Genomic DNA, 114,951 nt, shown 5'->3' on the forward strand with positions numbered 1-114,951 from the left:
TCTCCGTCTTTCTCCCATTTCCCGCTGTATTTTTTGCTATTGATATTAAACTTCCCTAACACTTCCCAAAACGGCTCAGAGACAAAATTTTCTATCTCCATCTCCTTCTTGACAATCAAGGCAAGAGTGGGAGTTTGTACCCTTCCTACTGAAAACACGTCCGAATATCCCTTCTTCTGAAGGAGAATCGTGTAGAGCCTAGAAGCATTCATTCCCACAACCCAATCAGCACATGCCCTTGTATAGGCTTCAAAATATAAGTTTTTAGTATCAGACTCGTTTAGTAATTTCTGAAACCCCTCTTTTATTGCTTTTGGAGTAAGCGAAGAGATCCAAAGTCTTTTCATCGGTTTCGTGCATCCTGCAAGGCGGAGAACGTTCCGGATGATCAGCTCACCCTCTCGCCCAGCATCTCCTGCATGAATAATCTCCGAAACCTGGGGATCTGAAGCCAGTTTTTTTATAATGGTGAATTGTTTTGCTTTCGATTTAACAACTTCATATTTAAATTGCTCTGGAATTATCGGCAAAGTTTCGATTGACCACTTTTTCCATGAAGGGTTGTATTTTTCTGGGGAAGACAGCTCAGTTAGGTGTCCGATCGCCCATGAAACATATGCCCCTTTCGGAAAGATGTCATTAGGCAGGATTTCTATGAATCCTTCCCTTTTTTCGTTTTAAATACGGAGGCCAGCGTCCTGCCCTGGTCAGGCTTTTCCGCAACAATCAGTTTCATATTCTCCTCCTGTGTTACATTAATAAGCTCTTAGAATTAGTCTAGAATTCTATTTTATATGTTCGTCGCCATTAGCGTAAAGGACTTTTATCTCAGGATAAACCAGACAATAAAGAATTCTACTGATAATTAAACAGGCAGCTGATTCCTCAGCTGCCCTCTAAAAATTATTTCTCAAAAGGTTCAATTGTGTTTTGGTCGTTGATGTACCACCGATCCCTGGAAACAACAGCGGAGACTGTTAAGATTAAAGAAGGGACTTTTTCTATCCGGATCACTATAGCCCCTATCAGCTGATGGAAAATGACAAAGGACTCACCATGTGAAAAAGCTGCCCACTGCGGCCCCATAAGGGCAATCGACCGGATGATGTCCTCTTTTTCTTTTGCTTCAAGGGAAAGATGCGGAGAAAAAATAATGATCCAATTCTCATCGCCAATTGAAAAACGGTACATGCCCTCACCCTTTTATAGATCTTAATAGACTATTAAAAGATATGAATGGGTCCCGTGAATTATACCCCTACGATGGAATCATTTAAAACCCTGGAAATCCGCAAACCTCGGTTCAGCCTTAAATCGATTAGCGTATCTTCTGACTTGATCAGGGCCCTTAAAGGCTCATATGGATCAACCATAATAATCGTGCCTTCTTCACCACTGCTTAAGAGCACACGGCGGCCAACAAGGCTGTCCATTATCTTAAACAGGAAAACCATCATTATTTTTGGATCAAACTTACCAAAGACATCATTTTGCATTTGCGAAATGACGATGTGGAATGGTTCAGCCTGATGATAAACCCTGGAAGATGACATCGCATGGTAAACATCAGCTATTGCGACGACTTTAGCAAGCTTGTCTATTTTTTCGCTCTGCAGATGGAAGGGATAACCTCCGCCGTCCTCTCGTTCATGATGCTGTAGGGCAATTAATGCCACCCGTTCGTTTATTTCTGGAATATCCTGCAGCAATTTATAACCATACACTGTATGGCGCTTCATTTCTCTGTATTCTTCCTGAGTCAGTCTGCCAGGCTTATTAAGGATAACCGAAGGCACTCTTGCTTTACCTATATCATGAAGGGTAGCTCCAAGTGAAAGGTCAAACAATTCTGTTTGGCTCAAATTCAGCCACTTTCCAATTAATGTTGCAATGATTCCGACACAAACAGTATGTCGGTAAGTATATTCGTCTTTACTCTTTAATTCATAGAATAGATGATAAATATGTGGAATCTCCGCAGCTTGTCTGATTGCCGGCATAATATCATTCTTGATTTCGTTAATCGGCACCACACCCGTTTTGGCAACGATATCAAATATTTCTTCCATTTGTCTTGACGCAGCATTAATTTTTTTGGCAACTTCATCTAGACTGCTAATTACCTTACGTTGTACTGGCTGGCTCTTATTGACATCACTATTTCTTATAGAATCTAATAACCTGTCTATTTCCTGATCTGATAAAGAAGTTAAAGCTGAGGGAGCGGCTTTTTTCATTAGTACCCTCCTATAATCGCTATAATTCGGCTTCAGATTATACTCTTTCTAATGGAACATAAAAAAAGAAATCCAGCCCTGATAAGAAAATAATAACAAATTTTTCCGAAAATAGGAATGGGAGAGATGTAAAAATCAATTTATTTATAATTTATTAAATTTTTAGATTATTGCAATATAATGCGCTTTCATTTCTTGACTGTTAAGTGCCCATTATTGTATATTTAATACATCATTTAACAGTATATATTTGCCTAATGGATGAAAAGCAAGTGTATCCTTTAGATGATAATATACAACTTTGACACAAGCTTTGTGTCTCGAAAGACATGGGAGGAAAGTTTAGCATGCAAAATGGTAAAGTAAAATGGTTCAATAATGAAAAAGGTTTTGGCTTCATCGAAGTAGAAGGCGGAGACGATGTTTTCGTTCACTTCTCAGCAATCCAGGGAGATGGCTATAAGTCATTAGAAGAAGGCCAGGAAGTTTCTTTTGAAATCGTTGAAGGAAACCGTGGACCACAAGCTGCAAACGTAGTAAAACTATAATTTAAAAATGTTGAAGGCTGGCGCTCGACGCCAGCCTTTTTTGATATTTATGAAATCCAAATACTTAATTAAGTCTCTTTCCACAGGACTTGATCAGGTTCCCGACAGTACAGTCAGTAATACAGAATTTATGAGCAAATCTTTTACCCTTTTCAACCTGGTGGTGCTTTTTCAAAAAACAGCCGTTACAATAAGTACTGAGCAATGTTTCTACCTCAGCAAGGATTTCCTTCCGCGTCAAACTCTTCCCGCCTTCCTTTCCCATTGGCTTTATAATATTTGCATTTTACTGTTGATGAATTTCCCTTGGAGTGCCTGTGTAGCTAATTTATCCGCTTCTTTATTTTCTTTTCTGCCAACGGGGTTATATTTTGGATACAGGCCGAGATTCTTTATTTTATTCTCTATTCGGTCCAGCCAGCGGTTAAGAGTTTCTTCATAGCAAGGCCATTCTCCTTCGAGCTGTTTAAGAACGACCTGAGAGTCTCCCTTAAATTCGCATGACATATTGCGGACGCCCATCTCATCCAGTATTGTAAGCGCAAAATAAAGAGCAGCATACTCAGCTTCATTATTCGTTTCAAGGTCTTCAAATAATTCATTGGCACGCAGCCTGTATTTTTTCTTGCCCTGCTTAAAATAAATGATTGCCCCAAGCCCTGCCTTATTTGATTCCCTGTCAAAACCGCCGTCAAAATAGACAGTTAGGTCATGAGGTTCCTCTTCTACTTCAGCAAGGAGCTTCCGCATCTCTTTCATACTCCATGAAGTGCCGATTTCATCTATGAAGTTAATCTCACCTGCCTTGCCTGATCTTTCGAGCTCTTCCCCGGCTTGCAATGCATGCTCCCCATCAAGGAAGTCAGAGCTGAACAGAATGGTTTCTATTCCTTTTGCTTTAAATTCCCACTCTAATTTATACTTCATGATTTCACCCTCACCATCTCCTTGGGTCCTGAGTCCTCCCTGGCATTTGGATTATTTTTATTTATCTTACCCATTTTGTATGCCAGTTACAATGAAAAGGTTGCATATTACCTCGGTTGCGAAATTGCATTTTTTTATATTCAGGCAGTCCTATTATGATACACTATCTATTATCTGTATAAACAACCAGGAGGGGTCTTATTTGATCGAAGTTTACATTGACGGTGCGAGTGCGGGCAATCCGGGTCCCAGCGGAGCAGGCATTTTCATAAAAGGAGAAGGGAAAGTATACAGGCATTCAATTCCTCTTGGCGTCATGTCTAACCACGAAGCTGAATATCATGCATTTATAAAAGCATTAGAAATTTGTCTCGAAAAAGGTTTCCGCGTAGTTTCATTCAGGACGGATTCTCAGCTGGTTAATGCTGCCGTGGAAAAGGAATTTGTAAAGAATAAACTTTATGCTCCCCTTTTGGAAAAAGCACTTCAGCTTGCTGGACAATTTGACCTTTTTTTCATGAAATGGATACCTTCTAGTGAGAATAAAACAGCAGATGAGCTTGCCAGGAAAGCCATCAGGGAGAACAACATGAAAGGAACTCAATAATAATGAAAGCATCCACGTTTGCAGATTTAAGCCTTCTATTTGTTGCGCTGATTTGGGGTGCAACATTTGTTCTTGTCCAAAATGCCATTTCATTTCTTGAACCACTCTCTTTTAACGCTGTACGCTTTACAGCAGCTGCTATTCTCTTAGGTTTCTGGCTTGTTGTTTTTGAACGTGAACAGCTGAAAAAACTTGATAAAAAATTGATGTTATCTGGCATGATGTTAGGTTTTTTCCTATTCATTGGATATGCGTTTCAAACGCTTGGACTCCTATATACCACTTCTTCAAAAGCAGGCTTCATTACAGGTCTCAGCGTAGTCCTTGTTCCCTTGCTCTTGATAGCGGTCTTGAAGCAGAGGCCGGGAATCAATTCGATTGCCGGGGTTGCTGCTGCCACTGCAGGATTGTATCTTTTGACAATGTCCGATGTATCAAGCCTTAATATCGGTGATGGTTTTGTCCTTATTTGTGCAGCGGGTTTCGCTCTCCATATATTGTTCACGGGAAAATTCAGCAGCAGCTATCCTACACTGTTCCTGACAACGGTACAAATTGCGACCGTAGCCTTTTTATCTGCGATTTCTGCTGTTTTTTTCGAAGATTGGAGTAAGGCTTTCAATCCAGAAATCATTTTCTCAGGAAAAGTAATTACTGCCTTATTGATTACTTCTGTTCTTGCTACGGCACTTGCATTCTTCATCCAAACCAATTTTCAAAAGCATACGACAGCGACTCGTGTAGCTCTTATTTTTGCAATGGAACCGGTCTTCGCTGCGATTACAGCATTCTTCTGGGCTGGAGAAAGACTTACATACAGCGCACTCATGGGCTGCGGCCTCATTTTTGCAGGTATGATCTTTGCTGAATTGCCTCCACAACGATTCGAAAGTCTGCTTAGAAAAATATATCCAAAAAAAGAAGCTGACTTCGAAGCATGATTGCTTTGAAGTCAGCTTTTTTATACAGCCAATAATTCAATCTCTTTTACAAACTGCAGAGCTGCTTTGCGAGAATGTATTTTATTAGAAGCGAACGTTTCCAGCAATGAAATATAAAAGCTTCCGTCAAAATTCTTTTGAGCTTTAAGGGTGATTTCGATTGCTGCATTGGTGATTTCATCCGTAGAATCGGTATAGTGCTGGCCGAAATAAATAAACCCAACCGCATCTTCACGCAACTGAAACCCTTTGCTCTTTAAATGAAGCAAGTAATCTTCAACTGTCCGCACTGACTTAATCAATCCTCTCTTCAAGCCATCTTCTAATAAAATCTTACCGCATAAGTCGAGGATTTTCTACCGTTTTTTTGTAAGATGGTATCCAGCAAATCCCATCAGCGCACCCAAAAGCGCACCCCCAAGTACTTCTTTTGGCTGGTGTCCAAGCATTTCCTTCAAAGGGTCAGGTGATTTTTCTTCAAATTCAACCGGATCATCTTCGTGAATTTTATCGATCAATTCATCCAGGTCATTCACCTTAAGGGTCAGCTCGCCTGTCTGCCTTCTAATGCCCTGTGCATCGTACATGACGATCATTCCATATACCAGGGAAAGTGCGAAATCTACTGTCCGCACCCCTTTTTTAAGAGCGATATAGGTAGTAAGTGAAGAAACACCAGCCGAATGGGAACTAGGCATACCGCCTGTAGCCAAAAACAAATCAGGCTTCCATTCTTTCGTCTTTGCATAATGAATCGGTATCTTTAAAGCCTGAGCCAGGCCAATACTTGATAAAGCAATAATTACACCTTTATTCATTAACTGTCACCTCCATGTTATTTTGAAGAAAAATGAGTGCTTTTATTCTTGGCAGTTCATAATAAGAATCAAGCAGTTAGTAGACAACCTATAAAGGTTAATTCACTTTTTCAGGCCATCTTAAACAAAAAAATTCAGGAGGGATGAATGATGAGCAAAAAACGAAACAGAGGAACACAGGCACCTGGTGTCAATCCGCAAGGCTTTGGACAGGATGCAGAGTTTGCTGAAGAACCAAAGTCAAAGCTCGAAAATGCAGCTAAGAAGAAAAATACTAAGTAAGATACTGAGATTTTTGTCTAGTTCAGCCAAAACAAAGCAATAAAAAAAACGGCTGTTGTCAGCCGTTTTCTTTTTATGCATACATCGTGTCGTTTTCAAATAACCGGTGCAGTCCTTTTAGCTCGACTTCGCTGAACTTGGCCAGCACTTTTTCTCTGTCGATTCTGAAGACCGCCTCATCGATACAACATTCCACCGGCACATCGCATTTAATTTCTGCAAGCTGCCTGCTTAAATGCAGCATCTCCATGTCTGCCTCAATCTTAGCGCGCTGGGATTTAGTCAATTGATGCAGGTTTGCAATGACTCCATCTACATTGCCATGGTCCTGAAGAAGCTTCAGCGCTGTTTTTTCACCAATCCCGCGGACTCCAGGATAATTATCACTAGGATCCCCCATGAAAGCTTTCAAATCGATCATTTGTTCAGGCCAAATTCCTTTTTCTGCAAAAAGTGTTTCACGATTGTGGACGACATAGTTTCCATAACCCTTTTGCAGTAAAACGACGGAAACACGGTCATCAATCAGCTGGAGTATGTCCTTATCACCAGTCAGGATCGAAACTGAATCAACCTCGCTTGCCGTTCTTGCGATCGTTCCTATGCAGTCATCCGCCTCATATCCCGGGAGGCCAATGTTAGGTACATCAAGAGCTTCAACGACTTCTTTCACAAGGTCAAATTGAGGAATAAGCTCAATTGGCGCCTCTGGTCTGTTTGCCTTATATAAATCAAACATTTCTGTGCGGAATGTCTTGCTTCCCATATCCCAGCAAACAGCTGCGTGGGTAGGTTTAAATGTTGATATAGCAGTAGCAAAGTGTTTAACAAAGCCGTGAATTGCGTTTGTCGGCACACCTTTAGAATTTATCATGAATTGCCCGGAAACGGCTGTGGCATAAAACGCCCTGAACAACAATGCCATCCCGTCTATAAGCATTAGTGAAGTCTTATTATTATTTTCCAAGCTGAAACCTCCATTAATCATAAATTTCCGAAGCCTCTTGCCTGTTCAGCAAGCGCAGCATGTGGTTCAACCTGTCTATTATACCATGAATCTGGAGCTGTTTTTCTCAATCTATCAGCTCCCTGCATTTTCCTTTTTCACAGGATTTTCTTCATATGATACCCAATCGCTGTAGCTTCCTGCATAAAGCCTGACATTGCTGTATCCCGCTTTCTTCAAAGCAATGTAGTTTGGAGTCGCAGTTACACCAGAACCGCAATAAACAATAATCGGCTTATTTTTTGCAATATCTGCAAACCTGTTTTCCTGTTCAGTTTTTGATTTAAAAAACCCATTTTCAAGACCTTCCATCCACGGCTTGTTTATCGCCGTGGGGATATGACCAGCAATTCGGTCGATTGGTTCCTCGATGCCGAGATAGCGCTTTTGTTCCCGTGAATCAATAAGCTCGGTATCCTGATCCCCATTCAGAACAATGTCCTTTACATCTTCATAGGAAGCCAGTATATCCTTGTTTACAGAAATAACAAAATCCGCTTTATCATATTTGGGAATTTCATGTTCAACTGGATATCCCGCATTCTTCCATGCTTGAAATCCTCCGTTAAGTATATAAACCTTTTCATGTCCAAGATACTTTAGCAGCCACCAGAACCTGGAAGCATATGCTCCTTCTTTCGAGTCGTAGGCAATTAATATCGTATCATTACAGATTCCCGACTCTTCAAGCTTTTTTTTCAATTGATCCTGCTTCGGGAGAGGGTGCCGTCCTCCATGTGTTTCAACTGCACCCGAAAGATCTTTTTCCAAATCGAAATATACTGCTCCTGGGATGTGCGCCTGTTCATATTGTGCTCGCCCTGCCTCCGGTTCGCCAAGCTTATAGGTGCAATCAATGATCCTGACATTCCTGTCAACCAGATGGTCCTTTAACCATTTGGAATCCACTTGATAATGCATGAAAATCACTCCCCGTTTACCTGGCTTTCTCTGGCCATTAATTTTTTAATATTTTCTCTTGGATTCCAGCAGTCAAATTGATAATGCGTCTTCGTTTCAAAGCCCAGCCTTGCACAATAATACTTCAGACTGTCGCCGGATTTTTCCGGCCTGAAATGAATGCAGGTGGCACATGCATGAAAACGGCTATTCATCATACTTTACACACCTTTATTGATAGTTTTTAATCTTTTCCAATGATGTTTTAACTATAGCAATTGAAAAATTGTCCCCAAGGGCTGAACTTATTCCCTCAAAGTAGTCATTGATCTGCTCCGCCATATCATTCCGGATGCTTTCGAAAGCCAAATTCATTTCATGGATATAATGTGTTTTAAGCCTAGTATTTTCTGTTTCAAGATACTCTCCAGCAGGAGACTGTAGCTGTCTTTCCACTTCATCGCTCATTAGTTTCTTTTCGTTTTTCTCAAAGAAGGCTTTTGGATTTTTAAACATCCCCAATGCCTTTTTGAACTGGGTGCGGTCAAGGTGCAGGAATGCTGTTTCAAAATCCAGGCCAGTATAAGGGGCATTTTCAGATAAAGACAAGGACAAAGCCTGATTGATTTTATTTATTTCAGCAAATATGGATTGCTGGAATTCTTTTAAAAGCCGATCGATAAATGCCTCTATTCTTAACGAAGTTGCCCTCATCTCCTGGGCAAAGTCATATCCGATGCTTCCAATCAATTCATCCAGCGCACTTTCCAATGCTTTTCTTAGATTTCTGCCATCGTCTTTCAGCAGCGCCGGATTAAAGGATTCCTTGAAGAACTCTCCGAATCGTATAAATACTCTTCGGCGGATATAATAAGTTAATTCGTCGGCTTCCTGTTTCAGGCGACTTGCAAGAAGTTCTGTTGTTTTATTTGCTAAAATGGACAGCATTTTTTCCTGTTCCGCCTGAAGTTTTTCACGTTTTTCAGCTTTGGCCGCTTTGTCTTCTTCCGCTGAAACAATCATTTCTTCCATTAACATGACAGCCTGCTGCCATTTTGCCTCACCAGCATCTGAAGCCATAGTCATAAGATCATTTGTGATAAATGAATAAAAGGCCTGCTCAAATCTTTTGAAAAGCGGGTTCTCCCTAATCTGGAGATCCAGTTTGGCTTTTAAGCCCATCAAGCTTGAAACTGGGAAAAGATGCGGTTTCCTGATTCCGTATTGAACAAGTTGTCCCTCGACATATTCGAGTACTGCTTTCTGTTCTTCATCTGAACTTGCTAAATCGACTGCGTTGACAATAAAGAACATTTTATCAAGCTCAAAAGTATCTTTCACCCTTCCTAGCTGGATCAGGAATTCCCTATCCGCTTTTGAGAAAGCGTGATTATAATAAGTTACAAATAAAATAGCATCTGAGTTCTTAATATAATCAAAGGCAACGCCGGTATGACGTGCGTTGATAGAGTCTGCACCAGGTGTATCTACTAATGTGATTCCTTTCCTGGTCAGCTCACAGTCATAATAAACTTCGATCCATTCAACAAAACAAGACTTTTCTTCTTCTGCCACATACCCGCGGAAGGAATCAAGATCCACAATCAGCAATTCACCAAATTGATGATTAAAATGAGCGAATCCTTTTGCAAATGCCTGCAGGAAGGAGAAGTGAGTTTTTTCAACGGCACTAAATCCGTTATCATCCCACTTAAGGTTGTTGATTTGTTGTATTGCATTATCTAAATCTGTTGATCGCTGCCCAAACAATCCGAGCGAACGCTCAACCTCTTTGAGCAATGCGGCTGCATCCTTTATTTTCACGACCACACTTCCATGTGGATGCTCTGATGTGACTGGTTTTATTTTATTGATTGCGGCCGTTGTAGGATTAGGCGAAACAGGGAGAAGCCTTTCTCCGACCAGTGCGTTTGCAAATGATGATTTACCAGCGCTGAAAGCTCCGAATAACGCGACTGTGAATTCTCTTCCCTTAAGCCTTGCAGCTTTCTCTTTTAACTCTCTGGCAATTTTTTTCAGGCCAGGAATTCCCTCAATTTCAGAAGATGTAAAAGCCAGTTTATCCACTAAAGACTGCTGTTTATCTTGATATTCATCAATAGGACTTACATGTTTTTCACTTTGTGGCTGTGTGACAGCGATTGTTTCGGTCTGCTCAACTACGGTCTCGGGAACAGCCGGCTCAAGCTTTTCAATCACCTCTGGATCATCACCCAAAGGTGTGAAGATGCTGAATTCTTCCTGGCTGTACGCATGGGCAGCTTCTCCATACAGGATCTCGGACACCATCCGCCTTTGCCCATTTAGCTCCTCTTGTATTGCCAGCATTCCATTCCATGCGGCAAGCTGAGCTTCAAGTTTCCCTTCCTTATCGGAAAGTGCATGCAGTTCTTCATCGTCATTTACTTTTACATTTTCGATAAAAAGTTCTTTAATAGGCTCAAGTTTCTTTCTTACGAGATTTTTCAGATTTTCCGCGACATCATTTGTGTAGTTTAGTACATACTCTCCTGATAATCTCGCACCTGGTTTAATAGCGTCTTTTAATAATTCGATATCAAAATCGACCTTAAATCCCTGTGCTGCTTTCAAAAGATCCTGCGTGATAATGTCATGTTTTTTGAACAGTTTTGTTAAAAAGTCTTTTATATGCCAATCAAGCTGGGATTGGACTTTTTCATTGAGATCATTGTAGAAGCTTTCCAGCCTCGACAATCTTTCCTGTTCTGTTTTTTGTTTCGAGAAAAACAACCCTACTTTAAAATCAGGCTGATTTGCCTGAAGAAAAGCCTCAGCAAGTGTTCTGGTTTCGAATGGCATCAAATAAGCATTTTTCAAGATATCATTGATTCCTGAAATAAACTCTTTTTCAACATTGCGTTCATTGATCAGCTGATCCTTTTTAACTCTTAAATTCTCAAGCTGCTCCGGAATCTGCGGCCTTTCGTTTTCCGAGATCTCTTCGAGAATCACTTCAAACTCCCTCAGCTTTTCTTCGAATGTTTGAAGCAAATGTGCCAAATGGTCTTCTGATAACTTTTCCAATGACCTGAAAATCGAGACTGGGAGGATTTCTTTTCTTTTGTCCTTGCGTTCTTTGATGAAATCGCGAAGCTCGCTAAATTGATTATTAGGTCCCTCTTTATCCCTCAAGCTTGTATAGAAAATGCCAGAGTGCTTCACACCCCAACCTGCAAAGGACATTTCAACACTTTCCTTAAATTGTTCAAACGAAAGCTCAGCATCCTGATGTTTATCAATTTGGTTAATGATCAGATACAGTTCTTTTCCTGCGTCCGTTAATTCCTTAGTGAACATGAAGTTCAGTTCCGACTGTACATGATTGTAATCCATCACATAAAAAACGATATCTGACAGATGCAATGCTGATTCAGTTGCTATTCGGTGAGCATCATCAGTGGAGTCAATGCCTGGCGTATCCATGATCACGGCATCTTTGAGGAATTCAGCTCCGTTATGGCTTATTTCAATTGCCTCTATTTGATCACCGTCTTTGCAATATGATTTAACCGTTTCATAATCATATGGCGCCGGGTATAGCCGTGAACCTCCTTGTCTAAAGAAAACCTTAGCATATTCGCTTCCTGATTTTATCCGCACTAAATTTGCGCTTGTTGGAATGGGACTGGACGGCAAAATATTCTCGCCAATAAGCCTGTTGATCATGCTCGATTTCCCTGCGGAAAAGTGGCCGCAAAATGCAATCGAGAATTCTTCTTCAAGTGATTTCCTTCCCAACTCCCTAACCTTTTCAGCAATATCCTTATCCTTATTGGATTGTATTAGTTTATAAAGTGATAGTATCTTTCCAAGAAGTTTTCGATCTTGCTGTGCTATTGTCTGGACCATTCTATATACCCCTTGTGACAAATTTGTGAATGACTTTATTTTATATGATTTTTCGCGCTTTTCCTATAATTACATTTTCGAATTAGATTCTTTTCGTAACCTATACTTCTCTTGAAATAATGTGAAGGCAGTTTTTTTTGGTATTTCATTGTTAATTTTGAAAAATCCCTACAAGAAACATAGTCATGCTAAATTGTTTCATTCTGAGGATTACTATTAAAATATGCACAAATATAAAAACCCGGACCTGGGCCCGGGCTTGTTCTAATTGAGAATCTATTTTTTATTGTGGTTTAAGTACGTTGCTTAAAACATATTTCATAATGAAAGAATAAGCTGCTATAGTGGACACGACTAACATAGAAACCATTAATAACACCATCCTTATAGTTCAGTATTAACTGAGAACTGTTTTCATCTTTAAGAAAAGTGTATCATCAATGATTATCATTTTCAATGGAAACTAGCTAATTGTCACACTTATTTAACAAATTTGGTACGAAGCGTCCGTGCTTACCGAATTCATCGTCATATTTTGTTAATTCTCTCAATGCTCTTTCTTCTGCTGGAATGCGAATTGAAAGAATCACGATATTCAAGATGGTAAACAAAACTAAAGTGAAAACGGCATTGAACATAAGCGGGATAATGATCAATTCCAAAGTGACGATTAAATAGTTCGGATGCTTGATGATTTTATAAGGCCCTTTTTTAACTATGTCCGCTCCTGGAAGAATAATGATTTTTGTATTCCAGAACTTCCCCAATGAAGTCAGTGCCCATATTCTCATCACCTGAGTAAATAAGAAAAGCGGAAGCAATATTGGCCAATATAGTGATAAACTTTTGTGAAAATATATTACTTCAAAAATAAAGAAGATAAAAAAGGATGTGTGGATCAAGATCATCGCAGGATAGTGCCCCTTACCAAATTCAATCGCTCCTTTGTTCTTCATCCACTTTTCGTTCCTTTTAGCAATGACCAGCTCTGTCAATCTCTGGAGAATGATAAATCCTATAAATACGAAAAATGTCATTCTATTCCCACCTCAAAAGCAGTAATTCCGAACTAAAGCCAGGCCCCAATGCAGCTGCCAGACCAAGGTCACCAACGCTTGCAGTTTTCATGAACCTCCTTAACACATAAAGGATTGTTGCAGAAGACATGTTCCCGAATTCCTTCAAGACATTCAGCGAGATTTCTGTCATCGGTTCTGGCAAATTCAATGCTGAAACATACGCTTCAAGGACTTTTTTGCCTCCCGGATGAGCGATAAAGTGATCTAGGTCGGCCACACCATATCCATTTGCCTTTAGAAAGCGAAGGACATTTGGCTGGAGCCAATTCTCGATAATCGTTGGAATGTCTTTTGAAAAAACAACGTATAGTCCTTCATTTCTTATATCCCAGCCCATCACATCGAGCGAATCCGGCATCGTTGTTGATTGCGTCCCGATGATTCTTGGTGCTGATTGTTTTTTTGTCAACTGCTCATACCCGGAATCCTCACCGCAAACAAGAGCACAGGCTACACCGTCTGCAAACAACGATGTTCCAATCAAATTACTTTTAGACCTGTCGTTTCGCTGGAAGGTTAAACTGCAAAGTTCAATCGAGAGAACAAGCACTTTTGCTTTCGGATACGCAAGACAGTATTCATATGCCCGCGAAAGTCCAGAGGCTCCACCGGCACATCCCAGCCCCCAAATTGGAATCCTTTTAGTATATTGTGAAGAAGGCAGGATATTCATAATTCTAGCTTCAATGCTTGGGGTTGCTATTCCTGAGCTGCTAATTGTAAAGATTGCATCTATATCCTGCAAAAACACTTCTTTTTGCAAGAATTCATCATTTGCCAAGCAGTTTGTGATTGCTTCTGCTCCTAGCTTTACAGCTGTTTCAATATAAGCATTATTCTTTTCTTCGAATGAATGGTCTTGCTCGAACCATTCCAGATTTTTGGCAAAATGCCTCTTCTCGATCTGTCCATTCTGGAACACCGTTAGCAGTCTTTTTATATCATTGAACGATTCTTTAAATAGTTTTTCAGCAAACTCCATTACCTCTTCTTGTTCAATTGTATATGGCGGCAAGGCTTCTGCTGCGGAAATAATTCTTGGCATATCGCTACTCTCCTCATCTATATGTACGGTTACTTTTTCCATTTACCCGAAGAGTATGCAGTCAAACTAATGATTGGTCTTTATCAATTTTAAAGCAAAAAAAGACTTTCCCCTGTGAAGGAGAAAGCCTAATGTTTTGAAGGAGTTGCTGTGCAAATCCATTATACAATGCCCTTATCGCAGGAACATTATAAAATCATTACCAGTTGACATTCAAATCAAAAACCATGGATCGTCATGCCGCCATCCACAAATAAAGTTTGTCCGGTCACATAATTTCCTGCATCAGAGCTTAAGAATACTGCAGGACCAACGAGCTCCGGCAATTCACCGATTCTTTTAAGTGGCGTGACTGCCAGGATATCATTCACATATTCTTCATCAGATAGAAGCTTTTCAGTCAGTGGTGTTTTAAAATACCATGGACCAATGGCATTGACATTTATACCGTATTGCCCCCATTCCATCGCAAGCACTTTTGTCATCTGAATGAGGGCAGCCTTTGTCGCAGCATAGACAACTCCCGTTCTTAAAGCAACATGGCCACCGACAGAAGTAATATTGATGATTTTGCCGCCTTCTTTCTGGTCTTTCATGACCTTGCCGGCTTCCTGAGACATCATGAACGCAGATTTCAGATTCGTATTCATAATTGTCTGCCATTCCTCATCGGTCACATCCAATGCCTTAGAGCGAATATTCATTCCTGCGTTATTCACGAGGATATCGATTTGATTCCATTCTGATTTTACTTCGGCAATTGCCCTATGTACTTGTTCCCTATTTGTAACATCCGTCGGCAGGATCAAAGCCCTTCTGCCCAGGTCATCAATTGCTGCAGCCGTATCCTTTAAGTCCTCCTCTGTCCGCGCAAGCAAGGAAACATCAGCCCCTGCTTCTGCAAGTCCTATCGCAAGCGCACGACCTATTCCTCGCCCTGCACCTGTAACTACAGCGGTTTTTCCATCAAGTTGAAATGAAGGCAAAAACATAAACATCACCTTTCCAAATTTTAAATTATCTTTATTTTACCACAATTAATTTTCCGGTGAGTAAACCATGCTTCAACATAGCAAAAGCACCAGATTTCTGGTGCTTTGTAGTAAATAAAGCCGATTACTTTTCGTTGGATTGCTTTTGAACCTCAATCCAGATTTTCTTTTCTGCTGCACTTCCGCATTTTTTACAAATTTTGATTTCATCATACAAAAGACGGCAATGGTCACAATAGAATTTCTCCACTACAATCACTTCCTGAAAAAAACATTTTCTACTAGTTTATTAACGATCATTAAATTTGGTGAGCAGTTATTAATAATTTCCGCTTTTAAAGTTTGTCAATCAGTTTTGTCACACCAGAGTGTTAAGTCCGGCTCACTTGCTCATGCATTCACATTTCCATTTTCACAGATTATTCACATTTACCTAGCTTGTGATGTGACTTAAATCACTGTGTTTATAGGTTTTCACCATTAACATAGTAAATATGGCAGGTATGAACAATTTGTGAACTGAATGAAACCATATTTACGTTTCCTGATTGTTTTGTATTATGAAAGTGTACTTATTAAATTTAATTACTTACTTATTTATTCGAAGGGAGTGACCGGGATGGCACAGCCTGGGATCGGGAAGAAGACGAACCCAAAAGTGGAAGAACAATCTTCTTTGAAAGGAACACTTGCATCTGTTTTCTTGTTGGGTTTCTTTTTAATCATTACTTGGGTAGGCGTATATTTTTTATTTTTAGATCGTTTCTAACAGAGACCAAAAGGAGAGAAAGAAGCTATGCACATTCATAAGTTTGAAAAAATTTGGCTAATATTCGGGATCACGACACTTCTCGTTTTCCTTTCAGTCATCGGGGTCAGCGCGTTCTATCTTGGCAATCAGCCGCCAAGCTGCCTGGCGACGATAAATCCTGAAAAGGTTGATACAACCGCACCATTCGACAAGCCTGGCCTGAAAAAGGTTGAAGGCAAAGAATGGGATTATGAACTGGTTTATGTTGCTTCTGCTTTTTCTTTTAATCCGGCAAAGGTTGAAGTTCCTTTAGGTGCAAAAGTTAAAGTAATTGCAACAACAAAGGATGTCATCCACGGATTTGAAGTGGCGGGAACAAACATCAACATGATGCTTGAGCCTGGATTCATCAGTGAATACGTGACTACTTTTGACAAGGCTGGCGATTACCTGATCGTTTGTAACGAGTATTGTGGTGTTGGCCACCATATGATGTCTTCTAAAATTGAGGTGGTAGAATAATGAGTACGAATACAGTAAATACAAGAGTTGACCGTCGTGATGGCAAATTGGCAATGGCTCACTTTTATGTAGCATTCATTGCCCTCGCAGTTGGAGGACTTGCAGGCTTGCTGCAGACGCTTGTCCGTTCAGGAAAATTCGAATTACCTTGGGGAATCGGATATTATCAGGTTCTTACAGTGCATGGGGTCGTTTTAGGCCTTGTATTAACAACCTTTTTTATTATGGGCTTCCAGCTTGCTGCAGTGAGCAAGACTTCTGGAGCATTGACTGATAAACAGCGTTTGATTGGCTGGATTGGCTTCTGGCTCATGACAATTGGTACTGTTATGGCCGCTGTTATAATTCTTTTGAATAAAGCATCTGTTCTTTATACTTTTTATGCTCCTTTACAGGCGCACGCACTTTATTATGTAGGTCTTACACTTGTTATTGTCGGAAGCTGGATTGACGGTGCCGCATTGATTATGGCTTATGCATCCTGGAGAAAAGCTAACCCTGGTAAGCCTAGCCCGCTTTTGACATTTATGGCAATTGTTAATACGCTTTTGTGGATTGTTGCTACTATCGGAGTAGCTGCAACCGTATTGTTCCAACTGCTCCCTTGGTCTTTAGGACTGGTAGATCGCGTTGACGTTTTAGTGAGCCGTACACTTTTTTGGTACTTTGGCCACCCGCTTGTTTACTTCTGGCTATTGCCTGCCTATATGGTATGGTATGCGATTGTACCAAAAATCATTGGCGGAAAGATTTTCTCAGATTCACTGGCAAGGATGTCTTTCATCCTGTTCCTGCTGTTCTCAATCCCGGTTGGTTTCCACCATCAGCTAATGGAGCCTGGGATTGACCCTGCTTGGAAATTCCTTCAGGTTATCCTGACATTCCTTGTCATCATTCCATCATTGATGACAGCTTTCTCGCTTTTCGCAACTTTTGAGATGTTTGGTCGATCCAAGGGTTCTACTGGTCTATTTGGATGGGTGAAAAAGCTTCCTTGGGGTGATGCACGATTTGCGGTTCCATTCATCGGAATGCTTGCCTTTATACCTGCAGGTGCAGGCGGCGTTATCAACGCTTCCCATCAGCTGAATCAGGTTGTCCATAATACAATTTGGGTAACAGGACACTTCCATTTAACACTTGCAACATCTGTAGTCTTGACGTTCTTTGGGATTTCCTATTGGCTGATTCCGCACTTAACAGGAAGAGTTCTGACTAAGGCAATGAACAAGTTAGCCATTATCCAAGGTATTGTCTGGGCGATCGGTATGACCTTCATGTCAGGGGCAATGCACGCAGCTGGTTTAATTGGAGCCCCTCGCCGTTCATCCTTCTCAACATATGGCGGAGCTGAAAAGGCTGCAGAATGGATCCCCTACCAGGTTGCACAGGCAGTCGGCGGTTCTATCCTGTTCCTTGGAATTATCTTGATGCTTTATATCTTCATCAACCTTGCATTCTTTGCACCTAAAGGTGAACAGGAATTCCCAGTTGGAGAAGTTGCTGACGAAGCAGAAAAGACTCCGATGGTATTTGAAAACTGGAAACTGTGGATTGGTATTACAGTCTTATTGATTCTTTTCGCTTATACGATTCCGTTCATTGACATGATTCAGAATGCACCAATTGGATCAAAGGGATATAAGTTCTTCTAGGAAGATTATGCCCTAGTATCTTGGTCAACTCTAGTTGGCTGGGATTATATAAAAAGCACTTCACTAATCAGATAGTGAAGTGCTTTTTAGTTTCCTGGCTGGCAGTGATATATTTACAGCTACTACGGATATGACAATTAGCAGTGAGCCTATCAGCTGCAGGATTCCCGGTCGGTCACCGTAGACTATTACGCCAAGCAAAGTGGCAATAACTGGCTCAAGTGTAGCAACAACTGCTGCAGTACTGCTTTCTGTTCTTTCCAGTCCCCATGAGTAAGCAAAATATGCGAGAACTGTAGGGAAAATCCCAAGTCCAATGACATACAGCCACGTACTTCCGTTGAACAAAATGCTCGCCTTGCCAGCAATACCGGTAGTCGGTATCAGAGCTGCCGCAGCTACAATGAAGGTATACAATGTGACAGTGAAAGGATGATATTTCCTAAGGGCCACCTTTCCGAAAATACTGTAAAGTGCATATCCAAATCCTGCCCCAAGACCAATCAGAAGGGCCGCAGCTGAAAAAGATGCTCCTTCCTGGCCGGTGATACCAGCAGCGAGTGTACAACCTATTATCGTCAGAGCTATCGCGATCAGTTTTTTTCGATCAATGCTTTCCTTCAGGAAGATAAATGACAGGACAGCCACAAATGCTGGCGAAGTATAAAGCAATGCAACGGCAATCGGAATATTCATTAGCTCAATTGCCGTAAAATAACACCAGTTAAAAAAGACGATGCTCAATATCCCAGTCCCGATAAAAAGAGGTAAATCTTTTATACGAATCTTAAGATGGTCGCGGTATGCTGCAAGACCGACAAGAACGAGAATGCCAGCCGCAGTCACAACCCTTACTGTGACGATTTCCATGGCACTGAAACCAGCATCTGACAAACCTTTAACAAAGAAACCAATCAAGCCCCACATTGCAGCAGCGAAAGCAATCATTAAATATGGCAATTTCTTATACATACGTACACCACACAGAAAAGATGGCAGGTACCTGCCATCTTCGTTTTTTATACTAAATGATAAACTTTATTATATTTTGCATACAAGTAATCTACTAAATATTTAGCATTAAGCCCTTCTCCAGTAACATCTGTTAGGATTTCAAGCGGCTTTTTCATTTTTCCATGCTGGTGCACCTTCTCAGTCATCCATTCCTTCACTGGCAAAAGATTACCCTCTTCCAGCAATTCTTCAAAGTTCGGCAAATCTTTAAGCATCGCATTTTTAAACTGGGCAGCATACATATAACCTAATGCATACGATGGGAAATACCCAAAGCTCCCGCCTGCCCAGTGTACGTCCTGAAGTACACCCTGTGCATCATTTTCCGGCCTGATGCCAAGGTACTGCTCATATTTATCATTCCATATTTGCGGCAGGTCCTTTACCTCGATCTCATCATTAAATAACCCTTTTTCTATTTCATATCTGACCATTACATGAAGAGGATACGTCAGCTCGTCTGCCTCGATCCTGATTAAACTTGGTTTCGATTCATTGACCGCACGATAAAAATCTTCTATTTCCACATCGGAAAATTGTCCGTTTGAATATTGCTGGAGCAAGCTGTAATTATGTTTCCAAAATGATTTATTACGGCCGACAAAGTTTTCATAGAAAAGCGATTGAGATTCATGGATGCCCATTGATGTTCCTGAGCTCAACGGTGTACCGATCAAATCCTTCGAAATGTTCTGTTCGTAAAGGGCATGACCACCTTCGTGAATCGTTCCGAATACCGCTGTCCTGAAGTCGGACTCATCATATTTTGTCGTTACTCTAACATCACCAGGATTTAGACCCATCGCAAATGGATGCACCGTTTCATCCAATCTTCCCGCATCGAAGTCATAGCCCATTTGCTTTAAGATATCCAGGCTAAAAGCTTTCTGTTTTTCTTTCGGAAAGTTTTGGAATAAAAATTCGGTCTCTGGCTTAGCTGCTGAATTTGAAATTTGCTGGACAAGCGGTACGATTTTTTCACGTAAATCGCCAAATACTTTGTCAAGCACTTCAACTGTTACGCCTGGCTCATACATATCAAGCAGTGTATTATATTTATTTCCTTCAGAACCCCAATAATGAATGAACTTCTTGGTCGTATCTACTAATTTTTCGAGGTAAGGCCTGAACATATCAAAATCAGACATTTCCTTCGCTTCTTCCCAGACTGTTTCAGCTTTGGATTGAAGAATGACATATTCCCGGTACTCTCTTGCAGGTATTTTCTTATTACGGTCATAGTCTTTTCTGCACTCTTCCAAAGTCTTGCGGGTGATTTCTGATAGACCTGTTTCATTTGACAGTTTCGCTATGTATGCAGCCATTTCTTCTGAAGTCGACATATTAAATAATTCCGATGACAGGACACCAATTACTTCTGAACGCTGTTCTGCACCCTTCTTCGGAGCTCCAGTCCTTAAATCCCAATAAATTAAAGAAAGCGCCTCTCCATAGGCAGACATTTTCTTCACAAAATCCAAAAATTCCTTTTCTGTTTGATTCGCCTCATTCATCCATTTCACCCCATTTTTCTCTTTCTCACTCATCTTATCATACTTTTCTGATATTTTGGTTTACGAAAAATAAAAAAGACTATTTGGTTTACAATGCAACTTCAACAGCTTTATGTTGGATTGAATCAAAGGTATTAACAAGATACCATGTTGGCTGAATTAATGGTCCTGATCACCTTAATTGTTGATTTCCGTTCTAGATGCTTCCTTTACAGGTGGTTTTCGCTGACTCTCCTGCGGGGTGCAAATAAACTCTCAAGAGGATCATTTCACCTCAGATCACACCCGAAACACATATCACCCAGGTATCAAGCCTATCCACTCCATTTCACATGCTTTTAACAACATTGAACTTTTTCAGCTCAAAAATAAAAAACAACAGGCATGCCTGTTGTTTGGATGAAAATTAGGTATTTTCCAGATTACTTATTTAGTTTTTCCAATAGCCACTCGCCAGGTTTCTGGTCCTTCTTCTAGATACTCCCATGAGAAAACTTCTGGACGTTCCATCATAAACTGGTATTGCAGCGGCCTTGGATCATGATCATTGACAATCTGCATGAATTCCCCAGGCTTTAACGCATCAAAGTTTTGAAATATAGTAGGATGCTTTTCCCTTGGTGCATAGTCAGGTACGTTGATAATTACGCTAAAAGTCATTTTACTCTCTCCTTTTTGTAGCTTATTATCTTTACATTTTTATTATAGAAATTACCGATTACATATGAAGTGAGCGTGGTCACTGATTTACTATGATATTGTTAATCATTAAAATAATTGAATACTTAAATTAGCTGTAAATGCATTCTTGCTACTATTTTCCCTTTCTTCCTTCCCGCACCTCTTATCGGGCACATAGAATCAATCTGATATAACAAGGAGATTTCCCCTTAAAAACCGAACTATATTATTAGGAGGCGAGGTCAATGAAGGAGCTTGTCGGCAGCTGTGAGCAATGTGGAAAGGAAATCTTTTGTCTTGACGGTTTTTTGAATGGAGTGCATACGCCAGATGGCAGAGTCCTTTGCTTTGAATGTGAAGATAAAGAAAGATCAGAACCAAAATGAAAAATCCGCAAAGCTTGTGCTTTGCGGATTTCCCTTTTAGTCCTCGTCTACGGCCAGGTCTTTTACTGGCAGTGGCTCTTCTTCTTTATGAGTAACCTTGCGAAGATTGAACAACGCTTTGATGCTGAACAGCGCCAGGGCTGCAACTCCAATCAAGAAAATGGAGTCAGGAATCGCTCTTAGTGTCAGCAGCGTTTGCACTGTATCCTGCTGCAGGAATTCTGCTGAACGGGATGCTGCATAACCGTTGAAGAACGCTTCTTTAATCTGTAAATATCCAACTGGCAGCAGCGATAGGAATACCATGCCAGCGAGCCCGAAATTCAGCATGATGACAATGAATTTTATCCACTTGTCGCTCCATTTCTCCGGCTTTACAATATTCCGCAATGAGTAGACTAACACTGCTCCTGCGAACATTCCGTATACACCCATCATCGAAGCGTGACCATGGGTAGGAGTCAGGAATTGACCATGTTCGAAGTAGCTGACTGCAGGCAGATTGATCAGGAAGCCAAGTACCCCTGCCCCTACAAGATTCCAGATTGCTACAGAGATTAAAAACCAGAATGTTCCTTTATAAGGAAAGTCTACCCCGCCATCACGCATCATTTTATATTGTTCATATGCTTCTAAAATCAGCAGTGTTAATGGAATGACTTCTAAAGCAGAGAACACTGCGCCGAGGGCGATCCAGACTTCTGCTGACCCGTTGTAATAATAGTGATGTCCGATACCGATCACTCCTGCTCCCATTAGCAGGATCAGCTGGAAATACAATGCTTTGACTGTTGACTTTTTTGTAACAAGCTTCATCTGGACCATTAAGAATCCGATGACTACAACTGCGAATACCTCAAATATTCCTTCTACCCATAGATGGATGATCCACCAGCGCCAGTAATCAGCGAATGTATAATGTGTTCCTGGATTGATCATGAAGGCAAAGAAGTAAAACGCTGGAACTGCTATCGCTGAGTAGAACAAAAGATGGATCAAGCCGCCCTTATCAGACTCCCGCTTCAAGCCGCTCTTAATTCCGCGATATACAATATACAGCCAAATCAGCATACCGATTGCAAGAATGAACTGCCAGATGCGTCCCAGTTCGAGATACTCCCAGCCCTGATGACCTAAGAGGAACCAGTTGTTTCCAAGGTAGCCATTAGCGCCAAGCCACTGACCAATCATGCTGCCAGCTACAAGGACTACCAAAGCCCAGAACAGAATGTCGACCAATAATCCTTGACGTTTCGGTTCATGCCCGCCTACAAGCGGTGCGACAAAAATACCCATTCCAAGCCAAGCTGTTGCAATCCAGAAAATCGCCAGCTGCAGATGGAATCCTTTCGTAATGTTGAATGGGAGGATATCATGGATCCACTTCATTCCGAAGAAACTGTCCGGTTCGATATAGTAGTGTGCAAGAAGCGCCCCAAACATCGCCTGGACGAAGAACAGCACCGACACCACAGCAAAATATTTACCTGTTTTTAATTGTGATGAGGTTAATGGCTGCTTCCTTAAATCTAATTTTGGAAACTTCCCTTCTGTATATGCTTCCTGCATTCCAAGGTGGTAACGATAGAACACATACAAGATAATTCCGACAAATAATATCAGGATGGTTACGCTCGCACCGCTCCACCAAACGGCTGAGAATGACATTGTGTTGCCTGCATCTTCATAATATGGCCAGTTATTCGTATACGTAATTTTATCATCAAGTCTTTCAGTACTTGAAAGCCATGCAGTCCAGAAGAAGAAATCTGAAATCTGTTCAATTTGGTCTCCTTTTGAAACCCAAGCTCGATCCCCTGCCGGCATGTGCTTTTCCTGGATCAGGCCAGGTTTAAGTCCCCAATGGTCTCCTTCTGTAAAAATCCCATGATAGAATTCTCTTACCTTACTATGTCCGTAAATCTGAGCATCAGTTAATACCAGTTTGTCTGTATCGGGTACATAACGATTTTCACGCATTTCCTTCTTTACATTGTCACGAATGATTGCTTGTTCATCCTTGCTTAATTCTTTAAAATCCTTTTCGTATTTTTCATGTGACCGGAAGTCCTGCATTCCTTCTGTGTATATTTTCAACGCTTCCGCTGTATAGTCAGGACCCATATAAGAGCCGTGGCCCAAAACGGTACCATAATCCATCAAACCATACTTTTGGAAAACAGCTTGCCCTCCCATGATGCTTTCTTTCGTTAAAATGACTTCTCCGTTCTCGTTTGTTACTTCAACCGGCCGTGGAGCCATTTCTTTAAAAATCCAGTATCCCCCTGTCAGGAGCACTGTAAAGCTAAGTAATAATGTAATAATGAGTACGGATTTCAACAGTGAGTTCCTATTCTTCTTCACCACTGCTTTTGTGGTTGTCCCATGCTGGATTTCCATTTCCATACATCCCCTTCCTGTTTGATTTACACCTTCATTTTAAAAGCAATCGAATGATTATTTTGTGAAGTACCGCATCTACTAGGTGTGATTTTTCCCACAGGAATGAGAATAATTTTCAAAAAATCTTCAAAATATGATTCAGGTCACTTAGCCCTTCTTTTTCGGTTGATAAAATCATAGTAGAAACTTAATTGAAGGTAGAGGAGCAGATTATTATGCATATATCCCAAATCAAGCAGCAGCTTAGTGAAGTACCTATTTTTAAGGAATTATCAACTCAGGAATTGGATACAATCGTTGAAATTGCCCAGCCAAGGTTTTATAAAAGCAAAATGTACGCATTTATGCAGGGTGATACTCTGGATCGGGTTTTTTTTATAAATTCAGGAAAAGTAAAGATTTATAAAACCGATTCATCGGGGCGTGAACAAATTGTCTCAGTGCTTGAAACCGGTGAGATGTTCCCACATGCTGGTTTCTTCAGAAAGGGACAGTACCCTGCACACGCAGAAGTAATGGAGGATTCACAGCTGATTGTTATCCCCATCAACAAATTTGAGGAAATTCTTGTGGCTTACCCATTATTATCGATTAAATTGTTCAGGGTGCTGGGAGAGAAAATCGTGGACCTACAGGCCAGACTCGAAGAGCAGATTTTGCATAATACGTATGAGCAAATCATCATGCTGCTCCTCCGCCTTTGTAAGACAAATGGTGAGAAAATGAAGCATGGATTTAAACTGACCACCCATTTTACGAATAAAGAGTTTGCTAATATGATTGGAACCTCTCGTGAAACAGTGAGCAGGACCATCAATTATTTAAAGAAGAAGGATTATCTGAGCGTGGATGACGATGGATGTTATTTAATCGACCATGAAAAATTGCATCAAGAATTATTTTAATAAGTTCTTTTACGAATTCCTCGTCAAGATTCAGTCAAAGCCAAATCTAAATTTCTTTATCATCTAATGATTTACGAAAAAGATTTTCTTAATTGTTAAGTGATGCTTGTCACAGAAGAACTAATTGAAAATCAATATCATTTAAATAGATGAATTTACTGAGGAGCTGAGAGTAATGCAACATAAAACGATTGAACTAGATGTAAGAGAGGATATCAATAACAAGCTGGAGCCCTTTCAAAAAATAATGGAGGCTATTTCAGAGCTGCAATTAAACGATATTCTAATACTTCACGCACCATTTAAGCCTGTTCCTTTATATGGAGTTATGAAGGCTAAAGGCTTTGAACATGAAGTCGAAAAGATCGATACAAAGCATTATAAAATCACTTTCACTAAAAAAGGAGGAAAATAGGATGATACTCGACAACCGGGGACTAGAACCTCCACAGCCTATGATGAGAACGCTGGCGGCACTTGAAGATCTTGGTAAAGGGCAAACACTTGTAATTATAAATGATCGCAGGCCGATGTTCCTGTTTGAACAATTAGATGAGCTTGGATATATCTATTTGACTGAACAGCAGGACGATGGGAGCTATAAAGTTACTATATCCCGAAAAGCGGGGTGATCACCATGTTCAGCCAAAGCAAGGGAAACGAAACAAATATCAAGCTGCCCTTTTCTTTTATTGCTTTTAGTATGTTCGCCATGGTTCTTTCACAACTTCTCCTATTACTTAATGGGGAACAGTTGATATCAGGGACATACCGAATTCCAGCTATCTGGTCTGCTGCCCACTTGTTTATACTTGGATGGGCCTTAATGGTCGCCATGGGGGCTATGTATCAGCTTGTGCCTGTTGCATTCTTGACTCCTATCTGGAATGAAAAATTCGGGTTTGCCCAATTTTCAGTGACAGCTGTAGGAATCGCTGCATTCGCAGCTACTCTATACATTAGTCCACAGGATGCATTGATTCCGGGAATCCTGACTTTAACCGGAATTTTAATGTTCCTTTTCCAGATGTTCATGACCCTTAAAAGCCAGGCTAAACCAAACATACTTACGCTGTTTGTAGGCTCTGCCCTTATTTCTTTGCTGGCAGCGGTTATACTTGGCATTATGCTTGTCCTTAGCATCAGAACAGGATTTGCATCAAACCATTACCAGGTTATCTTCAAAAGTCATTTAGTCATGGGAACGGCAGGCTGGTTTACTCTGTTGATTTTCGGTTTTTCGTATAAAATGGTTCCGATGTTCTCACTTTCACATGGTTATTCGATGAAACCGGCTCCCTTTATTTTCACTATTTATTTTTCTGGCATTATCGCATTATTATTATCAATTATTTTTAACAGCCACCTGATTCAAAGTACAGGAACGTTCTTGCTGTTTGCCGGTTTTCTGCTCTTCACTTGGCATATAAAAAAGATAATAGATAAACGAGTGAAAAAGAACCTGGACCGGCCGTTCATGTTTGCCTTATTGGCAATTGGATGTGGCGCAGCAATTCATTTATTAACATTTGTAATCAGCGCGGCGGGTCTGCTTCCTAAATTCGCTGGACCCTTGCTCTTCTTATATTTGATTGCCTGGATTGCTTTCAGCATTATCGGATACTTGTATAAAATTGTCCCCTTTCTATGGTGGACATATAAATACAGCAAGGAGATCGGAAAACAAAAGGTCCCTTCCTTAAAGGAGATGATGGATGAAAGAATGGCCCTGCCTCTTTTCATCTTGTTCACTGCCGGAGTATTCATCCTTGTCTTCTCCTTCACAGCAAAATGGATGTATTTATTTTACCTTGGCCAGGTACTGCTTTTGATCGCTGCGACTTTATTCAGCATGACAATTGCCAAAGTGATAAGAAAATGAGGAGGAATTTCAGATGACAGATCTAAAAAATAAAATTAGAGAAAATTTAAAAACAGTTTATGATCCAGAATTGAATATCAATGTAGTCGATTTAGGCTTAATTTATGATATTGATATACCTGAGCCAAGAACCGCAAAAGTACTAATGACACTTACAACACCTGGCTGCCCTCTCCATGACAGCATTGTGAGCGGCATAAAATACTGTGTTATGGGCATGGAAGAAATCGATCATGCAAACGTTCATTTAACATGGGAGCCTGCCTGGACACCGGATATGATGACAGAAGATGGTAAACGAATGCTTCAGGGATCGTAAAAAGGCAAAAAAAACGCTTGTGTAATCAAGCGTTTTAGCTTGTCGACAAAGATAAAGCTCACAGGATCTGTTATTGAAAACCTGTTGATTGAAATGGAAGGCAAAGAAAAAACTGTAGACAAGCTCGCTTTTATCGAGTTTGTCTACAGTCTGAAACGCTTGTGGAATCAAGCGTTTTTCATATTTATTTAGGGTTTGAAAGGCCAAATGACAATGCCTGGCGAAAGTTATTTTCTGCCTCCTGCAAATCGGCAATCTGAGCTTCATCTTCATTTCTTAAAGCTTCAGAGCTTGAAGAAAGTGCTTTTGAGATTCTATGGAAATCAATAAAAGAATAATTCATTGCCATTCCTCCAATCGTTCATAGATACATGTATTTTATTCGCCAGTCAAAAAAATTATTCCAGAAGAACAAGCTAAAAATTATAAAAGCTTTCTTCATAAAGATGGAGGCTCGATTACACCCAGTTCCAGGTTTACATTTAGATACCTGCTATATTACAAGATGAGCAGCATCAATCCTTACCTAATTTCCCTTTCGCTAGATAAACACATCCATCAACGTTTAGCTTCAGAGGCAATAATTGCAAAATCAAGAAAAGCCGCATCCTGATGGAGGCGGCTTCTCTTATTAACTTAACAGATTTATCAGGGAAAAGAACCGTTTTACTTATCAACCCGTGGCGGACGCTTGCCCCAATATTGGTAATAGTCTGTCCGGATAAATCCATTGAAAAGCTTTCGCTTCTTTGTTGCTGGTTTTCCATAAATTTGTTCAAACTCTTCATTTGAAGTAAGCATATAGATGGACCAAGTATCAAGAGGTGAGAATGTCCTGCCCATTTCCTTGTACATTTCCTCCACTGCTTTTTTCTCACCAAGTCGCTCGCCATATGGAGGATTGCCCACAATAACTCCGTATTCCTTTCTTGTCGTGAAATCCTGGACTCGCATTTGCTTGAAGTTAATAAGATCGCCTAGCCCTGCCTCAAAAGCATTCTCCTCTGCAATCTTGACCATTCTGTGATCGATGTCCATTCCGCTTATATCTAGCGGCTGGTCATATTTCGCCAAATCTTCTGCCTCAGCCCTGACGTCGTCCCAAATAGATTCAGTTATCAGGTTCCATCCTTCAGATACAAATTCACGATTGAAGCCTGGTGCGATATTTTGGCCAATCAAAGCTGCTTCAATTGGAATTGTGCCTGACCCGCAAAATGGGTCGACAAATGGTTTATCTGGAGTCCAATTTGTCAGCATAATTAGGGCTGCAGCCAGTGTCTCTTTTAACGGGGCTTCCCCCTGATCTGTACGGTAGCCGCGCTTGTGGAGCCCGCTGCCACTTGTGTCGATTGTCAGCGTTACGACGTCTTTTAGGAGAGCTACCTCTATTTTGAACAATGGACCGTTTTCTTCGAACCATGTCGTTTTTTTATACTGCGTCCTCAATCGTTCAACGATCGCTTTCTTCACGATTGCCTGACAATCCGAAACGCTGAAAAGCTTTGATTTCACTGATTTCCCTGATACAGGAAACTCTGCATCTTCTGGCAGAAGTTGTTCCCACGGAAGGGCCTTTGTTTTTTCAAACAATTCATCAAATGTATAAGCTTTGAATTCACCCACTTTAATTTTGACCCTGTCAGCCGTGCGAAGCCACATATTGCTGCGAGCGATGGCTAGTGCATCTCCCTTGTATGTAATCTTGCCGTTTTCAACTTCACATTCGTATCCGAGGTCACGTACTTCCTTGGCAACAATCGCTTCAAGCCCCATTGCAGAGGTCGCGATCAAATCAAAGTTCTTCATAATTTCACCCTTATATCTGAAATAATTTTCGTATGTAACTTATACTTAAAATGCCCAACACCATTAAATATACATAAAAAAAGCTCTCCTTGCAAAAGGAGGGCTTTAATAAACACTCATACAAATCCATTAATAACGTTCTGTAAGCCATGTTTTGTACCTTTGTACTGCAAACGACCATGAGTCTCGTACTCAGGTGGTAATCATCTATCTACAGATGATGAATCATCTGTCCTTCTCTTCGTTGAGTTCCTCCAAGAAGGTGCCCCTACCATCGTTTGGGTTTCTCGCTCGTGGGGTTTACCTCGTTCCACCCTTCGCATTTCTGGGAAGGCTCCGTCACTGTGGCACTTTTATAGGTATTCATGCCATATCGTCGCCGACTTAGGCATTTTCCCGGCCGTCAACCGAGTGTGAACCCGGCTGCCCTGGCTTATGAATTGGCCAGGCACGAACACTACAGGCATCTCAGCCTGTGCGAGCATGGACTTTCCTCTGCAGCAAAACTGCAGCGATTACCCGAACGTTATTAACAGCTTCATGAAGTATTATATTTAATATTGACATCAAATGCAATGGTAATACATTTCATAATCTAGCAGAAACTGGTTTAATCGTAGAGTTTGTCACCAAATACGTGTTTCTCAAGATTTGACAATCTTTTAAGAATATCAAAATTAGTAGTGCCTGCTGCCTGCGTACTTGGCCGGCGTGACGTTTCATCAAGCTGCTTTTTCAAGCGAAGATTATCCTGCTGCAGTTCCTCTATCTCCTGCTGCATCAGTTCATAATCTTTGATGATTAAATCAAGAAACTTATCAACATCTTCTGGCTTATAACCACGCATAGCTGTTTTAAATTCTTTTTCCAAAATATCTTTAGCAGTTAATTGTAATTTATCGGATATCATTCCATTCACCTCAATATACCCCTATCGTCTAATTTATTTTTTCAAAAACACAGCGATTTGTCAATTTTTCTTTTCGTAAGCTTCATTCTTTAACATAGTAACCTTATTTTACAAATTGAAAACCAGCCTATAGACTACAACTTTACTCCACATAAAGGTAGAAAAAAGGATACTAACAATTACTATTTTTTTCTTTGGCTCTCTTAGAGGTCTATGCTTTTTTATGAATGTTGATTGGAGCGAAACAATCAAGGTTAACAAGTACATTTACACAAATCAAAGATATTAGTTAATCCTCAATTCACGTTAAAATCCCTGTTTTTTTAATTGTTCTTCTTCAACAATCATTTGAAGATCATACATAGTAATCAATCTCACTTCATACTTGTTTGTTTCTCCGAATTTTATTGCTGTTTCATACATAAACTTGGGACTGCCTTCTTTTTCAGGGTCATACAGAAGAATCATCACATCACTTTTTTCTACAAAAAACTGATTTTTCAGCCTGAACTGCCATGGTTTTTCATATGGTTTCCGTGATATCGAATCTACATGGTCCGCACCCGCTAGAATGGATTCATACCACTCTTTGTTAGCCTCTTTCCAAGTTTCTTCCTGATTTAGGAAGGGAGTGAACACAGATAATTTCAGGTCTGGATATTCCTCCTGTAATTCTAACACAACTTCGCCTGCCCATAATTCAATACCAAGCTGCCCGCTGATCATTACCCATTCCAGGCCTTCCTCAACTAGAGGCAGCAAACTTTTTTTGATTGCAATTTTTATGTACTCAGCTGCAGGATGATTACGTTGAAATATCCCAAGCTCAAAAGGCTTATAGCCAGAAATAGCAGCGACTTTTACCATTATATCTCCTTCAGGTTTGATTTTCAGGTATTTCGCGAATGCCATACAATAATGATTTTATTTATTCAATGTATTCCCGTGTTAGATCACATATTAATCTAACCAGCGTAAATATTCCCTGAAAATTTTCAAAGGGTTTTAAAAAAACAAGGGCTAAAAAGCCCTTGCAGAAGTTATTTTACCGTCCAAATCCCATTCCTGGTCCTGGTCCTGGTCCCATTCCCATTCCTGGTCCCATTCCCATACCTGGTGCTCCACCAAATCCTGGGCGCGGCCTTGGGCCAATTGGACCAACACCTGGGCCTGAACCGCCATAGAAATTCTGATTTGTTACCTGGTTCACTGTTGACTGTGTTTGCGGGAAATAATGGACATGATCGTAATTAATATGGTTTACATTTGTAGTGTGAGTCGGATGAACGTGTGGAACCACATTATTAACATAATTATGGTTTACACAACATTTAGTAGGATGAACTACAGTTGGCAATACATTTGTCGGTTTGCAGTACATAGTGCATAACTCCTTTCCTATAGACTTATTCTTTACATTATCAGCCTATGAAGAAGCAATGCGTCTTGTACTAATGAAAACACCTATTTTTCAGGAGAATCTGCCGTCAAAGAGAAAAATAAAATATTAAAGGAAGGTGTAAAAATTGTCCTTAAGGCCACTGAAAATAACAGCAATAAGTGTAATAACAACAAAATAGAGAACCAAAACCGCTTTATACATTTTACCAGCCCCGTAAAAATTATTAATTTTTTTGTTCCATACAATTTTACATTTTACAATGTCAGAACGGTTCATACAACAGGATATTACAGGTTTATTGCTGGAAAATGTTAAAATTTTGTTACAATTCAAGTTATCATGCCGAAGGGTGTTGTATTTACGGTTTATTTTGCCGAATCCTGCGCTTGCCCGGGAAATGCTTTTCGGGAAATTCTTATGATTCTTTTCTTAAGTTCTTCATTAAAAATCATGTCCTTTTTTGTAGTCTCCGCATCACTTATGTGGATGGATTCTGCAAGCCGGCAATATTCTAATGCTAGCTCAAGATCCTTTTCCCTATGCTCAAAATATTTGGCAAGCTCTATGCATGCTTCCTTTCTGTCTTTACTTGTCCCTTTTTCAGCACTTTCTTTCCACAGTGAGACGGCTTTTTTCCAGTCCTTGTTACGTTTATATTCAGCTGCCAAGGCATGCTTGGCAGCTGCTTCATGTTCGTTTCCTAACTCAGCCAGCCCGCTGAACGTTTGTTTAGCTTTTTCCGATTCTCCCAGGTAGGAAAACCAGCGTCCAACTTCGTATGTTTCTCTTGCAGATTGAGTTTTGTCCCTTCCTAAAAGCTGAAAGGTCAGATGTGTATATAGCGTTAATAGTGACAGGATGTCCGTTTCATTATGCTTGATTACTCCAAGCAGCCCTTCTGGATTCTTTCTTTCCAAGAAGTCGAAATAAATCATTGGTGCGAGGAATCCAGGGATATCATCTTTTCTTTCCAGGCCAAGCACTTCCTGTTCAACAATACTTAACTTCATTCTCTCAATTTTATGCTTCCACATCCGCCTTGCTGCATGGTAAAGGTCAAAGTGGCCATAGGCAGGCAATTTGGGAACATGATCCCTTACCAGAGTGTGCCTCGTTTTGACCTGTGGCCAGTCAAATGCCTTACCATTATAGGTTACCAGGGTAGTATAATCGGCATTTTCAAGGAAACTTTGGTAAAGAGCAACTTCGGCACCTGGCTGTGGAAGAATATGCTGTTTTAATTTTATCGAATTACCTGATACACTTGCATGTCCGAGCAAAAAGATCGTGTTGCCCGCCCCGCCGCCAAGACCAGTCGTTTCTGTATCAAAGAAAACAAGATCTTCCGGTTTATGGCCTGAAGCTGATAGTGGATGTCTCGTTTCTTCAGTATTCCAAAGGGAAACCGCCTCCAGCAAATCACCGAATTGGTAGCTGCCATGCTGGTAATCGAGCGGATAGCTGACTTCCCTTACCAAACAGTACTGGTCATCAAAATAGAAGGGGGAAACAGATTCCTTTTCCCATACATCGAGAAACGGAATTTCTGGAGTATCCTGAACTGGTGTCATTTCAGCTTTAGTTTTTTCACTTCCGCTTTTAATATGAGGTTTTAGGCGGTTCAATTTATTCTTAAGACTCATTTTCCCCCTCCTTCTTTAAACTGCTGCTTTAAGGAACATATTTAAAATTTTAACGACATCATTCTTTGAATGGATTGACGTCGTATCTGTGCCAATACATGAAGGACAGCCGTCCGAGCATTGGCAATTCATTACCATTTGTTTTGTTTGTTCCAATATCGCTTCTATACCGGAATAGATTTTTTCACTCAGACCTATACCACCCGGGTAACGGTCGTAAAAAAAGATGGTAGGTTTCTCATTATGAGCAGCTTTCACTTGCGGTACAACATGTAAATCGGATGGATCACACATGACAAATAAGGGTGCGATGTGCTTTAATGCCTGAGAAGTGCCGATCAGGCCCTCTTCAAGACGATCTTCATTAAATTCAGACAGCTCTTTATTCAGTGAAATCCAAGCGGAACTTGTATGCAATTCTTCTTCTGGTAGAAAAATGGGGCCTGATCCTATATTTTCGTGTGTTTCAAATCTGATTTTCTTAAATATGGTTGCCATCGCTCTTACGCTGACATCTCCATAACCAATTTCGGTTTCTTCGTTTCCTCGATGCTTGTCCTCTTCCAATACACTTAGCTGGACTGCAAGATTGGCATCTGTGAAATAATCGACATCCACTTCACGCACAAATGCTTTCTTCTCGTCCCAATCGAGCTTTTCAACCTGGAATTGAATTCCCTGATGCAGGTAAATCGCTTCCTCATGTAACAGTGTCATAGCTGAAAAGGTATCCATCTCACCAATGACTTTTACATTCGCAACATCAGATTGGTCGATGATCACTACGTTTTCCTGCGATGCTGATCTAAGACTGATGTTATGGGCCGGAAAAGCATCATTCATCCAATACCATTTGTCACCGTTTTGATGAAGAATCCGTTCCTCTGTTAAATACTCTAAAATTTCTTCAATTTCCGCTGCACCAAACGTTTCTCCTTTTTTAAATGGCAGTTCATATGAAGCACATTTTATCTGGTCGATCAGGATGATTAAGTTGTCGGGATTAATTCTAGCCGTTTCCGGACTGCGATTAAAAAAGTAATCTGGGTTTTGGATGACATATTGGTCAAGAGGGCTAGAGCTTGCCACCATGATGACAACCGACTCTCCGTGCCTTCTGCCAGCCCTGCCAGCCTGCTGCCATGCACTCGCGATTGTTCCCGGGTACCCGTTCATTATGCATACCTGAAGCTGTCCGATATCGACTCCTAGTTCAAGCGCATTCGTGCTGACAACACCGTATATATCGCCAGATCTTAGACCCTTTTCAATTTCACGCCTTTCAGAAGGCAGATACCCTCCTCTATAGCCCCGGATCGCTTTTGGTCCGAGCTTATGCTTGACTAGTTCCTGGAGATAGGTCAGCAGTATTTCAACTCTGACTCTGCTGCGAGCAAAAACGATTGTCTGAATTTTATTTTTCAAGAACTCTCCTGCAAGACGTCTGGTTTCAAGTGTAGCACTCCTGCGGACGTTAAGCGGTATATTTACGACAGGCGGGTTGTAAAACAAGAAATGCTTCCTTCCTGAAGGTGCGCCGTTGTTGTCGATCAGGACCATATCCTTTTCAGTCAGTCCTTCAGCAAGTTCCAGTGGGTTGGCAATTGTTGCTGATGTGCAGATAAAAACTGGATCACTGCCATAATAATGGCAGATTCTCTTCAGCCTTCTGATCACATTCGCCACATGGCTGCCGAATACTCCCCGGTAAATATGCAATTCATCGATTACAACATATTTTAAGTTTTCAAAGAGCGACACCCACTTTGTATGGTGCGGAAGAATCGCTGAATGGAGCATATCAGGATTCGTGATGACAATATGGCCCGCCCTCCTCACCTTTTGGCGGATGTTTGATGGTGTATCACCATCATATGTATAACTATTGATCGAAAGCTCAGCCTCCTGGATCAATTCATTGATTTCACTTTTCTGGTCCTGTGCCAGTGCTTTAGTAGGAAACATGTATAGTGCTCTTGCATTAGGATCATTTATGATCGACTGGATCACCGGAAGGTTATAGCAAAGCGTTTTTCCTGAAGCCGTTGGAGTAACCGCAACAATACTCTGTCCACCCATGATTTGCTCATAAGAAGACCTCTGGTGAGTGTAAAGCCGAGAAATGCCTCGTCTCTCCAAAGCATTTTTCAATATTTCACTTAAATCCTCTGGCATCTCATCAGTCTGAGCCTCTTTTTCCTCTATCGTATGCCAATGGACTATATTTCTCTTAACAGATTCACCGACTTTTAATTCTGTTAAAATCTCTTGCAAACTTTTACGCACTTTCATTTCGTTCACCTCGTTATTCCTATTTTAGCGAATAAACGTTCGTTGCAAAAGAAAAATGATAAATAATTGTTACTGCTATTTTTTGGTACAGAATTTTGAATTGATATTCCAGTTATTTTCCGCATACTTCTGCATTTCAGGGAGTGATTTCCGTGAAAAGACCCCTTTCAATATGAAATGACAATGCCAAGTGTTTGTTGTATGTTAGACTGTGGTAAACGTGCTTGTTAATTCCAAATAAAGATTAACCATTCACTCAGTCTTTTGTTAAAATAGTATGAGATAAATAAAGTATCAACAATGGAGTGTTTCTTTTGAATAAAATAGATATTAAAAAAGTGCTTTCAGGCTTCTCGCTTTTCAGAGACCTGGATGATCAAGATTTAGAAAAAATTGTTGAAATATCGATTACTCGGGAATGGAAGAAAAACAGCCATGTATTCCTTCAGGGAGATCCGCTTGAAAATGTATATTTTATTAATGAAGGGAAAGTAAAGGTTTACAAAAGCGATGCCAATGGACGGGAGCAGATTGTTGCAATTCTAAAAAAAGGAGAAATGTTCCCACATGTTGGCTTTTTCCGCAAAGGCGGTTATCCTGGCTATTCAGAAGTGTTAGAGCATGCGAGCCTTGTAGTCGTGCCTATTTCTCAGTTCGAGAAGGTCCTTGTAGAGAATCCTCATTTGAGTATTAAAGTATTTAAAGTGCTTGGAGAAAAAATTGTTGACCTGCAGGAAAGACTTGAGGCACAAATTTTGAATAACACATACGAACAAATCGTGAAACTGCTGTTAAGGCTTGGAGAGCTGCACGGAGAAAAGCAGGAAAACGGCAAAATAGTTTTAAAGTCCGATTTTACAAATAAAGATTTGGCAAACATGATTGGAACGACTAGGGAAACAGTAAGCAGGACCCTAACCAAAATGAAGAAGGATGGGCTAATTTTTAACGACCATCATGGAAATATGATTTTGGATACTGGGTTATTGAATGAACTTATTTAATGGACTGCTTCTTCAAGAATACACAAACCCGCTGCACTAATGCAGCGGGTTTTTTTATTATATTCTTTTATTCTGTCTTGCTTAATTGCATCATTGTTTCCATATCTTCCTGAGCTGTTGTAATCAGTTTCAAATTAAAGGTATCCTGAAGCACCTGCATCACACCTTCAGAAATGAACTCAGGCGGCTTTGGTCCAATACGGATATCCTGAATGCCCAAGCTGAACAGTCCCAAAAGGATGGCTACTGCTTTTTGCTCGAACCAGGACAGCACGATGCTCACTGGAAGTTCATTCACATCACATTCAAAAGCGTCTGCTAACGCTTTAGCAATCTTAACGGTGGAAACCGAGTTATTACATTGACCGAGGTCAATGTATCTTGGAATATCCGTACCCGGAACGACTCCGTAATCAACATCGTTAAAACGGAACTTACCGCATGAAGTAGTCAGAATTACTGCCTCCGGAGGAAGCGATGTTGCAAGCTCACGGTAGTATTCGCCACCTTTTCCTGGCGCGTCGCAGCCTGCTATGACGAAAAAGCGTTTTATCTTTCCCTCTTTCACTGCCTGGATGACTTCCGGTGCGAGACCTAGCACCGTTTCGTGATGGAAACCTGTTACTAACGTTTCTTCAGAGTCCATATTGGCTTCTGGAAGCTCCATTGCTTTTTCAATCAACAAGGTGAAATCATCATTTTCAATTTTCCTTACATTTTCAAGCCCTGCCACTTCGTATGTAAACATACGGTCAGCGTAGGACCCTTTAATTGGCATAACGCAGTTTGTTGTCGCCAGAATCGCACCTGGGAATTTTTCAAACAGCCGGCGCTGGTCAAACCATGCCTTCCCGATGTTCCCTTTAAGGTGCGGATATTTTTTCAATGCTGGATAGCCATGGGCAGGCAGCATCTCTGAGTGAGTATAAATATTAATGCCTTTTCCTTCTGTTTGTTTAAGCAGCTCCTCAAGGGCGAATAAATTATGCCCTGTTACAACGATGCACTTTCCTTCAATCTTATTCTGGCTTACACGAACCGGCTGTGGAATGCCCAAACGGCTAGTATGAGCTTCATCAAGCATTTCCATTACACGCACTGCTGATTGGCCAACTTTCATAGCCATATCTATATGCTCCTGAACATTGAAGTTGGAATTAGTCAATGTCATATAAAGTGCTTCGTGAGTTGTTGCGTCTACAAACGGGTCTGTATGTCCAAGCTGGTTAGCATGTGTCCTGTATGCTGCAATCCCTTTTAAGGCAAAAATAATTGTATCCTGCAGGCTTGCAATTGTTTCATCTTTTCCGCAAACTCCTACGACTTTACAGCCGCCAGTTGGTGTCTGTTCACATTGGTAACAAAACATGTGTATACCCCTCTTCTGCTTAATTTACTGTTTCAGCATACAAAGGAACACAAAATGGTTATGTGACCTAAATCACACTAAAGGCATTTTTCACAAAGTGTTCATAAAACAATTGCGGAAAACAGATAATCATCACCTTTTGGTTTTAAAAGATCATGCAGGAAAGTGAACAAGGACATTCCGTCCCTCATATTCTATTATAAGATACTTGCAGAGGAGGAAGAGACACGATGGCACCTAACCATCCTGATCGCCCAAAAAGACATGAAGCCCTAGAACAATGGTTTAAATCAATGAATCATATCATGCAGGAAAAACCTGTAAAAGGAATATTGCAAAGTATTGATGATTTCTTCAAACAGCCCTTCCCCTATTCCCCAATTCATATTGACTTATATGAAACAGACACAGAATATGAGGTAACAGCTGAATTGCCTGGTATTAAAAAAGATCAGATTTCCATCGACGTGATCAACAATTCGTTGACGATAACTGTAAATAAATCTGAGTCGTCTACAGAAGTGAACGATATCAATCAATCACAGAGACACAGGTCCTCAATGCAAAAGTCAAGCAGGACTATACCCTTTTCACAGCCTATTAACGAGAGGAAAATACGGGCTTCCTATATCGATGGGCTGCTCAAAATAAAAATTGCTAAGAAACCAGGCAAGAAAATAGATATTATAATAGATCAAGACTAAAAAAAGCAGGCAATCGCCTGCTTTTGCTTTTACACTTTAAACATTCCGCCGAGCCCTTTAACCAAAGACGATACCTGAGTCACCGCATTCATCATCTGACCTGCAGTGTCTACCATCTTATTGACATCAAGATTTCCGTCCTGGCTTTTAAATGAATTCATGATGGATTGCAATCCTGATGGCTGCTTTGGCATAAATGCCTGCTGTGGATAAGGATTGTAATTTTGAAAATCAGCCTGCTGGCTGTAGTATCCATAAATCGGGTCATCCTCTGGCTGGAGCGGATTTTGAAAAAGCATTTTTGAATAATTATTCTTTGGTTGGGCAATTGAATATTGCTGGTTCCATTGAGGATTTCCCTGCATATATGGATTGGTTGGGTATTCCTGCTGTATATATTGATTATGCCAATTTCCCTGTATGCTGTTCCATTGAGGGTTTACATATTGTTGAGGGTACGGCTGCTGCCGGTTCAAACCTTGAATGGTTCCATTCCAATTATTAGATCCTTGATAATATTGATTTTCCCAAAACTGTTGCTGATAGGCATGCGTCTTGTTCCTGCGGCCAAACATGGGCGAACATCCTCCTCCATAGATTCATTACTATATCCTATGATGTAGTCGCCCAGATGGTGATAGAGATTGGAAATGCCTACCGCTTTTGTCTAAACATGAAATTAATTGTCGGAAGTTTAAATTTTTGAAAAATAAATGACAATTCAATTTTCATGATACGATGAAATCAAATGATGGAGGAGGATGAAAGATGAACGTTCACGAACTTAAAAATCTCTTTGCCCAAACAAAAGAATACACTCCGGAACATGTGAATGAATTGCTCGATTTCACAAAAAAATCGTATATTCAAAATGAAATAACCATTAATGAATACCGGAACCTTGTTCGTGAGCTGGAACTACAAGGAGCCTTCATTCCAGAAGATCAGAAAGAGTTTTCTATTTAATTATAAAATTTAAAGCTGACTCAAAAGGCCATTGAATGAGACCTTCTGAGTCAGTTATTTTATTTGTGTAACTTTCTCTACAGCCAATATCAGACTTTGCAAAATAAACTCGACAGACTGAATTTGGTCAAGAAACCTCTTCCTGCTGGTTTCCGGAAAAAATGCTTGGACAGAAATTACCTCTATATAATCAGCTGCGGTTTCGATTTGACTTGAATGGAGATTTTTAGGTTTATGCTCAATAACCCAATTCGTCGCTGCTTCTTTCCAAAGTATTGCAGTCTCTTTCACCTCGTCTGCAAAAGGCTTAACCTCTGTATGGAAATCCCCCCTGGTGCCTTCCTGTTTTGAAAACTCATATCGCCTTAGAGCGCTCTCTGAATAATTGATCAATTTTTCAGATAATTCTATTATTTGCTGGTGCTGATCCATTTTTTATTCCTGCTTTCTTTAAATTAACCGATTGTTATAAATATGGAGACCAAATAAAAAGTAGCCTATTCATAAATGAAAGCTACTTTAGATTGCATTTTATTCTATTATATATTAAAAACCTAATTCAAGTTTTAAACCTTTTGTATCAGTTATCAACGGAGCGTTGCTGTATTTATAGGCTGATAAGTCCTTTTCAAGTCCATCGAGTACAAGTTCAATTTTCTCCAGCCGCTCTGTCTGAGCAATGCACATGTCTGATCTAATTCCAGTCAGTGTATCTTGTAAATTGGCATCAGCGACTTCCAGGTTATGAATCATATCCGTCAATACCCCTAAAATTTGTTTCTTTTCGATTCCTGCTCTCATACACAATCTCTCCTAACATTGATTAATTTTAAGGTCTGTCAGATGAAGTCCTGGCGGCACTAATTCGAATAGAAAAAAATAAAATATATAACTCATCACGTTCTTACTCTTTAATTCTCCCTTGATACTTATCTTCCTTCACACCTGACAAAACTAGAAGGAATTCGGCAAACAAAGTGCTTTTTTATTACAAGGATTACATTCTTCGACACCTGTGGCCCGCATGAAAAAAGTCCAAATGAACAAACTAATCTCGGGAGGTGTTTTTATGAATAAGAAGCAGAACAAAAAAGTGCAGAATCCAAATAATACATCTGAGAAAAAAGCAGGCTATGGTGACAAAAAACTTGACGGACCAAATCGTCCTGCAGAATGACTAAACAAAAGCAAGGGGCTCCCTTGCTTTTTGTTTTGGATTTTTTAACTTGTGGTAAATATATCCTTTAATGAGACTAGTGCATGAAGTTGTTTCTGTTTTTGGAGGTACCATTTAGTCAAATGAGTCGGATGTCTATGTTTTATTTCTTTCTCAAGCCATTTATGCTGAAACTTCCTCTCTTTATACCAGTCCCCTTGTTCATGGTAATGGTGGCTGATGATCGGGTAGGTGCACCTTAAGTAAGGAGTGTCTCTTCTTTTGTAATTCGGAAAAAATTTCTCATAATCATGTCTTGAAGCGGTATGTTCTGTCCTAAGGGCAAATTCAAGAAATAAGGGATATTTTCGCTGATCAAACAAAATCGATGCCAATCTTTTTCCAAGGTCAATCCTTTTATTTACAGATTTGAACCCATTAACACTTGCTCCATAGAGCTCCCCATCACAAGTAGGAAAAAGAACAGTGCTAAAATGGAAAAAATCTTCAAATGAAAACAACCAAGTGTTAAACACCCTCTTCTTAAAGACATGGTGCAAAATCACTGGTTTATGAATCACATTTTGCTCGTTAACAATTAACGCGATCATCAGTCTTTTCTTGTCCCTTGTTTCCCAGAATCGTTGCCATTCTTTCTCCATAAAGGAGGATACATCAAGGAATTTTAACAAGTGAAACATTGGAGTGTTTTTTTTCGTCGAATAGTTGTATAAAAGGAGCTGTGAATAGGCATCACGGAAAATCAGCCAGTTTGCCCTTTCAAATGTGAGGAATAAACGCTTCCTGATGGCGGGATCGATCATTTTCGGAAACCATTCTCCCTCCAGGTCGCACATATTATAGCCGCCGTTTCTTGATACCATGCTTGCCAGAAAAGCCCAGGTCATTTCTGGAGTCTTTAAATAATATTGGAGATACGCATTTGTCCTGGAAATATTGTCTACATTATATTTTTCTGTCTCACCCTTGATTTTTTGAATGACTTCATATTCATCATCTGGCAGCTGATAATATTGGGGATTTTGGGTTATTGACACACCTTTTCTCTTCCTTTACTTTAGGTTCTTTTTAGGGTGAATTTAAATGGGGCTTTTTATTCAACCATAAAGTCATCATATTTGGTATGATAAAGTGTAGTTTGTGAGGTGGTAAGCTTGATTTTTAATTATCCAAATGGCAAAAGGTACAACCCAAAGCCAGAACAGGCTGTTAAGATTAAAAAAGAAAAAAACACAGCATACAGCAACCGTGGCATGACACTGGAAGAAGATTTAAACGAAACCAACTCTTATTATCTTGACAGAGCGATTGCAGTCATTCATAAAAAACCGACTCCAGTACAAATCGTAAATGTTGATTATCCCCGCAGGAGTGCGGCAGTCATAAAAGAGGCATACTTTAAACAGGCCTCCACTACTGACTATAATGGTGTCTACAAAGGAAGGTACATTGATTTTGAAGCGAAAGAGACTAAGTTCTCGACGTCTTTTCCATTAAAAAACTTTCATGAACACCAGATTGTCCATATGAAATCAGTGCTGGATCAGGGCGGCATTTGTTTTGTCATCCTTCGTTTCTCTACTGAAGAAGAGGTTTTCCTTCTGGAAGCAAGCCATTTGCTTACTTTTTGGGATAGAATGAAATCTGGAGGTAGAAAGTCGATTACTAAGGAAGAAGTCAAAGATTTCGGCAATCAAATCTCTCTCGGGCTTAACCCAAGGATTGACTATATTAAAGTTATAGATTATCTTTATAAGCTTAGTTAGTTTTTTGTTAGTAAAAATCGCATATGACATAGTTTTTTAAATTGAGGATTCGTTCTCTTTTCGTAAAAGTCACAGTCAAAAACATTCTATAACATCAAATTATGAAAAGAGTCTTAAGGTTAGAAAGGAAGGAACATTATATGGCACAGAAACCGCAAACAAGAGAGGAGCGGCGAAAACAGCTGGCATCCAAAAATAATAATGCTAAAGGCAATAAAAAACAAAAAGGAACCTTCAAAAAGATTTTCCTTGCATTGATTACCCTTGGAATTATTGGCATGCTAACTGGTGTAGCTGTCTTTGCTTTTATGATACAGGATACTCCTAAACTTGATAAAGCTACTCTTAAAGATCCAATATCTTCAAAGATTTATGATAAAGATAATAATCTTGTGACAGAGGTCGGTTCAGAAAATAGAGACTATGTTGCCTACGAGGATATTCCCAAACAAGTTGAGGATGCTTTCATTGCCACAGAAGATGTCAGGTTCTATAAGCATAACGGTATTGATGTCATCCGCTTGGGCGGAGCGGTAATTGCCAATATCACTCATGGTTTTGGATCTGAGGGTGCTTCGACGATTACACAGCAGGTAGTGAAGAACTATTTCCTCGGATTTGAAAAGACCCTTTCAAGAAAAGCACAGGAAGCATGGCTCGCATACCAGCTAGAACAAAAGTATACGAAGCATCAAATTTTTGAGATGTATGTCAATAAAATCTATATGTCTGAAAACAGTCATGGTGTTTTAACAGCTTCAAGGATCTATTTTGGCAAAGACCTGGATGAACTTGAGCTTCATGAAGCAGCGCTTCTTGCGGGAATGCCTCAAAGCCCTAATAACTATAATCCGTTCAAGCATCCAAAAGAAGCAGAGCACCGCAGAAATATTGTACTATCATTGATGCACCAGCATGGATTCATTTCCAAGGAAGAAATGGAAAAAGCACAGAAAATACCAGTAGAATCCACGCTAGTTAAGGAAGAAAATCGTAAAAAGAAAGATGAAAAACCATTTGACTCGTTTGTCGATATGGTTATTGATGAAGTAGAATCTCAAGGCGATTTTGATATCTTTTCCGACGGATTAGAAATCTATACAACCCTTGACCCTAAAGCACAAACACATGTAGAGAACATTTTGAGTTCGAATGCTGCAGCAGAATTCCCTAATGATGAAATGCAGGCAAGCATCACACTGCTTGACACAAAGACAGGAGAAATCAGGGCGATTGGCGGAGGCAGGAACCAAAAAGTTCAAAGGGGACTTAACTTCGCTACCGATATTAAAAGGCAGCCAGGATCGACAATTAAGCCTATTCTGGATTACGGCCCGGCTATTGAGCATTTACGATGGGGTACTTACCATATGCTCGAAGATAAGCCTATGACCTATTCTAATGGAGAGCCAATCGGAAACTGGAATGACAAGTATAACGGAATCATGACAATGAGAATGGCATTGGCCAAATCAATCAATATTCCAGCACTTCAGGCATTCCAGGCAGTTGGAGCCGAAAAAGCGCGGGAATTTGGAACTAATCTCGGATTAACGCTAAATGATCAAATTTATGAATCAGCTTCAATCGGTGCACATGAAATTTCACCAATCGAAATGGCAGGAGCATATGCTGCATTTGGCAACAATGGGTTCTTTACGAAGCCCTATGCTGTCAAAAAAATTGTCCTTAGAGACAAAACAGAGATTGATATGACACCTGAAACTGAAGTTGTCATGAAGGATTATACAGCTTTCATGATCACTGATATGCTTAAGACTGCAATTACTTCTGGTACAGGTGCAACATATGCAAATATCCCAAGTCTACATGTTGCTGGTAAAACCGGAACCACGAATTACACTGAAGATGAAATAAACAAATGGGGCATCGGTTCTGGCGGTGTGCCAGACTCCTGGTTTGTAGGTTATTCAACCAGATACACAGCATCTATATGGACGGGATATGAAAATAGAAAGACAGCATTATATGGTACGGAACAAAAAATATCGCAAATGCTCTTTAAAGACTTAATGTCCTATGTTTCCCAGGATGTTGACACTCCAGATTTCACAGTTCCAAAAAGTGTAGAACGAGTGAAAGTGGAAAAAGACACTATGCCTGCGAAGCTTGCAAGCGAATATACACCAGAGGATCAAGTACTTTATGAATGGGCTGTTAAAGGAAATGTTCCGAATGAAGTCTCCAAGAAGTTCGACAAAATCGAGTCTCCTGGCAAACTGGAAGCCAAGTATGATGAAAAGAAAAATGAAATCATCTTAAAATGGGATTTCAAGCAAAAGGACAAAAAAGATATTAGCTTTGTAGTTACTGCATCACTTGATGAAGGTCCTGAACAACAACTTACAACTACCTCCGAAACTGGATTGAAAATTGCAAATCCAGTTCCAGGCGGAATTTACTCATTTAAAGTAATTGCTGTCAGAGGTGACCAACAATCTGATCCAGCCGTAGTGACTATTGAAGTACCAGAACTACCAACTGAACCAGAAGGTGACGGTACTATCGACAACGGTAATGGTAATGGTAACGGTAACGGAAATGGTAACGGTAACGGAAATGGCAATGGCAATGGCAATGGCGACGGAACTGGTGATGGTACTGGTGATGGGTCTGGAGATGGTACCGGTACTGGTGATGGTACTGGTACTGGTGATGGTACCGGGGATGGCGGGGATGTTTCCATTCCTGGTTTTTAGGACCTATGCTTTAGAATATCTAAAATCAAAAGAACGCCCTGACTTAGTCAGGACGTTTTTTGATTTTAGATAAAGCCATATTCTTGGCAAACAGCTTCTCCTGTTCAGAAAACAGTTCTGCCAATTGTACGTAAGAGTGATAAAGACGCGGCTTTGTCTCAATGAAATTAAGCCTTTCCTGGACATTTACAGGCTTAACAAGATAATCATTGATTTTCCCATTAACCTTTTTACCGTTTGAAATAAATAGGTATTCATTGAAAAGCTCTATTGAGTCATTCATTATTGACAATACCTTTTCGCCTTCTCTATTTTTAAAAAAGCCTTCGAGAGCAAGCTTTGATTGCTTCCACTTTAGGATTATATTATGGCTGAGTTCCTCAATCTCTGCTAAAGGACATTCTTTTTCCACTTAGTCTCTGCTCCTCATACGCTTCTTTCCCTCTCTGCATATCTCAAGCAAAGGACACGTCTCACATTTTGGGTTTTGCGCTTTGCAATGGTATCGCCCGAAAAAAATCATTCGATGATGAGTAATAGACCATTCGTCTTCTGGAATCTTTTTCATCAAAGTTTTTTCAACTTCCAAAACTGAATCCTTCCAGCGGCAAAAGGCTAGTCGCTTACTGACCCTTTCAACATGGGTATCCACTGCTATTGCTGGGACACCAAATGCAACTGAAACAACAACGTTAGCGGTTTTTCTACCTACACCAGGGAGCTTAGTCAATTCATCTCGATCGGAAGGAACTACTCCGCCGTATTCATCAATAAGCAGCCTGCAAAGATTTTGGATGTTCTTGGCTTTATTGCGATATAGCCCTATTGATCTGATATCTTGCTGCAGCTCCTCCAGAGGGACACTCAGGAAATCTTCGTGTGTTTTATATTTTTCAAATAATCCTTTTGTTACTTTGTTTACCAATGCATCTGTACACTGAGCCGACAACGCTACAGCTATGACTAGTTCGAAAGGATTTGAATGAACCAGCTCACAATGGGCATCGGGAAACAATCTGCCCATCTCATCAAGGCAATATCTTATTTCTTGCTTATTTAACATTGACTTCACCCGCGCTTTTAAAGTGATGATGGCTTAAACCTGATAGGTTGAGAGCCAGCTAAATAATACTGATCAAGCCTCTTTTTAATGGGATTTGCAAAAAGAGCCTGGATAAAAAAACGAGAGAATGAATTCTCTCGTAGAAGATTACTGTTCAAGCCAATTATAAAATGGCACAGGATTTGGAGAAACCTTTGGTTCTTCTTTCCCTGCTTTTTGCAGGTTCTGATGCTGCCTGAATTTTCTCCCATAACTTTTAGCTTGTTCAATCGTTTTGATTCCATTTTTCTTCCATTCAAAAAGAATTCGGTCTATGTACCGAAAATTCAGCTTGCCCGATATGACAGCTTCCCTTAAAGCAGCCTTAATGATAATCGGGTCATGGTGATCATCGTCCATCCACATCGCCAGAGTCTCGCATTCAAAAGGAGATAATGGCCTGCCGAACTCCTTTTCGAAACAAGTATATAAGTCCGTTTCTTCTTGTCGGACAAGAAGCTCTTTTTCTTTCTTCCGTTTGAGCATGAATTGATCAAACAGCTTTTCCCAGAGTGGCTCCAGTGAATATTTCTCAAATCTGATTCCGTCTGAAGAATCGCCATCATTAATTGATATAAACCCTCTCTGAATCAGTGCTCGGAGCAAATCTGTACATTCGAAGGCTGATATCGTCATGTTGGCAGCAAGTTCCATAGGAGTAGGAAATTCGTTTCCTTTTTCCGAAAAGTAGAATACATGAAGTAAAAGTGCTAATTCTTGTTCGTTTAATCTCATTTCTTTGTACTGTGTAAGCAGTACAGCAGGAATGGTAATATTCCCTTCCTTCAGCCAATCTAACATATCTGCTTTTTTCATTCCGGACACCTCTTTTCATAGTATAGCATGAACAAGCCCGGCTGGTAATAAAATAGAAAAAGATTAAAAAGGGAAATTAGTCGAAAAATAGCAAAAAAACATGAAATCGGATGTTCCAATAAGAGCTATTAGAACAATGAACGGGAGAAAAAAGCATTATGGATGTTCCAATATGGGTCATTGGAACAATGAAATGATGAAATATGCATTATGGTTGTTCCAATAAGAGTCATTGGAACAATGAAATGATGAAATATGCATTATGGTTGTTCCAATAAGGGTCATTGGAACAATGAACGGGAGAAATAAGCATTATGGATGTTCAAATATGGGTGATTGGAACAATGAAATGATGAAATATGCATTATGTTTGTTCCAATATGGGTCATTGGAACAATGAAATGATGAAATATGCATTATGGATGTTCCAATAAGGGTCATTGGAACAATGAAATGAAGAACAAAGAATGATTGATAATAGAGATATCCACCTGCCAATGTTAAATTTTGAACACCTATGCACTTCCTATAAGTTTTGATTATCAATAGCCTTCCTTGTTGTTCATTTTCTCAGCACTATAATAATTTTGAACAATAAGTGCTCCGTGAAAATCTGTTAACAAAAAAGCCCGTAAAGGTACTGCACCCCAGAAGTTAGAGTTACAATCTAACTTCTGGGGTGTTTTTGTATGGCAAAGTATGGTGGAAAATTTAAATTAAAAATCGTAAAGGAATATCTAGAAGGTACTATAAGCTATATATCATTAGCTAAAAAATATGGTATCCCTGCTGAATCTCAAATTAGGAGATGGGTTCGTGCTTATAAAGAATTTGGCGAAGACGGACTGCGTAGGAAGCATTCTAAAAAAGTTTACTCTGTCCAATTTAAGTTAAATGTACTAAACTTTATGAAACAGACAGGTGCTTCTTACCAAGATACTGCGATTGTTTTTGAGATGAACAACCCTTCATTAATTAACAATTGGTACAAAACCTTCTTAGAGAAGGGTATAGAGGGCCTGCAAGAAAAAGCGAAAGGGCGGCCTTCTATGTCTAAAAATCATAAAGGAAAATCACTAAAAAAAGAAATAGAGTTATCTCGTGAAGAACTATTAGAACGTGAAAATGAACTTTTACGTTTAGAGAATTCATATTTAAAAAAGTTAAACGCTTTTCAGGAGAATCCGAATGCCTTCCTCGAAAAGCACAAGCAGCGTTGGCATTTGAACTCAAAGAAGAAGGATTCAGATTAAAAGATATATTAGTAGTAGTAGATATTCCAGAAGCAACTTATCATTATCAAGTGAAGCAATTGAAAAAAGATGATCCAGATAAAGAGTGGAAGGAACTAATTACTGATCTATTTCAAAAGCACGAGGGTAAATACGGATATCGTCGCATTTATTTAGAGTTAAGAGGACAAGGGTATGTGATTAACCATAAAAAGGTTCAACGAATAATGAGTGTATTGAATTTAAAATGTGAAAAATTCACACGTAAATCTCGTTATAAATCATATAAAGGTACAGTTGGTAAAGTAGCCAAAAACCGCTTGAATCGTAGATTCAATACATCTATCCGCCTGCAAAAACTAGTAACGGATGTGACCGAATTTAAATGTACTGATGACCAAAAGCTATATTTAAGTCCTATAATGGATTTATACAACGGTGAAATTATCTCTTTTGGTATATCCAACAGACCAACATTGGACCTGGTTTTAGAGCCATTAAATAAAGCTATTGAAATCATTAAGGACGAAGCAGAATATCGTACAACGATACACTCGGATCAAGGTTGGCATTATCAACATAATACCTGGGTAAAAACATTAAAGAGAAATAAAATCTTTCAAAGTATGCCTAGAAAAGCAAGCTGTGCAGATAATGCGGCAATGGAAAACTTCTTTGGGATTCTCAAACAAGAAATGTATTACGGAGAAGACTTAGTGCCTTATGAAGAGCTGAAAAGGAAAATAGAGGAGTATATATATTACTACAATAATGAACGTATTAAAGTAAAACTGGCTGGTTTAAGTCCAATACAATACCGAACTCAAACCAGCCAATTAGCTGCATAATAAAAACTCTAACTTTGTGGGGTCACCACCAAATTCACGGGCCTTTTCTATTTGATGCTTATGGATATAAACGGTTCAATAAACGAGGGAACGGAATAGATTCGCGAACATGCTCTACCCCGCTGATCCAGGCAACAGTTCTCTCAAGTCCTAATCCGAATCCTGAGTGAGGAACGGATCCAAACTGGCGAAGCTGCAGGTACCATTCATATGATTCAAGCGCCAAGCCATGCTCTTCCAGGCGCTGCTTCAGCAAATCATAGTCATATATACGCTCAGAGCCACCGATGATTTCACCATAACCTTCTGGCGCAATTAAATCAGCGCACAGGACTACATCATCACGGTCAGGAGCCGGCTGCATGTAAAACGGTTTTAAAGAAGTTGGATAATGCGTGATGAAAACCGGCTTTTCATAAGCTTCTGCAATGGCAGTTTCATGTGGAGCACCAAAGTCATCTCCCCACTGAATATCATCAAATCCTTTTTCATGCAGGAATTTAATTGCATCATCATAACTGATCCTTGGGAATGGAGCCTGGATGTTCTCCAGCTTGGAAACATCACGTCCTAATGTTTGCAATTCAATTTGGCAATTTTTCACTACTGATTGAACGATATAAGATACATACTCTTCTTGCACTTTTAAACTGTCTTCAAACTCATAAAATGCCATTTCTGGTTCAATCATCCAGAATTCAATTAGGTGACGGCGTGTTTTTGACTTTTCAGCACGGAATGTCGGACCGAATGAAAATACCTTTCCAAGTGCCATTGCAGCTGCTTCCATGTAAAGCTGACCGCTTTGGGATAAGAATGCATCCTCTTCGAAATATTTAGTATGGAATAATTCTGTTGTTCCTTCAGGAGCACTTCCTGTTAAAATTGGAGGATCCACCTTAGCAAATCCTTGCTCATTGAAAAATTCATATGTGGCACGAATGATTTCATTACGGATTTTCATCACTGAATGCTGACGTTTTGAACGCAGCCATAAATGGCGGTGATCCATGAGGAACTCAGTTCCATGTTCTTTTGGTGTAATCGGATAATCAGTTGCCTGATGAATAACTTCAATTCCATTGACTTGCATTTCATAACCTAGAGCTGATCTTTCATCCTTCGTAACTGTTCCAGTTACATAAAGGGAGGATTCTTGAGTGATTGATTTCGCCAATTGGAATACTTCTTCGGCTACCTCACTCTTAACCACGACTCCTTGAATAAAGCCTGTCCCGTCACGAAGCTGCAGGAAAGCAATCTTTCCGCTCGAACGTTTATTTGCAACCCAAGCTCCAATTTTCACTTCTTTTCCTTCATATTTATGGACTTCTGCGATTGTTGATTTATTCACTAATTGTTCCCTCCAAAACTAAACAAAGCTGGTAGTATGTATTGTTTTCATTATACATTTGCCCATAGGCTCAGGCAACACTCAAACTTAGAATACGGAGAATCGTTTAAGATTCTCCGCATATTTGATTATGATCGTCCATTTACAAATTGATGAATGCGGCTAATGGCTTCCTCTAATTGATCTAAGGAAGTCGCATAGGAGAGACGCAGATTATCGGGTGCACCAAATCCTGAACCAGGCACGACAGCAACATTTGCTTCTGTCAGCAATACTTCAGCAAACTCATCAACATCCTTGCATCCGCTTAGACGTGCTGCCTCTTTGGCATTTGGAAATAAATAAAATGCTCCCTGTGGCTTGACACATGAGAATCCTGGGATTTCGTTTAATTTAGCATGAATGATTTCAAGTCTTTCTTCAAATGCAGTTCTCATCATTTCTACAGCTTCCTGGGATCCATTGTACGCTGCAATAGAAGCATACTGGGCAGGAGTTGTAGGATTGGATGTACTATGGCTTGCGAGGTCGGTCATTGCATTGATGATCTTGTTGTTACCAGCCGCGTAGCCAATTCTCCATCCTGTCATAGAATGGGATTTTGATACACCATTGATGATGATGGTTTGCTCCTTTAAATCTTCAGAAATTTCCGCGATAGAAACATGCTGGGTATTTCCATATATTAATTTTTCATAGATTTCATCTGAAATAATTAAAATTCCTTTTTCAAGGCAAACATCGCCGAGAGCTTTCAGTTCTTCCCTAGAGTAGACCATTCCTGTTGGATTGCTTGGTGAATTGATGATTACAGCTCTAGTCCTGCTGGAGATTTTCTCTTTAAGCTGTTCAGGCGTGATTTTGAAATAATTTTGTTCAAGCCCTTCAACATAAACCGGGTTTCCTCCGGCGAGCTTGACTTGCTCTGGATAGCTTACCCAATATGGAATTGGAATGATTACTTCATCACCATCGTTCAGAAGCACCTGGAATAATGTATATAGGCCATGTTTTGCGCCGTTCGTGACAATAATCTCATTGGGCTTATACTCTAGCCCCTGGTCACGCTTTAGCTTTGAGGCAATTACCTTTTTTAATTCCGGAAGTCCGCCTGAAGGTGTATACTTTGTAAAACCTTCATTCATGGACTTCACAGCAGCATCGATAATATGCTGTGGTGTATTAAAGTCAGGCTCACCTGCTCCGAGTCCAATCACATCTTTCCCCTGAGCTTTTAATTCTTTTGCTTTTGCGGTAATTGCCAATGTTGAAGAAGGAGTGAGAGCTCCCACTCTGCTGGCTAACTGGAATTCCATCCTTTTACCTCCCAAGTATTTTAAGAATTGCAGATTTTCTGCTTTCATTTTTTCATTTAAACGAAAACGAACATTTTTTTCTAACCTTCCGCTGAATGTGATCATTTGGAATCAAAGTAGCATTCAGAGTAAACGGAATGAACAGCAGCTGCAAAGCTTGCTATAAAAATTCTTATAAATTATCAATAGCCCTTAATTTTTCTCCAGTATCGAAATCAACATAATAATAATTAATTGTATCGTTGGTGTTACGGTAGTAAATCTCCCATGCCGGCCTGTCCGTCTTTTGAATTCTGGCCATGCCAAGCCTGACTTCTACAATTTCATTGGGATTCTTTTCTTCATATAGTTTATTTAAAGCTTCTTTTTTCGTGATTCCATTTTTAGCATTTCTGGTAAGGACTTCACGATTTTTTTCATTGATCCAGACATATACTTCTTCCTGCTTGGAGTTTTTGCCTGTCATTACATAATAGGTTTCTTCGCCGCTATATAGGCTGAACTGACTGAAATCTTTCAAGTTTGTCTTCTCTTGGGCAATTCGCACAGCCTTTTCTTCTGCAGCCTTTAACGGTTCGGTGGCATTTAAGTATACATTAATCAGAATTCCCGAAATGACGACAATCGTGAGAACACTGAATAAAATCCATTTTTTCACAATATCCCCTTCTTTTATGCAAGCTCTTTTGGTAAGGATTGAGCACATATATTAGTGCCTAGCAGCTTTCAATGCTCCAACTCTTTATGTACGATAAATTGTAAATACTGCTTTTTCTTTGTCTTCCTGGTCCAGTGCAAGCCCAAACATAAGGTCATCATGTTTTAAGGTTCTGTTCAGGGCATCCACAATTTTATATAAATCGGGACTTTGCTGGATTTTCACTGTTGTTAAAACTTCGATTTTGCTTTCCATCCTGGAATTCCTCCTCTTGAAACAACAATTTTTGTCATTAATATGTAAGTGTATAGTAGGCAACACTAGAATCACAATACTCATTATATCAGGAATATAGCATCACTGGTAAGAGTATAACTATCAACAATACATTTCTAGTCCACACACATGAATGGCTGCGCATAAATTGCGCAGTTTTTTCTTCGCATAATTCATTCGCTTTAATAAGTGCTTGATTACAAAGATTCTTTAGATAGAAAAAATTACTCCTTTATAATTCAATCTTTTAGAAAAGAGAATTTAGTAAAGAACCATTCGAAAAAATACTTTATTCTTTGTTCATTATGGTAATGACATCATAATTTGAATTAGTAAGCTTAATTGTAACAGTACCATGCTTCTTGGTGAAATATACGTCAATCCATGCTTCATGCAGCATTTCTAAAAGTGCAGGATCAGGTTTTTTTGTACTTGATTTGAATATTATAGCAAGCTGGGGATCAAGATGTTCAATTAAAAGATCGGAAAAAGATCCCTTTTCAGCATATTGTGGGAGTTTGACGATATTGACATTTTCAAGCGGCTTCTCCAGGAATACCTGCTCAGCTTTTTGGCTGGCTGAACGAACATAAAAAATCTGATGATGGAAAAATTTAAACGAAATATCCATTCCTTCATTTTCATCGCTGCCATCAAAGATTACCTCTGCAGTCAAACCAGGCATCAGTTTATGAAAATCTCCCTGCTCCCAGCGAATTACCTTAACCTCAACCGGAATGAAACTTTTTGACAGTGACTGATTCGCTGACGCTCCTGTGACAATCTGCCGAACGTTATACTTCTTTATATAATGCTCGAGATTTCCCTGCCCTTCACTGGATGTCAGGATCACTGTTGATATGTTTTTAACTTTAAATAGGCTTAGCAGCCGGTCAAGTTCTTTAACAGTTCCCTTTCCACCTGTATTTAAAAGCATATTTTCTCCATTGGCATGCTGAATAAGTGAAGCTTCACCATCACTTAATGAAAAAAAGGTGAAAGCCGATTCATTTCTTTTCAGGTGGACGTCCACCCCCTCTACTTCAACAGGAGCAGAAGGAGATTCAAAAGGTATATAATACCAATTCATAAATACCAAAAACACGAAGATCAGCTTCATGTACACTCCTCCAATTACTTCTAGCTATAGAGTGTGTCATTTACCTGAAAATATCATAGCCAATCGTAAATAAATTCAACGATATGTGATATTGACCCTTTTTTCACTTTCACTTCTGGAATGGATCTTAGAAATGCTCGTCCATACGACGTCGTTAGCAGCCTTCGGTCAAAGATAAAAATCATGCCTCTGTCAGAGGATGTCCGGATCAGCCTGCCAAATCCCTGTTTAAATCTCAGGATTGCTTCAGGCAAGGATAATTCTGAGAATGGATTGCCTCCGTTTTCTTTTATTAAAGCACACTTTGCTGCTGTCAGAGGTTCATCAGGCGGTGAAAATGGCAGCCTGACAATAATAAGGCAAGAAAGATCCTCACCCGGGATGTCAACCCCCTCCCAAAAGCTGCTGGTTCCAAATAAAATAGCTTTGTCAAATCTCTTGAAGTTCCTTGTCAGCCTCGTCCGGCTTCCCGCGGTTATCCCCTGGGCAATGAGCACGAACTCTTCGAGCAGCCCGCTTTCTTTAATCAAATCATAAGTCTTTTTCAGCATTTCATGGGAAGTAAATAATATTAGCATACGGCCTTTCGTCGCCTCCGCAATAGAGATGATATGCTCTGTAATGGCCGCTACATATTCATCATTTGACACTGATTTAATATCTGGCAAATCGTCGGGAACTACAAGTTTCACCTGAGTTTCGTATGAAAAGGGTGATGGGATTTGTTTTTCAAGAAGCGGTGTTTGAATACCCAATTCCTTTTTTATAAATTCAAATGATTGATTTACCGACAGAGTAGCTGATGTAACAATGACACTTCTTTTTTTGTTGAAAAAAATGTCTGCAATATCATCCGCCACATAAACAGGGCGGGCAAATATAGTAGTGGAATTCTGCAATGCTCTCAAGTCGGCTTCAATCCATCTTACATATTTACTGCTCGTATCAATGAAAACATCCTTGGCTGTCTTTCGTATATCTTCTAAATCAGACTTCACTTGAACGACTTCCTCTAATAAAGCTTGATGATCCCGCGAGAGCTCCAGAGATATGTTCATCGCTTCTTTCAGCCGCTGTCCGAGGGCGTTTTCCAGATCCTTTATTAAGAAATAGAAGCGCTCGGCAGTGGTTTTCAATGCGGTCCAAATACGGTTGTTATGATCTGGAGCAAGACTTGTATGAAGCTTGCTGCCATTTGACTTAGACTTGCTTGTTTTTCGTGCATACATTCCAGCAAGCTTAAATAATTCGTCCGTTTCATAACCCAGGTCTGCAATAAGCTGACTTATCTCAAAGGTATGCAAACGGTTCTCAGAATGATCGACGCCGGCAGATCTCATAATCGACTCTAATTTGTAAAAAAGCTGAGTCTGCTCATAATGCCCAAGCTGGTTTAGCAGAAGTCTTACAGCCATATAATCAAGCGATTTCCCAAAATATTTTCCCGCTGCTTTTTCGAATTGGTGGCCTTCATCAAGCACAGCATATTCGTATTCAGGTAATGACCTGCTGCCCGTGACAATGTCGGCCAATAACATGGAATGGTTTGTAATTAAAATGTTGGCTCCCTTTGCTTTTTTGAGGGCACTTTTGTAAAAATCATGCTCGTCCCATTGCTTCGTTTGCAGGAACATTGTACGGTCATATTTAATCTTATTCCAAAAAAGCATGCCACCGCTGGACAGGTTAAGTTCATCGAAATCGCCTGTTTCAGTTTGGGTCAGCCAGACAAGAATTTGCATTTTCGTCAATGCAGTATCGTAATTTTCCTCAACTTCCTTAAGTGACTGCTCAAACCTTGCCATGCTGATGTAATGGCTGCGTCCTTTAATAAGCGCTGTGTTTAACTGGCAGTCGAACATAGCTTCAAGCTTAGGAATGTCATTGGATAAAAGCTGCTCCTGCAGCTGAGTAGTATAAGTGCTGATAATGACCGGTTTATTGTTTTCCAGAGAATAAATAGCAGCTGGCACCAAATATCCCAGCGACTTACCTACACCGGTACTCGCCTCGATCAGGGCATGCCCATCCCTGGAAAAAGCCTCATATACTATGTCCATCATTTCATATTGGCCTTGGCGTGACTCGAACTGTGAAAATGCTTTGTGCAGCAGATGCTGTTTTTCTGCATTTGTGCGCGGATAGTCTACTTTAGCTTGAACAGTTTCCACTGTGGAGATTTTCTTTTTTAATGCAATTCCGCGAAAGACATCGATATCTCCAGGCAATATTTCAATTGTGCTCTCTTTATGATTCAGGGCATCATCAAATAGCAAATGGAGATCGCTTTTCAGTCCCTCGGACAGTTTTGCCAGCTCTTTTAATGTAACATGGGGCAGAGAATTCAGAGCCTCTAGCATGATTAAAAGAAGTTCTGCAGTGACATATGCGTCACTGTCTGCTTGATGTGGCCGATCATGTCTAAGGTTCTCCTTTGCAGCCAGATCAGTCAATTTAAAGCTGTCAGCTGTTGGATACAGGATCCTTGCCATCTCAACAGTATCGAGTACAGGACCATAAAATCCTTCACAGCCGGCATTTAATAACTCGTCCTGTAAAAAAGAAAGGTCAAATAATACATTATGAGCCACAAAATAAGCGTCTTTAAGCATTTTTGTAATTTCGGAGGCAATTTCCGAAAATAAAGGCGCATCCTTGACCATTGAATCAGAAATACCTGTAAGTTCTTCAATGAATACAGGGATATCCTGCAATGGATTAACCAAAGAAGCAAATTGGCCAGTAATCTTACCGTTTTCGATCACAACCGCTCCAATTTGTATGATGCGATCCCCTTTTTTAGGGGAATTGCCCGTCGTTTCTAAATCTATTACAACATATTTTTGGCTCATTCATTTACACCTCTAACATTCAGTCAAACAAAAACGTAACATAAAAAGAAAAAAAGCGAAAGCAGAATACTGCATCAGATATGGCTTGGAAATAAAGCTCTTGTTCATTATTTTTCAAAGTTTCCTGCAAGGATATGTATGAAAAAACTCCCGACGACGCGGGAGTTTTTTTATATCGTTCATATGAACGGAAAATAACAAGTGAAATTTGTTGCCTATCATTTGGGATTATTGAAAAATCGTTCTTTCAGGTTCGGCGTAAAGCATTTCAACAATCTGGTTATTTTCATTCATCAAGGCTACTTTCGGCTGGTGAGTCGCTACTTTTTCTTCTGCCACCAAAGCGTAAGAGATAATAATAACTACATCACCCTCATGGACCAAACGTGCCGCAGCACCATTAAGACAGACTACACCACTGCCTCTTTCGCCAGGAATGATGTAAGTTTCAAAGCGAGCACCGTTATTATTATTTACGATTTGTACTTTTTCATTAGCAACCATACCGACAGCATCCAAAATATCACTATCAATCGTTATGCTGCCTACATAGTTCAGATTAGCTTCAGTAACTCTTGCTCGATGTATTTTAGCATTCATCATGGTGCGAAACATGGAATGAATTCCCCCTAATAAGTTAAGTTATTCTATTTCTAATATTATATTGTCAATCAGCCTGGCTTTAGAAAATCTCACTGCAAGAGCGATAATGATTTTCCCACTCAGTGTTTCCAGCTTTTTCAACTCAGGATAAGAATAGATTTCTATATAATCAACTTCCGCATCGCAATGATCAGTTATATGTTTGTTAATCAGCCTGACGATGTTTTGAGGATTACGCTCTCCGCTCTCAATAGTTGCTTTTGCTAATTGAAGACCTTTATTTAGTTCAGGAGCCTGTGCGCGTTCTTCTTTTGACAGATAAACATTACGCGAACTTTTGGCCAGGCCATCATCTTCCCTGATCGTATTTACAGGTACTAATTCAATTGGAAAGTTAAAATCCTTGATCAGACCTTCTACTACCGCAACCTGCTGTGCATCCTTCAACCCGAAATAAGCACGATCAGGCTGAATAATATTAAATAATTTCACTAACACTGTAGCAACACCATCAAAATGTCCTGGTCTTGACTTGCCGCAAAGAACATTTGTCCGCTGCTGAACGGTAACTTTGTTTGATGCTTCTTGAGGATACATTTCCTCTGCAGATGGATAGAAAATAAAATCGACACCTTCTGCCTCAGCTGTTTTGTGATCCCTGTCAAAATCCCGAGGATACGCATCCAAATCCTCTGTTGGGCCAAACTGAAGCGGGTTCACAAAAATACTCAGCACCAAAATATCATTTTGAGGGCGTGCTGTTTTCATAAGTGACATATGGCCTTCATGCAGAAATCCCATCGTTGGTACATATCCGACTGTATGCCCCTGAGCTTTCAGAGCGGTCATTTCCTTCTGCATTTCAGCTATTGTTGTGATGATTTTCATTCTCTTCCTCCATACAGTGCCTGCAATTCCTCTTCCTTCATTGTAAAACTATGCTTATCTTCAGGAAAGGCGCGCAGCCTCACTTCCGCTACGTACGAATTCAATCCTGAAGCGATCATTTCATTTACATTTGTATATTGCTTAACGAATTTAGGAACACGTTCTACTCCATAAGTGATAATGTCATGGTAGACGAGCACTTGTCCATCTACATCCATTCCTGCTCCAATACCTATTGTAGGAATCGTCAAGCTTTCTGATACTTGTTTTGCAAGCTGTTTTGGGACACATTCGAGCACAACAGCAAAGGCTCCAGCCTCTTCACATTTTTTCGCGTCCTCTATCAGCTTCATTGCAGCCTCTGCACTCTTGCCCTGTACTTTATACCCTCCAAGTACGCCAACAGACTGAGGAGTCAAGCCCAGATGAGCCATGACAGGCACTCCCGCACTCGTCAATGCCCTAATATGATCAATGACTTCATCGCCGCCTTCAACCTTTACGGCATTTGCACCGGTTTCCTGCATGATTCTTGCCCCGTTAATAAGCGTGTCTTTAATTGATAGATGATAACTCATGAAAGGCAAATCCACGACAATGAACGTATTGCCAGCTCCGCGCCTGACTGCTTTTGAATGATGAACCATGTCCTCCATCGTGACTGGAATTGTCGAGTCATATCCGAGTACAACCATGCCTAGAGAGTCACCGACAAGAATCATGTCAGCTTCAGCCTGTTCAGCATGCTTAGCAGAAGGATAATCGTAGGCAGTCACCATGACGATTTTACTGCCGGTCTGCTTCATTTTTAAGAAATCAGTCGTTTGTTTCATTTTCATTCCTCCCTTTTCTTAAGAGGCGATAAAACAATTGGTCAATACTGGACACTAAAAAAGGACCCATCTATGCCAGAAGGACCCTTTGAAGCCATGTACTTGTTTCATCCCTCTGTCCCAGTCCGCTAACGGATCCAGGCAGAACTATTTTATTATTTTGTAAGAAAGTCAGGTGCAGTTCTTGCGATACCGCCCAGAATGATTATAGCAAATGGCTTATATTTTGGCTACTTAACAATATTATTCATCTATTTGTATATCAGCTGAATAGATATTATGGACTTTCCCGGTTGAATCTTCTATTAACAGGACACCATCCTCGGTAATGCCAATGGCCTTACCCTTGATTTCCCCAGTTAACGTTCGTGCTGTAATTGCCTTGCCGATACTGACAGCATAGCTTTCCCACATCAATTTTATCGGGAAAAACCCTTTCTCCAGATATAGTACATAAAGCTTTTCCAGCTTTTCCAAAATTGCTCGGATCAGCATTTCCCTGTCGACGATGCTTTTGCTTTCAATCGAGAGAGAAGATGCAATATTTTCAAGATCAGCAGGGAAGTCCTCTTTCTTTGTATTCACATTGATGCCGATACCGATAATGATTGAATTAATTCGGTCAGCTTCCGCCTGCATCTCCGTCAGTATACCTGTAACTTTTTTTCCATTAATCAAAATATCATTCGGCCATTTGATTTCCGGTAGTAAACCTGTGACTTCTTCAATGGCCTGGACCACTCCTACCGCGCTGATCAATGTCAGCTGGGGAGCTTTTGGAATAGGCAAATTGGGCCTGAGAATGATGCTCATCCATATGCCTGTATACTTTGGAGAGTGCCATTTCCGGTCCATCCTGCCTCTGCCTGCAGTCTGTTCTTCCGAAATCACGACTGTTCCTTCTTCCGCATTTTCATATGCAAGTTTGTAGGCGATTTTCTGAGTCGAATCGACACTATCATGATAATGAAGATGTCTGCCCAAAAAATTTGTTTTTAGGCCTAGGTTGATTTTATCAGCACTCATCTCATCGGGAATAGAAACAATTTTATATCCTTTTCTTCTCACTGCTTCGAATTCAAACCCTTCCTTGCGCAGTTCTTCGATATGCTTCCAAACTGCGGTCCTCGAGCAGCCGGCAATATCCGCCAAGTGCTGTCCAGACAAAAACTCAGATTCGGTATTCGTAAAAGCCTCTATCAATTTTTTTCTGATTTCAGATTGCTCAGCCATACCCTTATTTTCTCCTTCTCATTTTGAACATCCCCATAAATTACAGCCTTTTCAATTTCCGCTAATAGCTCTTTTAGCCATGGGCCAGGATTTTTACCATGCCAAGCCATCAGGTCATTTCCTGTTACATTCAGTTCATGCCTTTCCTTTATAGGAAGAGAGTTAAATATCTGTTTAATTCTGTCTGTGCTGTTGAATTTTTCAGGAAACAAGGTCCGGTATACCCTTTCACAGCTTAAAGCGTTGTTTAAGCCTGCCTTGTATACTGATTCCTCATTCCATTCTTCACCCAAGCGGAATAATAACAGGGAAAGGAGTTGTTTTAATAACTTAATCTTCTGTACCGGAAGCTTCCAGCCTCTTAAGAAAGCATCAATTTCACTGCCATTCAATTGCAATTCATATAATAACAATACCCATGTTTCATTTAAATCAAGTTCTGATGAAAGCCTCGCTGAAAATTGGGTTAATGGCTTTTCATGATGAACCAAGCCAGGCAAGTATTGATACATTCCACTTTTCACCAGTAGCTCTGCAGCTTTCGCACGGTTACGACCAAGGAGTATCTTTTCAAATTCGACTGTTTTTCGTTCTACTGCGATATTTTCAAGCAAATTACAATGCTTCTGCAAAGATTTAAAGGTATTGTCTTCAATCGAAAAGGACAATTGTGAAAGAAACCTTACAGCCCTTAGCATTCTTAATGCATCTTCCCCAAACCGTTCATCTGGATTGCCTACTGTCTCGATCAGCTTTTTATTTATAGATTGCCTGCCTCCAAAGGGGTCGATGATATTCCCGTCCTTATCCATGGCAATCGCATTCATCGTAAAATCCCTGCGCTGCAGGTCTTCGGTCAGCGATCGAATAAACAACACTTTGTCAGGCCGCCTGAAATCGGAATATCCTGCTTCCGATCGAAAAGTTGTAATTTCATATGGAGTACCTTTGTAGTGGACTAGAATCGTTCCATGCTCAATCCCTACATCGGTCGTTTTAGGAAAAATCTTTTTCAATTCATCTGGCAATGCGGAAGTGGCGATATCTACATCTGCAATTTCGCGGCCAAGTATATGGTCTCTGACAGAACCACCAACAAAATAGGCTTCATAACCACCGTTCTCAATCAAATAAAGAACAGGGACAGCTTTTAAAAAAGGATTGCCAATCATCGTCCATCCTGCCCCACTAATTGATAGTAAATGTTTTCATATTCAGAAACGATTTGTTCAGCACTAAACCTTTTTTCGGCACGTTCAATGGAATTGGCTGAGAACCTGCGGTGTATTACTTCATTCGATAAAATTTCAACAGCCTTCTCGGTAATGGTCTTAATATCCCCTAGCTCGCAAATATAGCCTGTTTCCCCATTGACGATGACCTCAGGAATTCCTCCCACATCAGTTCCAATGCATGGAACCCCGCAAGCCATTGCTTCAAGAGCCACGAGACCAAAACTTTCTTTCTCAGAAAGCAGGAGCATCAGATCGCTTAATGAATAAAGCTCCTCTACTCGTTCCTGTTTTCCAAGGAGTAAGATCTTATCACGGATTCCCAGTTCACCAGCAAGATTGCATACAGTCTTCATTTCCGGGCCATCTCCAACAAGTAAAAGCTTTGCGGGTAAATGCTCTGCAATTCCAGCAAATGCCTGGATCACATCTTGAACCCGTTTTACTGGCCTGAAGTTGGAGACATGTATGACGACTTTTTCGTGCGGAAGAATTCCATATTCCTTTCTCAGTTCGCTGGAATCTGTACGTTTATTAACTCTCGTATCAATGAAGTTATATACACACTCAATGGTTTTTTTTGGTTTAATCAGTTCATGGGTCTGTGAAATCAATGAATTGGACACGGCAGTTACATAATCTGATTTCTCGATACCGAATCGTATTGCATCTGTAAGGGATGGATCATAGCCCAGCACTGTAATATCGGTTCCATGAAGGGTTGTCACGATTTTCAAATCGCGTCCGCTCATTTGCCTGGCTAAAATGGCACATACTGCATGCGGAATTGCATAATGTACGTGCAGAACATCGAGATTTTCCATAACAGCCACCTCAGCAATTTTGCTAGCCAAGGCAATGTCATACGGCGGATATTGGAAGACAGAGTATTGATTTACCTCTACTTCATGTGAAAATATATTATGATACATTTTCTTCAGCCTGAATGGCAGGCTTGAAGAAATGAAGTGGATTTCATGTCCTTTTTCTGCAAGAAGCTTGCCAAGTTCAGTTGCAACAACACCTGATCCGCCAACTGTAGGGTAACAGGTAATTCCGATCTTAAGTTTTTTCATCTTTTTTCCCCTAACAAATCCTTGTGGATTAACAATGGTTTTTTGGACATAAAGCCCTCGGCAAATTGCACACCGACCTCCTTGCCGAATAACTTTTCTCTTGCCTCTACACTCTCGATATATCCATTAACGAGAGGGGTATCAAAGGTCGACTCCCCCTTGGTAAATTGGCTTTCATAAGCATTTAGTGCTTCTATCTTTTTTGTCATTTCATTAGAGATATCTACAACAAAATCAGGCTTATGGAAACCATTAATCATATAAAAATATAATGTATCAGGCCTGTGGGAGGGTAGCTCCCTATTTTCATCGTATTTTCTTACGGCGGCCGAAAAGACCGCCTCCTCAACAAGGCGAGCGCAGCTGCCATGATCAGGATGACGGTCATCAAAATAAGGTGCAAACACTATCGCAGGACGATAAAACCTGATTATTCCCACGATTTTCTTTATGTATTCTTCCTTTAAAAACAGTCCCCTATCAGGCAAATCAAGCGCTCTTCTCACCTTTACCCCGAGAATTCCTGCAGCCTTTTCTGCTTCCTGCATCCTAATTTCAACGGTACCGTTCGAAGACATTTCAGCTTTTGTTAAATCACAAATTCCAATTCGTTTACCTTCACTAGCATATTTGGCAATTGTTCCACCCATGCCGATTTCCACATCATCTGCATGGGCTCCAAATGCCAATATATCAAGCTTTAGATTTCCCATCATCATCACCTTGTTTCTTTTCGACTATATTCCGCCAGTCGAGGTCGCCCCGTTCTATACCTTTTATTAAAATTTCCGCTGTTCCCATATTGGTCGCGAGCGGGACAGAATATACATCACACAGCCTTAACAATGCAGTCACATCAGGTTCATGAGGCTGAGCGGTAAGCGGATCCCTGAAAAAGAAAATCGCATCCATCTGGTTATTGGCAATTCGGGCACCAATTTCCTGGTCCCCTCCAAGAGGACCCGATTGGAAGCGCTCGACTATAAGACCAGTTGCTTCAATTATCCGTAATCCTGTCGTCCCAGTCGCATAGAGTTTATGATTTTCAAAAATTTCTTTATATGCAACCGTGAATCCCACTAAATCATCTTTCTTTCTATCATGGGCGATTAAGGCAATATTCATGGTCTCTCCCCTATTCAATAATATTCTCTAAGCCGTATACAAAAGAATCCATTTTCACCACTGTATCCACTGCGAGTTTTACTCCCGACATAAAGGAGCTCCGGTTATAGGAATCATGGCGAATTGTAAGGGTTTGTCCATCCGCCCCGAACATTACCTGCTGGTGAGCAATCAAACCTGGCAGCCTCACTGAATGGATATGCATGCCATCATAGTCAGCACCCCTTGCTCCTTTAATGGTTTCTTTTTCGTCTTTATGGCCCTGGATTTTCGTTTCCCTTACTTCGGCAATCATTTGTGCAGTCTTAACAGCCGTGCCTGATGGAGCGTCCAGTTTTTGATCGTGGTGAAGTTCAATAATCTCTACATCCCTGAAATACCGGGCTGCCATTTGCGAAAACTTCATCATTAATACTGCCCCAACTGCAAAGTTAGGAGCAATTATGCATCCCGTTTCCTGTTCTGTACACATCCGCTCCAGTTCACTTAGATCATCTTTAGAGAAGCCAGTTGTTCCCACTACAGGTCTAACCTTATATTTCAATGCGGTCCTTGTGTGGAACATGCCTACCTCTGGAGTCGTCAAATCGATAAGAACATCAGGCTCGATTTCCTGGAGGCATTTCTCGAAATCTGTATATACCGGTGCCTCACTTTGAGGGAAGCCATCGATTTCTCCTAACTTCTTTCCTTCGTGCTTTCGGTCAACTACAGCAGCCAGTTCATAATTCTCCGTGTCGAGCACAAGCTGCACTGCTTCTCTTCCCATTCTTCCGCGAGGGCCAGCTATAACTATTTTAACGTTTTTCATATATGTATCTCCTTTAATTTAGCTGTCTTTACGAGTCCAGCGATCTTTATCTCTAGTGTTGAACTTAGCCATGACTCTGTCATGCGCAGTTTCTAGATCAATATTTAATGAGTTGGCAAAACAGATCATGACAAACAACATATCTCCCAGCTCTTCTTCAACTGTTTTTTCTTCTTCATCGTGTTTCTTGGGTTTCTCTCCATAATAATGGTTCACTTCTCGTGCCAATTCCCCAAGTTCCTCGGTCATTCTTGCAAGCAAAGCCAGCGGGCTGAAGTAGCCTTCCTTAAACTGGCTAATATATTGGTCCACTTCCTGCTGGAGGTCTTTAATAGATTTATTTTCACCCAAGCAATTCACCCAACCTTCATATGTATGCTATTCTATATCGATGTTAGCTCAATGTAGAGGCTTTGACAAATATTTTTGATTTACGATGTCCTGTAACAGGAACTTTTCTTCAGATTTTCTGTTTTTTTGTGCAACCATATCCGTATTAATGATTTTTCCTTCTGTTCTTACTATTATGCCTTCATTCCTTTTTTCCGGACATTCACTTTTAGAGAAATTCGATATAATAAGCATGTCAATGAACTAATGCGAAAATAGCTCCCCGTAAAAGATTGCCCTTGTGACTTATATTTTATATAATAAAATCGCTTTGACTGCTAGAAATATGCATACTCTTGGGAGGTATCATTTTGCTCTATGGCTTAAAATTTAAAAATATATTTTTCATTCTGCTTGGTTCAGCCATATTTTCTTTTGGGCTTGTCCACTTCAATATGCAGAACAACCTTGCAGAAGGTGGTTTTACAGGGATTACCCTTATGCTTTACTTTGTATTTGGATGGTCTCCTTCCATAACGAATTTATTGCTGAACCTGCCGCTTTTTTTCCTTGGCTGGAAACTGCTCGGACGAAGTGTCTTTATTTATACGATTATCGGTACAGTGGGTGTATCCATATTCCTGGGAATCTTTCAAAAGTATCAGATTGAAATGCCATTATACGAAGATTTGTTTTTGGCTGCACTGTTCGCTGGTGTCTTTATCGGTATCGGACTTGGAATTATCTTTCGTTATGGTGGTACGACAGGCGGAGTCGATATTATCGCCAGGCTTGCACAAAAATACTTTGGCTGGACAATGGGCCGAACAATGTTCATGTTTGATTTCGGCGTAATAACTCTATCGCTTATTACATATTTGAATTACCGTGAGGCGATGTACACACTAGTAGTTGTATTTGTCGGAGCGAGAGTCATTGACTTCATGCAGGAAGGTTCTTATGCTGCAAGAGGGGCAATGATCATATCTGATAAAAATGATGAGATTGCCGCGAAAATAATGAAAGATATGGACCGGGGTGTCACCAGTTTAAAAGCAGTCGGTTCATATACGAAAACAGAAAGAAACGTACTATACTGTGTTGTCGCGAAAAATGAGATTGTACGACTGAAGAGTGTGATTAATTCAGTAGACCCCCATGCGTTTGTTTCCGTCACGGTTGTCCATGATGTGCTTGGTGAAGGGTTCACGCTTGATGAAAATAAACTACCTTTAGAAAGATAAAAAAATCCGGACATATTGTCCGGATTTTTTATTCGTTTCTTGTCATTCCTGTGTAAATTAATACTAGACGTAATAATTCTAGAACAGCCACTGCTGCTGCAGCAACATAGGTCAACGCTGCAGCATTAAGGACTTTTTTAGTTTCTCTTTCTTCATCATTCCTAATGATACCGGCAGATACAACCTGGTCCATTGCACGATTAGAAGCATTGAATTCAACCGGCAATGTGATTACCTGGAACACAACCGCAGCCGCCATGAAGAGAATGCCCAACAATAGCATTCCGCTCAGATTTGCAAAAATACCGATCATAATCAGAATCCACGAAAAATTGGAGCCAATGTTAGCCACAGGTACAAGTGCTTGTCGAAAACGAAGGAATGCATAGTCCTTGGCATCCTGGATGGCATGGCCTACTTCGTGGGCCGCAATGGCAGCGGCGGCAACAGAATGGCCAAAAAAGTTTCCTGAAGACAAACGCACTACCTTAGAACGCGGGTCATAGTGGTCACTTAAATATCCTCTTGTTTCCTCTACTCCCACATTGTACAAACCATTATCATCCAAAATTTTACGAGCCACTTCTGCTCCAGTCATCCTTGATGAAGAAGCAACTTTCGAATATTTCTTGTATGTGCCTTTAACTCTGAATTGCGCCCACAGAGGAATTATAATGATAATCGCGAAGTAAATTAAATACACCCAAAAACCTCCTAACAGCTCATGTTGTTTTTTCTATTGTATAAATGCTGATATTCGGTGTCAATTTTTCCGCTCTTTTTGAACCTTCTTCGACTTTTGATTGTCTCCTTTGTATTTTCTCCATCCTACATAAGACAATGTAAGAATGATGATGCTTCCAGTAGAAATCATCACCCACCAAAGCGATGGATCCGCTTCATCCTCGGTCATTTCATCAAAAATAGTCTGCAAATCAGATTCAAGTGCTTCAAGTTCTTCCTGGCTTGAAGCTTCAGATAAAACCTGCGGACGATACTGATCTATGAAACTTACCTTAGCGTCAATTTTTTGGATTGTCTCAGGATTTATGTCGATCTTCATGCTCGGATAAATGACATTATATAAAGACAGAAATGAGTTAAGGTTTGAATGAAATTCGTCGTTATTACCTTCACTTGCAGCTGTTTTTACGTCGTTGAATACCGTCATGATTGGTCCTTCCATTTCAGTCCATAACGGCTGGTGAGTAGATGCAATAGCATCTATGACAAGTCTGAATTTGGTGACCTTGTTCATTCTTTCATTATGCCCCATTTCAGCATTTGCCATTGCTTCAATTGCTTCTTCATGAGCAACGGTTATAATTCTAAGCTCGTCCATCGAAAATGGCCTGCCATTCCCTGTAACCGTAAGAAACTCTTCTGAAAAATGCTTGAGGATCCTGTTTGCATCATCATAGCGATGAAGCTTGGCCATTTGCAGTGCTTCATCAGAAATTTCATCAAGCTGTTCAACAGGCGACGTTTTTTCGGCATATGCTGCTAACGGCGCGAGCATGAGCAGCACCGAAAATAATAAGAAAAATTTCGCTTTCATTCCTGTCCCCCCTCTAAATACTATTAAAATGTATGATAGAGTGGACAAGGTTAGACCAGAATTTAAGTCTTATCGGAATGTTTTTATAGACAGGGAAAATCTGCCTGTACGCAGACCGAAATAATATCCCACGCCAATTGACAGAATACTGAGCCAGAATGTAAAGTAGCCGATTTGGTCCATGTATAAATCTAGCGAATGGTACCTTGGCATCATCATGAACACATAGTCAATAATTTCATTATGCAGGACAACTACAGCAGCCACAATCAGGTGCCACGCCTTCATTCGGTAAAAAGGTGCATACAGCACACCCTCCACTGCCATGGCAAAGTGCGAGCCCATTAGCATTAATCCAATCCAGTCGAGATGTCCGGAAACAAAAAAAACAAGCATATTCATCACTACAGCCCATATTCCATATTTGAAAAGGCTGACAATGGCAAGGGCCTCCATTAGCGGCCAATTCCTTCCCATTAAGAAAGCTGCCAAAACGAATACAAAAAATAGACTTGCCGTCGGGCTGTCCGGTACAAAAAGCAAAAATTCAGGCGGTGTGTCTACAAGCTGCCATTTATACCAGTAGTATCCATAAGCAGTCCCAAGTACATTGACCCAAAATAATAACCAAAGTACAGATTTATTGCCCAGTAAGGGATAGATTATCTTTAACATCTTGTCTCTCCATTCCAAAGTTTTCTATTTCTATTATTACAGTTTAAGGATCAGAAACCAAGCATGCAATCTGTCAATATATTATATAAGGCTATATTATAAAATATATTTTATGGATGAGGATTACATAGGAAGTTATAAAAATTCTTCTATCTGAAGAAAATAAATCGTCTAGTCCAAGATCATTTTAATCTCAGGGATTGAAGTTCAGTAATCCTCCTCATTCACAGTAGAGCCATAATCCCCGTAAAAAAAGCCTGCAAGTTATCCTTGCAGGCTTTTTGTTCTTATTTACTTAGACCGTCAATGAATTCAGAAAGTGTCTTTAATTCTTCATCAGTTCCTTTAAAGACAGCAGGCATATTACCTCTACCTTCTTTCGCAACTTTAGCGATCTCTTCTGCATTCAGCTTGGTAGCAGCAAGACTCGGAGCTGTAGCTCCTCCTCCAAGTTCTCCACCATGACAAGAAGTACATGTTTGGGCTTGGGCAATCTTATAACCATCAGAGTTCTTATCGATTTTTACATCAGATATCTCACCCTGTTTCTTCGCTGCTTCCCAGTCATGGGTTGCAACGGATTCCCAAGTAAGATAGAAAATTGAAGCAATTGCCAAAAGCATGAAACCTGTTGCAAGCGGACGTTTTGACGGACGGCGTTCAGGGCCGCGGTCAATAAACGGAGCAAGCAATAACGCACCAAAAGCGAGACCAGGTATTACCATAGCCCCGATCACGGTATAAGGACCAGATGCATATGAATATTTTAGCAATTGATATAAGAATAAGAAATACCAGTCTGGCAGCGGAATATATCCTGTGTCTGTAGGGTCAGCAATCCTCTCAAGCGGAGACGGATGTGCAATTGTTAAGCACAAGAATCCAATCAGGAAAACAGCTCCAACCATCCATTCTTTCAACAGGAAGTTAGGCCAAAACGCTTCCGTTTTGCCAGGGTATTCCGAGTAATCTTTCGGAATATTAGGCTTGCGTTCTGCAGGAACACGAGAGTCTCCTACGAACTTCATACCTTTACCACGATGCATCGAGCAATCCCCTCCTTTTTCCAAATCGTTGGGCGAATTTCCATCCGCACAACACTTTCATTCGATTATTACAATGGACCAGAAATACCTTGCTTACGAATCATCAAGAAGTGCGCTCCCATTAAGCCTAAAAGTGCTCCAGGCAAGAAGAATACGTGGATCGCAAAGAAACGAGTCAAGGTTTGTGCACCAACTATTGTTGAATGTCCAGAAAGCAGAATCTTAACATAAGGTCCAATCAAAGGAACCGCGTCAGCAATCTGCAATGTAACCTTTGTTGCAAATAACGCTTTCATATCCCATGGAAGCAAGTAACCTGTTAAACCTAAGGCAAGCATAATGAAGAAAATTAAAACTCCAACTACCCAGTTCAATTCACGAGGTTTTTTATAAGCTCCCTGGAAAAACACGCGAAGCGTATGTAAGAACATCATTACAATGACAAGGCTCGCACCCCAGTGGTGCATACCGCGGACAATTTGTCCAAATGCTACTTGATTTTGAAGATAATAAACAGATTCCCATGCATTCTTGATGTCCGGAACATAATACATTGTCAGGAACATACCAGACAGGATCTGTATTACAGTAATGAAAAACGTCAGACCTCCAAAGCAATAAACGAACGCGGAAAAATGATGCGCAGGGTTAACATGCTCAGGTACTTCATGGTCTGCAATATCGCGCCACATAGGCGTAATATCTAAACGCTCATCTACCCAATCGTAAATTTTGTTTAACAATGATTACGCCCCCTTCCGTGGTTTGGCTTTTCCTACATAAAGCAATCCATCTTTTTCTTTTGTTGGATATACATCCAATGGTGCCAATGGCGGTGTACCAGGCACGTTTGTTCCATCTTTTTCGTAACGGCCATAGTGGCAAGGGCAGAAGAACTGATTAGGATTCTGCTTATCTGTATTCCATGCTACAACACAGCCTAAGTGTTTACATACTGGTGAAAGGGCAATGATTTTCCCTTCTTCATTTTTGTAAACCCATGCAGTTCCTGTTTCTTCAGATTCATACCATGCATCTTTTTGTGTAAATGTAAAATTGACTTTTTGCGGTTCATTCGTTATTTCTGCGATTTTCAATGGAGTCGCGATGAAATCTCCCGCTTCTTCTCCCTTAAGCACAGGATCTACGGCAAATCGGACCATTGGCATCAGCATCCCTGCAGCCATGAAACCGCCTACACCTGTAAGAGTATAGTTTAAGAATTGACGTCTTGAAACACGATGCTTACTCACGCTATTCCCCCCTCTATTCCCAAGTTAAGTCCCCAACGGACATAATTTAAACACATTTTAAAACTAGGACATAACCATGATATATCAATCTCATTACAAAATCAATATAATACTATGTTGAAAACATTTTTCGCAGAGATAAACCATAAAGGCTTATTCCTCCTGCTCCCATTTTTCGGTGAAAAGCGTTAAAAGCTGCTTAACCTGGTCCTCGACAATCGAAACTTTCTGCTGGTCCTGCATATGCTCAAGTGGGAGCGATGGCAGCCATAGGAGCGTTCCTGACATTTCATTCTCCTGTTGTCTCCAGCTGCTGTCGGAGGTCACAAAAAACAGATGCTTGAACTGCTTGTCCAATAAAGTTTTTTCCCATTCCTGCAATGTTTTAAGATTTCCAGAATGGCCTTTAATATACACAAAAGCTGGCAAAAGGAAAATGCGGCCCTTAAATTGTTTTTCAAGCTGTCCCGTAAGAATTCCAATAAACTCAGCCATTGATGCACTTTGTTTCATGTCACTATCAAAAGAAACTGGCATTAACGGTATGATAGCCGTATCCACATATTCTGCCGCCTTTTGGTACATTTCAATGTCTGCAGCAACCCACTTCATATAACCAACTCCATCTATCAAATAATCCACTATCTATAATATCATTACTGAATATAGTTTTCGAATGGTTTTGAAATCGAAGGCAAAATAAAAAGCCTGCTATCAAAGCAGACTATGATAAATTAACTGCGCCTAATCTTTTTAATTGTTCGGTCAGGTGCGCAAAGGCTTCCTGGTCCTGGCTATCCAATGCTTCATCAATCAAGTGCAGCAGTTTGTCTTTCTGGAACTTCTGAATGCTGTTCTCTAGGAACCGTTCCGCTACCATTTTGTCACTCTCACTGATATGAAGCTGCCCTGGCATATAAGGATTTTCTTCCAATACCGCCGCAAACTGGTGGGCTTTGTTTGAAGCATGGAAATTTAGCTGGATATAAATCTCTTCTTCCCTGTTCAAACGAATATCATGGAAAGACTTTTCCGCGTCTGTCGTCATTACATTTTCTTTAAAGAACCGGAATGGAACTTCATCTACGCAATGGGTCGACATAACTAATCCCCTAGGGCAATACTGCGCATTTTCAACAAAGTGGACTTTCTCCATCAGCTGATCATGGCTCATCAAGTAGTTAAGGATCCAAACACATTCCCGCCTTTTAAGCTGATAATGGTTCAAAAACCAGCGGATAAAATCCTTCTTCTCGTTGACAGATACAGGGGTTGTCATTTTTGAATCCCTCCTCTGCTTAACTCAAATATTTTTTGATTACTGATTTTCCGATAACCGATCCAACAGCTCCCGGAATTCTTCATTGCCAGGTTCTTTTTCAACTAACTTACTAAAAATTTCGGCAGCCTCGTCCATTTTTCCTTCTTCAATTAAAAAATATCCGAAATCCGTTAAAAATTCTTTGTTGTCTTTAAAGAAAGTATATGCTAGATGGTATTTGTTTAATGCCTGTGAAAAATCTTCAATGTGCTGATAAGCAACCGCCTCATCCCAAAGAAGCTGTGGTTCTTCTTCTTCGTTCAGGTCTGCTTCATGGAGCAGGTCCAATACGTCTTTGTGACGTTCCTGCATCAGCAATAACTTATTCAGGACAAGTACACATTCTGTAAATCCAGGGTCAAGTGCAATGGCTTCTCGCAGCAATTTTTCTGCAGCTTCTTCATCAGGCAGCTTAAGTGCCAGTTTTCCGCCATAGAAATATAGTTCCTTATTGAAGTCATCCTGATCAATGCCAAGTTTGACAGTTTCAAAGGCTTCCTCGATCATTTCTTCCCGTTCATATGATTTTGCCAAATATAAATATAGGGAATGGTATTCTGGATCCAAAGCCTTTAGCTCTTCAAATTTTTCGATTGCAGTTTTGTTATAGCCCGCCTGCAAAGCTGTAAAGGCAAATCCGAACAAAGTATTGATTTCCAATTTTTGATCAATAGCCTTTTCATAATAATGCAGTGCATCTTCAAATGAACCGCCGGCACTCAGCGTTTCTGCCATGCGCTGATTAAGATTCACGCCGCCGATTTCTTCACTGGATTTTAGCACTGTCTCATAATACTGTATTGCTTCCCATAGTTTACCTTGATGTGAATAAAGCTCACCAAGAGCAAAGTCAATCACTGGCTCTGATGGAAGTATTCTTTTGGCCTCAAGAAGCTTATTTTCACTTACCTCATATAAACCTTCCATTTGATAAACATCGGCTAACAGCAGCAAGGCCTGAGGAAATGAGGGATCATCTGCTTTTACCTTTTCAAGGGAAAGAATCGCTTCCTCTTCCTTCCCTAACTCAATCCATGTTTCAGCAAGCAAAACATGCAATTCTCCTTCATCTGGATAACTTTTCAAAAGGTTTTCCAGCAATGCACCCGTTTCCTCCATGAATCCAAAGCGGAAAAGCTCTTCTGAAAGAAGAAACTTTTCTTCATCACTGCCATTGGCCAATATATCCTGGTAGGCAGCCATTGCCTTTTCAAGTTGTCCATTTTCAATAAACGCAGTTATTTCCTGTACTTCAGCCATCTATATCATCCTATCTTTTAGTTTCGATCATTTGTCGATTTTTTACCAGGCGCTCTTTATCTTTTACTTGGTTGCGTTAAAATTGTCTGTTGATTTCCGCTCGTGGCGCTTCGCTTTTAGTTCCGATCAACTGAGTTAGTAAATTCAAATTAAACATTAACACATTCTTATACCTGGAGTATTAATCAGTGATTATCTGTAAAAAAACCTGGTGTATTAATTATAACATTCTCTCCCTTACCAGGACGATAATAAACGTCGCAGCCGGCTCGAATGACTTTTCCCTTGTCTACCGTGACAGCCAGCTGCTGAAAACAGGTTGAGAAAAGTCCATTTTCATCAAGCATGGCAGTTTCATCATTTTTCTGGTAGAAATTATAACTTAGCTCGCCGCCGCTGTGTAAGTTTGATTTAGCTGGAATTATACCAATTTTCTTCAGAACAGCTCTCCGAATAGGACTTAACTCTGCTAATTCTTCATAAACAGCAGGAATTCCTTCTCTTTTCATCCGCTCTGCCCAGACATTTAGCTGCAGTTGCTTCTCTTTTTTATTTTTACAGTCTGGAAAAACTGGTATGATCGGGCTGTTATAGGGAAACATCGCTTCTTTGACCCACCCCCACGGGATTCGGTCGAGCTCATTCATATCACCTATTTCCAAAAAAAGCGCCGGAATTTTTGCCTTTTTGCATTTTCTGACAAAAACCGGATTCAACAAACGAGCGGGAATGCTGATCCCAATCACGTAATCGATGGGACTGTCCATCAAATCACTTTTAGCCTGCTTCAATCTCAGATCCAGTTCCCGCTCATAAGGCACCTTAACCGCTGTTAATACAAGAGTACTCCCGCGCAAGAGGAAGTTTTTCAGAAAATAGTCTTTTCTTTCTTTAAAAGGCCCGGTTAACGGGAGATTAGGGTCAAAGAGGACATGGGTAGGGGTCATTATATAAGCATCAGCATCCATTCGCATATAGTTATACTGATTGAAGGAAGGTCTTGCAGAAATAATCCGCTCTCCATCCACCAGCAAGCTGGTATTTGATACTGCTTGTCCTTTTAGCACATGGGCATTCTCAATTATATATGTCATAAAACCACTCCTTAATCGGTCTTATGACAAGCTATGCAGAAAACTTAGGATTATAACGGTTCTTTTCATTTATCTGTTTTGTAAAAACTATTGTGTTTAAAGTAGTGTTGCCTGGAACGTAAGGATGCTCGCTTTACGCGCAGATGCATGATGAAAAAGCTTAAGTGCAGCGATTTCATCTTTGAGGTGTTATAGGACCCTTGCTCATAACTACTCGAGACGCTTTTTCCTCGTCGAGATGTTCTCGGACCTCTTCTCATAACAACTCGATACGTTTTTCCCTCGTCGAGATGTTCTCAGACCCGTGTCCCAATCAACTTATTTAAATGTTTCGCGATCAAAACAACAATTTTTAGCCACAGGTTAAATTTATTGGAAAATCGTTATTTCGTTGTCAGAGTAATATTTAAATCTGTACTTTTAAAGGAGTATTTAGGAATTCAGAAACTTAAAATACAGCAAAAGGCCATCCTATAATGCAGGATAGGCCTTCAATGGATTTTAAATGACCATTTCTAGAATTTCATTTTAAAGAATTCAAGTCCTCGTAGAAAGCAGGATATGATACTGCTATTGCCTCACTATCTTCAAGATATACTTCTTCGCTGGATATAAGGGCAGCAACTGATAGCATCATGCCTATCCGGTGGTCACCATAGGTTGATACATTGCCACCCTTTAGGTTTGTTTTGCCTTCGATGATCATACCGTCTTCTGTTGCTTCAATTTTAGCGCCAAGTTTGGTTAACTCATTCACCACTGTATCAATCCGGTTTGTTTCTTTCACCTTTAATTCAGCAGCATCCTTAATGACCGTCTGGCCTTCAGCTTGTGTAGCGAGCAAGGCTATTACCGGTATTTCATCAATCAGCCTTGGAATTAATTCTCCTGCCACTGTCGTGCCTTTTAGCTGGGAATATTTAATTCTGATATCACCCGCCGGTTCAGCTGAACTTTGATCATCATTTTCTATTGACAGGTCGGCTCCCATTTCTCTTAGGACATCGATAATGCCAGTTCTTGTCGGGTTTAAGCCTACATTCTTCAGCACTATCTCACTGCCAGGGGTGATCGCTCCTGCAGTCAGGAAAAATGCGGCTGAAGAAATATCCCCTGGTACTTCAATATTCGTACCCGTAAGCTCTTGTCCTCCACTAACAATAACTTTATCACTATGTTGCTCGACACTTCCGCCAAATTGCCTGATCATCCGTTCAGTATGGTCCCTTGTCTTAACTGGTTCTATGACAGTAGTTACCCCTTCTGCCTGTAATCCTGCAAGCAAAATAGCTGATTTTACTTGAGCACTGGCCACCGGAAGTTCGTATGTAATACCCTTCAAATTCTTGCCACTAACAGTCAGGGGCGTAAATTCTCCGTTGTTTTTGCCCGTAATCTTTGCACCCATTTCAGATAACGGTATCGTAACTCTCGTCATCGGCCGTTTCGCGATCGATTCATCACCTTCCAGACGAGTATCGAATGAAAGGCCAGAAAGGATGCCCATAAGCAGTCGGATTGTTGTTCCTGAGTTTCCTACGTATAATGTGTGATCGGATCTCCTCAGCCCGTCCAAACCTTTCCCATGTATCGTCACTTCACTGCCACTCTGTTCGATTTCCACTCCGAGACTGCGAAAACAAGATATGGTGCTTAAACAATCTTCTCCAGGCAGAAAATTAGTCACCTTCGTCATTCCGTTTGAAATTGAGCCGAACATAACAGCCCTGTGAGAAATCGATTTATCCCCTGGGACTTTAATTTCACCTTTTAATGAAGTTGATTTGGTTAGTAGCTTTTTCACTGACATACTTCGCTCCTTAATCTGCAATAGAAGTACCATAGTTTGTATGTTTTTGAATGCATTTTTGTGCATTGACGCGGTCTTCAGGTGTTTGAAAACTTATCACAAGCACTCCATATATATCTTCCCTTGTTTCAAGAATGCGGATATTGGTAATGCTGATTCTTTCTTCAGCAAGATATCCTGTAATCTCGGAAATGACACCTGGATAGTCAGGAACATCGACAAATAAATCATAAAAACTAGGAATGGCTCCCTTATCACGAGCTGGCAAGCCGTCCCTGAAATTTTTCGCTGTATCGAAGTAGCCATAAATCAAACTTTCATCGCCAGCATGCAACATTTCTTTAACACGGTCCATCTCAGTTTGCCATTCATTAAGCAATGAAAGAAGTACAGGACGATTCTGAAGCAATATGTCTCTCCACATTTTTGGACTACTTGAAGCAATTCTTGTAATGTCCCTAAAACCGCCTGCCGCCAGCCTCGTTATAAGTACATTTCCCTCATCTGCCCTGGCAGCCTGGTGCACAAGGGAGGCTGCGATGATATGAGGGAAATGACTGACTACCCCAGTGAGGTAGTCATGCTCTTTACCGGATACAATGAGAAATTTGGCATTAGTACCGGACAACCATTCCTTCAGCTTTTCTGCAGCATCGTTCTGCACTCCTTGTATCGGAGTCAGAAGGTAAAAGGCATTTTCAAAAAGAAGTTTCTTTGCAGCTGTTATACCACTTTTATGGGAACCAGCCATTGGGTGCCCGCCTATAAACGCAATGCCCTTTTCTGTTAAGCATGAGGCTTTTTCAGCAATATACCCTTTGGTACTTCCTGTATCAGTGACTAGAACATCTTTCTTGAGCGGCACTTTCGCCAGCACCTCAATAATCTTAGCAGCTGCTTCCACAGGGGTTGCAATGATAATTAAATCAGCCTCTTGTGCTCCGGCTTCGATACTCGCGGCTGCTTCATCAATAATCTGCATCATCTTTGCTAAATTGACTTGATGTTCATCTGCATCAAAACCGATGATACTTGATTCAGGATGCTCTTCCTTGATGCATAGAGCCAGCGAGCCGCCAATCAGTCCTAATCCAATGATAAATACGCGGCCTTTCAAAATGCATCAACGCCTTTATTTAGAAATTACTGTATTAACACGTAAATATTCTTTTATTTTTTCAATTACTCCTGCATTTTGCTCCCGGGAACCGACTGTAATCCTTACACTGGTCGGGAATCCGAGTGCTTTGCCTGAACGCACGATAAACCCGCGTTCAAGGAGAAATTGAAAGACCTCTTGCCCGTCTGTGGCAAAATCAATCAAAATGAAGTTACCTTGGGAAGGATAATATCTCAATCCAGTTTCGTCACAAAATTGATAAAACTGTTCAAGTCCTGCCATGTTTTCCTGTTTGCATTTTTCAACAAAATCCTGATCCTCTATTGCCGCAATAGCTGCTGCTTGTGCCAGCGTATTAACATTAAAAGGCTCCCTGGCAGGTTCTAGTGCTGCTATAGTTTCTTCATTGGCAATTCCGTATCCAACCCTTAGGCTGGCCAGGCCATAGATCTTTGAAAAAGTCCTTAATACGATGACATTTTTATAATCCTCAAGCAACTTAAGGGAATCGTGGAAGTCATCTGCAGAAACATATTCGAAATATGCTTCATCCAGCACGACTAGAACATCCTCTGGAACTTGGGAAAGAAAAGCCTGCAAATCCGCTTCTTTTATATAAATTCCAGTCGGGTTATTTGGAGAACATAACCAGACGACAGCTGTTTTCTTATCAATAGCAGCAAACATTGCTTCTAAATCATGCGCGCCATCTGTTAAAGGAATTTCCCTGATTTCGCACCCCTCAATTATCCCATTGTGTTTATATTGGGGAAATGTAGGAGCAGCCATAACTGTATTAGTTTCCGGAGAAAGCAACCCACGTGATATCATTTGAATGATTTCATCAGATCCGTTTCCAAGAATAAGTTGTTCGGGCTTCACTCCCAAATTCTCTGCGAGCTTTAGACGAAGGTCTGTCGCATAGCCATCAGGATAAATGGACAATTTACCAGTAAAATTAGCAATCTCAGACTGCACTTTTTCCGAACAGCCAAAAGGGTTTTCATTAGAAGCTAATTTCACAATGTCAGAAAGTCCATACTGTCTTTTTACTTCATTAATTGATTTACCCGGCTGATAGGGAGTTAATTTTAACAACTGTTCTTTCCATCTCATCTTATCCACCTCATCTAAACTACTCTTTAACCCGTTATCTAATTAAAGCAATAAAGGATATGTGTTAATATTACACTTTTAGGTGCTGAATAAAAAGTAAATTTTTATAAATCCGGCCTTAATTGCTCGGCGCCATCGAGATAGATATGCTTAATATCCTCCGGGTCAAGCTCCGTATTAATGTGTATCATGAACCTAATACACATTTGAAGTGATTCAGGAACCGACAGTTCCTTCATGCACATTACTGGAACATATGTCCAGCCCTCGATGTTCCTTAAAGCTTTCGCAGGAAAAGCAGCGTTAACGTCCTCTGTTGCGGATATAAAAATGGAGGCTACATCATTTGGGGAAATATTATTGGCACTAATCGCCGTTCTAAAAAGCCTTTCTGCTGCAGCAACGATTTCTTCCTCAGCGTTTTGATTGACCGTTATGGCGCCCCTTACTCCTCTAATCATATTATTCCCCCTCTTCCATAAATTTCTTTAAGTTGTTCAGCAATACGTTTTCTTCCACTTCCGAAACGACAGGGTGGCCGACCTGCTGCAGAAGCACAAAGCGAATAGTGTTTCCTACTGCTTTTTTATCCTGTTTCATCCTTAGGAGCAGGCGATCGACCGAAAGGCCGCTTGGCAATGATGTTCTATACCCAAGGCTTTGCAGCCACATTTTAAATTCTTCAAGGTTAAAGGCAAGTTTGAGCACTTCCCTGCTTAATTCAATGGCAAATAACATGCCTACAGCCACTGCCTCACCATGTGTTATATTTCCGTATCCAGCTTCCGCTTCAATCGCATGACCGAGTGTGTGTCCGAAATTCAAGTAGGCGCGAATCCCGTTTTCATATTCATCCTTTGCCACAACCGACCCTTTAATTTGGATACCCTTTGATAAGAATTCCAGCATTTGGGGATACTCAATACTTTTTAATGAATTGATTTCTTCCCTTAGCCAATGATAAAAACCTTCACCTGATATAAGTGAATGTTTTATCACCTCAGCGAAACCAGATCTTACTTCCTTTTCGGGCAAGGATTCTATAAATTCCAGGTCATAAATGACTGCTTCTGGTTGATGAAAAGCGCCGACCATGTTTTTTCCTAATGGGTGGTTGATTGCAACTTTTCCTCCAACCGCACTGTCATGGGCTAATATCGTAGTCGGCACCTGGATGAACCTAATGCCTCGCATAAAGGTTGCTGCTACAAAGCCTGCAAGATCTCCAACCGCTCCGCCACCAAATGCAATGATCAGAGACTTTCGGTCAAGTTTATTTTCAAGTGCTGCAGAAAGACAGTCGTAGTACACATCAAACGTTTTTGCCTTTTCCCCGCTTGGAACTATTTTTTCAATGAATCGTTCCAGGCCAGAGTTTTCCCTGAAGTATGGGAGATAAAGGCTTGCAACCGTTTCGTCCGTTATGACCATAACGGACGTATACCTATCTTCAGCTCCATTACAAAGCTCTCCCAGCATCCTGACTGCTCCATGTCCTATGTTTACAGGATAGGATTTAGTGGTTGTATTTATTTTTATCTGCTGCATACTTAAAAATCCCTCGCGGTTCTTCTCTGCTCCTCTATTGAAGCTAGCAGCGTCTCGAAGCGATCAGAGTAAAATTGTTCTACAAGCGCTGATGCAAGTTCCCATGCTACAACATTTTCCGCCACAACTGCTGCTGCTGGTACTGCACAGCTATCCGATCTTTCAATGCTTGCAGCAAAAGGTTCTTTAGTGTCGATATCGACACTCATCAATGGCTTGTAAAGTGTCGGAATCGGCTTCATCACTCCGCGGACGATAATAGGCATCCCGGTTGTCATGCCGCCTTCAAACCCGCCTAATCGGTTTGTTTTGCGATAATAACCCTTGTCTTCCTCCCAAGCTATTTCATCATGAACCTGACTTCCAGGCTTTCGTGCAGCTTCAAATCCTATACCTATTTCTACACCTTTAAAAGCATTTATGCTCATAATAGCAGAGGCTAGCTTGGCATCAAGCTTCCTGTCGTAATGGACATAGCTGCCCACACCTGCTGGCATTCCTTCCGCTATTACTTCAACGACACCGCCTATTGAATCGCCATTTTTCTTAGCATCATCAATCGCTTCCATCATCTTCAAGCCTGCTTCAGAATCAAAACAGCGTACCGGTGATTCTTCTGTCACTTCCTTCAATTGTGAAAGGGATGAAAAATCCTGGTTTCTTGCTTTTATGCCGCCAATTTCCACCACATGGGCAACTAGCTCAATACCAAGTAAACTTAATAATTTTTTTGCTGCAGCACCTGCAGCGACCCGCACTGTCGTTTCTCTGGCGGACGACCTTTCAAGGACATTTCTCATGTCACGGTGACCGTATTTCAATGCACCATTTAAATCGGCATGCCCTGGACGTGGTCTGGAAATCTTTCTCTTCACTTCCTCAGGAGAATGTTCATCAAGTGGTTCCTGTCCCATTATTCCTGTCCAGTGCTTCCAATCATTATTCTCAACCACTAGTGCGATCGGAGATCCAAGTGTAAGGCCATGTCTCACCCCAGAGGTAATCTGCACCGTATCTTTTTCTATTTGCATCCTTCTGCCGCGCCCGTGGCCTTTCTGTCTGCGTGAAAGCTCTTCATTTATGTCTTCAGCTATCAGCGGCATACCAGCAGGCATACCTTCTATAATGGTTGTGAGCTGCGGTCCGTGTGATTCTCCCGCTGTTAAATATCTCATACGCTTTCCCCCTTCAACTCGCTAAAGGATTTGTTTTAATATATCATACAGTTCAACAGAAAAATAGCAATAAATTAATTATTTCGAAATTTACCTTGTACTATTTTTGGAATGAAGCCATTTTATCATGAAGGGAATAGACTCGCAAAAAGTCAACCTCCATTTTTAATAATCCGGCTAAAAAATACAAAAGAGAGCACGGATTACCGGCTCTCCTTGCTATTTCTTTCTGTAAAAAAATGTTTCTGCAGTTTCGAATCCGTAAGTATTTGGGTTGAAAATCTGTTCTGTGCTGCCCACAAAAAGAATTCCTCCGGGCTTAAGCGCAGCGCTGAATTTTTGATAGAGTTCTTCCTTTGCTTCTTCAGTGAAGTAAATGAGGACGTTTCGGCAGACGATCAAATCAAATGGTCCTCCGAAATGATCAGCCAAAAGATTTTGTTTTTTAAACGTAACCGTTTTTTTGATTTCATCCGACACTTTAAAATATGAACCCTCGGCGTTGAAATACTTGTTTACAATCTCTTTTGGCACCTCGTTCAGCGAGCGCTCTGAGTACACACCAAGCTTCGCTTTTGCCAATACATTCTCATCGATATCCGTCGCAAGGATTTGCAATCTAGATAAAGGCACATGTTTAGAAAGGACCATCGCCAAAGTATAAGGCTCTTCCCCTGTCGAACAGGCAGCACTCCAGATTTTAGGGTTTGAATTATTGGTGATAAGTCCTGGCAGTATCGTCTTATCTAAGACATCCCATCTTTTCCCGTTTCGATAGAACTCTGATACGTTAATGGTCATTCGGTCCAGAAACTCGTTCAAAAGTTCATGGTTATTGTTTAAAGCCTGAAAAAATTCGTTAAAAGAAGCAAAGCCCTTTTTCTGATATAGAGAAGTTAATCTCCTCTTCATTTGCGCTTCTTTGTACAGCGCGAGATTTATTCCCGTTTTTTGGTAGACTTTTGTGATGAAATTTTCATAGTCACACGGCATCTTTGTACCCCTTCGTAAATAACTGAAAAAGATTGATATTCCCATTATAGCGGATTTAAAGTCATTTAGAGAGATATTTTTTACCGTTAATCTCTGTTGAAATTGTCTGTTGGTTTCCGCTCCAAGCAGTCATTTTCCGCGGGTAGGGCGGGTGCTCCTTCAATAACAATCTTTTAGGAAAAAGTCCAAAATAAAAAGGGCACTTGTGGTTACAAGTGCCCTCGTGGTTTTTAGTAAACCCACTCGTTGACTAGTTTGCTGTACTCAGCCAATTCTTCTTGCTTAAAGAATAATCCGATTTCACGCTCAGCGCTCTCAGGTGAATCGGAACCGTGAATGACGTTCTTTCCAACTGTTACGCCGAAGTCTCCGCGGATTGTTCCAGGAGCAGCGTCTTTAGGATTTGTAGCACCCATCATCTGGCGAGCAGTTGCAATAACATTTTCACCTTGCCATACCATTGCAAATACAGGACCTGAAGTAATGAAATCTACTAATTCGCCGAAGAATGGACGCTCTTTGTGTTCGCCATAATGCTCTTCAGCAAGTTCTCTTGGGATGTTCATTAGTTTTGCGCCAACTAGCTGGAAGCCTTTCTTTTCAAAACGAGCAACAACTTCACCAATTAGGTTACGCTGTACACCGTCAGGCTTGACCATTAAATACGTCTTTTCCATGAGTTCCACTCCTAATTCATCTATGTATGTGAACCGCTTACAAAAGCAACCCTTGAAAATAGTATCATTTTTTTGAAAAATTCGCAACTTGCTAATACTTGCGTTTTCCAATAAATTTCGCAATATCCTGCAATGATTTTTTCGCTTTGTTTGGCGGGAGTTCACCGAGAATCGACAGCGCCTTATCCAGATAGCGATCACTTAGGTTAAGAGATTTTTCAATCGCACCGGAATCCTGGATCATGTTAAGGATTTCATCAAGCTCCTGCCTATCCATATTTTCATGGACTGACATAATCTTCGTACGGATTTGCTCATCCTCCATCGCATACAAGACTGGCAGTGTGATGTTACCTTGCAGCAAATCACCGCCAGCTGGTTTTCCAAGTTCTTTTTCAGTACCTGTAAAATCCAGGACGTCATCGGTAATTTGAAAAGACATTCCAACATAGTAGCCAAATTGATATAATTTGCGGTGGTCTTTTTCCGGAACTCCTGAAACAACTGCACCAAGCTGGCAGCTGGCAGCAATCAGAAGTGCTGTCTTCCTTTTTATTCTTAGCAGGTAGTTGCGCAGGTTCTGGTCAAAATTATATTTATCTTTTATTTGCTCGATTTCCCCCACACTTAATTCGACAATCGTATCAGAAAGTATTTGGTGAGCGAGTGGATTTTCGATTTTTGTCATTAGCTCAAGTGCCCTTGCAAAAATATAATCCCCAGTGTACATGGCGATCCTGTTATCCCATTTCGCTTTGATGGTAGGCTGACCCCTGCGCAATTCAGCATCATCAATGACATCATCGTGTACGAGGGAAGCCATATGAATCAGTTCAAGTGAAACAGCAACATTCTTGATCACATTTATATCATAGTTGCCAAATTTGCCGCCAAGCAGCACGAATACAGGACGGATCCTTTTACCGCCTGCCTTAAGCAAATGCAAGCTTGCCTGCCTGAGCAGATTTGATTCCGCTTGAATTGTCTCTTCCAGTTCTTTCTCAATCAACGTTAAGTCCGAACTCAAATATGTATACAACAGTTTCATTTTCATAATATCCACCCAGCTTTTGCATCCTGTCCCGGCTCTAGTGAGGCAGCAGCCAGTCGGCTTACACAACCATAAAGTCTGCCAGGTAGGAGGGATTTTTTATGCTAGTGGGCTGTTATTTATCAATAATAAACAATCTCCCATAGCTATGTATTAAAACGTTAATTACTCTTATCGCTACCAAACTTAGTAAACCATGATATATGCATATATGATAAACCGTTCTGCAAGCTTTTTTCAACGCCTGGCAGTGCGAAAATGCACATACATCGAAAAAAGCTTAATTAAAAACAGGCTGTCCTTCCTTGCCGAGCGAATAAGAAAAGGGCAGCCATGATCGTCTATTAATGTTTTCGGCCTATATGAACAGCGGCCACACCGCCGCTATATGGTTTATATTCTACATTCACAAATCCTGCTTCAGAGAACATCCGAGCAAGTTCTTTCATGCCAGGAAAATCCTTTGCTGATTCCTGAAGCCATGAATACTCTTGATAGCTCTTAGCGAATAGCTTGCCAAACATCGGCATGATAAACCTAAAGTAAAAGCGGTACACCTCTTTGAAACCAGGCAATGTAGGCTGAGAAGTTTCAAGGCATACAGCCATCCCACCGGGTTTCAGGACCCTGTGCATTTCCCTCAGTACCTGGTTATAGTCGGGCACATTCCTTAAACCGAAACCAATTGTCACATAATCAAAACTATTATCTTCAAATGGCAGCTCCATCGCGTTGCCATGAATGAGAGTCGCTTGATCAAGTTTACGATCTATCAATTTTCCTTCGCCAATCTTCAGCATGTTTTTGCTGAAATCTAGTCCGACAACACTGCCTTCCTTGCCTGCTGCCTCTGCAAGGGCAATTGTCCAATCAGCTGTTCCGCAGCAAACATCCAGGGCTTTAGCACCTTTTGGGACATTCATTTTTTTCATTGTGTCATTACGCCATTTAATATGCTGCTGAAAGCTGATGACGGAATTCATTTGATCATAATTTTCATATATTTTTTCGAAGACACCATGAACTCGTTCTTCTTTCGATTGCTGCATTTCTTTTACCCTTCTTCCGCGAATTTTTTAGACATGGACTGATGCTGGCCAGCGATCAGCTTTAACCTGTCAGCAAGCAGGCTGTTCATTCCAGGAAGCCTGTTTAAAGCTGTATCTATCATCGTCAATGAAAATTCAATATAACGAGTACATATTGATAATAAGTATTTTTGCTGTTCATTAGATAGTTCCGTAGAGCTTTGATCCACTTTAGGCAATGCGATTTTTTTTAAGACATCAAAAACCAGCGATTTACCCGATTGGAGGAACTTTTTTTCTTCTGCAATCAATCTTTTTACAAATAGCCAGTTTGCAGTTAGATCATGCCATTCTGCAGCATGGAAGTGATCCGCGATTTTCCCAAGCAGTGTGGATTCAATCAATTTAACACTGTGCATCAATTTATCAATTGCTTCTGCTTCTTTTTGATAAACCGATATCTTATGCTCATTAATTTCCTTTACACCTGCTGCCAATTGCTTGATCATTTCAATGTCATCTGTTTCTGCAAGTAGTTTATAATAAAGGCCACTAAAATAAATGCCTGCAAGCACTGTTAATTGGCGGTTTTTATGGCTATCGTCTTCTTCACCTGATTGTGAGTTCTGAACATGCTCATGGGTATCAAGGGCAATTTGCAGGAGCATTGCGGTCACAGTATAGTTTTCAATTTGTTCCTGCTTTACTCCATACTGATCGAGTAATGATATAAGCAGCAAGATCTTATCATCATCGATATAAGGAGATTTTACATGCTCCAGCAAATAAGGATGCGAAAGTTTCTCGAGAAGAAGATCTCTGATGCCATCTAATTTGTTTTGTAAGTCTAGCAAATAAATCACCCTTGTTCCCCTTATTTAAATTGGATTGCCGGCAGCGGGCCGAAATTGTCGAATTAAGAAAAGCGCAAGCGCCTTGTAAAAGGAACGGCGGCTAACTACGCCACGTCCTGTGGCAACGCCGCCGTCAGCACATCCTGTGCATGCCCGACAAGCGCTGGCCGACTAAAACCGCCACGTCCTGTGGCAACGTCGGCACTAGGACATCGTGTCCGTCGAAGGGCCGACCGGTGAAGTCGTTATTTGACTTCATCGGGCGGACCGAAGCGACTCGAGGGGCTAGGCGCTGGAGCTAGACAAAAATAAAACAGACATAAAAAAAGCGCCTATATAACTTGTTTGCAGTTGTACCGAACATTCCAAGGCAGTGACAATTATATCATAAATGATATTAACATGGACGTGATATTATAAATTAAAAGCCAGTTACCGTAAAATGAGCGTATTTTGTAACAAATTAGTTAAAGATAGACTATTTATCTCTTTTCGCTTTCAATTTCTCCAAACGGTGTCACGATTTTGGCATGCCCTCTGATTTTGATTGCAGATGTATGCTCTGTAAACTGTGCGATCATGACCTCACCTTTATCAAGCTTTTCAGAATGATGGAAACGAGTATCCGTTCCTCTTGTAAGCCCAATCACATTCACTCCATCTTCAATAGCCTTTATTACTACGTAATCCGTGTTTACACTTGGTTTCTTATCCATTATTATCCCCCTTACAGGAAAAATAAAGCATCAAAAGGCTAAAAGAATTACTTTTAGCCATGATTACCATTTTAACCTTTAATCAATGACAGGATTTCTGCACGAGCGTTTACATCTTCAGCCAAAGTACCGCGTACAGCAGAAGTTACCGTTTTCGAGCCCGGCTTCTTGACCCCTCTCATTGTCATACACATATGTTCTGCTTCGACAACAACCATCACTCCATGAGGGTCAAGCTTTTCCATAATCGAATTGGCAATTGTGGACGTAATCCTCTCTTGAAGCTGCGGTCTTTTTGCTACTGCTTCAACCGCCCTGGCAAGCTTGCTTAGCCCTGTCACCTTTCCGCCTCTTGGAATGTATGCAACGTGTGCCTTTCCGAAGAATGGGACCAAGTGATGTTCACACATAGAGTAAAACGGGATATCCTTAACCAGTACTAGTTCCTCATGATCCTCACCAAAAATTGTTTCGAAATATTCCTTCGGATCCTGGTTCAAGCCGGAGAAAACTTCTTCATACATTTTGGCTACACGTTTGGGTGTATCAAGCAATCCTTCACGGTTTGGATCCTCGCCTACTGCTTCTAATATTAAACGTACCGCTTCTTCAATCTGGGCACGATTGACGTTCGACATCTGCATTTCCTCCTATGTCAATAAATCTGATTATAATCGCGCATATTAATTAAGCTATTTGATTATAATATTTTCATCTTAGCATATCCATTTCAGTCCAAGCAAAAACTTTCCCTTTCGCAGGCAAACAAAAAAGGCCGCGATCAGGTCGCGGCCTTTTGCTTAAGCATACGCTCAGTGCGTCGTATGTAATTATTTCACTGCATCCTTAAGCGCTTTGCCAGGTTTGAAAGCAGGCACCTTGCTTGCAGAGATTTCGATTTCGTCGCCAGTTTGTGGATTGCGGCCTTTACGGGCAGCGCGCTCACGTACTTCGAAGTTACCAAAACCGATTAATTGTACTTTGTCCCCATCTTTTAATGCATTTAAGATTGAATCAAAAACAGCGTCAACTGCTTTTGTTGCATCCTTTTTAGAAAGCTCACCAGCTTCTGCAACTGCATTGATAAGTTCTGTTTTGTTCATGCCATTCACCTCCTCCCAAAGATATCCCATTGCTCAGAAAAAAAGCATTGTACTACATTTCTAAACAAAACAAATGAATTCTATACGTTGCATGAAGATTTTATTCGCACAGGTCGTAAAAAACCGTGAAAATGAAATCAATTTGCCTTAAATCCTTATTATATAAGGGTTTTAAAGCAACAACGCTAATTCTGTTAAAAGATTATCACAATGTATTCTTCTTATCAAGATAATTTCAAGAAATAATGGGAATCTTTTCATCTTTGAAACATAATTGTAATAAGTTAACCCTTTTTACTTACCCCGTCGAAAATAATTCAAACATTTAATCTAAATTTAAAGGCCAAAAAAATCAAACAACGATTTCTGCTCCAGGCTACCCCTTTCCTCGGGACTTCCATTGATCCCGCAGTAGAAAAATACCCTCCACTCCAATCAGCAGTTATTAAAATCACAATTGATATTTAACACAGCCGTAATGAAGATTAAATCGTAAAAAAACTTAAATCAACTAAGGGCATTTTCTCCGTAAATAAAAACAAAAAGACTCCCATGAGGAGTCCAATTATAAAATGATTGCAATTAATCCGCCAGATCCTTCGTTTATGATTCGTTCCAGCGTTTCTTTTAATTTATAACGTGCATTTTCAGGCATTAGGCTCAGCTTGGCTGAAATACCTTCACGCACAATTGAGCTTAAGCTTCTGCCAAAGATATCTGAATTCCAAATGGACAGTGGATCATCCTCGAAGTCTTGCATTAAATATCGAACAAGCTCTTCACTTTGCTTCTCTGTGCCAATGATTGGCGAAAATTCTGACTCGACATCTACTTTAATCATATGGATTGATGGTGCTACAGCCCTCAAACGGACTCCAAACCTGGATCCCTGACGAATGATTTCCGGCTCTTCCAGGCTCATATCAGACAGTGACGGAGAAGCGATTCCGTATCCTGTTTGTTTAACCATTTTAAGAGCATCTGAAATCTGGTCAAATTCTGCCTTGGCATATGCGAATTCCTGCATTAGCTCAAGGAGGTGATCCTTACCGCGAATTTCCACTCCTACTATTTCTTTGAGGATTTCATCGTATAGGTCATCAGGAGCATACAAATCAATCTCAGCCACTCCCTGGCCCATTTCAATACCGGCTAGGCCAGCACGGTCAATGAACTCGAAATCACTGAATTGATGGACAACTCTGTCGACATCTCTCAGCCTTTTAATGTCTTTAACTGTTTCTTTCACTGCTTCTTGATAGCTTTCACGCAGCCAGTGATTTTCACGAAGCACCATTACCCAGCTAGGAAGATTGACGTTCACTTCAAGGACAGGGAACTCATATAGTGCTTCTCTCATTACATTGAGTACATCAGATTCTCTCATGCTCTCAACACTCATTGCGAGCACTGGAATATCATATTTATCAGCTAGCTGAGCTCTCAATGTCTCTGTATGCGGATGGTAAGGCTGGGCACTGTTGATCACAATGATGAACGGCTTACCAACTTCCTTTAGTTCTTCAATTACTCTTTCTTCCGCTTCGATATAGTCCTGTCTTGGGATTTCCCCAATTGTCCCATCTGTTGTGATTACAACTCCAAGAGTAGAATGCTCTTGAATAACCTTCCTTGTTCCAATTTCTGCAGCTTCGTGGAATGGAATTGGTTCTTCATACCAAGGTGTATTGATCATTCTTGGGCCATTCTCATCCTCATAACCCTTCGCTCCAGGAACGGTGTAGCCAACACAATCTACGAGCCTGATATTGACATCCAGGCCTTCATCCACGTGCACGGATGCTGCCTGGTTAGGCACAAACTTCGGCTCAGTCGTCATAATAGTTTTACCTGCGGCGCTTTGAGGCAATTCATCTAGCGCCCTTGCCCTGTCTGCCTCATTATTAATATTAGGTAAAACCACCAGCTCCATAAATTTTTTGATAAAAGTGGATTTGCCAGTACGCACCGCACCAACAACACCCAGGTAAATATCGCCGCCAGTCCTCTCGGCAATATCCTTAAAAATATCTACCTTTTCCAAGTGATCCCCTCCCGATCATAGAGTTAGTGGGAATAATATCATCCAAATTAGTAATCTGGGACAGTATATATTTATGATGTTGTCCTATATCGATATGACAATTATTTATTTTTTTACCTCCTTATTTTTTATTCACAAACAAAAGACTTCTAAGTGTCCTTTTATGAGAACAGTTGATTTCTTTTAAGACAAAGGCTCTATTAAACACGGCTGTTGATTTTCGTTCCAGGCGCTTCGCTTTCCGCGGGGCTGGCGCTGAGCCTCCTCGTCGCTTCGCTCCTGCGGGGTCTCACCTGTCCAGCTCAGCCCGCAGGAGTCTACGCGCCTTCCACTACAATCAACAGGGTTTAAAAATCAACATTCAGCTTTAACTGAGCCAAGACAAAAAAAAACCCTTCTTCTACAATATATTTTGCAGAAAAAGGGTTATGACTATTTCTCTAAAAAGATTGGTTCACTCGTGCTCTTATCAATAGTGTATGGATGTGAATACGCAGGTACAAACATCGATTCGTTTACTAGGATATGACGGATATCTTCGCCCTCTTTCAGATCAAGCTTTGTTGATTTAATCGCCTGATAAAGATCACTCCTGTAATCAACGAAGATTTCTCCATCAGTCGATATGATGAAATGAAGGTTTTGGTTAGTAAAAGGGCTGGTTGCAACAGGTTCTTGTTTATAGCCGATCTTTTTAAAATCCAGCGTATAAATATTATCCGCTATTTGATGTTTGAAGGGCGGATAACCGTTCGCTTCAATTCTCATTTTGATTTCACGGATGGTTTCTGCAATTCGTAAATCCAGCAATTTAACCGTAGGGTTTTCCTCAACATCAACGAGGACATATTGGAATACACCACCGTTTTCATATGCATTTCCTGGCGGTTCAGATAAATATTTAGGTACAATTTTTTTAAACTCTATAGGATACTTTTGATAGATTGGTGTCTCAGCATCCCTTGTTTTAATTGGCAAAATACCGCCATTCGCTTCCTGAAATTGTTTCACAGCTGACTGTACACTGTCCATTTGATCTTTATAAGGAACTTGATTCTGAACAAGTTTTTCTTCCGGATACATGCAGCCTGTCAATGTTATCAAAACAAGGATGAATGGCAGAAAGAAACGGAATTTATTCATTAATACCAACCCTTTAATCCTATGTATTTTATTCGCTCGTCGGGCCGCTGAATACAACAAAAAAGATAATCAGCCCAGCAGTGATCATTAACAAATAGGCAATGACCGCCGTAACAACCTTAAAGAAACCTTTTAGCTTAAATCTGCTCAAATAAATCGCAAGCAATGAGGCAATCATACAGCCCATGCCAATAAAAGATACATACATCTTTAATAATGCCGGTGACAAAATAAACCCCTCCCTTTTCCGAGAAGTATTATAACATAAGCGGTGATCAAATTAATATTCCTAAAATACTTTAATTAAAGCATTCAACACGGCACTTGTATAGGCACCATTGATCTTTTGACATAAAAAAAGCTGAAGTAAAGAAGGGGCGGACAACTTTACCTCAGCCTATATTGACTAAATACCCTATCACCCAGTTCAAACCACCAGTTTGCTTCGATGCATTTTATGCAAACAAAAAGGAAATCGCATCCTCGAATGCCTATTTTAACAATATTATTCTTCGAAAAATTTTTCTGATCAGTTTTTTCCGCCAAGAATGTCAGCTAAATCTTCCATTTCATGTGTTTTCTGCCTGGACATTAAATCGTCTACCGCGTCCTTTGGGTTAACACCATTGAACAGGATGTTATAAAGCGCATTTGTTATAGGCATATTCACGTTATACTTTTCAGCCAGCTGGTGTGCAGCCTTGGTTGTCCTTACACCCTCAACAACCATTCCCATATTCTCAAGGACCTCATCGAGGTTTTGCCCCTTGCCGAGCAGGTTACCCGCCCGCCAGTTGCGTGAGTGGACGCTTGTACACGTCACAATTAAATCCCCAATTCCCGTTAAACCTGAAAAAGTCAAAGGACTCGCACCCATCTTCACTCCCAGGCGTGCTATTTCCGCAAGCCCCCTAGTGATCAGGGCAGCTTTAGCGTTATCGCCATAGCCAAGACCATCGGAGATACCAGCTGCTAAAGCAATGATGTTTTTCAGGGCCCCGCCAATCTCGACACCTATTAAATCAGGGTTAGTGTATACTCTGAAATTATTGTTGATAAATAAATCCTGGATTTTTTCAGCAGACTCCATAACTTTTGAAGACACCGTAACCGTGGTTGGATGACGCAGACTGACTTCTTCAGCATGACTCGGGCCAGAAAGCACCACAACACTTTCAAGCAACTCGGCTGGCATTTCCTCTTCAATCATTTCAGATATACGCAGCAAGGAATCGGGTTCTATCCCTTTGCTTACATGGACAATCAGAAATGAATTGGCGTGGACATCTGTCATTTTCCTTATTACTTCACGAATCGCCTTTGTTGGAACCGCCATAATGACAGTTTTTACCCCAGTTAATGCCTCTTGAAGTGAAGAATATCCAATGATGGTTGCAGGCAGTGTAATTTCGGGAAGATACTTTTTATTGGTATGCCGCTGATTGATTTCGTCTATTTGGACAGGATTTTGCCCCCATAGCCGAACTTCATGTCCATTGTCAGCAAGGACCATTGCCAATGCTGTACCCCAGCTTCCGGCACCGAGGACAGCAATTTTCTCTCTCTTCCGTTCCATTTAAACCACAACCTTTTTATTATTTTCTTTCTCTGGCAAAAATCTTAATCGGAGTACCTGTAAAATCAAAGGCATCCCGAATCCTGTTTTCAAGGAAGCGCTCATAAGAAAAATGCAATAACTCAGGTTCATTGACAAATACAACAAATGTCGGCGGCTTAGTTGATACTTGTGTAGCATAGTAAATTTTAAGCCTCTTGCCTTTATCTGAAGGCGTTGGATTCATTGCGACAGCATCCATGATCACTTCATTCAGGATGTTAGTCTGGACCCTCATCGCATGGTTTTCACTAGCCAAATCGATCATCGGCATCAATGTATGGATACGCTTCTTCGTTTTAGCCGATAAGAAAACAATCGGTGCATAGCTTAAAAATTGGAAATGAGCGCGAATCTTTTCCTCAAATTCCTTCATTGTTTTTTCATCTTTTTCAATGGCATCCCATTTATTGACGACAATGATAACAGCTCGTCCAGCTTCTTCAGCATAACCTGCAATATGCTTATCCTGCTCGATTATACCTTCTTCTGCATTGATGACAATTAGAACAACATCTGAACGCTCAATTGCCCTTAAAGCTCTTAAAACACTGTATTTCTCGGTTGTTTCATATACCTTGCCCTTTTTTCTCATACCAGCAGTATCAATAATAAGATATTTTTGCCCATTATACGTTACCTGAGAGTCAATCGCATCCCTTGTCGTTCCAGCGATATCACTGACAATGACACGTTCCTCGCCGAGGATGGCATTCACTAACGAGGATTTCCCAACGTTCGGACGTCCAATCAAAGAGAATTTAATCGCATCTTTATCATAGTCATCATCCTTTGGATTTGGGAAATGTTTTGCCGCCTCATCAAGCAAATCCCCTAGTCCAAGGCCATGTGAGCCTGAGATCGGAAAAGGTTCGCCAAACCCTAGAGCGTAAAAGTCATAAATCATATCTCTCATTTCAGGATTGTCAATTTTATTGACTGCCAGCACTACTGGCTTATTCGAGCGGTAAAGGATTTTCGCCACTTCTTCATCAGCAGAAGTGACACCTTCTCTTCCGTTCACTAGGAAGATAATTACATCTGCTTCATCAATTGCAATTTCAGCCTGCTGGCGGATTTGATCCAGGAAAGGTTCGTCTCCTAAGTCAATTCCTCCAGTGTCAATAATGTTAAAATCATGCGTCAGCCATTCAGCTGAACTGTATATACGATCCCTTGTTACTCCAGGAATATCTTCAACGATCGAAATACGTTCACCAACGATTCGGTTAAAAATCGTAGACTTGCCGACATTCGGACGCCCAACGATAGCGATCACTGGTTTCGTCATGAACATCACCCTTTCAAATTCTATTAATGCAGGTCATAGACCTGGCCATAACAATTTCAAACTTCACAGGTTCTCATCATTAGTTAAGGCTCATCCTTTTTCGCTTCCTGGTAGACACAGTCAGCCCGGGGAAACAGCCTTATAAAATAAACCCTTCTTAATATACAGAAGGGTCTGGCTTAATCAGTTTATCAAAAGATGCCGTAAACAGGCAATGAAAACATTTCCTGTCAATGTTTCACAATGATAAAAAGCTCCTCTGTGAGCGCGTGTGCAATTCCATCAAGAATAGCTTCAAGGTTCGCTGCTACAGTTTCCATCTCTTCTTTCGTATCACAATGGAACACGGCCGTTCCTGATGGTGCTTTCTTTGGGTTTGTAGTGATGACGGCAAGTATAAGCTTCTCTATCATCATTTCCCCCCACCTCCTGCAGTACTCTTCTTCTCAGAAGGCATCCTGATTGCATTTTCCAGGGTAGGAACATCACCAATGACACAAATTGCCCTTTCGATATTCCGTTCTTGAGGCAGAACGAATATCCCAACTCTCCCATCATCTAAATCCCTCTTTGCCAGCGGCACAAGCGCAGGAGTTCCAGAATCGCGGTACACTCCAAGTGCTGTGGACAAATCATGAAGTACCGCTTGTCTCTGGCCAAGATTTGCGATTGTGGAACGTGCATTCATATTTTTCGGTTTTAGAATAAATCCCATTCCGTAACTAAGCACTTCCTTTTGCCGTTCAGGAAGACCTATGTTCATAATGTAAATATTATCCACATATAGTCCCGCACCCTCGAATCTCGGTTCAACATATTCAATCTCAACAATATCTTTCAGCTTTCCACCAGACATTAGCAGTTTGCAAATAAAGACTGCCACAATCGCACCGATTATTCCTGCCCAAATATTGATTAGAAGGTAAGCAAGCGTGCTGACAAGAGAAGTAAATATAACAAGATAATTCCTGCTTTCAAAAGCGATTGCAATCCCCTCAATATATGTCTTGCCTCTAGAAACAAGCTCATAGCTGTCTAGTTCAGTGAGGGTATTCCTCTCCATATTCCTCACTTCCCTGAACTGTGAAGCTGCGAGTGTCAAAAAGGTGATTGCCGTAAATTCTTCTTCCATAATGGCTGGTCCCGCAACAGTACCAAGCCCTGCAGCAATAAAACCAAGTGCAACATGGATGATCTTGCCATGCAAATATGTTGGGTATTGACGATAATCTGTCCGAAGCATAAAAAGCCTCGCGAGTGTTCCCGTCGCAATCCCGAAAACGATAGGCAATGTGTATTCATTCATGCAGTTTTTGTTCCTCCCGTTCAGCTTGATTAAGCGTACTCCTAGACATAATACCTATCGCCATTTCAAAACCTGACCAAGTTATCAGCATAGCTAAAGAAATGATCAGAATATCCATAAAGGCTAAAGATGATATTGAATAAGGAAAGTTAAATTGCCAAAGGATCATTGAGTAAAGTATTTCTCCTTGCAAAAATCCTGAAATCAATGCCAAACCCCGATTGTATTTGTGCTTCTGTAGTAAGAGTGCAAGATAAAAGCCAATTGCCGCAATCATGATTTTTCTGTCAAATAGAACCCAGACCGGATCATACAATTCAAAAAGCAAAAAACTTGTATATGCCAGCATGATAATGAATGAAGAAAGGTATAAATAAAGAAATGATCCTTTCTTCTTCTTCCTTGTCTCTATAAATAAGAACATGGCAATTGAAAATGCAGAAAGGTGCAAATCAAAAATAAACAAATGAATCTTATATGGTGCAGCTACAATGACTGCCAAAAGCCAGAAAGCCAATTTCATCCTAGCGGGATTTTTCTTATCCATAAAAAAGGTAGCCCAAATCCACGCCATCCATGCCAGCCAATAAAAATATAGACCCTCCATTATTCCCCTCCTATCATTTCCATTATGGCAATTGCTTATGTAAATTAATCTTTTTTGCATAAACTTTTTGCACTGTCCCATGTTAAGAAAAGGGGAATCGTTTTGAAGGTTTGCGGGGTTGCTTTCAAATCCTGGGGAACTGGTCAGGACTCCTCTTCTTTTAAGCTTATTTATCCTTGCTGCTGAACCTTAACTGGTTCATAGGTGCAGTATTGTACAAAAGACAGGCACACGTTGGGAGCCTGCCGTAATAATGGCATTTGAGTTTCATTCTAACCACACATTGTCGGAGGTGTAAAAATGGGAAGAGACAGACAGGAAAAGAAGTTAAAGAAAAGCGGACGCGTGGAATCAGATCGTGACCAGGCATTGCATTACCCAGGAGCAACTAAATTGCAGAGCCCTGAAGAAGCAAGATCTTTAAATGATGGTAAGTATAGCTGAATAGCGTAAATATTTAAGAACCCTGCAGAAGTCTGCAGGGTTCTTTACATTCAGCGCTGGCTAAACGTTTTCGTATCAATTCCTCTTTGTTCAAGCCAATGGTATGTATCCCCAGAAATCACTAGAGGAATGTCTCTGACCTCTTCAATTGTACTCGCACCCAGAGCGGCCATAATCATTGAAATCTCCGTTTTTATTAATAGAATTTCCTCAATAAGGCTTTCCGTCCCGTTTTCAAGCAGGACTTTAAGCAAATAACCTGCTAATGCCGTCGCATCTGCGCCCAAAGAAAGAGCTTTTACAATTTCTGCGCTACTTTGTAATCCACCCGATGCAATCAAAGAAATTTCCGGTGCAGCTGCTTTACATTCGATAAGTGAAGCGGCAGTTGGTATGCCCCAATTCTCAAAAAAAGTCAGCATTCGGTCCCTGCGTTTGTTTTCAATTGCAGCGAAGTTCGTGCCTCCATAACCGCCAATATCAATATTGCGTATGCCTGAGGAAGCAAGTTCAAAAGCAGTTTCGGCACTCATACCGAATCCAACCTCTTTAACAATTACAGGAACTCCGAGCCTTTGCTCAATCTCCATAATTCGCTGCAAAGCCCCCTGAAAATCACTGTCACCCTCAGGCATGGTCAATTCCTGAATGACATTCAGGTGAATTTGGATACCGTTAGCTTCAATCATATCAACTGCAGTTATTGCCTGGTCTACCGTTGCTTCACTGCCCAGATTAGCGAGAATAATCCCATCTGGATGCATTTCTCTTACTACCTCATAAGTCCTGCGTTCTGCAGGATCTTTCAAGGCAGCCATTTGTGATCCTACTGCAATAGCAGAACCAGTCTCCTTTGCAGCAATTGCAAGTTCACGGTTAATTCGATAGGTTCTTTCTCCGCCGCCGCCTGTCATTGCGTTGATAAAAATTGGCGAACTTAATGAAAGTCCGCCAACTTGAGTCTGCAAATTTATTAATGCTAGATTGGTATCAGGCAAGCTTTGGTGAACAAACTTAATATCGTCAAAACCAGTAAGCCGTTTTTGGCCTGTCTCAAGGGCATATTGAATATGGTCCCATTTCCTTTTTGATCTTGACACTATTTATCACCATTATTATTTTAGATTCTTTAGCTTGTCACCGATCATATCACCTAAACTGAAACCTTTTGATTCCTCTGGAAGTTCGTAGTCAAAAGCTTCATTGCTTTCTCTTTCTTCAAACTCCTTCATGCTAAGTGACAATCTTTGATCAGCTTTATTTGCTTCAAGCACCTTCACCTTAACAGTCTGTCCTTCTTTCAGAACTTCATGCGGAGTGCCGATATGTTTATGTGAAATTTGTGAGATGTGGACGAGACCTTCCACTCCCGGGAATACTTCTACAAACGCTCCATATGATACGAGACGTTTGACAGTACCTTCGAGGGTGCTTCCTTTTGGAGCTTTTTCCTCGATGTCAGCCCATGGTCCAGGCAGCGTCTCTTTAATAGATAATGAAATCCGCTCATTGTCCCGGTCAACGCTCAATACCTTAACCTGAACTTTCTGGCCTTCCTCAACGACGTCAGATGGCTTTTCAACATGCTCGTGTGAAAGCTGTGAAATATGAACAAGTCCATCGACACCGCCAATATCAACAAATGCGCCAAAATCAGTGATTCTTTGTACAGTTCCTTCAATTACCTGTCCAGCTTGGATTGCGGAAAGCAGGTCCTGTTTTTTCTTTCCTTGTTCCTGTTCCACAACCGCACGGTGAGAAAGAATCAGGCGATTTTTTTCCTGCTCAAGCTCAACAATTTTAAAGCTGAGCGTTTTACCCTTATAATCCGAGAAGTCCTCTACAAAGTGTGATTCAACTAGTGATGCAGGCACAAAACCGCGTACGCCCAAGTCAACAACCAGGCCGCCTTTCACAACGTCCTTAACCTCTGCTTCAAAAACCTCGCCACTTTCAAATTTCCCTTTAAGCTGATCCCATGCTTTTTCTGCATCTACTTTTCTCTTTGAAAGGATCAATGCTTCTTCTTCAACCTTCTGGACTTCAAGCTCCAATACATCGCCAACAGATACTGCATCTTCAGCCTTTTCCACGTGTAGACTTGATAGCTCGCTGATAGGAATGATTCCATCTAGTTTACTGCCCTCAATGTCAACAAGGACTTGCTTTTCTTCTACTTTGGTTACCTGGCCTTTGACACGGTCACCATTTTCAAAATTTTTAACCTCGATTTGATTCATATCTTCTGACATATGTACTCCTCCTTAATCCATGACTGCTGCAAATTTATGCTTTTGTGGCGGCTTCACCACTTTGAAAAACAACATAATTAAACTACTAAGTGAAAATTCTAAAAATATCTCTTCTTAATAACTTCTTACAAACAGGCATTTTTGTCAAGCAAGAAACATTACTTATATTGTGTTATCAGCTTTTGGATTTCACTCATAATCAAGTCGGTTGCCTGTTCAGCATTCACCTTGTTAGCCCTGACAGAATCCATATCAATTGGCTTTCCGTATACTACTCTTAATTTAGTAAATGCTTTGTACGGGCCGATGATCGCACAAGGCACAACATAGGCTTCTGACCTTAGAGCAAAGAAGCCTGCTCCTGCAAGTCCCTTGCCCATTTCACCTGTCTTGCTTCTTGTTCCCTCTGGAAACAATCCTAAAACCTTTCCCTCTTTTAAAATTCCAAGTCCTTTTCTTAATGCTTCCCTGTCACTCATTCCCCTTTTTACAGGAAACGCATTAACCTTACTTACAATTTTCCCAAGTACGGGTACTGAGAAAAGTTCATCCTTTGCCATGAAATGAACCGGTCGTGTTGCCGTGATTCCTACAACGGGAGGGTCAAGGTTAGCAATATGGTTAGCACAGAGAAGAACTCCTCCTTCTGAAGGAATGTTCTCCTTTCCTATAACCTCAATACGGTAAATTGGTTTGAGTAAGGCATTTACAACTGATCTAGCAAATGAATAAAACGTCAATGTCACCCGATCCTTTCAAGCGCCAATTCCATTATTTTTTCAACCACATCTGATATTGACAATGATGTGGTATCGATTACTACCGCATCATCTGCCTTTTTCAATGGTGCAACCTCGCGCTCAGAATCAATTTTATCCCGTGCGGAAATCTCAGCTTTCAACTGTTCCAAATCTGACTGAAATCCCTTCTGGGTATTCTCGGCATGCCTTCTCTGGGCTCTTTCCTCCACACTTGCCAGAAGGAACACTTTTACTTCAGCATTCGGAAGTACATGAGTACCGATGTCCCTGCCATCCATCACTACTCCGCCGTCTTTCGCAAACATTTGCTGCCGTTTCACCATTTCTTTCCTAACCTGCTCATGGATTGAAGCATACGATACTTGATTAGTCACCTCCGCAGTTCTGATTTCGCGAGAGACCTCGATTCCATCAAGTACAACTTTTTGCCCCGCTTCTCCTGGGAAAAGTTCAATAGCAGTATCATTCAAAAGACTGATCAAGTCTGTTTCATCATTTAAGCTGACGCCTTCTTTTAATGCCTTATATGTAAGTGCACGGTACATAGCCCCTGTGTCAATGTATACATATGCAAGTTTTTCGGCTACAATTTTCGCAACCGTACTTTTCCCCGCTGCTGCAGGCCCGTCAATAGCAATAGAAATTCGTTTACTCATATTTCCTCCTGGTACAATCAATGTTGTTGCAATATATTTTCTCTTTTATTTTAACACAAAATTTAATTATTCCTCTTTAATCATTTCATTTTTTAGTGAACAAACCGAATTTAAATTATGTAAATTGATAGAACGATTCAGCTTATCTGTCTAAACAGCGTCAACATTTAAATAATACACATCGATGTTAGATTCGCCGATTCCTTTTTTAACGATCCACATTTCCAAATAAAAAAAGCAGGCATAAGAATCGCCTACTCTTTGCTTCGTATTGAATTCAAGACCTCTGAGTGATTATCGTCAGTTACGCCTTCATATTGGGTAATTTGTTTTAGCTCTGGAAATGCATTGAATTCATGAAAAAACAACTGGGCAATAATTAAAAAGACAAACTGTATAATAGCAATCTTAATTAATATTCTTTCAAATGACTTCATATCTTTTGCTCCTGCAGCTATTTTTCTTTTAGTATAGGAACAAAAGTTAAAAATTATTCGTATTTAGACTGGAAGCCCTTTCTTTTTCATAGCTAGCTGCCTTTCAAAGCAAAATCGCAAAAGCATCTGTCGTTCCGTTCCAGTAGCCTCGCTAAATTGTACAGACGCTTTATTCATGGGTCCTTGCCCTTGAATGATGCGGATTATCTCACCACGGAATTTCCTGTATTCATATTCTCCACTTTGCATAGGAAGGACAAACCAGCATTCAATCTTCATCCCTGGCTTCAAACTGCTATTTTTGCCAATGAGCAACGCAGCACCACCTGCACTGATATCATCAGTAACTGTCGTGAATGGAGCGAATTCACCATTAATCGAATGCACCGCAACATCTACGGACGTTTCAACGCGTACATATTGCCTGCGCTGAATTTTGATCAGATGGTCTTTTCCAGGATAAGATAGTACGACCATTGGAATGTTCTGCTTAACCCTTCCTTTGACGTCTGTCTCAAAGTAGAAGTGAGAACCCGATTCAGTGACAAAATTCGCCTTTAATGGCGTTCCTTCTAAAAGAAAAACGGTCCTGTTCGTGTTCATGTTAACAGGATAATCAATATAAAGGTCACTGCCTTTTTGTTCTACCAATTTACATTTATACTGCTCTAAATTTTCTGAGTATTTATGCTCGAGGATTATTATATCGCCGATTTTAATCATTGCTAGCCACTTCCCCACATGTTTTTCCCTATGTCTGTTAAAATTGTTGCATTGCCTATAAAGACTAATTCCAACAACGTGTTTAGATCTCGGTATTTTCTATAAAATCGTTAGCCATTTTTCTATAAATACTATGTAATCATTATGACACGGGAGGATTAATTGGTGCAATAGTCCTTTATAGGATTCATTTTCCTTTTTCTAAACAAAACAACCTGTAATGAAAAATACAAACTTAGATTGAAACAATAGAAAAAAGGAAAAAGGAAAAGCGGTTGCTTTTCCTTTAGACTACATCCTCATAAATCGGTTCAGCATTATGCAGTTTCTCTACCTTTTCCTCGGTACCATCTTCGGCATTGATATAAATTCGGTATGTGTCCTCTCCTAAAACTCCAAGGATTTCATAGCACAAAACCTCTGCATTCAGATCATTTAATATAATTGCCTTTGTCTGGTCCATAATTTTCAAGTTCGGGTTTATTTTCGTCTTTGCTTCTTCAACTGAAATTCCTACCTCAGGTATTTTCCTTGTTTTATGGGATTTCAGATAATCCTCAGCTGAAAAACCAATTATTTCACCATTATCAAGGGCGACTTTCATTTTAATAGCGTCAGGGTAGATTCTGATTCCATTCTCGTTGCCAACGAAAGTAAAGACACCAATATTATCATATTGTGCACTCTCGAAAAGATCCAGATTCGTAAAATTGTTGTCCTTCAAAAAGGTGATTGCCTTATTTGAAGCGTCATTAAGGCTTATTACTTGTTTTTTCACATCTCTATCAAGAAGGAACCAAATAGGATAGCCGCCCTTTTTCGTAATGTCCATGCTCGCTTCTAAGTTAGTTTTCGGATTCAGTATGGAGACACTGTAGAAACCGTAATCAGATCCTTTTCCATTCTCTTCTACCTTTACTTTTCCATCATTATCAAGTGACGCATATCTTCTGGTAATCTTAATCGCATCGTTTTTAGAAATCTTTTTGCCTTGCAATTTTTTAAAGTTTTCATCCCTTATTTGCAGATTGATTTGCGCAGGGCCAAAATCAGTTTCAGAGTAACCTTCTACTGTTTTCTCAACAGTTTTAAAGCCGTCAATGATCGTATTGTCCGTTTTTCCCTTTTCCGTCGCCAGAGCAAGCTCTACATCCATCCACCTCAGGTTATTCTTCAAGACCATATACTGAACTTGTCTTAAGTCCTGCTGAATTTCTCCAGATTGTTTATACAATGTTTTCAGCGTGCCGTACTCTTTTTCTGTCAACGGCTCTTTATCTAGATCGCGTATTGCCGCTTTATAACTAAAATTACCTATGTTCGCTAAAAATTCTTCTGTTTTATTAAACGGCAAAAGCGTTAAAGGCAGCTGGCCTACATCACCGTGTGCTTGGGAAGTGATTTTCCATACCTCTGCCAGCTGTGGAGATAATGAACTTCTTGAATTCATTGCCAGTGTTGTACCGATTTTGTCATTCAACAAGTCAATTTGATAGGTCAAGTCATGAAAGGCTCTTTGGTAATTATTTTCAGCATTAATGAGAATCGCTGTTTTTTCCCGGTGCTCCTGATAACCCCAATAAGCTGTTCCTGCTATACCGATCACCAGGACAGCAATGGCTATTCCTCTTAGCAAATCAACTCACCTCTATTTACAAAAAATATGTTTTCCGATCTTTTTAATTTGCGGCCTGGACCAAATCCAAGCGCTTGTTGCGGTATCTGGATTGAAATAATAGATTGCATTGCCTGTAGGATCCCAGCCATTAATAGCATCAAGGACAGCCTTCCTCGCCGTCTCATTAGGAGTCAGCCATATCTGACCATCCGCAACCGCTGTAAATGCTCTAGGCTCAAAAATCACTCCTGAAATTGTGTTTGGAAATGTAGCGCTGTCAAGACGGTTCAGAATGACTGCGGCTACGGCCACCTGCCCTGTATATGGCTCCCCCCTGGACTCGCCGTAAACGGCATTGGCCATCAGCTGGATATCATTTTGAGAGAATCCATTTGGTGTACTGGCTGCAGGCTTTGAAGCAGGTGTCTGCGGTTTACTTTGATTAGACTCTCCGCCCCAAGCAATTTTGGCGTTTGGAGTTGCTTTTGCCAGTTTCAGTTTTGTTTGCCATCCAGCAACACCGTCAACCTTCATCCCGAATTCGTACTGGAAATTCCTAAGTGCCCAATAAGTTCCCCAGCCAAATACTCCGTCAATTTTCCCGCTGTAAAAACCTATATGCTTAAGACGTGACTGAAGCTCAATTACATCGTCCCCTACTGACCCTTGCTGTAAGACTTGGCTCGTAAAGGCATCAGCTCTTTGCTCAATCCCGCTGAAGCGTATAACTGTCAAAATCAATGCCAATGCGGCCATCAATTTCAAGATTGACCGATAATTCTTCATTGCATGCAACCCCCAAGATGTGAACTTTAAAGATTAACCCTATTTTTTGTAAAGAGATAACTTTTATTCCACAAAAAGAAAAAACTCTCCATTTTTAATGAAATGAAGAGTTTTTATATAGGATAATGCTTTTCGATATGCTTTAGAGTCAGGATCCTTGCTTTTTTCACTTTTCTTAAACCAAGCCACCATAAGAAAATCATAAAAGGAACCATAAGCAGAAGCCAGTTTTCCTTTGTCATCAGAATGTAATCATAGATTCCATGCAGGGCAACAGGTAAAGTTAACGAAAGTACAACCCATTTTTTTATTGAATGCTCGGAGAATTTTGCCTTGCCTATATAGTACCCCATAATCACACCAAACAAAGCATGGCTGGATACAGGCAGCAATGCTCTCCCGATTGCATCCTGAAGGCCATTCGCTACAAGGTAAAAGATGTTTTCCGCTGAAGCAAAGCCTAATGACACCGATGCACCATAGATAATTCCATCGTATGGCTCATCAAAGGCTATGTGCTGAAAAATCGTATAATAAAGGATAAACCATTTAAAGAATTCTTCCAAAAGGCCAACCGTTCCAAATGCTTTTATAAAGTCCCCTTGCAATAAGCCTTCAGCAGCAAGAACATATTGGATGAACATAAGTGGAAAAACGAGCAGTGCACCAAAGATAAAGGTTTTGGATACTAGTGAAAGGGGTTCTGAATCATATTGATCCTTTAAATAAAAGTAGCTTAACAGTGCCAGCCCGGGAGCGACACCAGCAGTAACTATTCCCAGCATGCGCTGACCTCTTTTCAATTTGTTTTTTTAATCGTATCATGATATTAGAAGAAAGAAAATGGATTATTATTCTTTCTCGACAGGTGATTCGGAGGTAGTAATCTTGAAAAAAAATATTTTATTAATTCATACTGGCGGAACCATCTCGATGAGCGAAGATACAAGCGGCTCCGTCAAGCCGGGCACAAACAATCCATTAATGGAAGGGACAGGCCTTCTTTCAAAGCTCGCCAATCTCGTTGTAGAGGAACCGTTCAATCTCCCTTCCCCACATATTACACCAAAAGAAATGATGCAGTTAAAGCAATTAATCGAACAATACGAGCAAGCGGACACTATTGAAGGAGCAGTTATCACTCATGGTACAGATACGCTTGAGGAAACAGCCTATTTTTTAGATCTGACAGTCCAGGCTAGTTTCCCAATCGTTGTTACCGGCGCAATGCGTTCAAGCAATGAATTAGGATCAGATGGTCTTTATAATTTAATTTCTTCAATAAAAGTAGCTTCAAGCGATGAAGCTAAGGGACAAGGTGTATTGGTCGTATTGAATGACGAAATTCATGCCGCACTGAATGTGACCAAGACACACACGAGCAATCTATCCACATTCCAGAGCCCTCAGTACGGCCCAATAGGAATTGTGACTAAAAGAGGTGTCCATTTTCATCACACACCTACGAAACATGAAAACTATTCAATCACTGATGCCGACAAGAAAGTCGTACTGATAAAAGCCCATGCCGGCATGGACTCTTCGCTGCTGAAGGCTATACTTGGTCTGGAGATTGATGGAGTCGTGGTTGAGGCATTGGGTCAAGGGAATCTTCCTCCAGCTGCACTTGAGGGTGTGACCGATTTAATAAAAAACAACATTCCTGTCGTGATTGTTTCACGAAGCTTTAATGGAATTGTGCAGGATATATATGGGTATGAAGGCGGCGGAAAGCACCTTAAAGAACTGGGCGTCATTTTTTCAAATGGACTAAATGGACAAAAAGCCCGTATCAAGCTGCTTGTCGCTCTTGCAAAAACAGATAAAATGGAAGAAATTACTGAGATGTTCATGTTTTAACTATACATTGAATGCCTGGTTATAAAGCATTTATGTATTCTACCTATTTCATTATATATACCAGCAAAACAAAAAAGGCGGAAAAAATCCGCCTTTTTGTTTTGCTTATTTAAACTCTCTGAGAAATCGCTTCTGCTATTTGCCCTCCATGGAACCGGCCATTCTCAATAAAGATTTCATTTGCATTATTCCCTGCTGCAATTACCCCAGCAATGAAGATTCCTTCGACATTCGTTTCCATTGTATCGGGGTTAAAATATGGCCGACCTGTATCCTTCTCAATTTCCACACCCATTTTCTTTAAAAATGCATGATCGGGCCGATACCCAGTCATTGCGAAAACAAAATCATTTTTTTGCTTTACAGTATTCCCGTGATGTTCATAGACAATATGGTCAGCTGTTATCTCTTTTAATGCGGCGTTAAAAACCATGTTAATCATTCCGGTTTTGACCAGTGCCTCAAATTCGGGCAGCACCCAGGGCTTTATGCTTGGAGAATATTCTGATCCTCTATAAAGGACGGTAACTCGAGCACCAGCCTTCACCAATTCAATCGCAGCATCAACACTGGAATTTTTCCCGCCAATTACCGCCACATCCATATCAAAAAACGGATGGGCTTCCTTAAAGTAATGAGAAACCTTCGGCAAATCCTCACCAGGGATTTGCATGAAATTTGGATTGTCATAGTACCCGGTCGCGATGATTATATTGGCAGCAGAATATTGCCGCTGATCTGTGGTAACGTTGAAGCTTGATTCTCCGGCTTTCGTGATTTCCGTGACTTTTTCATATTTATTAATTCTCAATTCTTCCCTTTTCGCCACTTCCCGGTAATAGACGAGCGCCTGATTCCGTTTTGGCTTGTGATTCTCAGTAATGAATGGCACTTCACCTATCGCAAGCTTCTCACTGCTGCTAAAAAAGGTTTGATGAGTTGGATAATGATAAATCGCATTCACGATATTGCCTTTTTCAATTATTAACGGATTGATTCCTTTTTTCTTAAGCGCGATTGCTGCAGCTAGACCACAGGGGCCACCGCCAACAATAATTGTTTGTTCTTTATTCATGTAAGTCTGTTCACTCCTTAGTAATCTATAGACAACCACAGTTTATGGTGAATAGAAAAAAATCTCCTATCTTTAAATGATAGGAGATTTTTGCATAAGATTCAATGAAGAACCTTTTATTAAATTAATGTACAAGCATGGAAGTTCTAAATCCAGCCTCTGAAACGGCTTGCTTCAGCCATTTTCCTGACACCAACCATATATGCAGCAAGGCGCATGTCTACTCTGCGGGTCTGTGCCGTTTCATAAATACTGTCAAATGATTTTACCATTACTTTTTCAAGTTTTTCTTCCACTTCTTCTTCAGTCCAATAATAACCTTGGTTGTTTTGGACCCATTCAAAGTAGGAAACGGTAACGCCGCCAGCCGAAGCTAGTACATCCGGTACGAGCAGGATGCCACGTTCAGTTAAAATTTCGGTTGCTTCTAGAGTTGTCGGACCATTTGCAGCTTCAACTACGATGCTTGCTCTGACATTGTGGGCATTTTCTTCAGTAATCTGGTTTTCTATTGCAGCTGGTACAAGGATATCACAATCCAGCTCCAGCAATTCTTTATTTGTAATTGTATTATTGAATAGTTTAGTTACTGTCCCGAAACTGTCGCGGCGGTCCAGCAAGTAATCGACGTCAAGCCCGTCTGGGTCATGCAGCGCTCCATATGCATCAGAAATACCGATGATTTTTGCGCCTGCATCGTGCATGAATTTTGCCAGGTAGCTTCCAGCATTTCCGAAGCCCTGCACTACGACTCTGGCACCTTCAAGTTCGATTCCTTTTTTCTTCGCTGCTTCACGTATACAAATTGTTACCCCTTTTGCTGTAGCTGATTCCCGTCCATGGGAACCCCCGAGAACAAGCGGCTTGCCTGTAATGAATCCTGGAGAGTTAAATTCATCTATACGGCTGTATTCGTCCATCATCCATGCCATGATCTGTGAGTTAGTGAAAACATCAGGTGCCGGAATATCCTTTGTTGGTCCGACAATCTGGCTGATTGCACGAACGTATCCGCGGCTTAATCTTTCCAATTCTCTGAATGACATGTCACGCGGATCGCAAACGATTCCACCTTTACCCCCGCCGTACGGAAGGTCGACAATGCCACATTTTAAACTCATCCAGATTGATAGCGCTTTAACTTCTTTCTCTGTTACGTTTGGATGGAAACGTATTCCTCCCTTTGTTGGACCCACTGCATCATTGTGCTGCGCCCGGTAGCCAGTAAAGACTTTAACAGATCCGTCATCCATTCTGACAGGAATTTTCACTGTCATCATCCTGAGCGGCTCCTTTAAAAGCTCATACACCTCTTCAGGGTATCCGAGTTTTTCCAAAGCCTTATGAATAACAGTTTGTGTAGATCGTAAGACGTCATGTTTGTCTTCTTTATTTGGATTTTCATTACCGTTTGCGGCTACCATTGATAAACCTCCTAAATCACTTTTGCGGATGTTGTCTGCTTTCATGGATTAGTATACACCTTTGGTTATTTTATGCAAGAAGAAAAAAACACTTTTCAGCATTTTTTGATCACTAAATGTAAACGCTAACATTTTAGGCCTGATGGTTATTGGGCGGATAAAAATTGACTGAATAATAAGACTTTCCCGGGATGCTAATTCATAAAAAAAGCCGAAGCTCTTCTCCACTATTTTATAAAATAGTGGACAAGAGTTTCGACTGCGTTTTCTTCCATAATCTCGTTCCCGTATTCCAATAATCTATGGATACTTAAAATAGAAGGCACACCATATTCAGCCATTAATGAAACGGCTTTGGCAGCGTCTTCGGCTAAAATCCCATTCATTAGCAAATAATAGTGACTCTCCATAAAGTGGAGGCTTCCACCTTGAATCCCTGCCTGGAAAAGTCTGTTGGCAAGCTGTATCACATCTTCAATATTGTCAAACTCAAAAAGAATATCATCGCTTCCATCGACAGTAACCTGCATTTCAATGATTCCATCGTCGAACTGTTCCTCGTCTTCATCCTGCTCGATCATGGTCACGATCATCACCATACCCTGGGCATGAAGTGAAAATATCTCTACCGCAACCGCCCCTAAGATTTCTAAATCAAATTCCTCGCTGGCTTCTTCAAGCATATCGTGAAAAAGCTGATGCCATTTCAGCGAGTCCTTCCAAATGTCTTCCTTAGTCAAACCCCTGTCAGAAAGGTCATCAACTGTAAGAAAAATCTTTATCTTGTTGTTTGTTAATCGTTCCAAGCGCATAATCATGCCCCCTGCCATCGACAAAGCTCTTGTTATAGATTATGAAATTATTGCAGGTTGGTGAGTTATTTCAATTGATCAATACGCTTTTTTAACCATTTCTCCCATTCCATCCTTGTCATGCCCACAATGTTTTCTTTATAAAGTTTACGCTGCTGAAACTGCATGGAATCTATTGCGATACCCCCTAGGCCAATCTGAAGGTCAGGGTAATTTCCGCTAATTTCTTCAGCAAGCTTCAGTACTGCTGATCTATTCTCATCAAGCGTACAAGATAAAAATAAAAATTTGGGCCTGACTTTATCAAGCACAACTTCTAGATCATGTTCAGCAACACTTGTACCAAGAAACACCACCTCAAAACCTTTACGCCTCAGGAACATCGTAAAGATCAGCAAGCCCAGCTCATGTTTTTCACCCGGCCCGCATACAGCAACTGCTTTAGGAAGAAAAGAGCTATGTGGAAATGAATTAGAAAGGCTTTCTATTCTTGAGCGCAAAAAGGAAGAAGCAAAATGCTCATGTGCAGTCGTTATTCTTCCCTCTTCCCACAAATCCCCGATTTTAATCAAAATAGGTCCAAGCAAATCAATAACTGTTTTGTCAATTGTAAATAAACTAAAGGCCTGATTGATCAATTCATGTGCCTGTGCACTGTTAAAGTTCAAAAGTGCCGCCAACAGCTTGTCTCCTAATTCTTCCAATATATCTTTTTTAGGAGGTTCGGCTCCTTCAATAGCAGAGCTGGAATTCTCCATCAATGAAATGGCCTGGCTGATTGTAAAACCTTGATTCACTTTCGAAATGAGCCACCTTAATGTTCTCAGGTGCTCCTCAGTATACAATCGATGTCCGGAATCATTCCTGACGGGTGCGATCATTTGATATCTCCGTTCCCATGCCCTCAGAGTTCCTGGCTGGATGCCGAGCATATTTGATATTGCTTTAATATTATATTTTCCCTCGCTTGTTCCCATCATCATTCCTCCGTGTAACCACATTACATCACCGATTATACCCCCCTTGGATAACGGTTGTAAAACCTCAATCTGCTAATTTCCCTTTGGCAGCAAGGTAATTAAGTGTGTTTCAGCCCTTGCCCCAAGTCTTAATGGAACTGTCGTTGTCCCGTATCCATTGCTCGTCATCAGAGTAGTGCCATTTTTCTTTTTAATTCCGCCTAATTCATATGGACCAAACCCCAAAATTCTTATCTGCCCGCCATGCGTATGGCCGCTTAATACCAAACTTATATTATGGCCGGGTTCTAAACGGTTAACAATTGCTGGATTATGACTAACGAGGATGTGAAAACCATTCGGTTCTGCATCCTGCATAGCGAGGTCCAGTCTGCTTTTGCCAAGACTTAGATCATCTATTCCTAAAATGAATAAAGTATCACCAGAGCTCGACTCAAATTTAACCGCGGTGTTATCCAGCATTTTCACACCTGAATGAAAGAGCAGTGAATCCAGTTCATGTGAATTGAATTCGTAGTCATTATTGCCCCATACAAAAAAAACGGGGGCAATGGATTTCAATTTTTCAATATTGATTGACACTTGATCAAGACCGACGCCCTTCTCAGCAAGATCTCCCCCAATGATAACTAAATCAGCCTTCTCTTTAGCTTCCTCAATGACTGAATCAGAAATGATGCGCTTGTGGATATCCGAGATAAAAAAGAGTGTAACAGAGCCAAAACTAGCGGGGAATTCCTTAAATCGCAGTTCGTGCTTCAATACCCTGTCCCCAAATGCCTGCCGATACATATATAACAGCAAGAAGCCGCCTAAAATTAATATTGCCAGTAAAAAGTATATCAGTACCATTTGTGCCTCCTGCAAATCCGTAATCTAAGTTCCATACTCCGTCCTTAATAGGCTATGTGAAATCATACCACATAGAAAACAGAAACTGAAAGAAACACACGTCTGCTATATCACGAAAATAATCAGCAGAAAAAAGTAGCGTATACTTCCAATAGTTAAAATTATATCAGAATCCACCCCATTTTTAACCTTAAGTGTTTTAAAAACAGCAGGCTCCCGTTTCGGATCTGCCCTCCCATTACATCCATGCCGGTGATGAGCGCAATTTTCCCTGAAAGGTATTCTAAGGGATTTAAAATGAATTCAACGATAAAACCATCTGTTCAACGGGCAGAATAAGGGGGGAATTCGGCTACCAAATACAATCAAATAGAGCATAACACCAGCCTGCAGATTTTAAAGCATAAAAAAACCTCCCATACAAAAATGTATGAAAGGCCCTTGTGTTTATTTCTGTGCGACAGAATCAAACTTCATGAATATCGAGTATACGGAAACCAGAGTCTTCAAGCTTTTTGACAAATTTATCAATATTGTCCTTCTTTTCAATCTTCATGACGATTCTGCGGACAAGCTTATCTGTTTCATCGAAAGTTACTAAGGAGATGATATGTTCATGGAATTGGTGAGCAATGTCAGCCAGCCTTGCAATCCTTCCTTCTGTTTCTACGGAAGTAAATGCGATCCTTACTCCTTCTCTATGCACCCCAAATGCACTCTGGAATTGGTCAAGTACATCTGAGCGGGTAACAGCGCCTTGAAATTTCCCATTTTCATCAACTACTGCAAGCAATGGAATGTCCTTAAGTTTTACTAAGGTGGTTTCGAACATTTCACTTCCATGCAAGAAGTGATCCTTCAAAGTGACAATTTCCTTAGCAGCAGTATTGTTGAGATATTCCTCTTTCTTGTCTCCTGCCTTAAAGAAGCCATGATAAATTCCATGCCTTGTGACAACACCGGCATATTTATCTCCATCCAAAACTGGAAGACCATCAATTTCATTTTCGTCAAGCTTTGCCAATACATTTTGCAATGTTTCATCTTGCTGGGCTGTAATGCATTTGTACTTAGGAATCATGATACTTTTAACAAACATTCAATTCACCTCTGGTTTAAAGTACTGCCATATCTTATATATTTCAACAAAATTATAAAAATCCCTGCTGTAGCTGAGAAATTTAACATTAAATTAATTTTTCCTCATAAAATGAACTGAAGTTTATATAGAGGAGGGCTTTATTTGTCTACAAATCGAAAAGTTTGGCACCCTTACTCCAGTCCCTTCGACCCCTGTCCGCCTATCAAGGCTAAGACATTTTCAACACCGCCTAATTTATATTTAGGCTTCCAGCCGCCTAATTTGCCTCAGTTTACACCTATGCAAGCACTAAGAACGGGGACTCTGTGGAAGGTTTTCTATGATACCTGGTATTCTCCACTCGAAGCTCCAAGGGAGGACGATCTCTTATGAAGCAACTCCCACAGGAATTTTACGCAACAATGGAACAATTGCAAGCTGTAGATTTTGTCTTAGTTGAACTCACACTATATTTAGATACCCATCCAGATGATTTTGAAGCAATCAATCAATTCAATCAGTTTGCAAGGGAACGCAAACGACTGAAAAAAGTCATTGAAAGCAACTATGGCCCTTTAATGCAATACGGTAACAGTTATTCAGGATATCCCTGGGATTGGAACGAAGGACCGTGGCCTTGGCAGCTCTAAATGAATTAAGGAGGGGGTAAGGAAGATGTGGGTATATGAAAAAAAATTGCAATACCCCGTAAAGGTCGGCACCTGTAACCCCATGCTCGCCAAATTTTTGGTTGAACAGTATGGCGGAGCTGATGGAGAACTTGCTGCAGCATTACGATACTTAAATCAAAGATACACGATTCCAGATAAGGTGATTGGATTATTGACGGATATTGGGACAGAGGAATTCGCCCATCTCGAAATGATCGCCACGATGATTTACAAATTAACCAAAGACGCAACACCTGAACAGATGAAGCAAGCTGGTCTGGATGCGCATTACGCGAACCACGACAGCGCTCTCTTCTATCATAATGCAGCGGGAGTTCCTTGGACAGCTTCCTATATAGCTGCAAAAGGTGATCCTATCGCTGATTTGTACGAAGATATTGCTGCTGAAGAAAAAGCAAGAGCAACATACCAATGGATCATTAATATGAGCGATGACCCTGATTTAAATGATGGTCTGAGGTACCTGCGAGAGCGCGAAATCATTCACTCCCAACGTTTCCGTGAGGCAGTGGAAATACTAAAGGATGAGCAAGGAAAGAAAAGAATATACTAAGATTGCAAGAAGCATCCATCACCGGATGCTTCTTATTTATTTTCATGGTACAGGTTAATATCATATGTTTTTTTCATCATTTCAAATACGACATGGCGATTCTTCCACTCTTCTTCCTTCTTCCATAAATCCTTGCTTCGGTCGACAATCTCACAGCGGAGAGCATGATATTCTTTTTCCGCTTTTTCCCGCTTTTCTTTTAATAAAATCATTAATCCATAAGTCCCTACGGTCAAAATTAAAAAATATAAATTTGCCGAGTTCTGGACATAGACAGAAAAGATTTCAGCAAATGAGTAGGAATATGGCTGCATCACTGTTACATACAGATAATAGAAATAGAGGGTTATAAGTCCAATCGTTATCCAAACAGATAAAAGATGCCTCGATTTGTATTTGTCAAACTTCCTTTTTCGGTCAATTAGATTATTAAGCATTTTCTTCGTTGCATGATCTGTTCTGTCATCCAGTTTCGTGATTTCTGGTTCCATTGACAAGTCCTCCTCTTTACCTTCAATTAACTTTTCTGTTTTTGTTGGATTTTTTGTTACTGAACCAAACATTAAGAACGTGAATCCAATGAAAAGCGACAAGAAACAAAACAACTTTATGCGATAACAGCCTTACATTAATTTATGAGCTTGTCCTGAACGATATGATAGGAAGCTAGAAAACAAAAAAATTAGTGTTTCTCTTGCAAAGATCACTATCCATAAGTTGAATACCCTTTTTCCAAAAATAAAAAAAATGCACCTACATTGTTAGTTTGGTGTCTAACAATGTAGATGCAGTTCAATCCGGCTAGTTTTTAATTGGTATTTTCAACACTTGTCCTGCCTTAATTTCATTACCCTGAATATTGTTGGCGTTTTTGATAATAGGGATACCCTCTTGCGATTTATAATATTTCATCGCAACCCTGAAAAGTGTTTCACTTGGTTGAACCGTATGGTAGATGATTTTCTCCTCGCCACCTGCATTAGCCGGTGGCGCTTGCGGAGCTTCGGCAGCAGGCTGTTTCGTTGTAGTTTCCGAAGCAGCAGTTTGCTCTTTCGTGCTAACTGCATTTCCAGGTGTATTTTTATCATTGCCACTTTCTGGGGCAGGTGCAGCGGCCACACCAATATCCTCAGGTTCTGCGATTTCCTCAATTGAGGGAGAATCTTCATCGTCCGAGGAATCTTTAGCTTCGCTACCGCCTCCACTGCCGCTCTCTACATCGATCAGTTCAACCCCAGCTCGCTCTTTCGTTATATCCAACGGCCCTTTCGAACCATCAAGATAGGAAATGATGCTGAAAAAAGTGATTGGCAGAAGAATGAAAAATAATGCCATTAACCTTATTACAGGGTACTTCACCTTCACCTTCGTTTTCTTTTGCTTTTGCCTGTGTAATTCGCTCCTTGGTGGGAGCGTTTCTTTTTTATCAACAGCCTGTTCAGCTTTTCGTTCAACCCTTTTTCTCAGGCGCTCTGCCTGGTCCCTAATAGGTTTTTCTCTATTCAACGTCAGTACCCCCATTTGCTGCTCCAGCCCTGAATTTAATCATAAGCCCTAATAAGAAATCAATGATAAAGTGCATGACAATCGTTACAAGCAAGTTGTCAGTCTGCATATAAATATAACCAATAAAAAAACTCAGCAATATTATATTTAGGAACAAGAACCAATTGAACAAATAGCGGTAATGGACTACTGCAAATATGATGCTCGTTATTATTAAGCCGGCATTTGTCTGGATGATTCCCCTGAAAAGGATTTCCTCGCTGACTGCTACCATGGCCGCAACCATTGCTATCTGCAAAATTGTTTTATTTTTAAAGATTCGTTCGTTCAGACCTCCGTCGTCATAATAAGATGGAGGAAGATATTTCATAAGCAAAACATCAACAGTTACCACCAGGATTCCTGCTCCTAAACCGACTGTAAGGATACTAAGATCATTCCAGATAAACAAATTTTTGAATTCATTTAAACTATCAAACAATATCATACCTAAAATGACGGAAATCGTTAATAGTAATATTTGAGTAGCAATTAAATGAAAAAGCAGTTCTTTTTCAGTGAGTACCGCTACTGTTTCCTTATATCGTTCCTTCATCATATTCGCCCACTTATTCTAAAAATAGATAACAAAAATGCATTCATTATCCTGTTTAGTGTTTTGTCAAAAGGGTTTTAATAACAGAATAGAAGCCAGTTCCTGTTTCCAATTAATACTCACAGGTTCCTCAGCTGCTACTTCACTTTGTTTGTAGTGGTTCATGTCTAGCCCACATAACGTGCAGCAATTATCCGGCCTTGTGATGATCTGTTCATTAAAATGCGTCAGAATTGCTGCTCTTTTACAATCCTGCGAGTTGACCCAGTTGAGCATTTGCTTAATCTTGTAGTTTTTAACCGACAAGCGGCCTTCTACAGTATTGATAAAACTGCTTTTATCTTTAACATAATCAATAACTTCCAGGCTTGAAAGGTAATCTTCAGCAATCCTCCATTGAATTTCAGTAAATCCGCAAAACGCT

125 protein-coding genes, 1 other RNA gene and 2 pseudogenes (2 of these 128 cut by a window edge) are annotated in these 114,951 nt (G+C 40.5%); 26 read left to right on the forward strand and 102 right to left on the reverse strand.

From position 1 onward, the window contains the following. The 3 genes and pseudogenes from AABM38_RS15095 to AABM38_RS15105 all read right to left on the reverse strand — a co-directional run. Positions 1-736, reverse strand: a pseudogene (locus AABM38_RS15095) (DNA topoisomerase III) (it extends 1,441 nt beyond the left edge of the window). Between the two features lie 167 nt (positions 737-903). Continuing rightward, a complete protein-coding gene (locus AABM38_RS15100) occupies positions 904-1,191 on the reverse strand; it encodes a hypothetical protein (protein ID WP_423407171.1) in 288 nt (95 codons plus the stop codon). 59 nt (positions 1,192-1,250) lie between these two features. Then, complete coding sequence (locus AABM38_RS15105) at positions 1,251-2,237, reverse strand: HD-GYP domain-containing protein (protein ID WP_423407172.1); 987 nt, start codon at positions 2,235-2,237, stop codon at positions 1,251-1,253. A gap of 347 nt (positions 2,238-2,584) precedes the next feature. Here AABM38_RS15105 and cspD point away from each other — a divergent pair, with 347 nt between their 5' ends. Next, positions 2,585-2,785 carry a cold-shock protein CspD gene (cspD, locus tag AABM38_RS15110; RefSeq protein ID WP_023627628.1) on the forward strand — a complete coding sequence of 67 codons (201 nt, stop codon included), beginning with the start codon at positions 2,585-2,587 and terminating at the stop codon, positions 2,783-2,785. Positions 2,786-2,849: 64 nt separating this feature from the next. On the opposite strand, the gene AABM38_RS15115 is transcribed toward cspD, so the two are convergent. Further along, complete coding sequence (locus AABM38_RS15115; RefSeq protein ID WP_423407173.1) at positions 2,850-3,050, reverse strand: zinc-finger domain-containing protein; 201 nt, start codon at positions 3,048-3,050, stop codon at positions 2,850-2,852. Between the two features lie 5 nt (positions 3,051-3,055). Then, the gene (locus AABM38_RS15120) at positions 3,056-3,712 is read right to left on the reverse strand and encodes a reverse transcriptase-like protein (protein ID WP_423407174.1); all 657 of its coding nucleotides are present in this window, start codon (positions 3,710-3,712) and stop codon (positions 3,056-3,058) included. Between the two features lie 202 nt (positions 3,713-3,914). Here AABM38_RS15120 and AABM38_RS15125 point away from each other — a divergent pair, with 202 nt between their 5' ends. Beyond that, positions 3,915-4,319: a reverse transcriptase-like protein gene (locus AABM38_RS15125; RefSeq protein WP_423407175.1), complete on the forward strand. Its 405-nt coding sequence runs from the start codon at positions 3,915-3,917 to the stop codon at positions 4,317-4,319. Between the two features lie 2 nt (positions 4,320-4,321). Continuing rightward, a complete protein-coding gene (locus tag AABM38_RS15130; RefSeq protein WP_423407176.1) occupies positions 4,322-5,260 on the forward strand; it encodes a DMT family transporter in 939 nt (312 codons plus the stop codon). 20 nt (positions 5,261-5,280) lie between these two features. Here AABM38_RS15130 and AABM38_RS15135 read toward each other — a convergent pair whose 3' ends face one another. After that, positions 5,281-5,562, reverse strand: a complete 282-nt coding sequence (locus tag AABM38_RS15135; protein ID WP_335375624.1) for a DUF6123 family protein — start codon at positions 5,560-5,562, stop codon at positions 5,281-5,283. A gap of 54 nt (positions 5,563-5,616) precedes the next feature. Further along, on the reverse strand, positions 5,617-6,078 hold the full coding sequence (locus tag AABM38_RS15140) for a divergent PAP2 family protein (RefSeq protein WP_423407177.1): 462 nt from the start codon (positions 6,076-6,078) through the stop codon (positions 5,617-5,619). A 150-nt stretch (positions 6,079-6,228) separates the two neighbouring features. Here AABM38_RS15140 and sspL point away from each other — a divergent pair, with 150 nt between their 5' ends. Further along, positions 6,229-6,360, forward strand: coding sequence for a small, acid-soluble spore protein L (gene sspL, locus AABM38_RS15145; RefSeq protein ID WP_423410758.1), 132 nt, complete (start codon positions 6,229-6,231; stop codon positions 6,358-6,360). Between the two features lie 73 nt (positions 6,361-6,433). Here sspL and AABM38_RS15150 read toward each other — a convergent pair whose 3' ends face one another. From AABM38_RS15150 to AABM38_RS15185, 8 genes are all read right to left on the reverse strand, one after another. Further along, positions 6,434-7,300 carry a 5'-3' exonuclease gene (locus AABM38_RS15150; protein WP_423410759.1) on the reverse strand — a complete coding sequence of 289 codons (867 nt, stop codon included), beginning with the start codon at positions 7,298-7,300 and terminating at the stop codon, positions 6,434-6,436. Between the two features lie 141 nt (positions 7,301-7,441). After that, on the reverse strand, positions 7,442-8,287 hold the full coding sequence (locus AABM38_RS15155) for a sulfurtransferase (protein WP_423407178.1): 846 nt from the start codon (positions 8,285-8,287) through the stop codon (positions 7,442-7,444). A 5-nt stretch (positions 8,288-8,292) separates the two neighbouring features. Then, positions 8,293-8,484, reverse strand: a complete 192-nt coding sequence (locus AABM38_RS15160; RefSeq protein WP_423407179.1) for a hypothetical protein — start codon at positions 8,482-8,484, stop codon at positions 8,293-8,295. Positions 8,485-8,497: 13 nt separating this feature from the next. Continuing rightward, a complete protein-coding gene (locus tag AABM38_RS15165; protein ID WP_423407180.1) occupies positions 8,498-12,157 on the reverse strand; it encodes a dynamin family protein in 3,660 nt (1,219 codons plus the stop codon). Between the two features lie 467 nt (positions 12,158-12,624). Then, complete coding sequence (locus tag AABM38_RS15170; RefSeq protein ID WP_423407181.1) at positions 12,625-13,194, reverse strand: isoprenylcysteine carboxyl methyltransferase family protein; 570 nt, start codon at positions 13,192-13,194, stop codon at positions 12,625-12,627. A gap of 1 nt (position 13,195) precedes the next feature. After that, positions 13,196-14,281 (reverse strand): type III polyketide synthase, encoded by a 1,086-nt coding sequence (locus AABM38_RS15175; RefSeq protein ID WP_423407182.1) that lies wholly within the window; start codon positions 14,279-14,281, stop codon positions 13,196-13,198. Between the two features lie 218 nt (positions 14,282-14,499). Beyond that, on the reverse strand, positions 14,500-15,273 hold the full coding sequence (locus AABM38_RS15180) for an SDR family NAD(P)-dependent oxidoreductase (protein WP_423407183.1): 774 nt from the start codon (positions 15,271-15,273) through the stop codon (positions 14,500-14,502). A 124-nt stretch (positions 15,274-15,397) separates the two neighbouring features. Further along, positions 15,398-15,523, reverse strand: a complete 126-nt coding sequence (locus AABM38_RS15185) for a hypothetical protein (RefSeq protein ID WP_335375632.1) — start codon at positions 15,521-15,523, stop codon at positions 15,398-15,400. Positions 15,524-15,892: 369 nt separating this feature from the next. Between AABM38_RS15185 and AABM38_RS15190 the strand changes: the two genes are divergently transcribed. From AABM38_RS15190 to AABM38_RS15200, 3 genes are read left to right on the forward strand one after another with little or no spacing between them, the layout of a single operon-like run. Beyond that, entirely contained in the window at positions 15,893-16,042 is a 150-nt protein-coding gene (locus AABM38_RS15190; protein ID WP_423407184.1) for a cytochrome c oxidase subunit 2A, read from the forward strand. A 27-nt stretch (positions 16,043-16,069) separates the two neighbouring features. Continuing rightward, complete coding sequence (locus AABM38_RS15195) at positions 16,070-16,546, forward strand: cytochrome c oxidase subunit II (protein ID WP_423407185.1); 477 nt, start codon at positions 16,070-16,072, stop codon at positions 16,544-16,546. Then, complete coding sequence (locus AABM38_RS15200) at positions 16,546-18,201, forward strand: b(o/a)3-type cytochrome-c oxidase subunit 1 (RefSeq protein ID WP_423407186.1); 1,656 nt, start codon at positions 16,546-16,548, stop codon at positions 18,199-18,201. Before AABM38_RS15195 ends, AABM38_RS15200 begins: the two co-directional genes overlap by 1 nt. 63 nt (positions 18,202-18,264) lie before the next feature. On the opposite strand, the gene AABM38_RS15205 is transcribed toward AABM38_RS15200, so the two are convergent. The 3 genes from AABM38_RS15205 to AABM38_RS15215 form a co-directional block, all read right to left on the reverse strand. Further along, positions 18,265-19,173, reverse strand: a complete 909-nt coding sequence (locus AABM38_RS15205) for a DMT family transporter (RefSeq protein WP_423407187.1) — start codon at positions 19,171-19,173, stop codon at positions 18,265-18,267. A 47-nt stretch (positions 19,174-19,220) separates the two neighbouring features. Next, positions 19,221-20,729 carry a carboxypeptidase M32 gene (locus tag AABM38_RS15210; RefSeq protein ID WP_423407188.1) on the reverse strand — a complete coding sequence of 503 codons (1,509 nt, stop codon included), beginning with the start codon at positions 20,727-20,729 and terminating at the stop codon, positions 19,221-19,223. Positions 20,730-21,155: 426 nt separating this feature from the next. Beyond that, a complete protein-coding gene (locus tag AABM38_RS15215) occupies positions 21,156-21,389 on the reverse strand; it encodes a DUF2249 domain-containing protein (protein ID WP_335375637.1) in 234 nt (77 codons plus the stop codon). Positions 21,390-21,655: 266 nt separating this feature from the next. Between AABM38_RS15215 and AABM38_RS15220 the strand changes: the two genes are divergently transcribed. Further along, a complete protein-coding gene (locus tag AABM38_RS15220) occupies positions 21,656-21,796 on the forward strand; it encodes a hypothetical protein (RefSeq protein ID WP_423407189.1) in 141 nt (46 codons plus the stop codon). Between the two features lie 36 nt (positions 21,797-21,832). Here AABM38_RS15220 and AABM38_RS15225 read toward each other — a convergent pair whose 3' ends face one another. Beyond that, on the reverse strand, positions 21,833-24,196 hold the full coding sequence (locus AABM38_RS15225; RefSeq protein WP_423410760.1) for a nitric-oxide reductase large subunit: 2,364 nt from the start codon (positions 24,194-24,196) through the stop codon (positions 21,833-21,835). A gap of 218 nt (positions 24,197-24,414) precedes the next feature. Between AABM38_RS15225 and AABM38_RS15230 the strand changes: the two genes are divergently transcribed. The 5 genes from AABM38_RS15230 (at position 24,415) to AABM38_RS15250 (ending at position 27,305) form a co-directional block, all read left to right on the forward strand. Beyond that, positions 24,415-25,104, forward strand: coding sequence for a Crp/Fnr family transcriptional regulator (locus AABM38_RS15230; RefSeq protein WP_423407190.1), 690 nt, complete (start codon positions 24,415-24,417; stop codon positions 25,102-25,104). Positions 25,105-25,279: 175 nt separating this feature from the next. Next, the gene (locus AABM38_RS15235) at positions 25,280-25,519 is read left to right on the forward strand and encodes a DUF2249 domain-containing protein (protein ID WP_423407191.1); all 240 of its coding nucleotides are present in this window, start codon (positions 25,280-25,282) and stop codon (positions 25,517-25,519) included. 1 nt (position 25,520) lies between these two features. After that, positions 25,521-25,736 (forward strand): DUF2249 domain-containing protein, encoded by a 216-nt coding sequence (locus AABM38_RS15240; RefSeq protein ID WP_423407192.1) that lies wholly within the window; start codon positions 25,521-25,523, stop codon positions 25,734-25,736. A 5-nt stretch (positions 25,737-25,741) separates the two neighbouring features. Further along, entirely contained in the window at positions 25,742-26,986 is a 1,245-nt protein-coding gene (locus tag AABM38_RS15245; protein ID WP_423407193.1) for a hypothetical protein, read from the forward strand. Positions 26,987-26,999: 13 nt separating this feature from the next. Further along, the gene (locus AABM38_RS15250; RefSeq protein ID WP_423407194.1) at positions 27,000-27,305 is read left to right on the forward strand and encodes a metal-sulfur cluster assembly factor; all 306 of its coding nucleotides are present in this window, start codon (positions 27,000-27,002) and stop codon (positions 27,303-27,305) included. 184 nt (positions 27,306-27,489) lie between these two features. Here AABM38_RS15250 and AABM38_RS15255 read toward each other — a convergent pair whose 3' ends face one another. The 8 genes from AABM38_RS15255 to AABM38_RS15290 form a co-directional block, all read right to left on the reverse strand. Next, a complete protein-coding gene (locus AABM38_RS15255) occupies positions 27,490-27,648 on the reverse strand; it encodes a hypothetical protein (protein WP_423407195.1) in 159 nt (52 codons plus the stop codon). Positions 27,649-27,971: 323 nt separating this feature from the next. Further along, the gene (locus tag AABM38_RS15260; RefSeq protein ID WP_423407196.1) at positions 27,972-29,114 is read right to left on the reverse strand and encodes a THUMP domain-containing class I SAM-dependent RNA methyltransferase; all 1,143 of its coding nucleotides are present in this window, start codon (positions 29,112-29,114) and stop codon (positions 27,972-27,974) included. Between the two features lie 138 nt (positions 29,115-29,252). Further along, an RNA gene (rnpB, locus tag AABM38_RS15265) (RNase P RNA component class B) lies at positions 29,253-29,641 on the reverse strand. Positions 29,642-29,724: 83 nt separating this feature from the next. Next, on the reverse strand, positions 29,725-30,024 hold the full coding sequence (gene gpsB / locus AABM38_RS15270) for a cell division regulator GpsB (RefSeq protein ID WP_423410761.1): 300 nt from the start codon (positions 30,022-30,024) through the stop codon (positions 29,725-29,727). A gap of 306 nt (positions 30,025-30,330) precedes the next feature. Then, the gene (locus tag AABM38_RS15275) at positions 30,331-30,891 is read right to left on the reverse strand and encodes a DUF1273 domain-containing protein (RefSeq protein WP_423407197.1); all 561 of its coding nucleotides are present in this window, start codon (positions 30,889-30,891) and stop codon (positions 30,331-30,333) included. A 178-nt stretch (positions 30,892-31,069) separates the two neighbouring features. Continuing rightward, positions 31,070-31,405: a CotD family spore coat protein gene (locus tag AABM38_RS15280; protein ID WP_423407198.1), complete on the reverse strand. Its 336-nt coding sequence runs from the start codon at positions 31,403-31,405 to the stop codon at positions 31,070-31,072. A gap of 386 nt (positions 31,406-31,791) precedes the next feature. Then, on the reverse strand, positions 31,792-33,069 hold the full coding sequence (locus AABM38_RS15285) for a ribonuclease H-like domain-containing protein (RefSeq protein ID WP_423407199.1): 1,278 nt from the start codon (positions 33,067-33,069) through the stop codon (positions 31,792-31,794). A 15-nt stretch (positions 33,070-33,084) separates the two neighbouring features. Continuing rightward, a complete protein-coding gene (locus AABM38_RS15290) occupies positions 33,085-35,361 on the reverse strand; it encodes a DEAD/DEAH box helicase (RefSeq protein WP_423407200.1) in 2,277 nt (758 codons plus the stop codon). Positions 35,362-35,675: 314 nt separating this feature from the next. On the opposite strand from AABM38_RS15290, the gene AABM38_RS15295 reads away from it, so the two are divergent. Further along, positions 35,676-36,365 carry a Crp/Fnr family transcriptional regulator gene (locus AABM38_RS15295; protein WP_423407201.1) on the forward strand — a complete coding sequence of 230 codons (690 nt, stop codon included), beginning with the start codon at positions 35,676-35,678 and terminating at the stop codon, positions 36,363-36,365. A 67-nt stretch (positions 36,366-36,432) separates the two neighbouring features. On the opposite strand, the gene hcp is transcribed toward AABM38_RS15295, so the two are convergent. Beyond that, positions 36,433-37,734 (reverse strand): hydroxylamine reductase, encoded by a 1,302-nt coding sequence (gene hcp, locus AABM38_RS15300; RefSeq protein WP_423407202.1) that lies wholly within the window; start codon positions 37,732-37,734, stop codon positions 36,433-36,435. A 230-nt stretch (positions 37,735-37,964) separates the two neighbouring features. Between hcp and AABM38_RS15305 the strand changes: the two genes are divergently transcribed. Then, a complete protein-coding gene (locus AABM38_RS15305; RefSeq protein WP_423407203.1) occupies positions 37,965-38,438 on the forward strand; it encodes an Hsp20/alpha crystallin family protein in 474 nt (157 codons plus the stop codon). Positions 38,439-38,467: 29 nt separating this feature from the next. Here AABM38_RS15305 and AABM38_RS15310 read toward each other — a convergent pair whose 3' ends face one another. Continuing rightward, positions 38,468-39,013, reverse strand: a complete 546-nt coding sequence (locus tag AABM38_RS15310; protein ID WP_423407204.1) for a YppG family protein — start codon at positions 39,011-39,013, stop codon at positions 38,468-38,470. Positions 39,014-39,206: 193 nt separating this feature from the next. On the opposite strand from AABM38_RS15310, the gene AABM38_RS15315 reads away from it, so the two are divergent. After that, positions 39,207-39,404: a YppF family protein gene (locus AABM38_RS15315; protein ID WP_335375654.1), complete on the forward strand. Its 198-nt coding sequence runs from the start codon at positions 39,207-39,209 to the stop codon at positions 39,402-39,404. Positions 39,405-39,458: 54 nt separating this feature from the next. Here AABM38_RS15315 and AABM38_RS15320 read toward each other — a convergent pair whose 3' ends face one another. From AABM38_RS15320 to AABM38_RS15330, 3 genes are all read right to left on the reverse strand, one after another. Next, positions 39,459-39,836 (reverse strand): YppE family protein, encoded by a 378-nt coding sequence (locus tag AABM38_RS15320; protein ID WP_423407205.1) that lies wholly within the window; start codon positions 39,834-39,836, stop codon positions 39,459-39,461. A gap of 114 nt (positions 39,837-39,950) precedes the next feature. Beyond that, positions 39,951-40,205, reverse strand: a complete 255-nt coding sequence (locus AABM38_RS15325; protein WP_423407206.1) for a hypothetical protein — start codon at positions 40,203-40,205, stop codon at positions 39,951-39,953. Positions 40,206-40,625: 420 nt separating this feature from the next. After that, a complete protein-coding gene (locus AABM38_RS15330; RefSeq protein ID WP_423410762.1) occupies positions 40,626-41,612 on the reverse strand; it encodes a DUF2515 domain-containing protein in 987 nt (328 codons plus the stop codon). Between the two features lie 123 nt (positions 41,613-41,735). Between AABM38_RS15330 and recU the strand changes: the two genes are divergently transcribed. Continuing rightward, complete coding sequence (recU, locus tag AABM38_RS15335) at positions 41,736-42,347, forward strand: Holliday junction resolvase RecU (protein ID WP_423407207.1); 612 nt, start codon at positions 41,736-41,738, stop codon at positions 42,345-42,347. 140 nt (positions 42,348-42,487) lie between these two features. Next, entirely contained in the window at positions 42,488-45,067 is a 2,580-nt protein-coding gene (locus tag AABM38_RS15340) for a transglycosylase domain-containing protein (protein WP_423407208.1), read from the forward strand. A gap of 43 nt (positions 45,068-45,110) precedes the next feature. Here the strand turns inward: AABM38_RS15340 and AABM38_RS15345 are convergent, their stop codons facing one another. From AABM38_RS15345 to AABM38_RS15355, 3 genes are all read right to left on the reverse strand, one after another. After that, entirely contained in the window at positions 45,111-45,479 is a 369-nt protein-coding gene (locus tag AABM38_RS15345; protein ID WP_423407209.1) for a YpoC family protein, read from the reverse strand. Next, on the reverse strand, positions 45,480-46,130 hold the full coding sequence (gene nth / locus AABM38_RS15350; protein ID WP_423407210.1) for an endonuclease III: 651 nt from the start codon (positions 46,128-46,130) through the stop codon (positions 45,480-45,482). Between the two features lie 147 nt (positions 46,131-46,277). Next, complete coding sequence (locus AABM38_RS15355) at positions 46,278-46,985, reverse strand: DnaD domain-containing protein (RefSeq protein ID WP_423407211.1); 708 nt, start codon at positions 46,983-46,985, stop codon at positions 46,278-46,280. 689 nt (positions 46,986-47,674) lie between these two features. On the opposite strand from AABM38_RS15355, the gene AABM38_RS15360 reads away from it, so the two are divergent. After that, positions 47,675-48,238 (forward strand): helix-turn-helix domain-containing protein, encoded by a 564-nt coding sequence (locus tag AABM38_RS15360; protein WP_423407105.1) that lies wholly within the window; start codon positions 47,675-47,677, stop codon positions 48,236-48,238. Beyond that, positions 48,136-49,065: an IS3 family transposase gene (locus tag AABM38_RS15365; RefSeq protein ID WP_423410763.1), complete on the forward strand. Its 930-nt coding sequence runs from the start codon at positions 48,136-48,138 to the stop codon at positions 49,063-49,065. Before AABM38_RS15360 ends, AABM38_RS15365 begins: the two co-directional genes overlap by 103 nt. Positions 49,066-49,123: 58 nt before the next feature. Here the strand turns inward: AABM38_RS15365 and asnS are convergent, their stop codons facing one another. The 16 genes from asnS to AABM38_RS15445 form a co-directional block, all read right to left on the reverse strand. Next, a complete protein-coding gene (asnS, locus tag AABM38_RS15370) occupies positions 49,124-50,419 on the reverse strand; it encodes an asparagine--tRNA ligase (protein WP_423407212.1) in 1,296 nt (431 codons plus the stop codon). A 128-nt stretch (positions 50,420-50,547) separates the two neighbouring features. Beyond that, positions 50,548-51,735: a pyridoxal phosphate-dependent aminotransferase gene (locus tag AABM38_RS15375; RefSeq protein WP_423407213.1), complete on the reverse strand. Its 1,188-nt coding sequence runs from the start codon at positions 51,733-51,735 to the stop codon at positions 50,548-50,550. Between the two features lie 172 nt (positions 51,736-51,907). After that, positions 51,908-52,393: a DUF5590 domain-containing protein gene (locus AABM38_RS15380; protein WP_423407214.1), complete on the reverse strand. Its 486-nt coding sequence runs from the start codon at positions 52,391-52,393 to the stop codon at positions 51,908-51,910. 84 nt (positions 52,394-52,477) lie between these two features. Beyond that, the gene (locus AABM38_RS15385; RefSeq protein WP_335375666.1) at positions 52,478-52,648 is read right to left on the reverse strand and encodes a YpmA family protein; all 171 of its coding nucleotides are present in this window, start codon (positions 52,646-52,648) and stop codon (positions 52,478-52,480) included. 310 nt (positions 52,649-52,958) lie between these two features. Then, positions 52,959-53,789: an ATP-dependent DNA helicase gene (locus AABM38_RS15390; protein ID WP_423407215.1), complete on the reverse strand. Its 831-nt coding sequence runs from the start codon at positions 53,787-53,789 to the stop codon at positions 52,959-52,961. 53 nt (positions 53,790-53,842) lie between these two features. After that, positions 53,843-56,641: an ATP-dependent DNA helicase DinG gene (gene dinG / locus AABM38_RS15395; RefSeq protein ID WP_423407216.1), complete on the reverse strand. Its 2,799-nt coding sequence runs from the start codon at positions 56,639-56,641 to the stop codon at positions 53,843-53,845. A gap of 228 nt (positions 56,642-56,869) precedes the next feature. Next, a complete protein-coding gene (gene panD, locus AABM38_RS15400; RefSeq protein WP_423407217.1) occupies positions 56,870-57,256 on the reverse strand; it encodes an aspartate 1-decarboxylase in 387 nt (128 codons plus the stop codon). 27 nt (positions 57,257-57,283) lie between these two features. Next, on the reverse strand, positions 57,284-58,132 hold the full coding sequence (panC, locus tag AABM38_RS15405) for a pantoate--beta-alanine ligase (RefSeq protein ID WP_423407218.1): 849 nt from the start codon (positions 58,130-58,132) through the stop codon (positions 57,284-57,286). Then, positions 58,129-58,965: a 3-methyl-2-oxobutanoate hydroxymethyltransferase gene (gene panB, locus AABM38_RS15410; RefSeq protein WP_423407219.1), complete on the reverse strand. Its 837-nt coding sequence runs from the start codon at positions 58,963-58,965 to the stop codon at positions 58,129-58,131. Before panB ends, panC begins: the two co-directional genes overlap by 4 nt. 243 nt (positions 58,966-59,208) lie before the next feature. After that, complete coding sequence (locus tag AABM38_RS15415; RefSeq protein ID WP_423407220.1) at positions 59,209-60,198, reverse strand: biotin--[acetyl-CoA-carboxylase] ligase; 990 nt, start codon at positions 60,196-60,198, stop codon at positions 59,209-59,211. Continuing rightward, positions 60,165-61,370 carry a CCA tRNA nucleotidyltransferase gene (locus AABM38_RS15420; protein WP_423407221.1) on the reverse strand — a complete coding sequence of 402 codons (1,206 nt, stop codon included), beginning with the start codon at positions 61,368-61,370 and terminating at the stop codon, positions 60,165-60,167. The genes AABM38_RS15415 and AABM38_RS15420 overlap by 34 nt, the downstream gene beginning before the upstream one ends. Further along, positions 61,367-62,506 carry an N-acetyl-alpha-D-glucosaminyl L-malate synthase BshA gene (gene bshA, locus AABM38_RS15425; RefSeq protein ID WP_423407222.1) on the reverse strand — a complete coding sequence of 380 codons (1,140 nt, stop codon included), beginning with the start codon at positions 62,504-62,506 and terminating at the stop codon, positions 61,367-61,369. Before bshA ends, AABM38_RS15420 begins: the two co-directional genes overlap by 4 nt. Next, positions 62,503-63,225, reverse strand: a complete 723-nt coding sequence (gene bshB1, locus AABM38_RS15430) for a bacillithiol biosynthesis deacetylase BshB1 (protein WP_423407223.1) — start codon at positions 63,223-63,225, stop codon at positions 62,503-62,505. The genes bshA and bshB1 overlap by 4 nt, the downstream gene beginning before the upstream one ends. Beyond that, positions 63,200-63,631, reverse strand: a complete 432-nt coding sequence (gene mgsA / locus AABM38_RS15435; protein WP_423407224.1) for a methylglyoxal synthase — start codon at positions 63,629-63,631, stop codon at positions 63,200-63,202. The genes bshB1 and mgsA overlap by 26 nt, the downstream gene beginning before the upstream one ends. A gap of 10 nt (positions 63,632-63,641) precedes the next feature. Further along, positions 63,642-64,442 (reverse strand): 4-hydroxy-tetrahydrodipicolinate reductase, encoded by an 801-nt coding sequence (gene dapB / locus AABM38_RS15440; protein WP_423407225.1) that lies wholly within the window; start codon positions 64,440-64,442, stop codon positions 63,642-63,644. Positions 64,443-64,460: 18 nt separating this feature from the next. Continuing rightward, on the reverse strand, positions 64,461-64,793 hold the full coding sequence (locus tag AABM38_RS15445; protein ID WP_423407226.1) for a nucleotide pyrophosphohydrolase: 333 nt from the start codon (positions 64,791-64,793) through the stop codon (positions 64,461-64,463). A gap of 350 nt (positions 64,794-65,143) precedes the next feature. On the opposite strand from AABM38_RS15445, the gene AABM38_RS15450 reads away from it, so the two are divergent. Next, the gene (locus AABM38_RS15450; protein ID WP_335375679.1) at positions 65,144-66,016 is read left to right on the forward strand and encodes a YitT family protein; all 873 of its coding nucleotides are present in this window, start codon (positions 65,144-65,146) and stop codon (positions 66,014-66,016) included. A gap of 28 nt (positions 66,017-66,044) precedes the next feature. Here the strand turns inward: AABM38_RS15450 and AABM38_RS15455 are convergent, their stop codons facing one another. From AABM38_RS15455 to AABM38_RS15610, 32 genes are all read right to left on the reverse strand, one after another. Next, positions 66,045-66,719: a zinc metallopeptidase gene (locus AABM38_RS15455; protein ID WP_423407227.1), complete on the reverse strand. Its 675-nt coding sequence runs from the start codon at positions 66,717-66,719 to the stop codon at positions 66,045-66,047. 60 nt (positions 66,720-66,779) lie between these two features. After that, positions 66,780-67,574 carry a sporulation protein YpjB gene (ypjB, locus tag AABM38_RS15460; RefSeq protein WP_335375681.1) on the reverse strand — a complete coding sequence of 265 codons (795 nt, stop codon included), beginning with the start codon at positions 67,572-67,574 and terminating at the stop codon, positions 66,780-66,782. A gap of 69 nt (positions 67,575-67,643) precedes the next feature. Beyond that, entirely contained in the window at positions 67,644-68,249 is a 606-nt protein-coding gene (locus AABM38_RS15465) for a DUF1405 domain-containing protein (protein ID WP_423407228.1), read from the reverse strand. Positions 68,250-68,536: 287 nt separating this feature from the next. After that, on the reverse strand, positions 68,537-69,295 hold the full coding sequence (locus AABM38_RS15470) for a menaquinol-cytochrome c reductase cytochrome b/c subunit (RefSeq protein ID WP_335375683.1): 759 nt from the start codon (positions 69,293-69,295) through the stop codon (positions 68,537-68,539). 68 nt (positions 69,296-69,363) lie between these two features. Continuing rightward, positions 69,364-70,038, reverse strand: a complete 675-nt coding sequence (gene qcrB / locus AABM38_RS15475) for a menaquinol-cytochrome c reductase cytochrome b subunit (RefSeq protein WP_335375684.1) — start codon at positions 70,036-70,038, stop codon at positions 69,364-69,366. 3 nt (positions 70,039-70,041) lie between these two features. Then, a complete protein-coding gene (locus AABM38_RS15480) occupies positions 70,042-70,548 on the reverse strand; it encodes a ubiquinol-cytochrome c reductase iron-sulfur subunit (RefSeq protein ID WP_423407229.1) in 507 nt (168 codons plus the stop codon). 153 nt (positions 70,549-70,701) lie between these two features. Beyond that, positions 70,702-71,160 (reverse strand): YpiF family protein, encoded by a 459-nt coding sequence (locus AABM38_RS15485; protein WP_423407230.1) that lies wholly within the window; start codon positions 71,158-71,160, stop codon positions 70,702-70,704. A 112-nt stretch (positions 71,161-71,272) separates the two neighbouring features. Further along, positions 71,273-71,827, reverse strand: coding sequence for a ReoY family proteolytic degradation factor (locus AABM38_RS15490; RefSeq protein ID WP_423407231.1), 555 nt, complete (start codon positions 71,825-71,827; stop codon positions 71,273-71,275). A gap of 39 nt (positions 71,828-71,866) precedes the next feature. Next, positions 71,867-73,129: a tetratricopeptide repeat protein gene (locus AABM38_RS15495; protein ID WP_423407232.1), complete on the reverse strand. Its 1,263-nt coding sequence runs from the start codon at positions 73,127-73,129 to the stop codon at positions 71,867-71,869. A gap of 185 nt (positions 73,130-73,314) precedes the next feature. Continuing rightward, positions 73,315-74,223, reverse strand: a complete 909-nt coding sequence (locus AABM38_RS15500; RefSeq protein ID WP_423407233.1) for a hypothetical protein — start codon at positions 74,221-74,223, stop codon at positions 73,315-73,317. A gap of 523 nt (positions 74,224-74,746) precedes the next feature. Continuing rightward, positions 74,747-76,033 carry a 3-phosphoshikimate 1-carboxyvinyltransferase gene (aroA, locus tag AABM38_RS15505; RefSeq protein WP_423407234.1) on the reverse strand — a complete coding sequence of 429 codons (1,287 nt, stop codon included), beginning with the start codon at positions 76,031-76,033 and terminating at the stop codon, positions 74,747-74,749. Positions 76,034-76,043: 10 nt separating this feature from the next. Continuing rightward, a complete protein-coding gene (locus tag AABM38_RS15510; protein ID WP_423407235.1) occupies positions 76,044-77,150 on the reverse strand; it encodes a prephenate dehydrogenase in 1,107 nt (368 codons plus the stop codon). Positions 77,151-77,165: 15 nt separating this feature from the next. Continuing rightward, entirely contained in the window at positions 77,166-78,269 is a 1,104-nt protein-coding gene (hisC, locus tag AABM38_RS15515) for a histidinol-phosphate transaminase (protein ID WP_423407236.1), read from the reverse strand. A gap of 104 nt (positions 78,270-78,373) precedes the next feature. Continuing rightward, positions 78,374-78,730: a chorismate mutase gene (aroH, locus tag AABM38_RS15520; RefSeq protein WP_423407237.1), complete on the reverse strand. Its 357-nt coding sequence runs from the start codon at positions 78,728-78,730 to the stop codon at positions 78,374-78,376. A 1-nt stretch (position 78,731) separates the two neighbouring features. Further along, on the reverse strand, positions 78,732-79,817 hold the full coding sequence (gene aroB / locus AABM38_RS15525) for a 3-dehydroquinate synthase (RefSeq protein WP_423407238.1): 1,086 nt from the start codon (positions 79,815-79,817) through the stop codon (positions 78,732-78,734). A 2-nt stretch (positions 79,818-79,819) separates the two neighbouring features. Then, the gene (aroC, locus tag AABM38_RS15530) at positions 79,820-80,992 is read right to left on the reverse strand and encodes a chorismate synthase (RefSeq protein ID WP_423407239.1); all 1,173 of its coding nucleotides are present in this window, start codon (positions 80,990-80,992) and stop codon (positions 79,820-79,822) included. Positions 80,993-81,211: 219 nt separating this feature from the next. Beyond that, on the reverse strand, positions 81,212-81,985 hold the full coding sequence (locus AABM38_RS15535) for a CheR family methyltransferase (protein ID WP_423407240.1): 774 nt from the start codon (positions 81,983-81,985) through the stop codon (positions 81,212-81,214). A gap of 230 nt (positions 81,986-82,215) precedes the next feature. Beyond that, on the reverse strand, positions 82,216-82,662 hold the full coding sequence (gene ndk, locus AABM38_RS15540; RefSeq protein ID WP_423407241.1) for a nucleoside-diphosphate kinase: 447 nt from the start codon (positions 82,660-82,662) through the stop codon (positions 82,216-82,218). Between the two features lie 91 nt (positions 82,663-82,753). Continuing rightward, complete coding sequence (hepT, locus tag AABM38_RS15545; protein ID WP_423407242.1) at positions 82,754-83,716, reverse strand: heptaprenyl diphosphate synthase component II; 963 nt, start codon at positions 83,714-83,716, stop codon at positions 82,754-82,756. A 341-nt stretch (positions 83,717-84,057) separates the two neighbouring features. Beyond that, complete coding sequence (locus AABM38_RS15550) at positions 84,058-84,762, reverse strand: demethylmenaquinone methyltransferase (protein ID WP_423407243.1); 705 nt, start codon at positions 84,760-84,762, stop codon at positions 84,058-84,060. A gap of 5 nt (positions 84,763-84,767) precedes the next feature. Then, the gene (locus AABM38_RS15555; RefSeq protein ID WP_423407244.1) at positions 84,768-85,604 is read right to left on the reverse strand and encodes a heptaprenyl diphosphate synthase component 1; all 837 of its coding nucleotides are present in this window, start codon (positions 85,602-85,604) and stop codon (positions 84,768-84,770) included. 473 nt (positions 85,605-86,077) lie between these two features. Beyond that, positions 86,078-86,311, reverse strand: coding sequence for a trp RNA-binding attenuation protein MtrB (mtrB, locus tag AABM38_RS15560; protein WP_335375701.1), 234 nt, complete (start codon positions 86,309-86,311; stop codon positions 86,078-86,080). A gap of 71 nt (positions 86,312-86,382) precedes the next feature. Continuing rightward, positions 86,383-86,949, reverse strand: coding sequence for a GTP cyclohydrolase I FolE (gene folE, locus AABM38_RS15565; RefSeq protein ID WP_041965672.1), 567 nt, complete (start codon positions 86,947-86,949; stop codon positions 86,383-86,385). Between the two features lie 192 nt (positions 86,950-87,141). Then, positions 87,142-87,414: an HU family DNA-binding protein gene (locus tag AABM38_RS15570; protein WP_079509561.1), complete on the reverse strand. Its 273-nt coding sequence runs from the start codon at positions 87,412-87,414 to the stop codon at positions 87,142-87,144. Positions 87,415-87,979: 565 nt separating this feature from the next. Further along, complete coding sequence (gene spoIVA, locus AABM38_RS15575) at positions 87,980-89,458, reverse strand: stage IV sporulation protein A (protein ID WP_423407245.1); 1,479 nt, start codon at positions 89,456-89,458, stop codon at positions 87,980-87,982. 432 nt (positions 89,459-89,890) lie between these two features. Next, positions 89,891-90,601: a hypothetical protein gene (locus AABM38_RS15580; protein ID WP_423407246.1), complete on the reverse strand. Its 711-nt coding sequence runs from the start codon at positions 90,599-90,601 to the stop codon at positions 89,891-89,893. Positions 90,602-90,629: 28 nt separating this feature from the next. Further along, entirely contained in the window at positions 90,630-90,830 is a 201-nt protein-coding gene (locus AABM38_RS15585) for a DUF2768 domain-containing protein (RefSeq protein ID WP_423407247.1), read from the reverse strand. A 300-nt stretch (positions 90,831-91,130) separates the two neighbouring features. After that, positions 91,131-92,177, reverse strand: coding sequence for an NAD(P)H-dependent glycerol-3-phosphate dehydrogenase (locus tag AABM38_RS15590; RefSeq protein WP_423407248.1), 1,047 nt, complete (start codon positions 92,175-92,177; stop codon positions 91,131-91,133). A 19-nt stretch (positions 92,178-92,196) separates the two neighbouring features. After that, positions 92,197-93,507, reverse strand: a complete 1,311-nt coding sequence (gene der / locus AABM38_RS15595) for a ribosome biogenesis GTPase Der (protein ID WP_335375707.1) — start codon at positions 93,505-93,507, stop codon at positions 92,197-92,199. A 230-nt stretch (positions 93,508-93,737) separates the two neighbouring features. Then, positions 93,738-93,923, reverse strand: a complete 186-nt coding sequence (locus tag AABM38_RS15600; RefSeq protein ID WP_423407249.1) for a capping complex subunit for YIEGIA — start codon at positions 93,921-93,923, stop codon at positions 93,738-93,740. Beyond that, positions 93,920-94,813, reverse strand: coding sequence for a YIEGIA family protein (locus tag AABM38_RS15605; protein ID WP_423407250.1), 894 nt, complete (start codon positions 94,811-94,813; stop codon positions 93,920-93,922). Before AABM38_RS15605 ends, AABM38_RS15600 begins: the two co-directional genes overlap by 4 nt. Beyond that, on the reverse strand, positions 94,806-95,420 hold the full coding sequence (locus AABM38_RS15610; protein WP_423407251.1) for a YphA family membrane protein: 615 nt from the start codon (positions 95,418-95,420) through the stop codon (positions 94,806-94,808). The genes AABM38_RS15605 and AABM38_RS15610 overlap by 8 nt, the downstream gene beginning before the upstream one ends. 300 nt (positions 95,421-95,720) lie before the next feature. Here AABM38_RS15610 and AABM38_RS15615 point away from each other — a divergent pair, with 300 nt between their 5' ends. Beyond that, the gene (locus tag AABM38_RS15615; RefSeq protein ID WP_125480618.1) at positions 95,721-95,864 is read left to right on the forward strand and encodes a YpzI family protein; all 144 of its coding nucleotides are present in this window, start codon (positions 95,721-95,723) and stop codon (positions 95,862-95,864) included. A 50-nt stretch (positions 95,865-95,914) separates the two neighbouring features. On the opposite strand, the gene fni is transcribed toward AABM38_RS15615, so the two are convergent. The 9 genes and pseudogenes from fni to prsW form a co-directional block, all read right to left on the reverse strand. Continuing rightward, positions 95,915-96,964, reverse strand: a complete 1,050-nt coding sequence (gene fni, locus AABM38_RS15620) for a type 2 isopentenyl-diphosphate Delta-isomerase (RefSeq protein ID WP_423407252.1) — start codon at positions 96,962-96,964, stop codon at positions 95,915-95,917. A 15-nt stretch (positions 96,965-96,979) separates the two neighbouring features. Next, positions 96,980-98,116 carry a 30S ribosomal protein S1 gene (rpsA, locus tag AABM38_RS15625; protein WP_335375712.1) on the reverse strand — a complete coding sequence of 379 codons (1,137 nt, stop codon included), beginning with the start codon at positions 98,114-98,116 and terminating at the stop codon, positions 96,980-96,982. A gap of 158 nt (positions 98,117-98,274) precedes the next feature. Then, positions 98,275-98,856, reverse strand: a complete 582-nt coding sequence (locus AABM38_RS15630) for a lysophospholipid acyltransferase family protein (RefSeq protein WP_423407253.1) — start codon at positions 98,854-98,856, stop codon at positions 98,275-98,277. A gap of 2 nt (positions 98,857-98,858) precedes the next feature. Further along, positions 98,859-99,533, reverse strand: coding sequence for a (d)CMP kinase (gene cmk / locus AABM38_RS15635; protein WP_423407254.1), 675 nt, complete (start codon positions 99,531-99,533; stop codon positions 98,859-98,861). A gap of 254 nt (positions 99,534-99,787) precedes the next feature. Continuing rightward, positions 99,788-99,970 carry a YpfB family protein gene (locus AABM38_RS15640; protein WP_335375715.1) on the reverse strand — a complete coding sequence of 61 codons (183 nt, stop codon included), beginning with the start codon at positions 99,968-99,970 and terminating at the stop codon, positions 99,788-99,790. 63 nt (positions 99,971-100,033) lie between these two features. Beyond that, complete coding sequence (locus AABM38_RS15645; protein WP_423407255.1) at positions 100,034-100,693, reverse strand: flagellar brake protein; 660 nt, start codon at positions 100,691-100,693, stop codon at positions 100,034-100,036. Positions 100,694-100,979: 286 nt separating this feature from the next. Then, positions 100,980-102,329 carry a germination protein YpeB gene (ypeB, locus tag AABM38_RS15650; RefSeq protein ID WP_423407256.1) on the reverse strand — a complete coding sequence of 450 codons (1,350 nt, stop codon included), beginning with the start codon at positions 102,327-102,329 and terminating at the stop codon, positions 100,980-100,982. A 12-nt stretch (positions 102,330-102,341) separates the two neighbouring features. Beyond that, a pseudogene (gene sleB / locus AABM38_RS15655) lies at positions 102,342-103,004 on the reverse strand (spore cortex-lytic enzyme); the annotation flags it as partial. 206 nt (positions 103,005-103,210) lie between these two features. Beyond that, positions 103,211-103,882, reverse strand: coding sequence for a glutamic-type intramembrane protease PrsW (prsW, locus tag AABM38_RS15660; RefSeq protein WP_423407257.1), 672 nt, complete (start codon positions 103,880-103,882; stop codon positions 103,211-103,213). A gap of 58 nt (positions 103,883-103,940) precedes the next feature. Here prsW and AABM38_RS15665 point away from each other — a divergent pair, with 58 nt between their 5' ends. Continuing rightward, positions 103,941-104,957, forward strand: coding sequence for an asparaginase (locus AABM38_RS15665; RefSeq protein ID WP_423407258.1), 1,017 nt, complete (start codon positions 103,941-103,943; stop codon positions 104,955-104,957). A gap of 109 nt (positions 104,958-105,066) precedes the next feature. On the opposite strand, the gene AABM38_RS15670 is transcribed toward AABM38_RS15665, so the two are convergent. The 6 genes from AABM38_RS15670 to AABM38_RS15695 form a co-directional block, all read right to left on the reverse strand. Further along, entirely contained in the window at positions 105,067-106,032 is a 966-nt protein-coding gene (locus tag AABM38_RS15670; protein ID WP_423407259.1) for a YpdA family putative bacillithiol disulfide reductase, read from the reverse strand. 146 nt (positions 106,033-106,178) lie between these two features. Next, on the reverse strand, positions 106,179-107,456 hold the full coding sequence (locus AABM38_RS15675; RefSeq protein WP_423410764.1) for a Glu/Leu/Phe/Val family dehydrogenase: 1,278 nt from the start codon (positions 107,454-107,456) through the stop codon (positions 106,179-106,181). Positions 107,457-107,683: 227 nt separating this feature from the next. After that, positions 107,684-108,268, reverse strand: a complete 585-nt coding sequence (locus tag AABM38_RS15680; RefSeq protein WP_423407260.1) for a genetic competence negative regulator — start codon at positions 108,266-108,268, stop codon at positions 107,684-107,686. A gap of 65 nt (positions 108,269-108,333) precedes the next feature. Next, positions 108,334-109,245 (reverse strand): MerR family transcriptional regulator, encoded by a 912-nt coding sequence (locus AABM38_RS15685; RefSeq protein ID WP_423410765.1) that lies wholly within the window; start codon positions 109,243-109,245, stop codon positions 108,334-108,336. A 75-nt stretch (positions 109,246-109,320) separates the two neighbouring features. After that, positions 109,321-110,100, reverse strand: a complete 780-nt coding sequence (locus AABM38_RS15690) for a metallophosphoesterase (protein WP_423407261.1) — start codon at positions 110,098-110,100, stop codon at positions 109,321-109,323. Between the two features lie 466 nt (positions 110,101-110,566). Continuing rightward, positions 110,567-111,199 (reverse strand): CBS domain-containing protein, encoded by a 633-nt coding sequence (locus tag AABM38_RS15695; RefSeq protein WP_423407262.1) that lies wholly within the window; start codon positions 111,197-111,199, stop codon positions 110,567-110,569. Positions 111,200-111,343: 144 nt separating this feature from the next. Here AABM38_RS15695 and AABM38_RS15700 point away from each other — a divergent pair, with 144 nt between their 5' ends. Genes AABM38_RS15700 through AABM38_RS15710 form a run of 3 tightly spaced genes read left to right on the forward strand, consistent with a single transcriptional unit; the run spans position 111,344 to position 112,426 of the window. Then, the gene (locus AABM38_RS15700) at positions 111,344-111,574 is read left to right on the forward strand and encodes a spore coat associated protein CotJA (protein ID WP_423407263.1); all 231 of its coding nucleotides are present in this window, start codon (positions 111,344-111,346) and stop codon (positions 111,572-111,574) included. Next, the gene (locus tag AABM38_RS15705; protein ID WP_335375726.1) at positions 111,571-111,831 is read left to right on the forward strand and encodes a spore coat protein CotJB; all 261 of its coding nucleotides are present in this window, start codon (positions 111,571-111,573) and stop codon (positions 111,829-111,831) included. Before AABM38_RS15700 ends, AABM38_RS15705 begins: the two co-directional genes overlap by 4 nt. A gap of 25 nt (positions 111,832-111,856) precedes the next feature. Beyond that, the gene (locus AABM38_RS15710; RefSeq protein ID WP_335375727.1) at positions 111,857-112,426 is read left to right on the forward strand and encodes a manganese catalase family protein; all 570 of its coding nucleotides are present in this window, start codon (positions 111,857-111,859) and stop codon (positions 112,424-112,426) included. A 32-nt stretch (positions 112,427-112,458) separates the two neighbouring features. On the opposite strand, the gene AABM38_RS15715 is transcribed toward AABM38_RS15710, so the two are convergent. From AABM38_RS15715 to AABM38_RS15730, 4 genes are all read right to left on the reverse strand, one after another. Beyond that, the gene (locus AABM38_RS15715) at positions 112,459-112,917 is read right to left on the reverse strand and encodes a YpbF family protein (protein WP_423407264.1); all 459 of its coding nucleotides are present in this window, start codon (positions 112,915-112,917) and stop codon (positions 112,459-112,461) included. Positions 112,918-113,227: 310 nt separating this feature from the next. After that, a complete protein-coding gene (locus AABM38_RS15720; protein WP_423407265.1) occupies positions 113,228-113,932 on the reverse strand; it encodes a LysM peptidoglycan-binding domain-containing protein in 705 nt (234 codons plus the stop codon). Beyond that, positions 113,925-114,527: a lysostaphin resistance A-like protein gene (locus AABM38_RS15725; RefSeq protein ID WP_423410766.1), complete on the reverse strand. Its 603-nt coding sequence runs from the start codon at positions 114,525-114,527 to the stop codon at positions 113,925-113,927. The genes AABM38_RS15720 and AABM38_RS15725 overlap by 8 nt, the downstream gene beginning before the upstream one ends. A gap of 66 nt (positions 114,528-114,593) precedes the next feature. Next, positions 114,594-114,951, reverse strand: the final stretch of a protein-coding gene (locus AABM38_RS15730; protein WP_423407266.1) for a RecQ family ATP-dependent DNA helicase. Its footprint extends 1,136 nt past the window's final position; the window shows 358 of its 1,494 coding nt (coding positions 1,137-1,494); its start codon lies off the right edge, out of view; its stop codon occupies positions 114,594-114,596.

Origin of the sequence: Heyndrickxia sp. MSNUG (assembly GCF_049532715.1) — a bacterium.
Classification (GTDB): Bacteria; Bacillota; Bacilli; order Bacillales; family Cytobacillaceae; genus Mesobacillus.

Excerpts from the sequence above, each read along its gene's own strand:
- panB (WP_423407219.1), bottom strand. The coding sequence starts at position 58,965 with ATGAAACAAACGACTGATTTCTTAAAAATGAAGCAGACCGGCAGTAAA.
- AABM38_RS15250 (WP_423407194.1), top strand. The coding sequence starts at position 27,000 with ATGACAGATCTAAAAAATAAAATTAGAGAAAATTTAAAAACAGTTTAT.
- sspL (WP_423410758.1), top strand. The coding sequence starts at position 6,229 with ATGAGCAAAAAACGAAACAGAGGAACACAGGCACCTGGTGTCAATCCG.
- AABM38_RS15590 (WP_423407248.1), bottom strand. The coding sequence starts at position 92,177 with ATGGAACGGAAGAGAGAGAAAATTGCTGTCCTCGGTGCCGGAAGCTGG.
- mgsA (WP_423407224.1), bottom strand. The coding sequence starts at position 63,631 with ATGAATATTGCCTTAATCGCCCATGATAGAAAGAAAGATGATTTAGTG.
- ypjB (WP_335375681.1), bottom strand. The coding sequence starts at position 67,574 with ATGAAAGCGAAATTTTTCTTATTATTTTCGGTGCTGCTCATGCTCGCG.
- AABM38_RS15600 (WP_423407249.1), bottom strand. The coding sequence starts at position 93,923 with ATGATGATAGAGAAGCTTATACTTGCCGTCATCACTACAAACCCAAAG.
- AABM38_RS15465 (WP_423407228.1), bottom strand. The coding sequence starts at position 68,249 with ATGTTAAAGATAATCTATCCCTTACTGGGCAATAAATCTGTACTTTGG.
- AABM38_RS15180 (WP_423407183.1), bottom strand. The coding sequence starts at position 15,273 with ATGTTTTTGCCTTCATTTCAACTTGATGGAAAAACCGCTGTAGTTACA.
- AABM38_RS15240 (WP_423407192.1), top strand. The coding sequence starts at position 25,521 with ATGATACTCGACAACCGGGGACTAGAACCTCCACAGCCTATGATGAGA.
- AABM38_RS15220 (WP_423407189.1), top strand. The coding sequence starts at position 21,656 with ATGAAGGAGCTTGTCGGCAGCTGTGAGCAATGTGGAAAGGAAATCTTT.
- AABM38_RS15115 (WP_423407173.1), bottom strand. The coding sequence starts at position 3,050 with ATGGGAAAGGAAGGCGGGAAGAGTTTGACGCGGAAGGAAATCCTTGCT.
- aroA (WP_423407234.1), bottom strand. The coding sequence starts at position 76,033 with ATGTCAGTGAAAAAGCTACTAACCAAATCAACTTCATTAAAAGGTGAA.
- AABM38_RS15230 (WP_423407190.1), top strand. The coding sequence starts at position 24,415 with ATGCATATATCCCAAATCAAGCAGCAGCTTAGTGAAGTACCTATTTTT.
- AABM38_RS15535 (WP_423407240.1), bottom strand. The coding sequence starts at position 81,985 with ATGCCGTGTGACTATGAAAATTTCATCACAAAAGTCTACCAAAAAACG.
- AABM38_RS15375 (WP_423407213.1), bottom strand. The coding sequence starts at position 51,735 with ATGGAATTCCAGTTAGCCAGCAGAGTGGGAGCTCTCACTCCTTCTTCA.
- AABM38_RS15305 (WP_423407203.1), top strand. The coding sequence starts at position 37,965 with ATGGCACCTAACCATCCTGATCGCCCAAAAAGACATGAAGCCCTAGAA.
- AABM38_RS15470 (WP_335375683.1), bottom strand. The coding sequence starts at position 69,295 with ATGCATCGTGGTAAAGGTATGAAGTTCGTAGGAGACTCTCGTGTTCCT.
- AABM38_RS15175 (WP_423407182.1), bottom strand. The coding sequence starts at position 14,281 with ATGCCAAGAATTATTTCCGCAGCAGAAGCCTTGCCGCCATATACAATT.
- bshA (WP_423407222.1), bottom strand. The coding sequence starts at position 62,506 with ATGAAAAAACTTAAGATCGGAATTACCTGTTACCCTACAGTTGGCGGA.
- AABM38_RS15130 (WP_423407176.1), top strand. The coding sequence starts at position 4,322 with ATGAAAGCATCCACGTTTGCAGATTTAAGCCTTCTATTTGTTGCGCTG.
- AABM38_RS15580 (WP_423407246.1), bottom strand. The coding sequence starts at position 90,601 with ATGAATAAATTCCGTTTCTTTCTGCCATTCATCCTTGTTTTGATAACA.
- AABM38_RS15705 (WP_335375726.1), top strand. The coding sequence starts at position 111,571 with ATGAAGCAACTCCCACAGGAATTTTACGCAACAATGGAACAATTGCAA.
- AABM38_RS15325 (WP_423407206.1), bottom strand. The coding sequence starts at position 40,205 with ATGAGAGCAGGAATCGAAAAGAAACAAATTTTAGGGGTATTGACGGAT.
- AABM38_RS15570 (WP_079509561.1), bottom strand. The coding sequence starts at position 87,414 with ATGAACAAAACAGAACTTATCAATGCAGTTGCAGAAGCTGGTGAGCTT.
- AABM38_RS15310 (WP_423407204.1), bottom strand. The coding sequence starts at position 39,013 with ATGTTTGGCCGCAGGAACAAGACGCATGCCTATCAGCAACAGTTTTGG.
- AABM38_RS15280 (WP_423407198.1), bottom strand. The coding sequence starts at position 31,405 with ATGTACTGCAAACCGACAAATGTATTGCCAACTGTAGTTCATCCTACT.
- hepT (WP_423407242.1), bottom strand. The coding sequence starts at position 83,716 with ATGAAAATGAAACTGTTGTATACATATTTGAGTTCGGACTTAACGTTG.
- AABM38_RS15670 (WP_423407259.1), bottom strand. The coding sequence starts at position 106,032 with ATGAATAAAGAACAAACAATTATTGTTGGCGGTGGCCCCTGTGGTCTA.
- hisC (WP_423407236.1), bottom strand. The coding sequence starts at position 78,269 with ATGAGATGGAAAGAACAGTTGTTAAAATTAACTCCCTATCAGCCGGGT.
- aroB (WP_423407238.1), bottom strand. The coding sequence starts at position 79,817 with ATGCAGCAGATAAAAATAAATACAACCACTAAATCCTATCCTGTAAAC.
- AABM38_RS15690 (WP_423407261.1), bottom strand. The coding sequence starts at position 110,100 with ATGGTACTGATATACTTTTTACTGGCAATATTAATTTTAGGCGGCTTC.
- AABM38_RS15255 (WP_423407195.1), bottom strand. The coding sequence starts at position 27,648 with ATGAATTATTCTTTTATTGATTTCCATAGAATCTCAAAAGCACTTTCT.
- AABM38_RS15485 (WP_423407230.1), bottom strand. The coding sequence starts at position 71,160 with ATGAAGTGGGTTGCTGCAGACATTGAAATGTACCAAAAGGCGGCAGAA.
- AABM38_RS15715 (WP_423407264.1), bottom strand. The coding sequence starts at position 112,917 with ATGGAACCAGAAATCACGAAACTGGATGACAGAACAGATCATGCAACG.
- AABM38_RS15615 (WP_125480618.1), top strand. The coding sequence starts at position 95,721 with ATGGGAAGAGACAGACAGGAAAAGAAGTTAAAGAAAAGCGGACGCGTG.
- der (WP_335375707.1), bottom strand. The coding sequence starts at position 93,507 with ATGACGAAACCAGTGATCGCTATCGTTGGGCGTCCGAATGTCGGCAAG.
- panD (WP_423407217.1), bottom strand. The coding sequence starts at position 57,256 with ATGTTTCGCACCATGATGAATGCTAAAATACATCGAGCAAGAGTTACT.
- AABM38_RS15105 (WP_423407172.1), bottom strand. The coding sequence starts at position 2,237 with ATGAAAAAAGCCGCTCCCTCAGCTTTAACTTCTTTATCAGATCAGGAA.
- ndk (WP_423407241.1), bottom strand. The coding sequence starts at position 82,662 with ATGGAAAAGACGTATTTAATGGTCAAGCCTGACGGTGTACAGCGTAAC.
- AABM38_RS15420 (WP_423407221.1), bottom strand. The coding sequence starts at position 61,370 with ATGATTGGCAATCCTTTTTTAAAAGCTGTCCCTGTTCTTTATTTGATT.
- AABM38_RS15260 (WP_423407196.1), bottom strand. The coding sequence starts at position 29,114 with ATGAAGAACTTTGATTTGATCGCGACCTCTGCAATGGGGCTTGAAGCG.
- AABM38_RS15640 (WP_335375715.1), bottom strand. The coding sequence starts at position 99,970 with ATGAAGTCATTTGAAAGAATATTAATTAAGATTGCTATTATACAGTTT.
- AABM38_RS15725 (WP_423410766.1), bottom strand. The coding sequence starts at position 114,527 with ATGAAGGAACGATATAAGGAAACAGTAGCGGTACTCACTGAAAAAGAA.
- AABM38_RS15415 (WP_423407220.1), bottom strand. The coding sequence starts at position 60,198 with ATGGCTGAGCAATCTGAAATCAGAAAAAAATTGATAGAGGCTTTTACG.
- AABM38_RS15275 (WP_423407197.1), bottom strand. The coding sequence starts at position 30,891 with ATGGTAAAAGTCGCTGCTATTTCTGGCTATAAGCCTTTTGAGCTTGGG.
- AABM38_RS15495 (WP_423407232.1), bottom strand. The coding sequence starts at position 73,129 with ATGGCTGAAGTACAGGAAATAACTGCGTTTATTGAAAATGGACAACTT.
- AABM38_RS15605 (WP_423407250.1), bottom strand. The coding sequence starts at position 94,813 with ATGAATGAATACACATTGCCTATCGTTTTCGGGATTGCGACGGGAACA.
- AABM38_RS15390 (WP_423407215.1), bottom strand. The coding sequence starts at position 53,789 with ATGAAGCTGATCTTCGTGTTTTTGGTATTTATGAATTGGTATTATATA.
- prsW (WP_423407257.1), bottom strand. The coding sequence starts at position 103,882 with ATGCTGGGAATAGTTACTGCTGGTGTCGCTCCCGGGCTGGCACTGTTA.
- AABM38_RS15140 (WP_423407177.1), bottom strand. The coding sequence starts at position 6,078 with ATGAATAAAGGTGTAATTATTGCTTTATCAAGTATTGGCCTGGCTCAG.
- AABM38_RS15710 (WP_335375727.1), top strand. The coding sequence starts at position 111,857 with ATGTGGGTATATGAAAAAAAATTGCAATACCCCGTAAAGGTCGGCACC.
- AABM38_RS15165 (WP_423407180.1), bottom strand. The coding sequence starts at position 12,157 with ATGGTCCAGACAATAGCACAGCAAGATCGAAAACTTCTTGGAAAGATA.
- gpsB (WP_423410761.1), bottom strand. The coding sequence starts at position 30,024 with ATGATATCCGATAAATTACAATTAACTGCTAAAGATATTTTGGAAAAA.
- bshB1 (WP_423407223.1), bottom strand. The coding sequence starts at position 63,225 with ATGATGATGGGAAATCTAAAGCTTGATATATTGGCATTTGGAGCCCAT.
- AABM38_RS15490 (WP_423407231.1), bottom strand. The coding sequence starts at position 71,827 with ATGACAACCCCTGTATCTGTCAACGAGAAGAAGGATTTTATCCGCTGG.
- mtrB (WP_335375701.1), bottom strand. The coding sequence starts at position 86,311 with ATGGATAAGAAACCAAGTGTAAACACGGATTACGTAGTAATAAAGGCT.
- AABM38_RS15215 (WP_335375637.1), bottom strand. The coding sequence starts at position 21,389 with ATGACTTTTAGCGTAATTATCAACGTACCTGACTATGCACCAAGGGAA.
- cmk (WP_423407254.1), bottom strand. The coding sequence starts at position 99,533 with ATGAGTAAACGAATTTCTATTGCTATTGACGGGCCTGCAGCAGCGGGG.
- folE (WP_041965672.1), bottom strand. The coding sequence starts at position 86,949 with ATGTCGAACGTCAATCGTGCCCAGATTGAAGAAGCGGTACGTTTAATA.
- hcp (WP_423407202.1), bottom strand. The coding sequence starts at position 37,734 with ATGTTTTGTTACCAATGTGAACAGACACCAACTGGCGGCTGTAAAGTC.
- dapB (WP_423407225.1), bottom strand. The coding sequence starts at position 64,442 with ATGAAAAACGTTAAAATAGTTATAGCTGGCCCTCGCGGAAGAATGGGA.
- AABM38_RS15195 (WP_423407185.1), top strand. The coding sequence starts at position 16,070 with ATGCACATTCATAAGTTTGAAAAAATTTGGCTAATATTCGGGATCACG.
- AABM38_RS15160 (WP_423407179.1), bottom strand. The coding sequence starts at position 8,484 with ATGATGAATAGCCGTTTTCATGCATGTGCCACCTGCATTCATTTCAGG.
- AABM38_RS15340 (WP_423407208.1), top strand. The coding sequence starts at position 42,488 with ATGGCACAGAAACCGCAAACAAGAGAGGAGCGGCGAAAACAGCTGGCA.
- panC (WP_423407218.1), bottom strand. The coding sequence starts at position 58,132 with ATGAAAATCATCACAACAATAGCTGAAATGCAGAAGGAAATGACCGCT.
- dinG (WP_423407216.1), bottom strand. The coding sequence starts at position 56,641 with ATGAGCCAAAAATATGTTGTAATAGATTTAGAAACGACGGGCAATTCC.
- AABM38_RS15100 (WP_423407171.1), bottom strand. The coding sequence starts at position 1,191 with ATGTACCGTTTTTCAATTGGCGATGAGAATTGGATCATTATTTTTTCT.
- AABM38_RS15210 (WP_423407188.1), bottom strand. The coding sequence starts at position 20,729 with ATGAATGAGGCGAATCAAACAGAAAAGGAATTTTTGGATTTTGTGAAG.
- AABM38_RS15170 (WP_423407181.1), bottom strand. The coding sequence starts at position 13,194 with ATGACATTTTTCGTATTTATAGGATTTATCATTCTCCAGAGATTGACA.
- AABM38_RS15225 (WP_423410760.1), bottom strand. The coding sequence starts at position 24,196 with ATGGAAATCCAGCATGGGACAACCACAAAAGCAGTGGTGAAGAAGAAT.
- AABM38_RS15685 (WP_423410765.1), bottom strand. The coding sequence starts at position 109,245 with ATGGGAACAAGCGAGGGAAAATATAATATTAAAGCAATATCAAATATG.
- AABM38_RS15285 (WP_423407199.1), bottom strand. The coding sequence starts at position 33,069 with ATGAGTCTTAAGAATAAATTGAACCGCCTAAAACCTCATATTAAAAGC.
- AABM38_RS15355 (WP_423407211.1), bottom strand. The coding sequence starts at position 46,985 with ATGAAAAAAGCAGATATGTTAGATTGGCTGAAGGAAGGGAATATTACC.
- AABM38_RS15290 (WP_423407200.1), bottom strand. The coding sequence starts at position 35,361 with ATGAAAGTGCGTAAAAGTTTGCAAGAGATTTTAACAGAATTAAAAGTC.
- AABM38_RS15190 (WP_423407184.1), top strand. The coding sequence starts at position 15,893 with ATGGCACAGCCTGGGATCGGGAAGAAGACGAACCCAAAAGTGGAAGAA.
- rpsA (WP_335375712.1), bottom strand. The coding sequence starts at position 98,116 with ATGTCAGAAGATATGAATCAAATCGAGGTTAAAAATTTTGAAAATGGT.
- AABM38_RS15235 (WP_423407191.1), top strand. The coding sequence starts at position 25,280 with ATGCAACATAAAACGATTGAACTAGATGTAAGAGAGGATATCAATAAC.
- AABM38_RS15200 (WP_423407186.1), top strand. The coding sequence starts at position 16,546 with ATGAGTACGAATACAGTAAATACAAGAGTTGACCGTCGTGATGGCAAA.
- AABM38_RS15550 (WP_423407243.1), bottom strand. The coding sequence starts at position 84,762 with ATGCAGCAATCGAAAGAAGAACGAGTTCATGGTGTCTTCGAAAAAATA.
- AABM38_RS15680 (WP_423407260.1), bottom strand. The coding sequence starts at position 108,268 with ATGCGCTTGGAACGATTAACAAACAACAAGATAAAGATTTTTCTTACA.
- AABM38_RS15385 (WP_335375666.1), bottom strand. The coding sequence starts at position 52,648 with ATGGAAAGCAAAATCGAAGTTTTAACAACAGTGAAAATCCAGCAAAGT.
- AABM38_RS15695 (WP_423407262.1), bottom strand. The coding sequence starts at position 111,199 with ATGTTTGTTAAAAGTATCATGATTCCTAAGTACAAATGCATTACAGCC.
- AABM38_RS15610 (WP_423407251.1), bottom strand. The coding sequence starts at position 95,420 with ATGGAGGGTCTATATTTTTATTGGCTGGCATGGATGGCGTGGATTTGG.
- AABM38_RS15150 (WP_423410759.1), bottom strand. The coding sequence starts at position 7,300 with ATGCTTATAGACGGGATGGCATTGTTGTTCAGGGCGTTTTATGCCACA.
- AABM38_RS15675 (WP_423410764.1), bottom strand. The coding sequence starts at position 107,456 with ATGGTAGCCGCAAACGGTAATGAAAATCCAAATAAAGAAGACAAACAT.
- nth (WP_423407210.1), bottom strand. The coding sequence starts at position 46,130 with ATGTTAAATAAGCAAGAAATAAGATATTGCCTTGATGAGATGGGCAGA.
- AABM38_RS15315 (WP_335375654.1), top strand. The coding sequence starts at position 39,207 with ATGAACGTTCACGAACTTAAAAATCTCTTTGCCCAAACAAAAGAATAC.
- AABM38_RS15665 (WP_423407258.1), top strand. The coding sequence starts at position 103,941 with ATGGATTATTATTCTTTCTCGACAGGTGATTCGGAGGTAGTAATCTTG.
- AABM38_RS15245 (WP_423407193.1), top strand. The coding sequence starts at position 25,742 with ATGTTCAGCCAAAGCAAGGGAAACGAAACAAATATCAAGCTGCCCTTT.
- cspD (WP_023627628.1), top strand. The coding sequence starts at position 2,585 with ATGCAAAATGGTAAAGTAAAATGGTTCAATAATGAAAAAGGTTTTGGC.
- AABM38_RS15155 (WP_423407178.1), bottom strand. The coding sequence starts at position 8,287 with ATGCATTATCAAGTGGATTCCAAATGGTTAAAGGACCATCTGGTTGAC.
- AABM38_RS15360 (WP_423407105.1), top strand. The coding sequence starts at position 47,675 with ATGGCAAAGTATGGTGGAAAATTTAAATTAAAAATCGTAAAGGAATAT.
- aroH (WP_423407237.1), bottom strand. The coding sequence starts at position 78,730 with ATGATTAGAGGAGTAAGGGGCGCCATAACGGTCAATCAAAACGCTGAG.
- AABM38_RS15320 (WP_423407205.1), bottom strand. The coding sequence starts at position 39,836 with ATGGATCAGCACCAGCAAATAATAGAATTATCTGAAAAATTGATCAAT.
- AABM38_RS15205 (WP_423407187.1), bottom strand. The coding sequence starts at position 19,173 with ATGTATAAGAAATTGCCATATTTAATGATTGCTTTCGCTGCTGCAATG.
- AABM38_RS15120 (WP_423407174.1), bottom strand. The coding sequence starts at position 3,712 with ATGAAGTATAAATTAGAGTGGGAATTTAAAGCAAAAGGAATAGAAACC.
- AABM38_RS15500 (WP_423407233.1), bottom strand. The coding sequence starts at position 74,223 with ATGACATATATAATTGAGAATGCCCATGTGCTAAAAGGACAAGCAGTA.
- AABM38_RS15645 (WP_423407255.1), bottom strand. The coding sequence starts at position 100,693 with ATGATTAAAATCGGCGATATAATAATCCTCGAGCATAAATACTCAGAA.
- aroC (WP_423407239.1), bottom strand. The coding sequence starts at position 80,992 with ATGAGATATTTAACAGCGGGAGAATCACACGGACCGCAGCTCACAACC.